The 113857-nt window shown below is 50.1% G+C and carries 116 protein-coding genes and 3 pseudogenes (1 of these 119 running past the window's edge); 67 read left to right on the top strand and 52 right to left on the bottom strand.

The features are described 5' to 3' along the window. The first annotated feature begins 310 nt into the window (after window positions 1-310). The 8 genes from GN241_13855 (at window position 311) to GN241_13820 (ending at window position 8625) form a co-directional block, all read left to right on the top strand. Window positions 311-1276, top strand: a complete 966-nt coding sequence (locus GN241_13855; GenBank protein ID XAT58348.1) for a tripartite tricarboxylate transporter substrate binding protein — start codon at window positions 311-313, stop codon at window positions 1274-1276. A gap of 59 nt (window positions 1277-1335) precedes the next feature. Beyond that, on the top strand, window positions 1336-1806 hold the full coding sequence (locus tag GN241_13850; protein XAT58347.1) for a tripartite tricarboxylate transporter TctB family protein: 471 nt from the start codon (window positions 1336-1338) through the stop codon (window positions 1804-1806). 1 nt (window position 1807) lies between these two features. Beyond that, window positions 1808-3304 (top strand): C4-dicarboxylate ABC transporter permease, encoded by a 1497-nt coding sequence (locus GN241_13845; GenBank protein XAT58346.1) that lies wholly within the window; start codon window positions 1808-1810, stop codon window positions 3302-3304. Between the two features lies 1 nt (window position 3305). Then, a complete protein-coding gene (locus tag GN241_13840; GenBank protein ID XAT58345.1) occupies window positions 3306-4481 on the top strand; it encodes an L-rhamnonate dehydratase in 1176 nt (391 codons plus the stop codon). Next, window positions 4478-5389, top strand: coding sequence for a dihydrodipicolinate synthase family protein (locus tag GN241_13835; GenBank protein ID XAT58344.1), 912 nt, complete (start codon window positions 4478-4480; stop codon window positions 5387-5389). The genes GN241_13840 and GN241_13835 overlap by 4 nt, the downstream gene beginning before the upstream one ends. A gap of 97 nt (window positions 5390-5486) precedes the next feature. Then, window positions 5487-6110 (top strand): FCD domain-containing protein, encoded by a 624-nt coding sequence (locus GN241_13830; GenBank protein ID XAT59291.1) that lies wholly within the window; start codon window positions 5487-5489, stop codon window positions 6108-6110. After that, window positions 6107-7120, top strand: a complete 1014-nt coding sequence (locus GN241_13825; GenBank protein XAT58343.1) for a 4-hydroxythreonine-4-phosphate dehydrogenase PdxA — start codon at window positions 6107-6109, stop codon at window positions 7118-7120. The genes GN241_13830 and GN241_13825 overlap by 4 nt, the downstream gene beginning before the upstream one ends. Then, window positions 7117-8625, top strand: coding sequence for an aldehyde dehydrogenase family protein (locus tag GN241_13820; GenBank protein ID XAT58342.1), 1509 nt, complete (start codon window positions 7117-7119; stop codon window positions 8623-8625). Before GN241_13825 ends, GN241_13820 begins: the two co-directional genes overlap by 4 nt. Window positions 8626-8717: 92 nt before the next feature. Here GN241_13820 and GN241_13815 read toward each other — a convergent pair whose 3' ends face one another. The 7 genes from GN241_13815 to GN241_13785 all read right to left on the bottom strand — a co-directional run bounded on the left by GN241_13815 (window position 8718) and on the right by GN241_13785 (window position 14439). After that, window positions 8718-9635: an SDR family NAD(P)-dependent oxidoreductase gene (locus GN241_13815; GenBank protein XAT58341.1), complete on the bottom strand. Its 918-nt coding sequence runs from the start codon at window positions 9633-9635 to the stop codon at window positions 8718-8720. A gap of 43 nt (window positions 9636-9678) precedes the next feature. After that, window positions 9679-9984 (bottom strand): hypothetical protein, encoded by a 306-nt coding sequence (locus GN241_13810; protein XAT58340.1) that lies wholly within the window; start codon window positions 9982-9984, stop codon window positions 9679-9681. Between the two features lie 354 nt (window positions 9985-10338). Continuing rightward, window positions 10339-10749 (bottom strand): hypothetical protein, encoded by a 411-nt coding sequence (locus GN241_13805; protein ID XAT58339.1) that lies wholly within the window; start codon window positions 10747-10749, stop codon window positions 10339-10341. Between the two features lie 302 nt (window positions 10750-11051). Beyond that, window positions 11052-12206 carry an amidohydrolase family protein gene (locus GN241_13800; protein ID XAT58338.1) on the bottom strand — a complete coding sequence of 385 codons (1155 nt, stop codon included), beginning with the start codon at window positions 12204-12206 and terminating at the stop codon, window positions 11052-11054. After that, entirely contained in the window at window positions 12199-12453 is a 255-nt protein-coding gene (locus GN241_13795; protein XAT58337.1) for a hypothetical protein, read from the bottom strand. The genes GN241_13800 and GN241_13795 overlap by 8 nt, the downstream gene beginning before the upstream one ends. Then, complete coding sequence (locus GN241_13790) at window positions 12446-13357, bottom strand: ROK family protein (protein XAT58336.1); 912 nt, start codon at window positions 13355-13357, stop codon at window positions 12446-12448. Before GN241_13790 ends, GN241_13795 begins: the two co-directional genes overlap by 8 nt. 311 nt (window positions 13358-13668) lie before the next feature. Continuing rightward, the gene (locus GN241_13785; GenBank protein XAT58335.1) at window positions 13669-14439 is read right to left on the bottom strand and encodes a methyltransferase domain-containing protein; all 771 of its coding nucleotides are present in this window, start codon (window positions 14437-14439) and stop codon (window positions 13669-13671) included. A gap of 342 nt (window positions 14440-14781) precedes the next feature. Here GN241_13785 and GN241_13780 point away from each other — a divergent pair, with 342 nt between their 5' ends. The 4 genes from GN241_13780 (at window position 14782) to GN241_13765 (ending at window position 19269) form a co-directional block, all read left to right on the top strand. Beyond that, the gene (locus GN241_13780) at window positions 14782-15237 is read left to right on the top strand and encodes a hotdog fold thioesterase (protein ID XAT58334.1); all 456 of its coding nucleotides are present in this window, start codon (window positions 14782-14784) and stop codon (window positions 15235-15237) included. A 154-nt stretch (window positions 15238-15391) separates the two neighbouring features. Beyond that, window positions 15392-17614 carry an NADP-dependent isocitrate dehydrogenase gene (locus GN241_13775; GenBank protein ID XAT58333.1) on the top strand — a complete coding sequence of 741 codons (2223 nt, stop codon included), beginning with the start codon at window positions 15392-15394 and terminating at the stop codon, window positions 17612-17614. A gap of 163 nt (window positions 17615-17777) precedes the next feature. After that, window positions 17778-18617, top strand: a complete 840-nt coding sequence (locus GN241_13770; GenBank protein ID XAT58332.1) for a DUF4102 domain-containing protein — start codon at window positions 17778-17780, stop codon at window positions 18615-18617. A gap of 223 nt (window positions 18618-18840) precedes the next feature. Continuing rightward, a complete protein-coding gene (locus GN241_13765; protein ID XAT58331.1) occupies window positions 18841-19269 on the top strand; it encodes a hypothetical protein in 429 nt (142 codons plus the stop codon). A 305-nt stretch (window positions 19270-19574) separates the two neighbouring features. Here GN241_13765 and GN241_13760 read toward each other — a convergent pair whose 3' ends face one another. Both GN241_13760 and GN241_13755 read right to left on the bottom strand, forming a co-directional pair. Continuing rightward, the gene (locus GN241_13760) at window positions 19575-19772 is read right to left on the bottom strand and encodes a hypothetical protein (GenBank protein XAT58330.1); all 198 of its coding nucleotides are present in this window, start codon (window positions 19770-19772) and stop codon (window positions 19575-19577) included. 178 nt (window positions 19773-19950) lie between these two features. Then, entirely contained in the window at window positions 19951-20163 is a 213-nt protein-coding gene (locus GN241_13755) for a hypothetical protein (protein ID XAT58329.1), read from the bottom strand. Window positions 20164-20817: 654 nt separating this feature from the next. Here GN241_13755 and GN241_13750 point away from each other — a divergent pair. After that, window positions 20818-21117 carry a hypothetical protein gene (locus tag GN241_13750; GenBank protein XAT58328.1) on the top strand — a complete coding sequence of 100 codons (300 nt, stop codon included), beginning with the start codon at window positions 20818-20820 and terminating at the stop codon, window positions 21115-21117. A gap of 296 nt (window positions 21118-21413) precedes the next feature. Here GN241_13750 and GN241_13745 read toward each other — a convergent pair whose 3' ends face one another. The 3 genes from GN241_13745 to GN241_13735 form a co-directional block, all read right to left on the bottom strand. After that, window positions 21414-23150, bottom strand: a complete 1737-nt coding sequence (locus GN241_13745; GenBank protein ID XAT58327.1) for a methionine--tRNA ligase — start codon at window positions 23148-23150, stop codon at window positions 21414-21416. Between the two features lie 106 nt (window positions 23151-23256). Continuing rightward, window positions 23257-24510, bottom strand: coding sequence for an MFS transporter (locus tag GN241_13740; protein ID XAT58326.1), 1254 nt, complete (start codon window positions 24508-24510; stop codon window positions 23257-23259). Window positions 24511-24592: 82 nt separating this feature from the next. Then, on the bottom strand, window positions 24593-25156 hold the full coding sequence (locus GN241_13735) for a hypothetical protein (GenBank protein ID XAT59290.1): 564 nt from the start codon (window positions 25154-25156) through the stop codon (window positions 24593-24595). A gap of 247 nt (window positions 25157-25403) precedes the next feature. On the opposite strand from GN241_13735, the gene GN241_13730 reads away from it, so the two are divergent. Together GN241_13730 and GN241_13725 are read left to right on the top strand one after the other, a co-directional pair. Then, window positions 25404-26450 (top strand): aldo/keto reductase, encoded by a 1047-nt coding sequence (locus GN241_13730; protein XAT58325.1) that lies wholly within the window; start codon window positions 25404-25406, stop codon window positions 26448-26450. A gap of 69 nt (window positions 26451-26519) precedes the next feature. Further along, complete coding sequence (locus tag GN241_13725; protein ID XAT58324.1) at window positions 26520-27422, top strand: EamA family transporter; 903 nt, start codon at window positions 26520-26522, stop codon at window positions 27420-27422. A gap of 1 nt (window position 27423) precedes the next feature. Here the strand turns inward: GN241_13725 and GN241_13720 are convergent, their stop codons facing one another. Beyond that, window positions 27424-28125 (bottom strand): NUDIX domain-containing protein, encoded by a 702-nt coding sequence (locus GN241_13720; GenBank protein ID XAT58323.1) that lies wholly within the window; start codon window positions 28123-28125, stop codon window positions 27424-27426. Next, on the bottom strand, window positions 28122-28535 hold the full coding sequence (locus GN241_13715; GenBank protein XAT58322.1) for a DUF983 domain-containing protein: 414 nt from the start codon (window positions 28533-28535) through the stop codon (window positions 28122-28124). The genes GN241_13720 and GN241_13715 overlap by 4 nt, the downstream gene beginning before the upstream one ends. Before the next feature lie 186 nt (window positions 28536-28721). On the opposite strand from GN241_13715, the gene GN241_13710 reads away from it, so the two are divergent. From GN241_13710 to GN241_13695, 4 genes are read left to right on the top strand one after another with little or no spacing between them, the layout of a single operon-like run. Continuing rightward, window positions 28722-29210 carry a hypothetical protein gene (locus GN241_13710; protein ID XAT58321.1) on the top strand — a complete coding sequence of 163 codons (489 nt, stop codon included), beginning with the start codon at window positions 28722-28724 and terminating at the stop codon, window positions 29208-29210. A 26-nt stretch (window positions 29211-29236) separates the two neighbouring features. After that, the gene (locus GN241_13705) at window positions 29237-29821 is read left to right on the top strand and encodes a sigma-70 family RNA polymerase sigma factor (protein ID XAT58320.1); all 585 of its coding nucleotides are present in this window, start codon (window positions 29237-29239) and stop codon (window positions 29819-29821) included. Then, entirely contained in the window at window positions 29808-30206 is a 399-nt protein-coding gene (locus GN241_13700; GenBank protein XAT58319.1) for a hypothetical protein, read from the top strand. Before GN241_13705 ends, GN241_13700 begins: the two co-directional genes overlap by 14 nt. 3 nt (window positions 30207-30209) lie before the next feature. After that, window positions 30210-30680 (top strand): periplasmic heavy metal sensor, encoded by a 471-nt coding sequence (locus GN241_13695; GenBank protein ID XAT58318.1) that lies wholly within the window; start codon window positions 30210-30212, stop codon window positions 30678-30680. 9 nt (window positions 30681-30689) lie between these two features. Here GN241_13695 and GN241_13690 read toward each other — a convergent pair whose 3' ends face one another. Continuing rightward, on the bottom strand, window positions 30690-32969 hold the full coding sequence (locus tag GN241_13690) for an NADP-dependent malic enzyme (GenBank protein XAT58317.1): 2280 nt from the start codon (window positions 32967-32969) through the stop codon (window positions 30690-30692). A 135-nt stretch (window positions 32970-33104) separates the two neighbouring features. Here GN241_13690 and GN241_13685 point away from each other — a divergent pair, with 135 nt between their 5' ends. The 6 genes from GN241_13685 to GN241_13660 are packed head-to-tail and all read left to right on the top strand — an operon-like array spanning window position 33105 to window position 38731. Further along, window positions 33105-34190, top strand: a complete 1086-nt coding sequence (locus tag GN241_13685) for a DUF861 domain-containing protein (GenBank protein ID XAT58316.1) — start codon at window positions 33105-33107, stop codon at window positions 34188-34190. Window positions 34191-34207: 17 nt separating this feature from the next. Then, on the top strand, window positions 34208-34603 hold the full coding sequence (locus GN241_13680) for a cytidine deaminase (GenBank protein XAT58315.1): 396 nt from the start codon (window positions 34208-34210) through the stop codon (window positions 34601-34603). After that, entirely contained in the window at window positions 34600-35910 is a 1311-nt protein-coding gene (locus tag GN241_13675) for a thymidine phosphorylase (protein ID XAT58314.1), read from the top strand. Before GN241_13680 ends, GN241_13675 begins: the two co-directional genes overlap by 4 nt. Further along, a complete protein-coding gene (locus GN241_13670) occupies window positions 35911-37119 on the top strand; it encodes a phosphopentomutase (protein ID XAT58313.1) in 1209 nt (402 codons plus the stop codon). Further along, complete coding sequence (locus tag GN241_13665) at window positions 37116-38102, top strand: adenosine deaminase (GenBank protein XAT58312.1); 987 nt, start codon at window positions 37116-37118, stop codon at window positions 38100-38102. Before GN241_13670 ends, GN241_13665 begins: the two co-directional genes overlap by 4 nt. Then, complete coding sequence (locus tag GN241_13660; protein ID XAT58311.1) at window positions 38099-38731, top strand: uracil phosphoribosyltransferase; 633 nt, start codon at window positions 38099-38101, stop codon at window positions 38729-38731. Before GN241_13665 ends, GN241_13660 begins: the two co-directional genes overlap by 4 nt. A 23-nt stretch (window positions 38732-38754) precedes the next feature. On the opposite strand, the gene GN241_13655 is transcribed toward GN241_13660, so the two are convergent. Continuing rightward, window positions 38755-39768, bottom strand: a complete 1014-nt coding sequence (locus tag GN241_13655; GenBank protein ID XAT58310.1) for a hypothetical protein — start codon at window positions 39766-39768, stop codon at window positions 38755-38757. A gap of 68 nt (window positions 39769-39836) precedes the next feature. Beyond that, the gene (locus GN241_13650) at window positions 39837-41468 is read right to left on the bottom strand and encodes an AMP-binding protein (GenBank protein ID XAT58309.1); all 1632 of its coding nucleotides are present in this window, start codon (window positions 41466-41468) and stop codon (window positions 39837-39839) included. A gap of 78 nt (window positions 41469-41546) precedes the next feature. Between GN241_13650 and GN241_13645 the strand changes: the two genes are divergently transcribed. Next, window positions 41547-42455 carry an EamA family transporter gene (locus GN241_13645; protein ID XAT58308.1) on the top strand — a complete coding sequence of 303 codons (909 nt, stop codon included), beginning with the start codon at window positions 41547-41549 and terminating at the stop codon, window positions 42453-42455. 78 nt (window positions 42456-42533) lie between these two features. On the opposite strand, the gene GN241_13640 is transcribed toward GN241_13645, so the two are convergent. From GN241_13640 to GN241_13605, 8 genes are all read right to left on the bottom strand, one after another. Next, a complete protein-coding gene (locus tag GN241_13640) occupies window positions 42534-44732 on the bottom strand; it encodes a 3-hydroxyacyl-CoA dehydrogenase (protein XAT58307.1) in 2199 nt (732 codons plus the stop codon). 2 nt (window positions 44733-44734) lie between these two features. Then, window positions 44735-45217 (bottom strand): cupin domain-containing protein, encoded by a 483-nt coding sequence (locus GN241_13635; GenBank protein ID XAT58306.1) that lies wholly within the window; start codon window positions 45215-45217, stop codon window positions 44735-44737. Further along, on the bottom strand, window positions 45217-46428 hold the full coding sequence (locus GN241_13630; GenBank protein ID XAT58305.1) for an acetyl-CoA C-acetyltransferase: 1212 nt from the start codon (window positions 46426-46428) through the stop codon (window positions 45217-45219). The genes GN241_13635 and GN241_13630 overlap by 1 nt, the downstream gene beginning before the upstream one ends. Window positions 46429-46441: 13 nt before the next feature. After that, entirely contained in the window at window positions 46442-47074 is a 633-nt protein-coding gene (locus GN241_13625) for a glutathione S-transferase (protein XAT58304.1), read from the bottom strand. A 197-nt stretch (window positions 47075-47271) separates the two neighbouring features. Then, window positions 47272-48420 carry an acyl-CoA dehydrogenase gene (locus GN241_13620; protein XAT58303.1) on the bottom strand — a complete coding sequence of 383 codons (1149 nt, stop codon included), beginning with the start codon at window positions 48418-48420 and terminating at the stop codon, window positions 47272-47274. Between the two features lie 21 nt (window positions 48421-48441). Further along, a complete protein-coding gene (locus GN241_13615; protein ID XAT58302.1) occupies window positions 48442-50223 on the bottom strand; it encodes an acyl-CoA dehydrogenase in 1782 nt (593 codons plus the stop codon). Between the two features lie 18 nt (window positions 50224-50241). Further along, window positions 50242-50649 (bottom strand): MerR family transcriptional regulator, encoded by a 408-nt coding sequence (locus GN241_13610; GenBank protein XAT58301.1) that lies wholly within the window; start codon window positions 50647-50649, stop codon window positions 50242-50244. Between the two features lie 88 nt (window positions 50650-50737). After that, on the bottom strand, window positions 50738-51118 hold the full coding sequence (locus tag GN241_13605; protein ID XAT58300.1) for a MerR family transcriptional regulator: 381 nt from the start codon (window positions 51116-51118) through the stop codon (window positions 50738-50740). Between the two features lie 141 nt (window positions 51119-51259). Here GN241_13605 and GN241_13600 point away from each other — a divergent pair, with 141 nt between their 5' ends. From GN241_13600 to GN241_13590, 3 genes are read left to right on the top strand one after another with little or no spacing between them, the layout of a single operon-like run. Next, window positions 51260-51664: a hotdog fold thioesterase gene (locus tag GN241_13600; protein XAT58299.1), complete on the top strand. Its 405-nt coding sequence runs from the start codon at window positions 51260-51262 to the stop codon at window positions 51662-51664. Window positions 51665-51669: 5 nt separating this feature from the next. Next, the gene (locus tag GN241_13595) at window positions 51670-52200 is read left to right on the top strand and encodes a PaaI family thioesterase (protein XAT58298.1); all 531 of its coding nucleotides are present in this window, start codon (window positions 51670-51672) and stop codon (window positions 52198-52200) included. Further along, window positions 52200-53501 (top strand): MATE family efflux transporter, encoded by a 1302-nt coding sequence (locus GN241_13590; protein ID XAT58297.1) that lies wholly within the window; start codon window positions 52200-52202, stop codon window positions 53499-53501. The genes GN241_13595 and GN241_13590 overlap by 1 nt, the downstream gene beginning before the upstream one ends. A 5-nt stretch (window positions 53502-53506) precedes the next feature. On the opposite strand, the gene GN241_13585 is transcribed toward GN241_13590, so the two are convergent. Together GN241_13585 and GN241_13580 are read right to left on the bottom strand one after the other, a co-directional pair. After that, a complete protein-coding gene (locus tag GN241_13585; GenBank protein ID XAT58296.1) occupies window positions 53507-54565 on the bottom strand; it encodes a quinone-dependent dihydroorotate dehydrogenase in 1059 nt (352 codons plus the stop codon). Next, window positions 54562-54900, bottom strand: coding sequence for a DUF952 domain-containing protein (locus tag GN241_13580; protein ID XAT58295.1), 339 nt, complete (start codon window positions 54898-54900; stop codon window positions 54562-54564). The genes GN241_13585 and GN241_13580 overlap by 4 nt, the downstream gene beginning before the upstream one ends. 132 nt (window positions 54901-55032) lie before the next feature. On the opposite strand from GN241_13580, the pseudogene GN241_13575 reads away from it, so the two are divergent. Together GN241_13575 and GN241_13570 are read left to right on the top strand one after the other, a co-directional pair. Beyond that, window positions 55033-55405 (top strand): annotated as a pseudogene (locus tag GN241_13575) (multifunctional 2',3'-cyclic-nucleotide 2'-phosphodiesterase/5'-nucleotidase/3'-nucleotidase). 68 nt (window positions 55406-55473) lie between these two features. Beyond that, a pseudogene (locus GN241_13570) lies at window positions 55474-56452 on the top strand (IS5 family transposase). 422 nt (window positions 56453-56874) lie between these two features. On the opposite strand, the gene GN241_13565 reads toward GN241_13570, so the two are convergent. Further along, window positions 56875-58170, bottom strand: a complete 1296-nt coding sequence (locus GN241_13565) for a serine hydroxymethyltransferase (GenBank protein XAT58294.1) — start codon at window positions 58168-58170, stop codon at window positions 56875-56877. 169 nt (window positions 58171-58339) lie between these two features. Between GN241_13565 and GN241_13560 the strand changes: the two genes are divergently transcribed. Next, a complete protein-coding gene (locus GN241_13560) occupies window positions 58340-59101 on the top strand; it encodes an NAD kinase (protein ID XAT58293.1) in 762 nt (253 codons plus the stop codon). Here the strand turns inward: GN241_13560 and GN241_13555 are convergent. The 3 genes from GN241_13555 to GN241_13545 all read right to left on the bottom strand — a co-directional run bounded on the left by GN241_13555 (window position 59098) and on the right by GN241_13545 (window position 64035). Beyond that, window positions 59098-60534, bottom strand: a complete 1437-nt coding sequence (locus GN241_13555; protein XAT58292.1) for an amidase — start codon at window positions 60532-60534, stop codon at window positions 59098-59100. The two genes, GN241_13560 and GN241_13555, sit on opposite strands and share 4 nt — an antisense overlap. A 120-nt stretch (window positions 60535-60654) precedes the next feature. Continuing rightward, the gene (locus GN241_13550) at window positions 60655-62544 is read right to left on the bottom strand and encodes an AMP-binding protein (GenBank protein ID XAT58291.1); all 1890 of its coding nucleotides are present in this window, start codon (window positions 62542-62544) and stop codon (window positions 60655-60657) included. 123 nt (window positions 62545-62667) lie between these two features. Further along, window positions 62668-64035: a diguanylate cyclase gene (locus GN241_13545; GenBank protein XAT58290.1), complete on the bottom strand. Its 1368-nt coding sequence runs from the start codon at window positions 64033-64035 to the stop codon at window positions 62668-62670. A 91-nt stretch (window positions 64036-64126) separates the two neighbouring features. Here GN241_13545 and GN241_13540 point away from each other — a divergent pair, with 91 nt between their 5' ends. The 7 genes from GN241_13540 to ade all read left to right on the top strand — a co-directional run bounded on the left by GN241_13540 (window position 64127) and on the right by ade (window position 70925). Beyond that, complete coding sequence (locus GN241_13540) at window positions 64127-64405, top strand: DUF3572 family protein (GenBank protein ID XAT58289.1); 279 nt, start codon at window positions 64127-64129, stop codon at window positions 64403-64405. 53 nt (window positions 64406-64458) lie between these two features. Next, window positions 64459-65154: an HAD-IA family hydrolase gene (locus GN241_13535; protein ID XAT58288.1), complete on the top strand. Its 696-nt coding sequence runs from the start codon at window positions 64459-64461 to the stop codon at window positions 65152-65154. Between the two features lie 111 nt (window positions 65155-65265). Next, on the top strand, window positions 65266-66825 hold the full coding sequence (locus GN241_13530; GenBank protein XAT58287.1) for a methyltransferase: 1560 nt from the start codon (window positions 65266-65268) through the stop codon (window positions 66823-66825). 98 nt (window positions 66826-66923) lie between these two features. Further along, a complete protein-coding gene (locus GN241_13525; protein XAT58286.1) occupies window positions 66924-67529 on the top strand; it encodes a heme NO-binding protein in 606 nt (201 codons plus the stop codon). Between the two features lie 5 nt (window positions 67530-67534). After that, entirely contained in the window at window positions 67535-68488 is a 954-nt protein-coding gene (locus tag GN241_13520; protein XAT58285.1) for a diguanylate cyclase, read from the top strand. A 170-nt stretch (window positions 68489-68658) separates the two neighbouring features. Beyond that, window positions 68659-68868 (top strand): hypothetical protein, encoded by a 210-nt coding sequence (locus GN241_13515; GenBank protein ID XAT58284.1) that lies wholly within the window; start codon window positions 68659-68661, stop codon window positions 68866-68868. Window positions 68869-69125: 257 nt separating this feature from the next. Beyond that, entirely contained in the window at window positions 69126-70925 is a 1800-nt protein-coding gene (gene ade, locus GN241_13510) for an adenine deaminase (GenBank protein XAT58283.1), read from the top strand. Here ade and GN241_13505 read toward each other — a convergent pair whose 3' ends face one another. Beyond that, window positions 70926-71813 carry a LysR family transcriptional regulator gene (locus GN241_13505; GenBank protein ID XAT58282.1) on the bottom strand — a complete coding sequence of 296 codons (888 nt, stop codon included), beginning with the start codon at window positions 71811-71813 and terminating at the stop codon, window positions 70926-70928. It abuts the gene before it with no gap. 369 nt (window positions 71814-72182) lie between these two features. Between GN241_13505 and GN241_13500 the strand changes: the two genes are divergently transcribed. Then, a complete protein-coding gene (locus GN241_13500; protein XAT58281.1) occupies window positions 72183-72599 on the top strand; it encodes a VOC family protein in 417 nt (138 codons plus the stop codon). 64 nt (window positions 72600-72663) lie between these two features. On the opposite strand, the gene GN241_13495 is transcribed toward GN241_13500, so the two are convergent. Beyond that, a complete protein-coding gene (locus GN241_13495) occupies window positions 72664-72846 on the bottom strand; it encodes a hypothetical protein (protein XAT58280.1) in 183 nt (60 codons plus the stop codon). Window positions 72847-73027: 181 nt separating this feature from the next. On the opposite strand from GN241_13495, the gene fghA reads away from it, so the two are divergent. Beyond that, window positions 73028-73855 (top strand): S-formylglutathione hydrolase, encoded by an 828-nt coding sequence (gene fghA, locus GN241_13490; GenBank protein XAT59289.1) that lies wholly within the window; start codon window positions 73028-73030, stop codon window positions 73853-73855. A gap of 69 nt (window positions 73856-73924) precedes the next feature. Here the strand turns inward: fghA and GN241_13485 are convergent, their stop codons facing one another. Next, the gene (locus GN241_13485; protein ID XAT58279.1) at window positions 73925-74821 is read right to left on the bottom strand and encodes a LysR family transcriptional regulator; all 897 of its coding nucleotides are present in this window, start codon (window positions 74819-74821) and stop codon (window positions 73925-73927) included. A 182-nt stretch (window positions 74822-75003) separates the two neighbouring features. Between GN241_13485 and katG the strand changes: the two genes are divergently transcribed. Then, on the top strand, window positions 75004-77136 hold the full coding sequence (katG, locus tag GN241_13480) for a catalase/peroxidase HPI (protein ID XAT58278.1): 2133 nt from the start codon (window positions 75004-75006) through the stop codon (window positions 77134-77136). 813 nt (window positions 77137-77949) lie between these two features. On the opposite strand, the gene GN241_13475 is transcribed toward katG, so the two are convergent. Both GN241_13475 and GN241_13470 read right to left on the bottom strand, forming a co-directional pair. Next, window positions 77950-79107, bottom strand: coding sequence for an acyl-CoA dehydrogenase (locus GN241_13475; GenBank protein ID XAT58277.1), 1158 nt, complete (start codon window positions 79105-79107; stop codon window positions 77950-77952). After that, window positions 79104-80255: a CoA transferase gene (locus GN241_13470; protein ID XAT58276.1), complete on the bottom strand. Its 1152-nt coding sequence runs from the start codon at window positions 80253-80255 to the stop codon at window positions 79104-79106. Before GN241_13470 ends, GN241_13475 begins: the two co-directional genes overlap by 4 nt. A gap of 129 nt (window positions 80256-80384) precedes the next feature. Between GN241_13470 and GN241_13465 the strand changes: the two genes are divergently transcribed. Further along, complete coding sequence (locus GN241_13465) at window positions 80385-80600, top strand: hypothetical protein (protein XAT58275.1); 216 nt, start codon at window positions 80385-80387, stop codon at window positions 80598-80600. Window positions 80601-80756: 156 nt separating this feature from the next. On the opposite strand, the gene GN241_13460 is transcribed toward GN241_13465, so the two are convergent. Continuing rightward, window positions 80757-81770, bottom strand: a complete 1014-nt coding sequence (locus GN241_13460) for a nuclear transport factor 2 family protein (GenBank protein ID XAT59288.1) — start codon at window positions 81768-81770, stop codon at window positions 80757-80759. A gap of 111 nt (window positions 81771-81881) precedes the next feature. On the opposite strand from GN241_13460, the gene ugpC reads away from it, so the two are divergent. The 12 genes from ugpC to GN241_13400 all read left to right on the top strand — a co-directional run bounded on the left by ugpC (window position 81882) and on the right by GN241_13400 (window position 94220). Next, window positions 81882-82931 carry a sn-glycerol-3-phosphate ABC transporter ATP-binding protein UgpC gene (gene ugpC / locus GN241_13455; protein XAT58274.1) on the top strand — a complete coding sequence of 350 codons (1050 nt, stop codon included), beginning with the start codon at window positions 81882-81884 and terminating at the stop codon, window positions 82929-82931. A gap of 79 nt (window positions 82932-83010) precedes the next feature. Then, window positions 83011-84240, top strand: coding sequence for an extracellular solute-binding protein (locus GN241_13450; protein ID XAT58273.1), 1230 nt, complete (start codon window positions 83011-83013; stop codon window positions 84238-84240). Window positions 84241-84294: 54 nt separating this feature from the next. Further along, window positions 84295-85323: an ABC transporter permease subunit gene (locus tag GN241_13445; GenBank protein XAT58272.1), complete on the top strand. Its 1029-nt coding sequence runs from the start codon at window positions 84295-84297 to the stop codon at window positions 85321-85323. 1 nt (window position 85324) lies between these two features. After that, window positions 85325-86206 carry an ABC transporter permease subunit gene (locus GN241_13440; protein ID XAT58271.1) on the top strand — a complete coding sequence of 294 codons (882 nt, stop codon included), beginning with the start codon at window positions 85325-85327 and terminating at the stop codon, window positions 86204-86206. Between the two features lie 85 nt (window positions 86207-86291). Further along, window positions 86292-86831 (top strand): polyketide cyclase, encoded by a 540-nt coding sequence (locus GN241_13435; protein ID XAT58270.1) that lies wholly within the window; start codon window positions 86292-86294, stop codon window positions 86829-86831. A gap of 1 nt (window position 86832) precedes the next feature. Next, window positions 86833-88143, top strand: a complete 1311-nt coding sequence (gene hisD, locus GN241_13430) for a histidinol dehydrogenase (protein ID XAT58269.1) — start codon at window positions 86833-86835, stop codon at window positions 88141-88143. After that, a complete protein-coding gene (locus GN241_13425) occupies window positions 88140-89219 on the top strand; it encodes a polyketide cyclase (GenBank protein ID XAT58268.1) in 1080 nt (359 codons plus the stop codon). The genes hisD and GN241_13425 overlap by 4 nt, the downstream gene beginning before the upstream one ends. Beyond that, window positions 89216-89980, top strand: coding sequence for an SDR family oxidoreductase (locus tag GN241_13420; protein XAT58267.1), 765 nt, complete (start codon window positions 89216-89218; stop codon window positions 89978-89980). The genes GN241_13425 and GN241_13420 overlap by 4 nt, the downstream gene beginning before the upstream one ends. Continuing rightward, window positions 89977-90993 (top strand): substrate-binding domain-containing protein, encoded by a 1017-nt coding sequence (locus tag GN241_13415; GenBank protein ID XAT58266.1) that lies wholly within the window; start codon window positions 89977-89979, stop codon window positions 90991-90993. The genes GN241_13420 and GN241_13415 overlap by 4 nt, the downstream gene beginning before the upstream one ends. After that, on the top strand, window positions 90990-91964 hold the full coding sequence (locus GN241_13410; protein ID XAT58265.1) for a nuclear transport factor 2 family protein: 975 nt from the start codon (window positions 90990-90992) through the stop codon (window positions 91962-91964). Before GN241_13415 ends, GN241_13410 begins: the two co-directional genes overlap by 4 nt. Before the next feature lie 150 nt (window positions 91965-92114). Further along, window positions 92115-93083 carry a cupin domain-containing protein gene (locus GN241_13405; protein XAT58264.1) on the top strand — a complete coding sequence of 323 codons (969 nt, stop codon included), beginning with the start codon at window positions 92115-92117 and terminating at the stop codon, window positions 93081-93083. After that, window positions 93084-94220, top strand: a complete 1137-nt coding sequence (locus tag GN241_13400; protein XAT58263.1) for an epoxyalkane--coenzyme M transferase — start codon at window positions 93084-93086, stop codon at window positions 94218-94220. 255 nt (window positions 94221-94475) lie between these two features. Here the strand turns inward: GN241_13400 and GN241_13395 are convergent, their stop codons facing one another. Continuing rightward, window positions 94476-95294: an SDR family oxidoreductase gene (locus GN241_13395; GenBank protein XAT58262.1), complete on the bottom strand. Its 819-nt coding sequence runs from the start codon at window positions 95292-95294 to the stop codon at window positions 94476-94478. A gap of 410 nt (window positions 95295-95704) precedes the next feature. On the opposite strand from GN241_13395, the gene GN241_13390 reads away from it, so the two are divergent. Further along, window positions 95705-96007, top strand: coding sequence for a hypothetical protein (locus GN241_13390; protein ID XAT58261.1), 303 nt, complete (start codon window positions 95705-95707; stop codon window positions 96005-96007). Between the two features lie 226 nt (window positions 96008-96233). Here the strand turns inward: GN241_13390 and GN241_13385 are convergent, their stop codons facing one another. The 3 genes from GN241_13385 to GN241_13375 all read right to left on the bottom strand — a co-directional run bounded on the left by GN241_13385 (window position 96234) and on the right by GN241_13375 (window position 97747). Then, window positions 96234-96767: a cytochrome b/b6 domain-containing protein gene (locus GN241_13385; GenBank protein ID XAT58260.1), complete on the bottom strand. Its 534-nt coding sequence runs from the start codon at window positions 96765-96767 to the stop codon at window positions 96234-96236. Window positions 96768-97197: 430 nt separating this feature from the next. Then, window positions 97198-97515, bottom strand: coding sequence for a type II toxin-antitoxin system RelE/ParE family toxin (locus GN241_13380; GenBank protein ID XAT58259.1), 318 nt, complete (start codon window positions 97513-97515; stop codon window positions 97198-97200). Next, window positions 97505-97747, bottom strand: coding sequence for a type II toxin-antitoxin system ParD family antitoxin (locus GN241_13375; GenBank protein XAT58258.1), 243 nt, complete (start codon window positions 97745-97747; stop codon window positions 97505-97507). The genes GN241_13380 and GN241_13375 overlap by 11 nt, the downstream gene beginning before the upstream one ends. A 218-nt stretch (window positions 97748-97965) precedes the next feature. On the opposite strand from GN241_13375, the gene GN241_13370 reads away from it, so the two are divergent. Both GN241_13370 and GN241_13365 read left to right on the top strand, forming a co-directional pair. Continuing rightward, window positions 97966-98184: a hypothetical protein gene (locus tag GN241_13370; GenBank protein ID XAT58257.1), complete on the top strand. Its 219-nt coding sequence runs from the start codon at window positions 97966-97968 to the stop codon at window positions 98182-98184. A 3-nt stretch (window positions 98185-98187) separates the two neighbouring features. Continuing rightward, window positions 98188-98466, top strand: a complete 279-nt coding sequence (locus GN241_13365) for a type II toxin-antitoxin system RelE/ParE family toxin (GenBank protein XAT58256.1) — start codon at window positions 98188-98190, stop codon at window positions 98464-98466. Between the two features lie 89 nt (window positions 98467-98555). On the opposite strand, the pseudogene galE reads toward GN241_13365, so the two are convergent. Next, window positions 98556-99932: pseudogene (galE, locus tag GN241_13360) on the bottom strand (UDP-glucose 4-epimerase GalE). Window positions 99933-100018: 86 nt separating this feature from the next. Between galE and GN241_13355 the strand changes: the two are divergent. Continuing rightward, window positions 100019-100159, top strand: a complete 141-nt coding sequence (locus GN241_13355) for a hypothetical protein (protein XAT58255.1) — start codon at window positions 100019-100021, stop codon at window positions 100157-100159. Between the two features lie 211 nt (window positions 100160-100370). Further along, entirely contained in the window at window positions 100371-100937 is a 567-nt protein-coding gene (locus GN241_13350; protein ID XAT58254.1) for a tyrosine-type recombinase/integrase, read from the top strand. An 8-nt stretch (window positions 100938-100945) separates the two neighbouring features. Here the strand turns inward: GN241_13350 and GN241_13345 are convergent, their stop codons facing one another. From GN241_13345 to GN241_13325, 5 genes are all read right to left on the bottom strand, one after another. Further along, entirely contained in the window at window positions 100946-101170 is a 225-nt protein-coding gene (locus GN241_13345; protein ID XAT58253.1) for a toxin-antitoxin system HicB family antitoxin, read from the bottom strand. Next, window positions 101167-101595, bottom strand: a complete 429-nt coding sequence (locus GN241_13340) for a putative toxin-antitoxin system toxin component, PIN family (GenBank protein XAT58252.1) — start codon at window positions 101593-101595, stop codon at window positions 101167-101169. Before GN241_13340 ends, GN241_13345 begins: the two co-directional genes overlap by 4 nt. Before the next feature lie 222 nt (window positions 101596-101817). Further along, a complete protein-coding gene (locus tag GN241_13335) occupies window positions 101818-103347 on the bottom strand; it encodes a tyrosine-type recombinase/integrase (protein ID XAT58251.1) in 1530 nt (509 codons plus the stop codon). A gap of 412 nt (window positions 103348-103759) precedes the next feature. Then, window positions 103760-104290 carry a cytochrome b/b6 domain-containing protein gene (locus tag GN241_13330; protein ID XAT58250.1) on the bottom strand — a complete coding sequence of 177 codons (531 nt, stop codon included), beginning with the start codon at window positions 104288-104290 and terminating at the stop codon, window positions 103760-103762. A gap of 89 nt (window positions 104291-104379) precedes the next feature. Next, entirely contained in the window at window positions 104380-105156 is a 777-nt protein-coding gene (locus GN241_13325) for a hypothetical protein (protein ID XAT58249.1), read from the bottom strand. Window positions 105157-105311: 155 nt separating this feature from the next. Here GN241_13325 and GN241_13320 point away from each other — a divergent pair, with 155 nt between their 5' ends. The 3 genes from GN241_13320 (at window position 105312) to GN241_13310 (ending at window position 107069) form a co-directional block, all read left to right on the top strand. Beyond that, complete coding sequence (locus GN241_13320) at window positions 105312-105812, top strand: hypothetical protein (protein XAT58248.1); 501 nt, start codon at window positions 105312-105314, stop codon at window positions 105810-105812. A 98-nt stretch (window positions 105813-105910) separates the two neighbouring features. After that, window positions 105911-106183: a hypothetical protein gene (locus tag GN241_13315; GenBank protein XAT58247.1), complete on the top strand. Its 273-nt coding sequence runs from the start codon at window positions 105911-105913 to the stop codon at window positions 106181-106183. Between the two features lie 595 nt (window positions 106184-106778). Continuing rightward, window positions 106779-107069 carry a hypothetical protein gene (locus tag GN241_13310; protein XAT58246.1) on the top strand — a complete coding sequence of 97 codons (291 nt, stop codon included), beginning with the start codon at window positions 106779-106781 and terminating at the stop codon, window positions 107067-107069. A 3-nt stretch (window positions 107070-107072) separates the two neighbouring features. Here GN241_13310 and GN241_13305 read toward each other — a convergent pair whose 3' ends face one another. Continuing rightward, complete coding sequence (locus GN241_13305; GenBank protein XAT58245.1) at window positions 107073-107810, bottom strand: hypothetical protein; 738 nt, start codon at window positions 107808-107810, stop codon at window positions 107073-107075. Between the two features lie 283 nt (window positions 107811-108093). Here GN241_13305 and GN241_13300 point away from each other — a divergent pair, with 283 nt between their 5' ends. Together GN241_13300 and GN241_13295 are read left to right on the top strand one after the other, a co-directional pair. Then, window positions 108094-108285 carry a hypothetical protein gene (locus GN241_13300; GenBank protein XAT58244.1) on the top strand — a complete coding sequence of 64 codons (192 nt, stop codon included), beginning with the start codon at window positions 108094-108096 and terminating at the stop codon, window positions 108283-108285. 662 nt (window positions 108286-108947) lie between these two features. Further along, complete coding sequence (locus tag GN241_13295; protein ID XAT58243.1) at window positions 108948-109523, top strand: tyrosine-type recombinase/integrase; 576 nt, start codon at window positions 108948-108950, stop codon at window positions 109521-109523. A gap of 167 nt (window positions 109524-109690) precedes the next feature. On the opposite strand, the gene GN241_13290 is transcribed toward GN241_13295, so the two are convergent. From GN241_13290 to GN241_13280, 3 genes are all read right to left on the bottom strand, one after another. Continuing rightward, complete coding sequence (locus tag GN241_13290; GenBank protein ID XAT58242.1) at window positions 109691-111055, bottom strand: exodeoxyribonuclease I; 1365 nt, start codon at window positions 111053-111055, stop codon at window positions 109691-109693. Next, window positions 111055-111342, bottom strand: coding sequence for a hypothetical protein (locus GN241_13285; GenBank protein XAT58241.1), 288 nt, complete (start codon window positions 111340-111342; stop codon window positions 111055-111057). The genes GN241_13290 and GN241_13285 overlap by 1 nt, the downstream gene beginning before the upstream one ends. Window positions 111343-111445: 103 nt before the next feature. Continuing rightward, window positions 111446-111919, bottom strand: a complete 474-nt coding sequence (locus tag GN241_13280; protein ID XAT58240.1) for a hypothetical protein — start codon at window positions 111917-111919, stop codon at window positions 111446-111448. A gap of 402 nt (window positions 111920-112321) precedes the next feature. On the opposite strand from GN241_13280, the gene GN241_13275 reads away from it, so the two are divergent. Both GN241_13275 and GN241_13270 read left to right on the top strand, forming a co-directional pair. Then, window positions 112322-112693 carry a hypothetical protein gene (locus tag GN241_13275; GenBank protein ID XAT58239.1) on the top strand — a complete coding sequence of 124 codons (372 nt, stop codon included), beginning with the start codon at window positions 112322-112324 and terminating at the stop codon, window positions 112691-112693. A gap of 11 nt (window positions 112694-112704) precedes the next feature. After that, window positions 112705-113088, top strand: coding sequence for a hypothetical protein (locus tag GN241_13270; GenBank protein XAT58238.1), 384 nt, complete (start codon window positions 112705-112707; stop codon window positions 113086-113088). Between the two features lie 191 nt (window positions 113089-113279). On the opposite strand, the gene GN241_13265 is transcribed toward GN241_13270, so the two are convergent. Then, window positions 113280-113857, bottom strand: partial view of a hypothetical protein gene (locus GN241_13265; protein XAT58237.1) — the 3' portion only. It continues 307 nt past the right edge of the window; the window shows 578 of its 885 coding nt (coding positions 308-885); the start codon falls outside the window, past its right edge — the gene reads right to left on this strand; it ends in the stop codon at window positions 113280-113282.

The raw sequence follows: 113857 nt of genomic DNA, 5'->3' as shown, positions 1-113857 counted from the left end.
GCGGGCAATCATGCGTATCGGCCGATTTAATCTTTTCTCGCTTACATCGCGTAGTGATTATCAGCGCGTGTTTTGTTTTGCAAAACCGCTGCGCGCCAGATTTCAGGTCAAGATATAGGCTTTTAAGGTTTGAACTTTGCGCCAAGCTTTGAGGCGCTTTCGGGGGCTGCTTGCCCGTCTCAAATGCTAGTTCAAAATAAGAAGGATCCAGAAGATTTGGTTTTTCATTTGACAATTTTTATGAAAATGGCGAGATATGGTATATTGGTATACCAAAATACCGAAACTCGACATTCTGGGAGGAACAAATATGAAACGGAAAAATTATGTCGGCAAGCTGCTGACTGGGGCTTCAATGTGTTTGGCTATGGGGGCAAGCGCCGTGATGGCGGATGAGTATCCGTCGAAAACTATTGAAGTTGTCACGCATGCCGGAAATGGCGGTGGCACCGATGTTACAACGCGTATGATGATGCTGCGCGCGCGCCGTGAATTAAAGCAGGACATGGTTGTCGTGAATAAGAAAGGCGGCGGCGGTGCTGTGGCCATGGATCATTATCTGACCGTTCCCGCCGATGGTCATACGATTCTGACCTTTACAATCGGGCATGCGGCCACGCTGGCCAAAGGCGAAACGGATATGAAGCTAGATGATATCCGTCCGATTGCCCGCGGTACGGATGACCCGCAAATTCTAATGGTACGCTGCGGCGCTTATGCGGATGCGGCTGATTTCGTCGCCCAGCAAAAGGCGGCTCCGATCACCTATGGCACGACGCATTTGGGCAATATTGATGATGTATCTGCGTTTATGTTCACCACCAAGGGAGGTATGAAAACGCCCAAAATTCTACCCTTTGATGGTGGCGGAGAATTGGCGACTCAATTGGTTGCTGGCGCTGTAGACGCGGCCGTGTTGAATTTGGCGGAAGCTGGAAGTCAGATCGAAGCGGGCGACGTCTGCCCGATCGTTGTGCTGGCCAATAACCGCATGGCGGCTTTGCCAGATGTTTCAACCGCGCAAGAAATGGGCATCCCTGTCAGTTTCTCAACCGTACGCGGCTTTGTGGTACATAAAGACACACCAGACGCAGTGGCTGAAAAAATCGAAACGGCTTTGATGAAATCGATGAACCATTCCGTCTATCAGGGGTTCTTAACCTCAGTTGGCCTTGATAGTTCTTCAGTGGCGGGCTCTGAGGAATGGGGAAACCAGCTTTCTGTGATGGTGAATGATATGCAAGCTGCTTTGAAAGAGCTTGGCTTTATCGAATAATTATTTGAACTGGGCCGCGCCCTTTTAAGGGGCGCGGCCATCCTTTGGAAGAAAGTTTCATGTCAATGCCAACGTCAAAATCAGAGCGCTATGCCCGATGGATGGTCCCGCTTGGAATTGTGATTTTTGCGCTTGTGGCGATTTATTTCACGACCACATTCAAGAAAATGCCGCCTATTTTAAAGCGGGGTATACAGCCCTCGGATTTTCCGCAATTGATCTCTGGTTTTATCATTTTTTTAACAGCGCTTATGGTTTGGCTGGACCCGATTAAACTGCAGGAGCGCGCTGATAAATCAACCTTTGGTACATTTTTGGCGCTTTTTATCTTCTGTTTATTGGTCCAGATTGATCTGTTTATAGCGCTGGGCGCTTTCGCGGCAGGCCTGTCGATTCTCTGGGGCGAGCGGCGTTGGCACCTGATTGCTTTGGTTGGTCTGGCAATGCCCACGATCATTTTTTTTCTGTTTGATTTGGCGTTCAGAATTCGGTTTCCGCGCGGTCTTTTAACAAATTGGTGGTACGGCTGATATGGAGGCGTTTGTTGCAGGATTTACCGCTTTAGGGGACATTTCATTACTGATGTTACTGGTTTGCGCAACGTTGGGCGGCGTTGTCATCGGAGCTTTGCCAGGCTTGAACGCAACCACGGGAGCGGCTTTGTTGCTTCCCTTCACGTTAACGATGGAGCCGGTGGCCGCCATTTCGGTGCTGACCGCTATCTATTGTTCGGCAACATTCGCCGGCGCGATCACAGCCATTTTAATCAACACGCCCGGCACGTCCGCCAGCGCAACCACCTGCCTTGATGGCTATCCAATGGCGGTGCGCGGCGAAGCAGGCCGAGCGCTTGGATTGGCGGTTATTTCTTCAACCGTTGGAGGTGTGTTCAGCGTAGCTGTTTTAATGCTGTCGGCCCCAATTTTGGCGCGCGCGGCCTATAATTTCGCCCCGCCTGAATATTTTGCGCTCACCCTGTTTGGGCTGTCCATGTTGGTGAGCGTGGGGGGTGGCTCGCCAATACGCAATCTGATTGCTGGGGCATTTGGCATTTTATTGGCCACTGTGGGCACCGACCTTCTGACATCAGTAAAGCGCTTTACCTTTGATGTAGCCGAGTTGCGCGATGGCATTGGCTTTGTGCCGGTTATGATAGGCGTGTTCGGCATATCCGAATTGTTGGCTCAGGCGTCAAAATTAAACGAGCGACGTGAGCAAATCACCATGAAGGCGATTAAATTGCCCAGCCGCGAAGATTACAAACGCGTCTGGAAAACCATTTTACGCTCAAGCGGGATCGGAACATTTATTGGGATTTTACCAGCTGAAGGCGCAACTGTAGCCTCGATGATTGGGTATAATGAAGCCAAACGCTGGTCAAAAACACCCGAAGAATTTGGCAAAGGGGCTCCTGAAGGAATCGCAGGATCTGAAGCGGCCAACAATTCTGCAACCGGGGGTGCAATGGTGCCTACTTTGGCTTTGGGCATTCCCGGATCGCCCACTGCGGCGGTGATCCTAGCGGGATTGTTGGTGCATGGTTTGCGCCCAGGACCCACGATGTTCACCGAGCAGGCGCATTTTGCCTTTGCGATTTTTTGGTCGATGCTGTTCGTTAATCTTCTCTTTTTGGTAATCGGGCTTTACGGGGCCCGTGTATTTGCCCGCGTTACACTGATCCCAATTCCGGTGCTTTGGCCAAGCGTTTTCATGTTTTCTGTGGTGGGGGCTTATGCGCTGGATCAATCCATGTTTGATGTTTGGGTTGCGCTGATTTCCGGTGTTGTTGGATATTTCATGCGCATGTATGGGTTTTCGGTTGTTCCGCTTGCCATTGGGTTGATTTTAGGCGGGATGCTCGAGCAACGCCTTGGGCAGTCGATGGTGATGCTGGACGAGAAATGGTGGCTGATGTTCACCCGGCCCTTATCACTTTTATTTTTTATCCTAACGGCTTTGGCCTTATTTGGACCCACCGTTTGGCGGCTTTTAAAACGAGCCAAAGGACTTGAAAGAAAGGCTGATTGAAATGACTCGCATTAAATCTGTGCGCACGCGCGTTTGGAATTGGACGGGCCCAACGGTGCCGCCGCAGGGGCATTTTTGCACCAACGCATCGGATGCGCTTTGGACAAAAGGCGATGCCATGTCTTCGTTTCGGTTCCACCAATGGCTGACCTGCGAAGTGGAAACGGAAGATGGCACCATCGGCATCGGCAACGCCGCCTTAGCGCCAAGCGTCGTTAAAAAAGCCATCGATGAGTGGTATGCGCCATTGGTGGTCGGTGAGGATCCGTTCGATTATGCCTATCTGTGGGAAAAGATGTACCGCACAACCCATGCTTGGGGGCGCAAGGGCGTAGGCATGACGGCTATCAGCGCCATTGATATCGCGATTTGGGATCTGATGGGGAAACTGGTTGGAAAACCAGTGTTCAAGCTTTTGGGAGGGCGGACAAAAGAAAAAATTCCGGTTTATTATTCCAAACTTTATGCAGACAGCGTCGAGGTGATGCAAAAAGAAGCGCAAGAGGCGCAAAAAAACGGCTATTTGGCCTATAAAACGCGGTTTGGTTTCGGCCCAAAAGACGGCATGCCGGGTATGCGCGAGAATATTAAACGGGTTGAGGCGTTGCGCGAAGTTTTAGGCTATGATGTAGATTTAATGCTTGAATGCTATATGGGGTGGAATCTTGATTATGCAAAACGCATGTTGCCAAAACTGGCAAAATTTGAACCACGTTGGCTCGAAGAACCGGTGATTGCAGATGATGTTGAGGGATATAAGCAGCTAAATGCCATGAATATTATACCGATTTCAGGCGGTGAGCATGAATACTCGGTGATAGGCTGTAAAGATCTGATTGAGCAGAAAGCCGTCAGCGTTCTGCAATATGACACCAACCGCGTTGGTGGTATTACAGCGGCGCAGAAAATCAACGCGATTGCAGAGGCACATCAGATTCCGGTGATCCCGCATGCGGGCCAAATGCACAATTATCACTTGACCATGGCAAATACAAATTGCCCGATCAGCGAATATTTCCCGGTTTTCGATGTCGAAGTCGGTAATGAATTATTTTATTATATTTTCGAAGGTGATCCGGAAGCAAAAGATGGCTTTTTGCAACTGGATGATAACCTTCCCGGCTTGGGGATTAGTATAACCGATAAACACAGTCAGTATTTTGAGATTTTTGAATGACCCAATATTCTGGAATATGGCCCGTCGCTCCAACTCCGTTTTTTGAAGATGGGACCGTGGATTTTGATGGAATGAAGCGGGTACTGGATTGCCTGATCGATCAAGGGGCGGATGGCATTTGTATTTTGGCCAATTTTTCCGAACAGTTTTTGATATCGGATGCCGAGCGTGATGCGCTGGCCCGCCTTTGCGCGGAGCATATTGCGGGGCGCGTGCCGATTATTGTGACGATCAGCCATTTTGCAACGCAGATCGCCGTTGAACGGGCGCGCTTTGCCAAAGAGATCGGGGCCGATATTGTGATGATGATGCCTCCCTATCATGGTGCGTTGCTTAAAGGCAACGCGCAGCAAAGCTTTGAACAATTTGCCGCTGTTGGTGAGGTTGGGATCCCGATCATGGTGCAGGATGCGCCCTTATCCGGCGTTGAGCTTCCGGTGCCCTTATTGCTGCGTATGGCGCGCGAAATCGAAATGGTAAAGCTGTTTAAGATTGAATGCCCACGCGCCTCCAATAAGCTGCGCGCATTGATTGCCGAGGGCGGCGATGCCATTCAAGCTCCTTTTGATGGAGAAGAAGCGATCACTTTATTGGCCGATTTGGATGCCGGGGCAACGGGTTCGATGACATCGGGAATGATCGTGGATCAGATCAAACCGGTGATCACCCATCACCTGGCAGGGCGGGTCGAGGAAGCAACCACTGCCTATGGTCGCGTTGCGATGGTGATCAACCATGAAAACCGCCAATGCGGCTGGCAATCATGTAAGGCTGCTATGGTGGCCGGTGGGGTGATAAAATCAGATTACTGCCGACATCCGATAGAACCGCTACACCCTGCGATCAAAAGCCGCTTGATCGATTTGTTAAAACCTTTAGATCCGCTTGTATTAAGATGGGGAGTCTAAAGTGAGTACAGCCCTAAAGCTGATAAATATCATTGAAAAAGATGGGCTTGCGCGCAGCCCGAGCCTGTCTGAAGACGCGGCGCTGCAGCTACGCGAAATGATCTTGCTTGGTCAACTGCCGCCCGGAATGCAGCTGCCCGAGCGTGATTTGGCGCAAGCGCTGGGGGTCAGTCGAACCCCGATGCGCGAAGCCATCCGCTTATTGGCCAATGAGGGCTTGGTTTCGTATACGCATTCTCGCCGGCCTTTCGTTGCGGATCCCTCCTTGGCGGAAATAAATGATTGTCTAAGGGTGCAAGGCGCGTTGGAGGCGCTGGCTGGGCAATGGGCGTGTGCGCAGGCAAGCGATAGCGAAATTGCCGCCATCGAGCAGCTGAATGCCTCGATTAAAGAGGCGCGCGGCGCAGAAGAGCAATTACAAGCCTTTCGCCTTGATATGCAATTTCATGAGGCAATTGTCGCCGCAGCGCGTAACAAAGCGCTGGCTGAAACGCATACAACCTATAATGCGCGGCTTTGGCGGGTGCGCTTCTTATCCTCGCAGCGCGAAGAAGGGCGGCCAGAAACGCGGTTGGAACATTCAAAAATTGTTGACGCGTTGCAAGCGCGCGATCCCCGCGCAACCGCAGAAGCATTACAAAATCATTTACGCACAGCCGAGAAAAACGTGGCGGCGGCTTTGGCAGAACTGTCTAATCGATCTGGGGAGGCCTCGGCATGAGGCGGCCGCGGCTAGGTATAATCCCCGGTGATCCCTCGGGCATAGGCCCTGAATTGATCGCAAAGCTGCTGCAAGAGCCGGCTGTTTTGGCGCAGGCGGATGTGCTTCTTATCGGTGATGCGCATCTGTGGGAAGCTGGGGCAAAGCAGGCGGGCTTGCCGCTGAGCCTCGAGACGGTTGATGAAGCCAATCTGTCACTTGGGTTTACGCTGGCGCATCTTGACCTTGAGACGATTGCTGCGGAAGATGTACAGATCGCGAAAGTGACGCACGCCAGTGGCAATAGCGCCTTGCGCTGCCTTGATAAAGCGCTCGATTTGGCGCAAAGCAATACCATCGACGGTATTTTATTTGCCCCATTCAATAAAGCCGCGCTGACCTTAGCTGGCCTTAATGCGGAAGATGAACATCGCTATATGGCGCGCTATTTGGGGTTTGAAGGCTATCACAGCGAAATCAATGTTTTAGACGCTTTGATGACAACGAGGGTAACCAGCCATATTGGATTAAAGGATGTGGCGGCGAATATTGATCAGCCCGCGGTCATGCGGGCCGTTGACTTGGCGTATAGCACGCTCAAAAAAGCTGGAAAAACACGGCCGCATGTTGCAGTGGCGGCGCTTAACCCGCATGCGGGTGATAATGGGAAATTTGGCCGCGAAGAGATCGATATTTTGGAGCCTGCCGTCAAAGCTTGTCAGGACCGCCAAATGCATGTCACCGGACCATGGCCCTCGGACACCGTGTTCCTCAAAGCCCAGCGCGGGGAAGTTGATGCGGTGGTCACTATGTATCATGATCAAGGGCAAATTGCGATCAAGCTCATGGGGTTTGAGCGGGGCGTGACCATCGCCGGCGGCTTGCCGATTCCGGTTGCCACGCCTGCGCATGGAACCGCGTTTGATATTGCCGGGCAGAAGAAAGCCAATGTCAGCGCCACTCAACAGGCGTTTGATTTACTGGTGCGCATGGCAAAAACACATCTGGCAGATCAGGAGAGCAGCCAATGACCGATTTAAACCTTACCGGCCAACATTTCATCGCGGGCAATTGGCTCAGCGGTGATGCCATGTTTGACTCTGCGCCCAGCACTGGCCCGGTTCGCCGCTTTTCAGAAGCCAGCCAAAGCCATGTTGACGCAGCGGTAGAGGCTGCGGAAGAGGCGTTTATGAGCTATGGCTGGAGCGGCCAAAGCGCGCGCGCGGCCTTCCTGCGCGCCATCGCAGATGAAATAGAGGCGGTTGGGGCGTTGGTCACTGAAATCGGGCATCAGGAAACCGGTCTTCCCGAAGCCCGTTTGGAAGGGGAGCGCGGGCGCACCACCGGCCAATTGCGCCTATTTGCCGATCATATTGAGCAGGGCAGCTATCTGGAGCAACGCCATGATGCGGCTTTGCCCGATCGCACGCCATTGCCACGCCCCGATTTACGTTTGATGCAGCGCCCAATCGGCCCCGTGGCGGTTTTTGGAGCGTCTAATTTTCCTCTGGCATTTTCAACCGCCGGCGGAGATACGGCCGCGGCCTTAGCCGCCGGCTGTCCGGTTGTTTTGAAAGGCCATCCTGCGCATCCTGGAACCGGGGAAATCATCGCGCAAGCGATTGCACGTGCGATGAAAGCCACCGATCAACATCCCGGCGTTTTTTCCTTTTTGCAGGGCAGCACGCATGAGCTGGGCGCGCAAGTCGTACAGCACCCGCTGATCCGGGCCGTTGGGTTTACAGGGTCTTTGGCGGGCGGGCGGGCTTTGTTCGATCTATGCATGAGCCGGAGCGAGCCTATTCCGTTTTTTGGCGAATTGAGCTCGGTCAATCCGATGTTCTGCCTTCCACAGGCGATGCAAACCCGCGCCGTTGCGCTTGCCCAAGGTTGGGCGGCCTCATTAACCATGGGGGCGGGGCAGTTTTGCACCAATCCCGGCATTGCTTTTGTGATTGCCGGCGCGCAGGCCAATGAATTTGCCGAGGCCAGCATTGCCGCCCTAAGCGGAGCAGGCGCGCAGGCGATGCTGACAGATGGCATCGCGGCCGCCTATAGACATGGAACAAACGCAGTGGCATCAGCGGCGCATGTCGAGCCCCTTTTCACCACAGAATCTGTTGGGCGCACAGCTTTGCCCAACCTGTTCCGGGTTTCGTTGGAACATTGGCTGCACAGCCCTGATTTCCAAAACGAGGTATTTGGACCTTTGGGGATCATCGTGGAAGCAAACGATATCGATGAAATGGTGGCAGCGGCTGGCGCCATTGAAGGGCAATTGACCTGTACGTTGCAGATGGAAGAGGGCGATAAAGCCCATGCAAAGCGCTTGCTGCCCCATTTAGAGCGCAAAGCGGGCCGGGTGCTTGTGAACGGATTTCCAACGGGTGTTGAGGTGGCCGGCGCGATGGTGCATGGTGGACCCTATCCGGCGTCAACCAATTTTGGCGCCACTTCTGTGGGAACCATGGCAATCCGCCGCTTCTTGCGTCCGGTTTGTTACCAAAATATGCCAGCGGATTTATTGCCCGTTTGACCAAGCTTTTCCAGCCGTTTCTTGATAGGGCTGCCCTGCATCAGAAGCTTAAGCGGCCTTTTGATGCCGTCTAAGCATTAGCGGCTTATCCGTCATAGTTTGAAATTTTTTGCCCCCGGAAAAAGCGCCGCAAAATCTGGATTATTTGTATCCGAAGGGTTTGGCAACGGCGCGTCAAAATCGTATTGAGCCAACCGATTTGCGCTGATGTCTTTAAAGGGTTGAAGAGCCTCTATTCTGGCTTGGTTCAAACTGCCATCGGTTTGACCGTCTTCCGAGAAATTAAATTTTTGGGCAAGTTCGGATGTAAACAGCGTTTTTCCATTTGCTTTTGTTAGATATTCCTCATCGGCTTGTTCAGCCAATGCCATCACAGCGCGCCCTACATAGGTCGGGCTTTCGCCCTCGGGAAAGGCTGTGACTTCTGTTTGTCCACCCGCCGGGTGCAGCGTGACGGCGCGCACATTATGGTCTTGTAATTCGGTGGCCATATCAAAACTCAGCCGGTCCATCGCGGCATGGGCTACCCCGTATCCAACGTCAAAAAGATAGACGAACCCGCCATAGCTCGAAATTTGAATGATCAATCCGTTTTTGGCTTTGACCATCGCCGGTGCCACCAATGCGCTCATCACATAAGCGCCGCGAACGCCAATATCCATTGAGCCATCAAAAACCGAAATGGGACGCTCCCAAAATGGCTTTCCAAAATGTGGCGTCATGGCGATCAGTCCCGCATAGGCGCTATTGACAAGAAGATCGATTTTTTCTTCCGACGCGCTAACGCGGCGCACAAACGCGGCCACCTCCTCATCATCACTTTGATCCAACACAACCGGGATAACCTCACCCGCACCATTGCTTTCAGCCACCTCTTTTTGAAGGCTTTGCAAGGCAGATTGTGTTCTTGCCGTCGCATAGACCTTATAGCCGGCTTCGCTTGCGAGAATACGCGCGGTTCCGCGGCCAAAGCCTCGGGAGGCACCCGTTACAATTGCAATTTTTGTCATAAGTTATAGCTCCCATATGGCGCGGGCCCGGTTAGGGGCGGTTTCAATCAATGACAAAGCCCGAGAAAGCTTCGGTGCGGCTGTCATCTTCATAATATTCAAGTAAATGGTCAACGCTATCAAGCCAATCCAGGCCTTCGATTTGCCCGTCAAGCAAAGACTCTAAATTGGGAAGACCTACGATTTGTACATATTCTCCACTGTCAATTTTGATAAATTTATTTTGAAATTCTTGACCTGCTTTGGATTTCTCGATCATTTTTTCCAGGCGCTTCAGACCCTCAACAAACTCGTCTTCACAACCTTCTTTTGGTTTGTATTTGATTATTGTCCAGATTTCTTCCGACACGGTTTTTCCTTTATCTGTGCGGTATCACACCTATAAAGTGAGCTTAGCGTAGCAGAGTGCAAACTCCAACTCCAATAGTTTATCGGATATTAACTTCTTGGCTTATCTAAGGGTATCGGGCAGAAAAATACCGTTTTGCGGGTATCCACATGCATTTTTCCCACCATAGAACTGCGCCTTGCACGCCGCGCTGATAGCAAGGTATGCGCCCCGGCCCCGCGCCCTCTCATGAGCTTCCGCTCTTTACAAATCAGGCATGGCTTTTTCCACAAGTTTACGCCGAGCGGAAGTGAATGGCGCGGCCTCAACAGCCTTAGGCCAGAGCGGGTTTGTTTAAGATAAACTGCATCTCTTTTACAATCCAAGTATCGGTTTTCGGTGATACTTGGTAACCTTGGGGCAGGGGCGCAGAGTAAGGGACAAGATTTGAATTCCGTTGAAAAGAACCATGAAAGCCTTGGCGCCGCTACAGAAGATGGCCTCTTGTAAACTTGAGCGAGGCAGCCCGCCGCAGAATATCACCATGAACGTTTTCGCCGCTGCGGTGCGCAACTTAGCGTCGGATCGCAATCGGCCTTTCGCATATTTTACACTTTCAGATGTTAGATTTCGCTCGAAATTCAAGGGTAAAGCTTGATGCAAAGGCTCTAACAGATCGTTTAGGTTATCAATAGCGCGATGCAGCGCGCTGCCCGATCCGTGGGCCGTATGTTTTAGGGCCGCCAATCGGTATGAAATTCGCCTATCTCTATGCGCGCCTAACATGACGACTGCCAAACTCGCTTTGCGTCCTGCTTGATTTCGTCCAGCATGCCTGGCAATTTTTTAGAAATGAATTTGAAATTGCTGGCGCACGGGCGGCTTATGGCATAACAAGAGATCGATAAAGGGTTTGTCCAGACGATCTAATTTGGCGTCATGGTTAATCCGCCTAGGGCTATACCGGCGCAAAGTTCGCTCCAATCTGCGCCGCCATCAATAGCGGCTTGCAAGCTTTATTATATATTCCCGCAACCTCAAGCCACCACCCCTGTCAGTGAGGCGCGCCACCCGCTTGTTTGATTGCGTTATCTGGGTTTTTGAGGGGGGCTAACCTGGGAAACCGGCCCAGTATAGGAGCCTTGCGCGTTCAAATGTATTAGCGCATCAATCCTCTGGCCTTGCAGGCGATCAAGGTCTAGACCCATCACCGCACAGGGGACTGAAATTGCCATTTTGAGCGCGGTTTGCACGGGTATGTTTAGGTTTGAGACCAGCCGGCGAATACCAGCAGCCAGTGTTGTATGCGCGCCAGCCAGCGAACCTTCTGCGTTTATCAGCCGCCCTTGATCAAGTTTGATACTTTGCCCATTCAGGTCAAATTGAGAAGGCCCACCAACGGTTGGCATCGCATCTGACACAAGAAACGTTAGATTTGGCTCGGGCCGCGCGCGCAGCGCCAAGGCAACCATGTCATCGGTGACATGGATGCCATCGCAGATGATCCCCACATAAGAGCTTGACAGAATGGCCGTGCCGGTCACCCCAGGGTCTCGCCCCTGCATGGGCGACATGGCATTGAACAGATGCGTAAAGCAGCGCGCCCCGGCCAAGCGCGCCGCGGTAATATCTGCGGGAGCAGCCTCTGAATGCCCAATCGAAACGACGGCGCCCATTTTTACAAGTTTTGCGATATGCTCTGGTGGCACAATCTCGGGCGCTAGGGTAATCATAACGGGTATTTTGGCCATGCATAATTTATCAACGCTGTTCAACGTCATGTCATCAAGCGGACGGATATGGCCCGCGTTATGCGTGCCGCGGCGCCGCTGTGAAATATGAGGGCCTTCAATATGCAGGCCGCAGACCCCATTCTTGCCAAAGGCTGTGAGCGCGGCTTGGGCCGCTTTGCCCAATATATCTGGATGGTCGGTGATCACGGTGGGCAGCACCGCGGTTGTGCCAAATTGACGATGCGCTTTTGCAATTGCCCACATGGCCTCTGCGGTGGGGGTTACGTTGAGCAAAACGCCGCCACCGCCATTGACTTGTAAATCCACAAAGCCCGGCGAAATTATACCCGCAACGCGCTTTAAATTTACATTTTGGGGCAGGGCGTCCTGCGCTTTGACAGCTTCAACCTTACCCTCTGTGATCCCAAGCGCGCGCCCATGTTTCAAAACGCCTTTTTCGAACAGCTGGTCTGGGCAGAGCCAATAATCAACATCATTGTGACTAGCCATCTGCACCCTCGAAAAAATACGCTGGAAGCGCGGATTGTACTTGCGCGCGGACCATAGCCAAAACAGTGGTTTTTATCACCGCTGCAGAGCGTTCAATAACTTTGCGCACAAACACTTGCACAAAGGTAGAATTTAGAAAATGCAAAGCGTTGCGCAATATTTCGGGATGCGCAGAGCAAACCGAAGCAATGGCAAACGCGTTGCCCGCTATCTTGCGCGCAATGTATTCGCTTGGCAGCTCAGACATTTTGCGCCCTTTGCCATGCCTGATAAGCGGCTCCCAGAGCTGCTGCCGTTTCACCGCGCGCCGCTTTTTTGATCGCGGGAATTGGTAAACCCTCCCATCGAAGGCGCGCCAGATGCTTTTCCAACGCTGGTATTAAGCCCTCTATGTTGCAAAGCCCGCCGCCCAGCACAATGATATGCGGATCGACGGTCAGGATTAGCGTATGAAGAAGCTGCGCATTTACACTGCACCAAATTTGCCAGATCTTTTCTAAATCGGATTGTTCTTGTTTTGCGAGGATTAGGCGAGGCGATGTGATTTTTCGTCCCAAGAGGTGATACGCCAAGCGTTCAAGCCCAGGCCCCGAGGCCAGCGTTTCATAGCAGCCTTTGCGCCCGCATCCGCATTTGAGCAGCGGCAGCTTATGCTGTTCAACGGTTTCTGCTGGCATGGGTAAATGCCCAAATTCGCCCGATTGCCTATGGCCGTTATTTGCCAAGTAACCATCGATTGCTATGGCTCCGCCTATCCCCGTCCCCAGCACTATTCCGAGCATGCAGCCTGTTTGAGATCCAGATCCAAAGCGGGCTTCCGCTTGAACGAAGGCACGGCAATCATTAATCAGGGTGATCACTGCGTTACATTTGGCCTCTAAATCACGGTGGAATTTTTGTCCATGGCTTGGAAGGTTGGCGGCAATCGATACCCCAGTGTTTGGATTGACAAATCCGGCTGCGGCCACACCAATTGGCAGAGGGGTATCGCCGCCTTTCAGCCAGGTGATGAGCATGGCCATGGCGCTTAAAAGCTCGGGATAGGTTTTTGGCGTGTCGATGCGGCGCTTTTCGCCAATATCCCAGTTGTGATCAAAGCGCTGGGCTTCGATTTTTGTGCCTCCGAGGTCGATGCCACCGGCAATATTCATTTTGCGCCTTTTATTGGGTGCAATGTTTCGCCGAACCCAACGCGAGATAATGTGGATAATCCGGCAAAAGAATCATCAATAGAGAAACCAAGTTGTACAAAAACCCCTTGCGATAGCTGCAAATTGCGCGCGCTAGAAAAAGAAGAATCTGTCTGAGTGTTCACGCGGCGTCCTTAAAAATTTTAACAGTTTCGATTATGATCTTAGCTTGATTTTTTCAGCTGTGACCAGAAAATTTTTAAAACAGGGCCGCTCTGAGCTCGATGATTTCCGTGTGCTTTAAAGATATTCCTCAAGGGCTGCGCTTGTCGTTAAGCCAGCGTTCCGCTGGTTAATACTGGGAAGCTGGCAAAGCCAAAGCGCCCCTGTTTTTCGGCTTCGGCAAGTTGGGTTTGCCAATCGCGCACCTTGTCTTCCGCAACTCCTTGGCGCAACGCAAAATTTGCCATCACTGCCTCGGCAAACCGTGCTGGAGAATTGTCATGGCGCTGCGTGATCACAAACGCTAAGGATCGTGTGTGGATATCACGAATGGCCAGTTTGGCTAATTTTCCAGGCAGCTCCATTGGCAGCATCTGATGAAAACAATGCGCGCGAAACGCGTCGAAGATGAGGGTGTTTAAAGCCTCATCCGCGCCATGAAATTTAAAATGGTCCCATAAAATTGAGATATTTACGAATTTTGATTGTGTTTTCAAAAGCGGTATGACGGCCGATAAAGCCGCGTCAACATCTTCAATATACTCAAGCGTTTGAATGGATGCGACCGCATCGCATGAGGCGGCGTTCAGCGCGATTTCATCTGCCATACAACAAAAGAAGGTGGCCTGATCAAAGTGGTTGCACCGCTCGCGTGCGGCTTGGATTTGTGTTTTGCTAGGATCTAAACCAAAGGCTTTGCCGTGCGGGCCGACGGCGCGTGCCAGCTCTTCAACCAAATGGCCACCGCCACAGCCAAGATCCAATATACTTTGCCCACTTCTCACATTCAGGGCCTCCATCATGGCTTGGCGCCGTTGTACACCGGCGCTGCTTGCGGCCATTTTGCGCTGTAAAAAGCTTAGATCTCCCTCAAAATTCATATCAGTTCCTTTAATTTTCTATAGTCAAAACCCAAAGCTTTACCCGCACGTCGTGAACAGAACTTAAAGCAAATAAGCCACGATTAAAATTACATTTTGGGATAATTAGCCTACATAAAAACCGGCCGTCCGTACATTGTTTTCCTGTTTCAAAAGGTTTTGGTATTTCAAGGTCAGCCGCAGTCATTCCTAGATGCACGATCTCGCCCCTCTAGCTGAGTGAAAAAGAAATATACGGTAAAACTTTTGTGTTAACGACTGCTCTGTTACACAGCTTGTACAGCAGCGGCGGGGTCATAACCGCTTCTGGCGTCTATTAAACGAGCTTACGGGATACATAGAATGCAAGATTTAAACCCTGAGATTGCCCGATATATTCATGGGGATTACAAGACCCAAAATTTGCTGAAGAGCTTTTCGGCTAAGATGACCAAATTGTCTTTAGGGCATGTTGAAATTCAAGCTCCGATTGCAGAGGCTATTTTAAATCAGCATGGGTTTGCGCATGCGGGGTTTGGCTTTTCTTTGGCGGATACGGCTGCTGGATATGCTGCAATCACGTATTTACCGGTGGGTCATAATATTCTGACGGTTGAGTCAAAAATCAATTATTTGGCGCCAGCAAAGGGTGACACGCTATGTGCGGTTGGGCGGGTTATCCGCCCCGGGCGCCGGCTGTCTGTGGTGGTTGCGGATCTCTTTGCGATCACCGAAAAAACCCAACAAAAAATTGCGATTTTACAAACAACAATGATGCCGGTAGCACCTGAGGAGGCGGAAGGCGTACGGTCTTTTTAAAGCGTTTTTCGAAAACGCATGGGCATCGACCAAGAGGCTGTTGGCCGCGCGGCGGGTTGACGTTTAGACTTAAGGTTTTTTTACCAGCTCAGCTATTGGACAAACATCGGTGGATCCTCTAAAGCAACCGCAAAGCAGGAAAGAGGCGAGATTGATGGCTGAGAGTACAACACCCGATATTATCTTTACAAAAGTAGATGAAGCACCCCAAATAGCGTCTGTTTCGTTACTGCCGATTGTGCGCAGCTTTGCGGCGGCTGCAGGCGTTTCTATTGGAACAAAAGACATTTCTCTGGCGGGGCGGATCATCGCGACCTTTCCGGAAAATTTAACGGCAGAGCGACGCCAAGAAGATGATCTAGCGGCTTTGGGCCGGTTGGTTAAAACGGCTGAGGCCAACGTGATCAAACTGCCAAATATTTCGGCGTCGGTCCCGCAATTGGTGGCGGCGGTCAAAGAATTACAAGCGCAGGGCTATGATATTCCAGATTATCCTGAAAATCCCGCAAGCGAGGCAGAAAAGCAAGTGCGCGCGAAATTTGATACAATTAAAGGTTCGGCGGTAAACCCGGTGCTGCGCGAGGGCAATTCGGATCGCCGCGCTGCCCGCGCGGTGAAAAAATATGCGATGGCCAATCCGCATTCCATGGGCGCGTGGAGCGCGTCGAGCAAAACCAGCGTGGCCAGCATGTCATTTGGCGATTTCAGATCGAATGAGCGCTCGGTTACGCTGAGCGCGGCGCAGGCGGGTCCGGCGCGGATCGAATTGGTCTGCGCGAATGGTGATGTTCAGGTGTTGAAAGACGGTTTAGACTTTCCAGAAGGCACGATCGTGGATGCCACCTTTATGTCGGTGAAAGCTTTAAGGCAGTTTTTGGATGTCCAGATCGAGGCAACTAAAAAAGCCGGTGTTTTATTTTCTTTGCACTTAAAAGCCACCATGATGAAAGTGTCCGACCCGATTATTTTCGGCCATGTAGTAAAAGCCTATTTGCAACCGGTTTTTGACCGTTTTGGTGATGTTTTACAGGCTGCGGGCATCAATCCTAATTCTGGGATTGGCGCGATGATCGATGATATTCAATCACTTCCCGAAAAAGATCAAATAGAGGCAGCGATTGCGGATGTCTTGGCAGCCCGTCCACCGCTTTATATGGTGAATTCGGATAAGGGCATCAGCAATTTGCACGTGCCCTCCGACGTGATTATTGATGCCTCGATGCCGGCTTTGATCCGTGCGGGTGGCAAAGGTTGGGGCCCCGATGGCGCTGAGGCGGATACAAATTGCGTTATTCCAGACAGTTCTTATGCTGCGGTATACGAAGAGGCTGTTGAAGATTGTAAAAAGAACGGTGCGTTAGATCCAACGCGCGCCGGCACTGTGCAGAATGTGGGCCTTATGGCGCAAAAAGCAGAAGAATACGGCTCGCATCCAACCACATTTGAAATTCCTGAAGAGGGCACCGTGAGAATGGTGTTCGCCAATGGTGACGTCTTGCACGAACAGATCGTGGAAAAGGGTGATATTTGGCGTTCTGCTTCAACGCGTAAGGCGCCGATTGAAGATTGGGTGAAGCTGGCAATCGATCGCCAAAGAGCCGAAAATTGCCAAGCGATTTTCTGGCTGGATGAGGCGCGGGCGCATGATGCTGAACTCATTGCCTATGTGCGCCCTTTATTGGCCGCTGCAGGCGTTTCTGACAAATTTTTGATTATGGCGCCGCGCGCCGCGACCCGCGCCAGTTTTGAAACAATCCGCGATGGGCGCAATACAATTGCGGTAACGGGAAATGTGCTGCGCGATTATCTAACAGATTTATTTCCGATCTTAGAACTGGGCACATCTGCCAAAATGCTTTCGATCGTAAAGCTGATGAATGGCGGCGGCTTGTTCGAAACCGGGGCAGGGGGCTCTGCCCCCAAACACGTGCAGCAATTGATGGAAGAAAACCATTTACGCTGGGATTCCTTAGGGGAGTTTTGTGCCATTGGAGAAAGCTTTAATTTCTTGGCGGATGTAAAAGAAAATGCGAAAGCCAAAATTCTAGGTGATGCGGTGGATGCCGCTGTGCAAGGCGTTTTGGATCATAACAGATCGCCGATGCGCCGGGTTGGGCAGCCCGATAACCGCGACAGTCATTTTTACTTCGCCCTATATTGGGCTCAGGCGCTGGCGTCGCAGAAAGATGATGCAGATGTTGCGGCGCATTTTACTCCTATTGCTAGCGCATTGGCGGAGAATGAAGCCAAAATCATAGCCGAGCTGGCTGCGCTGCAAGGCAAAGCCGTAGATCTTGGGGGCTATTATAATATGGATGCTCAAAAATCCGAAGCCGCGATGCGCGGATCACAAACCTTTCTGAAGATTATTGGTTAAACAATCACGGTGCCCGCTGCTCGCGGGCGCCTGATTTAAGGTTTTCCAGTTAGACGTTTTTGGGAGTCATCTCAGTGGCGCCATCATTTTTGCGCCGCTGACTGAACATTTTTGGAATATGGACGTTACTTTCATTGAGGCAGGATAAATCAATCTGCCCCAGATGGAGTGTTTTATGCGTTTGACCGAAGAACTGATCGCAAGCTTACAGCGCAGCGGTCAATCGCGGCAATTATATGATTCCGTGGTAGAGGGGCTTTGCCTCTCTATATCTGGCTCTGGCGCAAAGACTTGGTATCTATGCTCTGATTTTTTGGGCGAAGACGAGCGTATCAAGCTGGGGGTGCATCCCAAACTATCGGTGAAAGCGGCGCGCTTGAAAGCCAATCGAATTGACGCTTTGGCAGATGATTTTGAACAAAAAAAGTTAACCAGAACACCAATGCAGCCCCGCCAAGCGGCGCAGCGCATTCAAAAAAAAGCCGCCCGCCACAGCCGGCCCGTAGAACCAGCGCGCGCATTTCAACACCAAGAACAATCGCGCTTGTGTCAATCAGAGCAGCAGCGCGAGCAAGCCGAGCTTCAGCTTCTTTGGAACACATATGAGGTTTCGCGCGATTTGCAGGTCTTGTCAGAGCTTTTGCGCAGCCGCCATTTGCAAAAGCATCCGCTTCCCGCTGGAATGGCAGAAGAGCTTGCCGCCTTTCTTGATCTTGTTAAACCGCATGCGCAGGCTGCGCCTGACCGGGATGATGATTGTATTTTTATGGTCTATTGGCGCCATACCGAATTAAAAACCGGGTCAAACCCTTTAGTGCTTGATGAGGCGGCTCTTTCGGCCTGTGCCGATTTTATGGAGGCGATTGGTCGGCCGCGATCTCGCGAAACGCTGCGGGTTCGCGTGTCTGAACATTACGCAGATTGGCGGGTGCAACATGAGGCACAGCTTCAAAAATCTACGCAGGTTTTGAAAGACTTGCCAAGTGGAGCGGCAGAGCAGTAGGGGGCTATTTTTGTCACTAGCGCTCTTTTTTTAACATAGGTACTGCATGGCAGCTGCGCATTTGCCGTTATTCTTCACAATCAAGCTAAACAAATTCTTTGCCGCGCCGTATACCCTAGAAAGTCGTGGTTTTTGAATGGGCCCGTCTCATGGGCGCGGTATCTTCAGGGTTTGGCTGCAATCAAAAGTTATTTTTAGGCTTTTGAGACAACAGGGTTAGGGTATGACGACGCATTTTAGTGCAAAATCAAATCACGGCGCAAAATCACAGGTCTTTGAGTCTTTCAATTTTGTTGTTGAGGATGCTGAAGATCACATACGCTTGATCCGAAAAAAACGCGATCAATTAACCAAGGATCTCGAAGAACAAATTCGTCTTTTAACCGATCGCACCTATCGTCCTGTGCGCTATACTTGGCGCAGTGATGTGAACGGCAATGTAAGAAAAGTGGAAGTGCCGCTGAAAATCAAACAATGGTGGCTGGAAACGCTGGATGGGACGATACAATTATCGGTGTTTTACAAAGGGCGGGCAATAGAATTACGGGAGGGCCGCCGCGCCATCAAAGTGGATGAGATGAAAGAGCTGGTGCCCACGCTTCAATTGTTACAACTTTCGGTTAAGTTAGGCGATTTTGATGATCTGGTATGATCTAAAACGATAGGACCATATTGTTTTCAAATCACGTGCAAAAAGAAACCGGTATTTCGAGACTGCCGCCTAAGCCAACGCTTTTGGGGGACTTATAGACAACAAACAGCCAGCGTTGGGCGGGTTGGTTCTGCTTAGGTGGTTTTCAAGTCATTCAGCTTAAGCTTGGCGCGCAATGATCGCAAGTTTAAGGATAATATTGAACTCGATTTTTGGGTTTCATTTTCGAAATCAAAATTGAACTTATTTTGCGTGTTGAGATTGCTGCCGCCCCCAATTTTGTCGACAAACGCAATGCACAACGACTAAAAAGTTGTTCGTGCGGCTTTCACTTCCTCTGCGCTCGCGTGGTTTTCTATTTTGCGTTTTTCAGCATAGTTTTCAAACTCTTTTTCCGTTTCAAACCATCCACTTGGACCTTCGAAGATTGCAATCCATTCTTTGGTCTCGGTGAAAGTTGAAACAGCGGGACATAAGCGCAGCTGGTTTAATTTTTCTAGCATTTTTTGTTGGTATCTTTTTGGAATATAAGCGGTATGTTTCCTTCAATAAACAAGCTTATAATAGGCATGTTTTTTCCTTACAAAATAAAAAATATGCCCGCAGATTTAGGATTTTTAGTCAAAAAACAAAGAGCTTTTTCAAAATTTTTGTACAGGTTTTTTGTTGCACAGATTTTTGTCACTTAGTGTCAGAGAACAGAATGCCGATTTCGATGCCGCGGTCTTTGAGCGCATTAAATGCGGCCAATCCTGCAATGCGATACGGTTTAATAAATCCACACTGGGCGCTGCCCCGCTCGGGCGGCCGCAGAAAGGGATCGCGCAGCTCGGCGTTCGCCCAGTATACAAATAGTAAGGCTGCACCTTTTTCGATATCAGCCCCCCATCGCATTGGTGATCCCGTTCAGATCCTCTTGAATATCAAGAAAGTGATCGTAAATATCGCGCGGCACTGGTCATTTGCCGTTTAACAGATCGTGGGCGAAACGATCAGAGAAGCGGCCAATCGCGGCAAGCTCACGGCTATTTAATCTTAGGTTTGAGGCTAAAATAGTTTTCAACGCGTCAACCATTTTTTCTGTTATCGTAGGCAAGGTGCGAATTATTCCACTGCCTTCGTGTTAAAATGGATCCGGTTTTCGAACCTATCACGTCCATTTTGTCGGATAGGTTTTAGGTGGAAGTCTTAAGGTCGGTGCCGGAAAATGGGCCATAGGGTCGGTTGTATTGATCGCGCCCAACGCATTTTGCTTGCCGCGTGAGTATGCCCGTAAACAACCCTATGCACCGTCTTTTGCAGCTCTCGTGGGCAAGGCATATACTTGTAAGAGACCTCTCCAGTGGGAAGAGAGGAATTTTTTGATGATTGATGCACATAAATTTTATCGTTGTTTTGAGCCCTTTAGGGCTGTCGCTTATATGCCTATTTTGCACAGTCTTGTTTCGCAACCGCCATTTTTCAGTTTTAGCTTTGTTGATCTTATGGTTTGGCTCTTTGCCGGTGGGCTCGCAAACCCTTCTGAAAAAGTTGGAACAGGGCAGGGAGGTGTCTTCCGCAGACGCGGCCCCAAAGGCAGATGCGATCGTTGTGTTAAGCGGAATGCTGCGCATGGTTTCGAGCGGTGATCGGATCTTCTATGAATTGAACGATGCTGCGGATCGCTTATTGGCAGAGATCGACCTTATTGAGCATAAAAAAGCGCCTCTATTAATCCTCGCACGGGGTCAGCTGCCTTGGAGTAAGGGCGCGGCGGAAGGTGAGGTTTTGGCCGATTTAGCCATGAAATACGGGGTTGATCCAAAACAAATCAGGCTGACGTTTTCTACTGTATGTTCAATTCGTTAGCGGTCAGTGCGGACTTCGATTGCGCGATGATCTGTGGCTCCATCGTCAAGGTGCACCGGGCTGGCCAGGGCACAAAAGGGGGGGCTCAAAGCCAGGCTATAGGGACATCGTGCGGCAGCATCACAACCTAGATACGGGCGCTCACAGACACCTTTGGAAATCTTGCATCTCAATCGCGCCAACCATGCTCTGGCTGAAATAAACGTCAACAGACCCTAGATTTTTATCCCAAGCAGAAGCCTTCTAAGAGACGTCTTTATTCTTTCGCGAAAGGATCGGCCGCTTGCATTATAGGCTTAAATATCCTGATGAGCCTCGGCGCTTTGACCACCCGAAAACCTTGATTTCCATTCTACCGCTTCTTCATCACTGATTTTACGGAATGTCACATCCGGCACGCTGAACCCATGCCCGGGTTGCAAGCGGGTTAGACTGGCTTCAAGATCGCCATCCGGCCAGCGATCATCGCTGCTTTGAAGTGCCGTCATCAGCGTGGCGCTGGCATCGGGAATAAACGGGCTAGACAAGACCGCATAGAAGCGAATGAGGTTCAGCGCCAAACGAATTTGCGCGGCGGCTTTTTCAGGGTCGGTTTTAAAGGTGGCCCAAGGGGCCGCGTTTTGCAGATATTCATTTCCGGCCACCCAGATCGCGCGCAATTCAGCCGCCGATTTGCGCACTTCCATGCGTTCCATCAGATCTTCATACTTGCGCAACCGGGCGGTTAAATCGGCGATCAGCTGCTTTTCTTCTGGCCCTAAACTGCCGCCCTCCGGAACCGCTTCGCCAAATTTACTGCGGCAAAATTTTGTGACACGGCTGACAAAATTTCCCAGCACATCCGCCAGATCTTTATTGACGCTGGCTTGAAAATTCTCCCAGGTGAATTCGGCATCCGAGCTTTCTGGCGCATGGCTCAGCAGCCACCAGCGCCAATAATCTGCCGGTAATATCTCGAGCGCTTGATCCATAAAGACCCCGCGCCCGCGCGAGGTGCTAAATTGCCCGCCCTCATAATTCAAATAATTGAAGGATTTAATATAATCTACCAATTTCCAAGCCGCGCCCGACCCTAAAATTGTGGCCGGAAAAGAGAGCGTGTGGAAGGGCACATTATCTTTGCCCATGAACTGCGTATAGGTAACATCCTGCGCGCCTTTATCGGTGCGCCACCAACGCTGCCAGTCGCTGCCTTTGCCGGCATCCTGCCATTCTTGCGCACAGGCAATATATTCGATCGGCGCGTCAAACCAGACATAGAACACTTTGTCTTCCATGCCGGGCCAAGGCTCTTCGCCTTTACGCACTGGAATGCCCCAATTCAAATCGCGGGTGATGCCGCGATCTTGCAAGCCATCGCCGTCATTTAGCCATTTTTTTGCGATTGAAACGGTTAAAACTGGCCAATCGGTTTTGCCGTCAATCCAGGTTTGCAGCTGGTCGCGCATCTGGCTTTGGCGAAGGTAAAGATGCTTGGTCAGACGCCGCTCTAGATCGGTTGCTCCGGATATAGTAGAGCGAGGGTTGATCAAATCGGCAGGGTCTAATTGTTTGGTGCACTCATCGCATTGATCGCCCCGTGCATCTTCAAATCCGCAATTCGGGCAGGTTCCCTCGATATAGCGATCAGGCAGGTAACGGCCATCGGTGGGCGAATACATCTGGGTTTCTTCGACTTCCCGGATCAGGTTTGCATCGGCCAGTTTGCCCGCAAAATATTGCGTCAGTTTTTGGTTTTGCGGGCTGGATGACCTGCCGAAATGGTCAAATGATAAGCGAAACCCATCGGCAATTTTAGCCTGAATGGCGTGCAGTTCGGTGCAATATTCGGCCACAGATTTGCCCGCTTTGGCCGCGGCCAGCTCGGCCGGGGTTCCATGCTCATCGGTTGCGCATAAGAACAGCACTTCATTGCCACGTGCTCTTTGATAACGCGCGAAAAGATCTGCGGGCAACTGGCTGCCAATGAGGTTGCCCAGATGTTTCACCCCATTGATATAGGGGATTGCCGATGTAATCAGGTGACGTGTCATGCTGGCCTCATTCTTATCTGGCCCTTCCTCTAGACTAAGTTCGCGCTCGGGGAAAGAGCATGCCGCGTTTTGCTAAAGGTCTGCCTGGCCAAGCCATGGGGCCATTTTAATTTTCATTCGTTTCAGAGCGCGGAGAGTTGTTGCGCTCTCTGCTGCTGCCCAATAAACGGCCAATGGTGAATGTGGTGCGCGGGGCGTATACATAGCGTGTTTTTTCGGTGGCTGTTGGCCGCACGCGCATACGGTTAAGACCAAAAACCACCAAAGCCACATGCCCCAGCGCAATAAGAATGAATAAGGCTGCGGGTCCAAAGGATGAAATCAATTGTGAGGCGATAAAGGGCGCTGCGATCGCGCCTAAGGCAAAAAAGAACAGCAGCGCTGCGGATAATTCAACCCGTTCTTCCGAGCTGGCAAAATCATGCGCATGCGCAGTCGCCACCGAATAGATGGGAAAGGTGGTGAATCCAAACAAAGCGGCCAAAATCAGAACCACGGTGATGTTGCTGTTGCTAAAGCTGGCGGTTAGGATGCAGCTGAGGATCGCAGCAATAGACAGCCAGATCAAAACCCATCGCCGATCATATTTATCGGCCAGCCAGCCGATCGGATATTGCGCGATTGCGCCCCCCAAAACAAAAGTGGCCAGAAAATAGCCAAGTTGTGCGGCGCTTAAGCCTATTTCATTGCCATAGACGGGCCCGACCATTCGAAACGATGCCCCTGATAAGGCCGCAACCAAAACTCCCGCCGCGGCCAGGGGAGAACGCTGTATTGCAAGAGAGGGGCGTAATCGGGGGGCGCTGGGCGTTGCCGGTTGTTGAACCGTGGTCAAGGTTAAGGGGATCAAAGTGGCGCAGCATAACAGCGCCAAGATATTATAGGAGACATAGCTTGCTGCGGGTAAAACGCTGATAAGCAATTGCGCGCCCAGCGAACCACCCAGATCAACAATGCGATAGGTGGCCATCGCGCGGCCGCGCGTGCTATTGGTAACCTTGGCTTGCATCCAAGCTTCAACCACCGTGTAGCAGCCTGCAATACACAGGCCCGAGGCGATGCGCATAGCCGCCCATGCATAAGGATCAAGCACCAGCATATGCGCCAATAATCCGATGGCTCCGGTGGCGGTAAACGCAGCAAATGCGCGCGAATGGCCAACCTTGCCCATCACTCTTGGCGCCCACCAGCAGCCAATTAGAAATCCGAAAAAATGCGCAGAACCGAGCAAGCCGATTTGTTGGGTCGTAAAGCCCAATGCAAAGCCCGATAAGGCGTCAAGTGGACCAAGGCCGCCCGTAGAGGTTTGCAGCAACACAACGGATAGAAAAAGTGCCGCAAAAGAAAGTAAAAGTCTCATAAATTTCTATGTGCCGCTTTTCGGGCGGAGCTACTAGCATATAGTCGACATTGGCGGTCGTTAATGCGCGTTAATGTATGATTTAGATCATGGCAGTGAAGCAATAATCAGGGGTTTGCGCGATATGCCAAGCGCGCGGTGGTGCGCGCCGCGCCCTTAAGCGCTTAAGCTGCCAGCCGGGTTGCTCTTCTGTGCTGTCTGGTTGCAAAAGCCATCGTGTTTCAACCCCTGCCGCACCCCCTTTATCGGGGGTTAATAACAATCCAAGCGGCGGTGCTTTTGCGCTGTATCTTGCGCCAGTTTCTGCTGCCAAATGTAACCGGCGTACCGGCGTGAGCGCTGGATAGTCGTTCAAATCTGCAACCACCAAAGGGACAACACCGCTGCGCAAGGCTTCTTCCATACACCATAGGCTGTCCACTGGCCGCTGCGGTGTGGCAAAAAGCAGTCGGGCCGGATCCAAAAATGGCCGTATCCCATCTGGATTCGGGCGCTGTGTTTCATATTGGGGCGTGATCCATAAAATCGGTCCCGAAAGCTGCGCTGCGAGCATCAGAGCAAAGCTGCGCCTGGCGCGTCCGGCGCATTCATGCACCCGCCCTAAATCTAAGCGGATATCCAGATTTTGCTTTTGAAAGAGAGCAATTTGGGGCCGCGTGCTGCGATTTTGTCGAGTCAGTAAGTTTATATCCATAATGCCCTTATATATGTTCATGATTTGTTCTCAACAAAAATAAACTATCACACCGATGGTTTGCGCATCAAATGACACCCTTCTGTCAGAATTAACCTTTTTATCGGCTGCAGATTTTCCATAGGGTCTTTACGATTGATTGCACTTTGCAGTGAAATGATAGATCACAGGTAAACCAATCGGTTAGGGAGATTTTGGTATGAAAATGAATGCGATGGGTCGCAGCGGGCTTTTTGTATCCGAGCTTTGTCTGGGGACGATGACCTTCGGCAGCCAAACCTCTGAGGCCGATGGACATACCCAAATTGATTTTGCGCTGGGAAATGGGATAAATTTTATCGATACGGCTGAAATGTATCCGGTAAACCCAATTGCCAAAGAAACAATAGGACGTACCGAAGAAATTATTGGCACCTGGAACGCCCAAAACCCCGCGCGGCGTGATGCGTATATTCTGGCCACCAAACATTCCGGAGAAGGTTTGGGCTATGTGCGCGACGGCGCGCCGATTAGTGCCGCGACCATTGCTGAAACGATTGAAGGTAACCTTCGCCGTTTGCAAACCGATTATATTGATCTGTATCAATTTCATTGGCCCAATCGGGGATCTTATATGTTCCGTAAGAATTGGTCTTACGATCCTTCCTCGCAAAACCGAAACGAAACGCTTGCCAATATGCAAGAGTGCCTTGAGGCGCTTCAAAGCCAAGTGGATAAAGGCAATATTCGCCATTTTGGGCTTTCAAATGAAAGCGCATGGGGCACTGCGCAATGGTTGCGCCTTGCCGAGGATCAGGGGCTGCCGCGCGTGGCCACGATGCAGAATGAATATTCGCTCCTCTGCCGGCTATATGATACGGATTTGGCGGAATTAAGCGTGAATGAAGATGTCGGATTACTTGCCTTTTCTCCATTGGCGACTGGCCTGCTGACAGGAAAATATCAAAACGGCGCTATACCAGAGGCGTCCCGCTTGTCGTTAAGCCATGATCTTGGCGGGCGGATGACGCCGCGCGTTTTGCCCGCCGTTGCGGCCTATTTAAAAGTTGCACAGCGCCATCAGGTTGACCCCGTTCATATGGCCTTAGCGTGGTGTCGCACCCGCCCTTTCATGTGTTCGGCGATTTTTGGCGCTACGCAATTTGATCAATTGAAATGGGCGCTAGGTTCGGTTGATATCACGCTTTCGCCAGAGTGTCTGGCGGATATTGCCGATGTTCATAAAGCGCATCCAATGCCCTATTGAGGTGGCGATAGCGTTGAGTTTAAGAATGATCTGTTGAGGCTGGCTGAAAGAAGTGATGTTTGAAACGCTATGGAACTTTGGATTATCGCAACTTTGCTGGCCTCTACCTTTCAAACGCTTCGCTTTACGCTGCAAAAAATCTTAAGCAGCGACGCGTTAAGCGCAACAGGTGCGACATTCGCGCGGTTTTGTTACGCCCTGCCGTTTTTGACTATCGGGTTGGCGGTGTATTTTGGCATGAATGCGATCGCTTTACCGGCCTTGAGCGCAGGGCTTTTGGTATATGCGGGCGTCGGTGGCCTAACCCAAATATTTGCGACCTTATGCGTGCTTTCCATGTTTAAATATCGCAATTTTGCGGTCGGGATTACGTTTAAGAAAACCGAAGTTATTTTAGTTGCGCTGGTGGGGTTTGTGCTGCTTGGAGAGGGCATTTCAGCTCTGGGCTTTGGGGCTATCCTTTTGGGTCTGATCGCTCTTCTGCTCTTGTCTAAACAGCCACTTTCAGGGCAAGGCGACGGACGCAGGTGGATCAATCGGGCCTCTGCATTGGGATTGGCCTCTGGTTTGCTCTTTGCCATTTCAGGGGTGTGCTATCGCGCCGCGAGCTTAGAATTGCCTTACGAGCAGCCTTTTTTACGCGCCGCTGTCAGCCTTTTTGTTGTGATTGTGTTTCAAACCTGCGTGATGGGGCTCTGGATGTGGTTGCGCGAGCCATCCCAACTGCGCGCCGTCTGGCACGCCCGTAAAACCGCGCTTTGGGTTGGGGTCACCAGTTTGTTGGGATCACTTGGCTGGTTTACAGCTTTTACGTTGCAAACGGCCGCTTATGTAAAAGGCTTGGGGCAGATCGAATTGCTTTTTAGCCTCTGCATTTCGATTTTGTTTTTTCAAGAGCGCGTGAGCCGTCGAGAAGTATTTGGCATTTTGTTTTTGGGCTTAAGCGTTTTGGGGGTAATCTTTGCCGCCTAGTTCACTCGCTTATGCTTACAGCACGGCCTGTGAGCCTTAAAAACTGACTTTCCTCATCGTTATTTTTGAAAAAGGGCACCGAATCCGGCGGGGCAGGCGCATCCAAGCGCCCCGCAATTTCAGCCATAACGACCTCGGTGATAAAGGGTAAATCAAAGCTGCGCGCATGCTCTAACGGAACCCATTGCAAATGCGATAACTCATCTGAAGCGGCAGAAAAATCATCCAGATCGCTTTGTAAGAAGGCCGCGTCTAATAGAAAAAACCGCGCATCAAAACGCCGGGGTCGCCCGGGCGGAGTAATGGCGCGAAACACGAATTGTAATGGCTCGGCAATCGGTCGATAGCCCTTGCTCGCAAAAGCCTGCCATCCATCGGGGACCGGATCTAGCCAAGCGGCCTGTTGTCCCAAGATTTGCCCGGTCTCTTCGAACAGTTCTCGAATAGCCGCGGCGCATAGGGCCTGCACCGAGGGCCCCTCTGACTCTTCGCTGAGCCTGTCTTTGCAGGGGTTTGATATCTCGCTCAAAAGCGGAACTGCGGCGTCTTGCGGATCAACAGCGCCGCCCGGAAACACAAATTTATTCGGCATGAAGGCGGCTTGCGCGCCTCTTTGCCCCATTAGAACCTTCGGCGCGCTAGCGCGATCGCGCAGCACGATCACCGTGGCTGCGGGGCGGATGGCAGTTTTATCCTGACTCATGCGGTATCAGAGTTCCTTGCATTTTCTTCATGGCCAAAACCATGCATGTAGCGGGCCCATTGCACTGCGATGATAACGCCCTTGAGACGCGGCAGAAGATAAAGCGCCAAGGCCAAACAGCCAACCGTAAAAATGCTGAGCATAACCAGTGGCTCCAATCGCCAGGTTACGAAGGTAAAGTGCAATAAGGGCGCCATGATATGCGCCACAATCAAAATTGTCAGATAAGCGGGCCCATCATCCGCCCTGTGATGGAACAGATCTTGGCGACAGACGGTACATTTTGGGCGCACGCTCAGATAATTTTTGAACAGCGCGCCTTGGCCACAATTTGGGCATTTGCGGCGCCAGCCAAACCCCATAGCTCGCCAAATTGGGCGCGTGTCGGGCTCGGATATAGGGTTTGGCATTTCAATCCTTCGCGGCGCCGGGTGTTATAGTTAGTCTGCAGTCTAAGGCTTTGGGTGGAAAATGTCTTTGCGGCTCTGTGTCGCAATTTTTTTCTAAAGTCAGCGACGGAAACCTTATGCCGCTGCGTTTCATATATATTGCCATCTGGTGGACTGCGCGCAGCCACCCTTATTGAGGATAATGAAATGTCACTTAAATCCCATATCATATTTACGCTCGCTTTGGCTATAATTGGCAGCTCTGTTGCCGCTTCAGAACCAAAGCCTGACGGCCTTGAAAGTGAAGTATCAGAGGGCGCAGCTGGCGTGAATCGGGCTGAAATTTCTTGTTTGGAAACCGCAAAGGTACGCGGCAGGCTGCTATTTAAAAATTTTGACACCGATGCGAACCTGTCCATTTCCAGTCAGGAATTGGTTGCCGGCTTGTCGCAAAGCGTTGATCGGCGCGCTGCACTAATTATGAAGCGATTGGACCTCAACGGTGATGGATCGCTAAGCCAAGAAGAGATAAAGCGCGCTAAAGCGAAAAGACAAAGCGGAGGGTTTTTTAAGCGGCTTGATCACAATCGGGATGGCGTTATTGATGAGGCGGAATTTGCGGCTTTTGAAAAGCACCGACTGAAAAAGCGCCCTAATAAGCAGGGCTGGTTTGGAAAAAATAAGCCTGCAGATTAAAGAAACATTGCTCTGGGGTCGTGACTATGCCGTCTCAAATACCTGATCAGTTGGATGACACCGCTCTTCTGGCAGCCTATGCGAAAGGGATGCCAGAGGCCGCGCGCATTTTGACCGAGCGTTTGATGCCAAAGCTTTATGCGCAAGCCTATCATCGGCTACAAAATGTGGCGGATGCCGAGGATATTGCGCAAGAGGCGATGCTTCGGCTGTGGAAAATTGCGCCGAACTGGCAAAGCGGGCGGGCAAAAATTAGCACATGGCTCTATCAAGTGGTGGCCAATCTGTGCAAGGATCGGTGCCGCAAGCCGCAAATGACGGGATTGGAGCAGGCGCCAGAGCCGATCGATCCCCGCTTGACTGTTGATGCGCGCTTGCAAGATGAACGCCGTGCGTCGGCGCTTTACAAGGCGCTGGATCAATTGCCTCAACGGCAGGCTCAAGCCCTTCGTATGCGGCATTTGGATGAGCTGTCAAACCCAGAGATTGCCGTAATTATGGCCATAAGTATTGAAGCTGTTGAAAGTTTATTGGCGCGCGGGCGGCGCCAGTTAAAGACCTGTTTAGAAGCTGAAATTTCTGCCTTAGGATATCATGATGAAAAAGTTTGAAGATCAAAACCACGAAGATCTAGAAGCGTTTTTTCTATCGGCGCAACGGGCGCTGCCCGCCCCCTCAGATCAGCTCAGGGAACGCGTTTTGCAAAATGCTCAGGCCTTGATGGCTATGCAGGGGGCAGAAACGTCCGATAGCAAGGGCTCCGATATTCGTTTTCTGGGCGGCTTATCAGATTTTTGGTCAGATTTTTGGCCTGGTCTTGGTGGCTTTAAAGGCTGGGCCAGTTTGGCTGTTATTGCTGGTTTGAGCTTTCAGTTTGGTGGGGTGGCGCCAGAGGTTGAAGCGCAAATTTATGATATGATATTGGGTCAAAACGAGCTTGGGTTGGAAGGCTCTGATCCGTTTGAAGATCTCTATTGGGCATATTTGGAGGGATAAGAGATGTCACAACAACCAAAACAAACTGGCGCGCCAAAGCGCTTTTGGAAAGTGCTTCTTGGCGCTTCATTGGCGCTTAATATCGCTGTTGCGGGGGTTTTGGCAGGGGCGTTTTGGCGCCATAGTCCAGAGCATCGGAGCCATGCTGGCGGATCGCGCCAGGCCATGTCACCGTATTTTCGCGCGCTTGAGCCAGAACAGCGGCGCACCATCAGCAAGCAATTACGGGCAGGTCGCGATGAAAAATCCAAATTGGCGGCGCAAACACAATTTGAGGCCGCCATCCGATTATTGCGCCAAACGCCCTTTAGAGCAGCAGAATTTGATGCGGTTATGCAGCAACAAATCATAGGGGCGACGCAGCGGCTGCAACGCGCGCAGAGCAACCTATCGGCCTCTATAATCGGGATGAGCGCGCAGGAGCGCAGCGCCTATGCCGATCGTCTTCAAGCTGCTTTGCAGCACCGCCGCTAGAGCGGCGTTTTATTCATAGCTTTTGACATCTGTGCCAGCGATTGCGGCTAAATTTAACAACCCCCGCGCCGTCACCGAGGGATTGGCAATATGCGCCTTATTGCCCATACCCATCAATATAGGCCCTACTTCAAGCCCTCCGGCGCGCATTTTAAGAATATTGCGCACCCCAGAGGCGGCATCTGCATTGGCAAATATCAGCACATTTGCGGCCCCTTGTAAGCGGTTTTCTGGCAGTAACCTGGCCCGCAGATCTGGATCCAACGCCGTATCGATATTCATTTCGCCTTCATAGGTAAACGCCACCTTTTCGGTATCGAGAATATCCAATGCTTGGCGCATTTTCTTGCCAGTCTCGCTGTTCAGATTTCCAAATTGTGATTGCGAGCACAGCGCGACTTGTGGCTCTATGCCAAAACGGCGCACATGGCGCGCGGCCCCTTTGGCGGTTTGGGCAATTTGCATGGGGGTGGGGTCGGCCCAGACATGGGTGTCTGCGATGAACAGAGGCCCGTCTTCTAAAATCATCAAAGACAGCGCGCCGCTTGGCGATAAGGTTTTGCTGCCTAAAATTTGCTCGATATAATTCAGATGCCATCTAAATTCGCCCACAGCGCCGCAGATCAGGCTATCAGCTTCTCCGCGATGTACCATAACAGCGCCAATCGCAGTGGTGTTCGTGCGCATGATCGATTTTGCAAGATCTGGGCTGACGCCACGGCGGGCCAATAGCGTGTGATAGCTGGTCCAATAATCGCGATACCGGTCATCTTGTTGCGGATTGACAATGTTAAAATCTCGATCGGGGCGGATATCCAGCCCCAGCCTTTCACAGCGTTGCTGAATCACTTCGGGGCGGCCTATGACGATGGGAACTTCGCTGGTTTCCTCCAAAACGGCCTGAGCGGCGCGCAGCACCCGCTCGTCTTCGCCCTCGGAAAACACAATCCGCCGCGCGCTGCTTGAGGCGGCCTCAAACACCGGCCGCATCAAAAATGCCGATTTGACAACGGTTTGTTTTAACGCATCGCGATACGCGTCAATATCTTTGATCGGCTGCGTGGCAACCCCGCTTTGCATCGCGGCTTCTGCCACAGCGCTTGACACCACGCTCGACAAGCGCGGATCAAACGGTTTCGGGATCAGATAATTTGGGCCAAATGTCAGCGTTTCACCCTTATAGGCGGCAGCGGCTTCGGCACTTGTCGTGGCCCGCGCAAGCTCTGCAATACCTTGAATGCAGGCCACCTGCATTGCATCATTAATCTCGGTTGCGCCCACATCCAAGGCCCCGCGAAAAATGAATGGAAAGCATAGGACATTGTTAACTTGATTGGGGAAATCGCTTCTACCGGTGGCAATGATGGCATCTGGGGCGATAGCGAGCGCGTCGGCTGGCATAATCTCGGGATTTGGGTTCGCCAGCGCAAAAATAATCGGTTGCGCGTTCATTTGTTTAACCAAATCTGGGTGCAGAACATTCGGCCCAGAAAGGCCTAAGAACATATCAGCGCCTTCAATAACCTCGTCAAGGCTGCGCATCTCACTGGCCTGCGCAAAGGCCGCCTTTTGTGGGTTCATATCGATATCGCGGCCCTGATAGACCAAACCATATAAATCGCATAGCCAGATATTGCTGCGCTTAACACCGAGCTTCATCAGCATATTTAGACAGGCGATGCCCGCAGCGCCGCCGCCTGTTGAAACGATTTTAATATCTTCAAAGGATTTATTTGCCACATGAAGCGCGTTGGTTGCCGCCGCTCCAACAACAATGGCCGTGCCGTGTTGATCATCGTGAAACACGGGTATTCCCATGCGCTCACGGCAGATCTTCTCTACGATAAAGCAATCAGGCGCCTTGATATCTTCCAGATTGATGGCGCCAAATGTGGGCTCAAGCGCGCAAACAATTTCGGCAAGTTTTTCCGGATCGCTTTCATTCACCTCAATGTCAAAGCAATCAATATTTGCGAATTTTTTGAATAAAACCGCCTTGCCTTCCATCACGGGCTTTGAGGCTAAGGCGCCGGTATTTCCCAAGCCCAATACGGCAGATCCGTTGCTGATCACGGCAACCAGATTGCCCCGTGCGGTATAGCGGCTGGCGGCCAGCGGATCTTTTTGAATTTCGATAGAGGCCTCCGCAACGCCCGGCGAATATGCGCGGGCCAAGTCTCGGCCATTGGCCAGCGGCTTGGTGGCGCGCACTTCTAATTTTCCAGGTTTTGGAAATTCATGGTAATTTAATGCAGCCAGGCGCAGATTTTCGGCGGTTGGATCGCTCATATCCATATCTCCCAGTTTTAATTCTAGTTTAATATTAAACTAAATTTACATAGAGCGAAAGTTGCAAGTTTTTGCGTCTCTGGTCTTGTTTTGTATCCTTGCCTTGCGCAAAGTGCCAATAAGAAGCGAGGCGAGATGACAATACGTTCAGAAGTGGTATTACCAAGCACCAATCTTAGTGAGGATATTTCCTTCTTCACCAAAAAATTGGGGCTGCGAATGGAGATGATCTATCCTGCTGATGACCCGCGCGTGGTCGTGCTGTCGGGCCATGGCCTCAGGCTGCGCATAGAACAGGGTGGCAGCGCCGCCCCAGGTTTTTTGCGTTTGCTTAGCGCCACACCCGATTTGATTGCAGAGGGTGCACGGCTGTTAACAGCGCCAAATGGCACCCGGATTGAGATCGAAAATAGTGAAACACCTTTGATCCTGCCCGAAACCCAGCATAAATTTGTGGTGCGCCGCTTGGCAGATCAAGCCCCTTGGGTGATTGGGCGGGCCGGCATGCAGTATCGTGATTTGATCCCCGACCGGTTGGGCGGATCGATCATCGCCAGCCATATTCGCATTCCAGATGGCGGCCCTGTGCCGGATATGGTGCATTACCACACTGTGGGGTTTCAGTTGATTTTCTGTTACCGTGGCTGGGTGGATTTGGTTTATGAGGATCAAGGCGCGCCATTTCGCCTAGATGCTGGAAATTGCGTGATCCAGCCGCCTGAAATCAGGCATAAAGTATTGTACGCCAGCGATAATATTGAAGTGATAGAGATTGGAGTGCCCGCCGAACATATCACCACCATAGATCATGAGATGCAGCTGCCCAATGGCCCGGCCAATCCGAAACGTCGTTTTAGCGGCCAACAATTTGTTCATCACCGCGCTGAGGCAGCGCGGTGGATGCCAAGCCGTTTGGCCGGCTTTGATAGCCGCGATACAACGATCGCTGCGCATACTCAAAATATTGCCGGTGTGCATGTCTTGAAAGCCAATGGCGGTCCGTGTCAACGCGCATCTCACAACGCTGATATTCTGTTCAGCTTTGTCATGGAGGGTGCCATGATTCTGCAGGCTGAGGGTCAGCAATCTGTGCAATTAACCGCGGGCGATGCGTTCGTGATCCCGCCTGGCATGCTCAGCCAGTATCTTGAAATCAGCGAAGATTGTGAGTTGCTTGAAGTTGCGCTACCGGGAAATTTCACCACAGATGCCCCGCAATAATCGATAGGAAAAGGAACATGGCTCTAAAACAAGCGGCGTTGAAAGTCAGAGAAAATGCCTATGCCCCCTATTCCGGATTTCAGGTCGGTGTTGCGCTGATGAGCAGTTCAGGAGAAATTTATACCGGCGTGAATGTTGAAAATGCGGCCTATCCCGAAGGCACATGCGCTGAAGCGGGCGCGATTGCCCGCATGATCGCGGCAGGGGATCGAAAAATTACGGCTGTTTACGTGGTGGCAGATGGGGCAGGGCCAGTGCCGCCATGCGGTGGATGCCGTCAAAAGCTGGCCGAGTTTTCTGCCCCTGACGTGCCTGTCACGATGGCCACGATCTCAGGAATTGAGAAGACATTGACGGTGGCGCAATTATTGCCCGGAGCCTTTACGCCTGAGCATATGGATCATCTTGGATGAGCTTTGATGCGCGCTCTATCATCGCACAGGTGCGCGAAGGTCACGCGCCCTCTGGCGCCGCGATGGGTTGGTTTGCCCAAGGCTTGGCCGATCACACGGTAAGCGATGCGCAAGCCGCCGCTTTTGCCATGGCCGTTTGTCTCAAAGGATTACCGTTTGACAGCCGCGTAGATTTGACCTGCGCCATGCGAGATAGTGGCCCGGTTTTGCACTGGGATTTGGACGGCCCGGTTTTGGATAAGCATTCAACGGGCGGTGTTGGCGATTGTGTTTCATTGGTTCTGGCGCCGCTCTTGGCTTCTGCGGGGGTTTTTGTCCCGATGATTTCTGGGCGGGGCTTGGGCCATACCGGGGGCACGTTGGACAAATTGCAGGCCATTCCAGGCCTGTCAGTTCAGGTTGAAAAACCGCAATTTGACCGGCTTTTAAAAGAGGTTGGCTGTGCGATTGTCAGCGCCGGTGCGGCCTTGGCACCGGCAGATAAGCGCCTTTATGCCATACGCGATGTGACCTCTACGGTTGATAGCCTTGATCTAATTACCGCGTCAATTTTATCAAAAAAATTGGCGGCGGGATTGGATGGGCTGATTTTGGATGTGAAATGTGGCAGCGGCGCGTTTATGAAAACGCCCGATCAGGCGCGGGTTCTCGCGCAATCGCTTGTGCGCACGGCGGGCCAGGCCGGATGCAACACAATCGCATTGATCAGCGATATGAACCAACCTTTAGCGCCGGCCTTGGGCAATGCGCTTGAATTGGTCGAGGTGATGCAGGTGCTGTGTGAGGGCAAAGCAGGGCGGTTGCGGGAGTTAACGCTGCAATTGGGGGCAGAGCTTTTATGCGCCAATCGGCTTTTTACATCTTTGGAGGCGGCGCAGGAAGACTTGGCAAACCGGCTGGATAGCGGGCAGGCGGCAGAAAAATTTGGCCAGATGATAGCGCTGATGGGGGGACCCCGCGGTTTTGTTGAAAACTGGCAGCGGTTTTTGCCCGAAGCGCCGGTTATTCGCGAGATATACGCAGCGCGTGAGGGATATATAACCGCGTGGGATAGCGAGGCTTTGGGCCTAAGCGTGGTGCAGCTTGGCGGCGGGCGGCAAGTTGAAAGTGATATTATTGACCCTTCGGTTGGGCTGAGTGATGTTTTGCCAATTGGCAGCAAGGTCATCGCGGGCATGCCGGTGGCGCGGGTGCATGCAAACCGCGTTGGCCTGGCCGATAAAATCGGCGAAACTGTTCGCAACGCGCTGAGTATGGGCGAAATCGCTGCACCGGCGGTGCCGCTGATTTTGGAACGGGTAGAGTAAATGGGGCGGTGCTTTCTTGTTGTTTTAGATTCTGTTGGTATCGGCGGCGCGCCCGACGCAGATCAATTTTTCAATATTGACCTGCCGGATACGGGGTCCAATACGCTGCTGCATATTGCCCAGGCTTGCGCTAAAGGGCGGGCTGATAAGGGTCGAAATGGGCCGTTGCATTTACCCAATTTGGATCGGCTGGGCCTTGGCGCAGCGGTAGAACTGGCCTGCGGTCAGCGCCCGCCTAATCTTTTGGCTCTGCCCGAAGGTGCTTGGGGAGCGGCCAGCGAAACCTCGTTTGGCAAAGATACGCCCTCTGGTCATTGGGAGCTGGCTGGCTTGCCTGTGCCTTGGCAATGGCACAGCTTTCCAAGAGCCCAGCCTGCCTTTCCGGATGCACTGGTCGCCGAAGTTTGTGCGATAGCTGGTACATCAGATATTTTGGGCAATTGCCACGCTTCCGGAACCGAAATTTTGCAAAAGCTTGGAGAGGCCCATTGTCGAACCGGTCAACCTATTTGTTATACATCTTCCGATAGCGTTTTTCAGATTGCGGCGCATGAACAGCATTTTGGTTTGGCACGCCTTTATGATTTATGCGAAAAAATTGCGCCACGCCTTCACGCGATGCGGGTAGGGCGGGTGATCGCACGCCCATTTATCGGCCAATCGGGAGCATTTCAGCGCACGAACCACCGTAAAGATTATGCGATGATGCCCCCTAAACCGGTTGTCACGAATTGGCTGCAAGAGGCCGGGCATCCGGTCATTGGAATTGGTAAAATCAGTGATATATTTTCGGGACAGGGTTTGGATATCAGCCTGACTGGGCCGGATTTTGAATTGATGCAGCATCTCCAGAATCAAGTCAATCAAGCTGAAGACGGTAGCTTTATCTTTGCAAATTTTGTTGAGTTTGACAGCCTCTACGGGCATCGCCGTGACGTTGCCGGATATGCGCGGGCCTTAGAATGGTTTGATCGTGCATTGGGATCGCTTCTGGCTGCTATGAAACCGGATGATTTGCTGATACTGACCGCGGATCATGGCAATGATCCCACGTGGCCGGGCACGGATCATACCCGCGAGCGGGTGCCTGTTCTTTGCGCGGGTATGGGCCCAAAGCCCCTTGGCCTACTTGGCTTCGAAGATGTTGCAGCAACAGTAGCCACGTATTTAAACGTATCCCCGAAAGGGCAGGGAAAGAGTTTTTTATGAGCGTTGCCGAATGTCAAAAAATTGAGTTGCATCTGCATCTAGAAGGCGCGGCTCCACCGCATTTCATCCGCCGCTTGGCCGATGAAAAAAATATTAACCTTCAAGGTGTGTTTGATCCGGCTGGACATTACATTTTCCAAAATTTTGAACAATTTCTGCGGGTGTATGAAGCGGCCACCACGGTGTTGCAAAGCCCCGAGGATTTTTATCGTCTAACCGCCGAGGTTCTTTTGCAAAGCGCTGCGCAAGGGGTGATTTATACTGAGTTTTTCCTGTCACCTGAATTTTGCGGTGGCGGTGATTTGGCGGCTTGGACAGATTATTTAGCTGCGATCGAGCAGGCTGCTGTTGAGGCGCAAGCAAAAACAGGGATTAGAAGCCGAGGCATCGTGACATGTATTCGCCATTTTGGGCCAGAGTTGGCCCAAAAATCCGCGTCTTGTGCCGCCGAAACTGCAGGAGATTACATTGTTGGCTTTGGAATGGCTGGCGATGAATTGCAAGGGAAGCAGGGGGACTATTCCTATAGTTTTGACATGGCGCGCGAAGCGCAGCTGAAACTCACCACGCATGCCGGAGAATGGGGTGGCGCAGAAAGTGTGAGGCAGGCTGTCAGGGATCTGAATGTGGCGCGCATTGGACATGGCGTGCAAGTCATTGAAGATCCAGAGCTTGTTGCCGAAATTACAGCGCGTGAAATTGTTTTGGAAATCTGTCCGGGATCGAATGTGGCGCTGGGCGTGTTTCCGAGCCTTGCCAAGCACCCAATACAGAAATTACGTGACGCAGGTGTCTTGATTACCGTGTCCACGGATGATCCGCCCTTTTTCCACACCGATATGAAGCAGGAATACACCAATCTCGCCGAAACTTTTGGCTGGGGTGCAAAAGATTTTTTGGCCTTGAACATCACGGCTGCGCAGGCCGCCTTTTGCGATATTGAAACGAAACAGATACTCTTAAAAGCATTGGAGAGCGCATGAATGATCACTTAACTATTGTTGACCATCCTTTGGTACAGCATAAACTGACCCTGATGCGGGATAAAACACGCTCGACAGCTGAGTTCCGGCAATTGTTGCGCGAGATCAGCCAGCTCTTGGCCTACGAAGTCACGCGCAGCCTTGCCTTAGCCACGAAAACCATCGAAACGCCAATGCAAACCATGCAGGCACCGGTTTTGGAAGGTAAAAAACTGGCTTTGATTTCGATCCTAAGAGCTGGAAATGGCCTATTAGACGGGGTGCTTGAGCTGATCCCTTCGGCGCGCGTTGGTTTTGTTGGCCTTTATCGCGATGAAGAGACTTTGCAGCCCGTGCAATATTATTTCAAAGTCCCCGAAAGCTTAGAGGATCGGTTGGTGATCGCGGTAGATCCTATGCTTGCCACGGGCAATTCTTCGGTAGCGGCTATTGATTTGCTGAAACAAGCCGGGGCTAAAAATATTCGTTTTTTATGCCTGTTGGCGGCACCAGAGGGGGTGAAACGCATGGCCGAGGCGCATCCTGATGTGCCTATCGTTACGGCTTCACTCGACAGCCATTTAAACGAACAGGGTTATATCGTGCCCGGGCTTGGCGATGCTGGGGATCGCATGTTTGGCACCAAGTAGCTATGCGTATTTGGTGCGTTGGCCTAGCCGCCGCAAAGGCTTTGCAGGCGCACCCAATACGCATCCTGTAAACTTGGCTTAAATTGCCCAGTTTGGCCGTGGTCAATCAACTCGGCGGTTTGCTCTCCCGTTAGGTCAACCGCATAAGCATAAGGGATGGGCGAGATGCCTTTGGCTGCAAATCGCGTTTTAAGATCTGTATAATCAATGCGATGCGGGTCTGCGAGCAGCAGCGATTGGGCATAATTTGTCAGCGTTGCTTCGGGAAGTTTTCCAGTTGTGAGAAGGCGGAACACGTTCAGCGTTCCGACAAAGGATAAAAGGGTTTGCAAGCTGTCTTGTTGTTCTGAGCGCAGCTGTTCCGCCAGAATATAGCCTGCTAAAACATCGGGATCCTCATAATCTTCAATCAAGGTTCTACCGATCAGCATTAAAGAGCCGGGAAGGTGGCGGGTGGTGTCCAGCCCGCTTGGCAGCACCAAAAGTGCATCGCTGCGCGCGAGCAAGCGCTGGCTTAACTGGCGCAGGGCAGGCTGAGCAAAATTTGAGGCGCAGGGCGGGCCTGTGAACCCGCTCATATGATTGAGCAATGATTGGCCAATTTCCACGCGTTTGACCTCGGGCATAACTTGCACCGCATATTGAATAACCGCTTTGGGCAGCCAGAAAACCGCCAGCGCTGCGATCAGCGTTATAACGGTGAGGAACATGCCCAGCCGCAACCGCCCAGGCTTGGGGCGACGGCGATCGATGACGCGTCTTAAAGTTTCGATCGCCTCGACCATCGCCACCTCATCTTCGGGAAGCTCCAGACTTTCGGTCTTATCGCCCTCGGGGTGATAGAGCGCGGGCACGAGACCGGGATTAACGCGGGTAATCGCGGCGAGAGACCAATGCGCAAGCGCTTTTTCCTGCGAATCTGTAATCACAAGCGTTGCGTCACCGATTGAAACGATCACGTCGCGCCTTTGACCCTGGTCGCTTTCACGCCAGACCCCCACGGCTTCAAGCCGCGCATATTTTTGCAACGCCGTCATCTGCTCGGGCTATTCCGCCGCCTCGTTTTTTGAACCTCTAGCATAAAGCTTGCTTTAAAGACAGCGCTTTAGCTGCCTTCAGAGGCTATTTTACGCAGCTCAAATTTTTGAATTTTTCCAGTTGAGGTTTTTGGAAGCTCTTGAAAGATGATTGTTTTGGGGGTTTTGAAGCCCGCCAGCTTGCTGCGGGCAAACCGTACCAATTCTTCTTCGCTGATGCTGGCGCCGTCCAAAAGCTCGATAAAGGCGCAGGGCACCTCGCCCCATTTTTCATCCGCCTTGGCAACCACCGCGCAAAGCGATACCGCCGGATGCCCCATTAAAACGCCCTCTACTTCTACGGAGCTTATATTTTCACCGCCGGAAATGATGATGTCTTTGGCGCGATCTGCGATTTGCACATAGCTGTCAGCATGCTGCACGGCCAAATCGCCCGAATGGAAATAGCCCCCTTGAAAAGCTTCTGCCGTTGCCTCTGGGTTTTTCAAATAGCCCTTCATCACCGAATTGCCGCGGATCATGATTTCACCTTGAGTTTTGCCATCCATTGGAACTTGCGTCATGTGTTCATCCATAACGGTGATATGTTCCATCATCGGAAAAGCCACGCCTTGGCGGGCCTTGATGGTGGCGCGCTTGTCTTCATCGGCATCGCCCCATCGGGTTTCATCCCAAACGCATTCTGTGACATGTCCATAGGTTTCGGTTAATCCGTAAACTTGGGTGACGTTAAACCCAAGCTTTTCGATTTTTGACAGCGTTGCTGGGGCAGGCGGCGCGCCTGCCGTGAACACTTCGACCACGTGTTCAAATTCGCGCCGTTCGTCATCCTTGGCGTTGACAAGCATGTTCAATACGATAGGAGCTCCGCCAAAATAGCCGACGTTCTCATCTGCGATGGCATTATAAATCGCGCTGGCTGTGATGTCGCGGCAGCAAACCAGCGTGCCGCCTAAAAGTGGCATCATCCATGTATGGTTCCAGCCATTGCAGTGAAACAGCGGAACAATCGCCATAAACACTGGGCGCAGCGTCATCTGCCAGCTGACCACGGTGCCCATGGTCATCAGATAGGCGCCCCGGTGGTGGCATACCACGCCTTTCGGGCGCCCCGTGGTTCCTGAGGTATAATTCAGGGATAGGCTTTCCCATTCATCCTCGGGCATGTGCCAGGAAAAATCTGGATCGCCAGTGGCAAGCAGATCTTCATAGGTTTGATAGCGCCCAGAAGCGGGAAAGTTGGCTTGATCATCGGGCACTTCGATAATCACGGGTGCCTCGCCGTCCATATCGGCGCAAGCGGCCTCGGCCAAGCTTAAAAACTGGCTATCGACCAAAACTATTTTCGCGCCGCCATGGGCAAAAATATAGCTGACTGTGCCTGTATCAAGCCGCGTATTGATGGTGTTTAATACGGCGCCGCAAGCGGGCACTCCAAAATGGGCTTCTGCCTGCGCGGGCAGGTTGGGAATTAATGTCGCCACAACATCCCCGGGGCACACGCCACGTTGTTGCAACGCCGAGGCCAGCTGTGAGCAGCGCGCATAATATTGCGCATAGGTTTTGCGATGCGCGCCGTAGCTCACCGCGGGCAGGTTTGCAAACACCACCGCAGCGCGCCTTAAATGTGACAAGGGGGTCAGCGCCACATAATTTGCCTGATTTTTATCCAAGCCGGTTTCGTCTGTCATCCACCCCATAATGCTCTCCTAAAGAATCCTGTGCCCGTGTCGGTTTCAAGCTAGATTAAGCGGTATAATGAGGCAAAGAAAACCCCAATGAGCGAAAACCTTCCCACTGATGGCCGCGCCGCAGCGAGTTGCATGATTGCCGCGATGTTTGTTGTGGGATGCATTGATAATTTTATCGTTTTTATTGCGGAAACGGTCAGCATTTGGCAATTTCAAGCGTTGCGAGCCGCGATTGCTTTGCCTCTTATTTTGGGTCTCTCTGCCTTTGGGGCGGGCTCGGTCTTGCCGAAACGCTTCTGGGCGGTGCTTTTGCGCAGTCTTTTTTTAACAATCTCAATGCTGTTTTATTTTGGCTCTTTGGCTTTTATGCCAATGGCGCAGGCCTTGGCTGGGCTTTTTACTTCGCCCATTTTTGTATTGCTGATCACCGCATTGTCGTTGGGGGAAAAGATCGGACCGATACGTGTGATTGCGGTTTCTTTGGGCTTTTTGGGTATTTTATTGGTGCTCAATAAGGGTTTGATCGATTTGAATATCATTAGCTTTCTACCCGTTTTGGGGGGCGTTTTTTACGCGTTGGCCGCCGTTGCAACCCGACAATTATGCGAGGGAGAATCGACTTTATCTTTGTTAACGATGCTGTTGGTTTTGCAGTTCCTGTTCGGGTCGGTCGCGTTGATATATCTTGGCATGGCGGGGGCCGATGTTGCGCCAGGTGCCGATGGGTTTTTAACCCGCCCCTGGACCTGGTCGCTTGCCGCGGCTTTGCCGTGGATCATTATCCAAGCAGTGGGCTCTATTTTGGGGATAGGATTGATTTTCAGGGCCTATCAAATTGGCCAAGCGTCTTATGTGGCGGTGTTTGAATATTCCGCGTTTATTTTTGGGCCTTTTTTCGCTTGGCTGTTTATCGGGCAACAAATTCAATTGCTGCAGGTGGCTGGTATCGCCTGCATCGCAGCGGCAGGCGTTTTAATCGCCCGCCGCACTCTGTGATGCTGCGGTGCCTTGCTTAAAAAGCTCGGATGGGGCATTTTTATCGCGAAGGGCTTTGAATTTGGCCATCGCAAGGCGCTAGGCGGCGCTTTGGGTTTTTTTAGCTTGCCCGTAAAAGCTTTGCCCTTTGCTGGCCATGCTGCGCAGCAGATCCGGGCAGGCAAAGCGGTCGCCATAGGCGTGGTGCAATTGATCGCAGCGTTCGGCCGCATAGGGGCTGCCCAATATATCAAGCCAGCTGAAAGGGCCGCCAGACCAGGGTGCAAACCCCCAGCCCAAAATAGCGCCCACATCGCCCTCGCGAATATCCATCAGCACGCCCTCTTCCAGCGCGCGCACCGCTTCTAAGCTTTGAACAAAGATCAATCTATGTTGCACGTCAATCAAATCGGGTTGCTGCGCGGCCAGCGAGTATTGTGCGCTCAGCCCCTCCCAATAGCCAAGGCGTTTGCCCTGCGCGTCATAGCTAAAGAAGCCGGCCTTTGCCTTGCGGCCCAAGCGGCCTTTGGATTCCATCCAGAAAAGCACGTCATCAACGGCCGAATCTGGATAGGTTTTGCCCATAGCGGCTTTCGTGGCACGGGCAATTTTAGCACCCAAATCAATCGAGGTTTCATCCACGAGCTGCAAGGGGCCAACCGGAAAGCCCAGCATGCGCGCGGCATTATCCACCATCGCCGGCGCGACACCTTCGGCCACCAAGCGAATGCCTTCATTGATATAGGGGATGATGCAGCGATTGGCGTAAAAAAACCGCGCATCGTTTACAACGATGGGCGTTTTGCGAATTTGCCGCACATAATCTAGGGCTTTGGCAGCCGCGCGATCGCCGGTTGCTTTGCCTTTGATAATTTCAACCAATGCCATGCGCTCAACTGGAGAAAAGAAGTGAATCCCGATAAATTGCTCGGGGCGTTCGCTTGCTTTGGCCAATTCGCTGATCGGCAAAGTTGAGGTATTTGAAGCAAAGATGCATTCTTTAGGAATAACCGCCTCAACCGCGCCTGTAATCTCTGCTTTGACCTTTGGATCTTCAAACACAGCCTCAATGATCAAATCAACATCGCTGAGCGCTTGGTAATCGGTTGTGGCTCTAATCTTATCAAGCACCGCCTGTTTTTTTTCAGCCGTGGCTTTGCCGCGTTTGATGCCCTTGTCCATATAGGCTTCGCTATAGGCTTTGCCTTTGTCTGCAGCCGCTTGCGTTTGATCGATCAACACCACCTGCAAGCCGGCCTGCGCAGAGACCAACGCAATCCCGGCCCCCATCATACCAGCCCCTAATACACCTACTTTTTTGACGGATTGATCTGCGATTTCTTTTGGCCGCACGGCGCCTTTTTCCAAAGCGCCTTTATTAAGGAAGAGGCTACGGATCATAGCTTCAGAAGACGGGTTCATCAAAACCGAGGTGAACCAGCGCGCCTCAATTTTAAGCGCGGTTTCAAACGGTACTTGCGCGCCTTCATAGACGGCGCTGAGCAAGGCTTTGGCCGCCGGATAAGCGCCTTGGGTTTTGCCATGAACCATCGCTGAGGCCCCAATAAAGGTCATAAAGCCAGAGGGGTGATAGGGGGTGCCGCCTGGCATTTTATAGCCTTTTTGATCCCATGGTTTGACCAATTCAGCCGCTGTGGCGTTTAAAACCCAAGCCCGGGCATCGGCCATTGGGTCAGCGCTGACGCTGTCAATCAGCCCGGCGGCTTTGGCTTTGGCGGGGGGCAGGGTTTTGCCTTCCAGCAAATAAGGGGCCGCGGCCATCGCGCCCAATTTGCGCACCAAGCGGATGGTGCCCCCGGCGCCGGGAAATAATCCAACAAGAATTTCGGGCAAACCAATTTTTGCTTTTGGATTATCGGCGGCAAAAATACGATGCGTGACCAAAGGCAATTCAAAGCCGATGCCAAGCGCAGTGCCCGGCAAGACGGTTGCGATTGGCTTGCCGCCTTTATGGGTTTTTGCATCCATACCGGCGCGCTCTATTTTGCGGAAAATCTGATGAATGGATTGGATCCCCTTAAAGACGCCTTCTGCGGGATTATCGCCTGGCGCGTTTCTAAGGTCTGCAAGAACATTCAAATCCATGCCTGCGGCAAAATCCTTTTTGCCACTGGTTAGAATAATGCCCTTTACCGCCTCATCTGCAAGCGCCTGATCGATCATCGCGTTCATCTGCTGCAAGGCCTCAAAGCTCATCACATTCATCGATTTGCCAATGCAATTCCATGTGAGTGTTGCGATGCCTTGCGCATCTTGTGTCATCGTAAAATCGGTCATTTTCAGCTCCGGTTGGCTTCTGGGGCGATTGGATCGCCATTTTTTCGGGAAAAGGTGAAGCGGCCATCCTGCTGCGTCACCATCATATCAATATCTGCATAATAGGCGGTTTCGGTTTTGCTCTGCGTGCCAATCACCAAAAACGTCGCGGGCTTTGACGATCTATTCACCAGATGGTGGCCATTTTCGAGGCCCGCTGGAAAAGCCGCGCATTCGCCCGCGCCCAGCTCTACGGCGCCATCCTCTTCGATTAAGGTCAGCGTTCCTTCGGTCACCAGCACGAACTCATCCTGCTGAACATGCCAATGGCGCAGCGATGATTTTGCCCCGGGGGCCAAACGCACCAAATTCGCGGCAAATTGCGTCAGCCCGGATGTGCGGCTGACGGGCTGTAATTCCAAACCGGCCACAGCATCTTGATACGGGGCGGGATACCAGGCTTGGCCCGTTTCAACGGGCACGCAAGAGAGATCAATTTTGGGCATCAGACCCGCTCGATAATCGTGGCGGCGCCCATCCCCGAGCCGATGCATAATGTGGCAAGGCCAGTTTCCTTATCGCTGCGTTCAAGTTCATCCAGCAAAGTGCCAAGGATCATCGCCCCTGTTGCACCTAAAGGATGGCCCATCGCAATCGAGCCGCCATTCACATTCACTTTGTCATGATCCACGCCAAAGGCCTGTTCAAAGCGCAGAACCACGCTGGCAAAGGCTTCGTTGACTTCGAACAGATCGATATCGCCAATCGCCATACCGCTTTCGCGCAGAATTTTTTCCGTAACGGGCACGGGCCCGGTTAACATGATCGTGGGGTCGGTGCCAATTTTCGCGGTAGAGTGAATTTTGGCGCGGGGTTTGAGCCCAAATTTTTTGCCAAATTCTTTATTACCGATCAGCAAAGCGGCGGCTCCGTCAACGATACCTGAGCTGTTTCCAGCATGATGGATATGATGAATTTTTTCCAAATGAGGATATTTCATCATCGCAATTTTATCAAAGCCGGGCATCACTTCACCTTGATCCTTAAAGGAAGGTTTCAAGGCGCCTAAAGATTGCATATCGGTGTCTGGGCGTATGAATTCATCATGCGCCAGAATGGTGATCCCGTTGATATCTTCGACAGGAATTATGGATTTGGAAAACCGCTTCTCATCCCAGGCGATTTTGGCACGTTTTTGACTTTCAACGGCAAGCACATCGCCCTGATCGCGCGAAAACCCGTATTCTGTGGCAATAATATCGGCGCCAATGCCTTGGGGAACGAAATATTGATCGAAAGTAATGCTCGGATCAACGGCAATCGCGCCGCCATCACTGGCCATCGGCACGCGGCTCATGCTTTCGACTCCGCCTGCAATATAGCCCTCTCCCGCGCCGCCGCGCACCTGATTGGCCGCCAGATTCACGGCTTCTAGCCCGGAGGCGCAGAAGCGGTTTATTGACAGGCCAGGGATGCGTTCATCCAGGTCAGAGGCCAGAACCGCTGAGCGCGCCAAACAGGCCCCTTGTTCACCAACTTGAGTAACATTGCCCCAAATCACATCTTCAACGGCATGGCCGCTTAAATTATTGCGCGATTGGATCGCGTTCAGCGTGAGGCTTGACAGGCGCAATGCGGTAACTTCATGCAGGCTGCCATCTTTGCGGCCTTTGCCGCGCGGGGTGCGCAGGGCATCATAGATATATACATCAGTCATTACAGGCTCTCCTTTAGGCGCGCTCAGCGGGGTTGCCGGGCATAAGGTCATAGGGGGCTTTCCATCCGTCACAGGCAGAAATATTATCCAGCCAACGATCGATATTCGGCCAGTCTTGGCGTTGAAAGCCGAAGGGCTCGGGGTAGTATAAATACCCACAGCAGGTCATATCGGCATGGGTAATGGTTTCGCCCACCAGAAAGCGGCGCTCGCTTAAAGCCAGATCCAAAATTTTATAACTGGATTTTAACCGTGCGAGATTATACTCGATCACGGCTTGCGGGCGCTTGTCCTCAGCTAAGAAATTCATCATGAAACGTGTTGTGCCTGCCAGCGCCGATAATTTGTGATTATCCCAAAGAATCCAACGTAAAACCTCGCGGGTTTCTGCCGCGTTGGCGCCCCCGTGTTTGCCCGTTTTTTCAGCCAGATAGTTTTGAATCACGCCAGATTGACTGAGCATAATTTCGCCATCGCGCAAAACCGGAGCTTCCCCTAGAGGATTGATATGCGTGCGATAGGCATTACTGCGTGTTTCACCTTTGAAAAAATCGACAAAAACTGGCGACCAAACGCATTCTGCCAGTTGCAACGCGAGCGCAGCTTTGTAGCTGTGGCCGCTTTCGCCGAAGCAGTATAATTCCATGACATTTGCCTTTCCAATTTATGCCCGCAGTTTTGAGTATTTATGCAAAAAGAACATGCTTTTTAACCGCGATTTTACGTTTCAATTTTAACCTGTGGCAGCGCCGCAGGCGGGAGAGCCGTTGGGCGCCGAAGAAAAACCGAGCCCAGCCGAATTTTATTTGATTAGAGGGGCACGCATATTCTGCCTTTCTTGATTTAAAGGGAGCGCGAAATCAACTCTTTCATAATTTCATTGGTGCCCCCGTAAATTCGTTGTACGCGCGCATCCGTCCACATTTCGGCGATTGCGTATTCTTGCATGAACCCATAGCCGCCATGCAATTGCAAACAATCATCCAAGACCTCGCCTTGAGTGTCGGTGAGCCAATATTTGCACATCGCAGCTTTTTCGACGGTTAATTCCCCGCGCAGATGTTCGGTGATGCAGGCGTCTAAAAAAGCCCGCGCCACGGTGGTTTTTGTTTTGCATTCCGCCAGTTTGAATTTTGTGTTTTGAAATGTAAAAATCGATGCACCAAAGGCTTGGCGTTCTTTGCAATAATCGATCGTGCGGGCAACCGCGCCCTCCATCGCACCCACCGCGCCGCATCCTATAATTAGGCGTTCTTGGGGCAGTTGCTTCATCATCTGATAAAAGCCTTGGCCTTCCTCGCCGCCCAAAATATTTTCCGGTGGGATGGGTATATTGTCAAAAAACAGCTCTGACGTATCTGCGGATTTCATCCCAATTTTTTCCAGTTTGCGGCCCCGGGTGAAGCCATCCGCCCCATCCGTTTCTAAAATCACCAAAGACATTCCTTTGGCTTTTTCATTTGGATTTGTCTTGGCCGCCACCAAAATGAGATTGGCGTGTTGGCCATTGGTAATAAAGGTTTTCTGGCCGCTGAGGCGGTACATATTGCCATCGCGCGTGGCCTTGGTTTTGATCGATTGCAAATCGGAACCGGCAGCGGGTTCCGTCATTGCCAGCGCCCCGACCATTTCACCAGAAAGCATTTTGGGCAGCAAACGGGTTTTTTGTTCCTCCGTACCATAGGCCAAAATATAATGCGCGACGATTCCGGAATGAATGCCGTGACCCCAGCTGGCCAAATTGGCGCGGCTGCCCGCGAGCAAAATCGTTGCTTCATGGCCAAAATCACCCCCGGGCCCACCATATGCTTCGGGGATCGACGGGCAGAGCAGACCCAGCTCACCGGCTTGTTGCCAAGTGCTACGGTCCATTTCTCCTTGTTTGCGCCAACGCTCGAAATGCGGACTCCATTCATCTTGAATGAATTTTTCTGTCATTTCAGACAGCATCACATGTTCATCAGACATCCAGTTTGATTGGACTATTCCCATTTTTTCACTTTCTTTGTTCGATCAAAACTGATCGGCGGTTAAAGCCATCACCGGATCAGCACCGCTTTTGATACGCGCCAGATGCAACGCGGTGGCGGGCAGCTCGCGTTGCATATAATAGAGCCCTGTTTTGATTTTTGTCTCATTAAACGCCGCGTCACCTGTGCCTTGCGCTGAATTCCGAAAAGCTTGCTGGGCCATGCGTGCCCACGCATAGCCAAGGCAGACATGCCCGAATAAATGCATGAAATCATAAGATCCGGCCAAAGCCGTATTGGGCGATTTCAACCCATTTTGCATAAAATACAATGCAGCTTCTTGCAGCTGTTTGCTGGCTGTTTTCAAGGGCTCAATGAAATCTGCTTTAAACTCTTGGCTTTCACTGGCGCTTTCGGCGCAGAAGGTTTTGATCAACTCAAAAAAGGCCAGCGCATGTTTGCCGCCATCTTGGCCGAGTTTTCGGCCAACCAGATCTAACGCTTGAACGCCATTTGCCCCCTCGTAAATCATCGCAATTCTGGCATCGCGGATAAATTGTGACATACCCCATTCTTCGATATATCCATGCCCGCCAAAAACCTGCTGGGCTTGTACGCAAAATTCAAAGCCGCGATCGGTTAGGAAGCCTTTTATAACTGGGGTTAATAAGCTAACCAAACCATGCGCGGGTTCATCGTCTGCACGATTGCTTTGATCAATTAACATTGCCCCCCAATAGGCAAAGGCGCGGGCCCCTTCCACAAAGCTTTTTTGTTGCATTAAGTTGCGCCGAATATCTGGATGCACGATCAGGGGATCTGCCGCATCATCTGGATTTTCAGGTCCGGTCACCGCACGACCTTGCACGCGGTCTTTGGCATAGGCGAGGGCATTTTGATAGGCGGCCTCTGCTTGGGCGTAGCCTTGCACCCCAACCCCTAAACGCGCTTCATTCATCATCGTGAACATCGCGCGCATGCCCTTATGGGCTTGCCCTAGCAGAAACCCCGTGGCCCCATCAAAGTTCATCACGCAGGTTGCATTGGCATGAATGCCCATTTTTTCTTCGATTTTGCCCACAGAGACCTTGTTTCTCGGCCCTAATGTACCCTCTTTTTGAACCAAAAACTTTGGCACTATAAACAAAGAGATCCCCTTCACCCCGGCGGGTCCCCCCGGAATTTTGGCCAAAACCAGATGAATAATATTTTCGGCCAGATCGTGATCGCCAGCCGAGATAAAGATTTTTTGCCCCGTGATGGCGAAGCTGCCATCTTGATTTGGTTCTGCCTTGGTGCGCATCAGTCCCAGATCGGTGCCACAATGCGGTTCGGTCAGATTCATCGTGCCCGTCCACTCGCAGCTGACCATTCGGGGCAGATACGTTGCTTTTTGTTCTGCGCTGCCATGAGTATGTATCGCTGAATAGGCACCATGTGTGAGGCCGGGATACATTCCAAAGGCCATATTTGCAGAGGCAAAGATCTCCGCGATTGCTGTCGCCACGATATAAGGCAGCCCTTGCCCGCCAAATTCTGGATCGCAATCTAGCCCCGTCCAGCCGCCGTCTTTCACCTTATCGAAGGCATCTTTAAAGCCTTTTGGCGTACGAACAACGCCATTTTCTAAATGGCAGCCTTCGCGGTCACCAGAGGCATTGAGAGGCGCAAGTACCTCTGATGCCAGTTTGCCACCCTCTTCTAAAATCGCTTGCAACAGCTCGGGTTCCAGCGCGTCATAACCCGGTATATCTTGCTGCTGCAATTTCAGAACGTCGTTTAACAAAAAGCTTATGTCTTGGATGGGCGCGTTATAAACTGGCATGAAAACACCTTTTACTGATCAAAATGGCGGATGGTTGGCTTTAAAGGGGGGGCGTGTGGATAAAAGATTCTTGCCCCAAGCGAGCTGGCTGCGAAGATCTTCAATGATTTCGTCTAATTCTTGTTTTTTAGCTTCGAGTGCCTTGAGTTGGCGCTCTGCGCGCTCATGGGCTTGTTTGATTTGGATCTGCGGATCTTGATCCGATTTATACAGATCAAGCAATTGGCGGATTTCTTCCAACGAGAAGCCAAAGCGCTTGCCTTTTAAAATCAGTTTCAGCCTTGCGCGGTCTCTTCTGGTGAACAGGCGTTTTTGGCCCTGGCGAATTGGAAAAAGCAGCTTTTTCGTTTCATAGAAGCGAAGCGTTCTTGCGCTAACCCCAAATGTTTCACACATTTTGCCAATTGTCATGTGGGTTTCGTCCATAGATGCGGCCTGTCCGTAATGGAAATCTTGTTGGGTAAAGACAGCGTAGCAGAAAGTTGACGTAAACGTAATGTAGACGTCACGTCATTTATTTGGAAAACTTGTTCATCTCTTTCAGGGTTTGCTGGCGCAATCCTTTCAAGTCTTTGATGGTTTGCTTAAGCTGTTGTTCTTGGTCTTGTAGCTCAAGCAATTTGCGATCTGCCATATCGACAAACACTTTTAACTGGGTTTGCGTGCCCGCTTGTTCATAAATTTCCAGCCATTGGCGGGCTTCCTCAAGTTGGAAGCCAAACTTACGGGCGCGCATGATAAGGGTCATCCGCGCCAATTCCCGCGCCCCATAAAACCGAGATCGTCCCTCGCGTTCTGGCTGCAGAAGCTCGATATACTCATAATAGCGCAGGGTTCTTGGTGTCACCTCAAACTTGGCGCACATCTCTTTAAAGGATAACCTCGGCTCGGTCATCTTTACCCTCCTGTTGTCCATCAGATAGAGCGTCCCTTTGCGCAGAACAACCATTGCCCTTGCGATTTTTTCACGTTCTAAGTCATATTTAAAGCGAGAAGATAAAAAACCTAAGTGGAGTAAGCTTTGGTGGTGAATAAAATGGCACAGGCCCAACGTTTCATGGAGGCAATCCCGCATGCAAAAGCTTTGGGGATGAGGTTTGAAAGCATCGGCGAAGGTGAGGCCGAGATGCGCATGGATTATAATGAAAATTTCATTGGTGATCCACAGACTCGGGTGATCCATGGTGGGGCCGTTTTTGCCTTGCTCGACAGCTGTTGCGGGGCGGCGGTGTTAAGCCATCCTGATCAACGCGGTCTTACAGCGACCATCGATTTGCGGGTTGATTACATGCGCCCTGCAATGCCACATCAAACGATCAGAGCGATTGCCACCTGTTACAACGTGACCCGCAGCGTGGCGTTTGTGCGCGCTGTGGCGCTTGATGAAAATGCGGAAAAGCCGGTTGCCATGGCCTCTGGGGCCTTCGTGAACGGAGCATGAAAGTGATGAGCCCGAAACCAGAGCCTGTTCAAGTGATCAAAAAGCGCCGTGATGAGGCTTTGGCCTCATTGGTCGCCTCGGTGCCCTATATTCAGTTCATGGGGGTTCATTTTGATCGCCGCGGGGATGAGCTTACGGCTGTGATGCCGTTTCAAGAGATGATGATCGGCAATCCCGCCTTGCCCGCGCTTCACGGTGGTGCAACGGCGGCGTTTTTGGAAATTGCAGCAATTATTGAATTAAGCTGGGCGGCGGTGTGGCAGGATATAGAAACGGCCCCTGATCGCGATGTCGCAAACCTAGAAACAGCCGCCATCGCCCTGCCCAAAACAATTGATTTTTCGGTTGATTACTTGCGCTCTGGCTTGCCGCGCGATGCCTATGCGCGCGCGCGGGTCAATCGGTCGGGGCGGCGCTATGCCTCGGTTTTTGTCGAGGCTTGGCAAGATAACCGATCGCGCATTTTTGCGCAGGCAACGGGGCATTTCCTGATGCCGGAATTGCCTTTGCAGGATCCTTCAGGCGCCCCAAAATAATGATTATTTCGCATGCCCGTGTTCTAAAAATTGCCTTTCCGATTTTACTGGCGAATATAACGGTTCCCTTGCTTGGCGTGGTTGACACGGCGGTTGTTGGGCAAATTGCATCGCCGATACCGCTTGCTGCCGTGGGTATGGGCAGTTTGATCATTACCACGATTTTTTGGGTTTTTGGATTTTTGCGCATGGGCACAACGGGGCTTGCAGCGCAGGCGCTGGGCGCTGAACAGCTTGATGAGCTGGGCGCGATTTTAAGCCGCGTTGTCATGATCGGATTCTTGGCCGGTTTGGCGCTTATCTTATTGCAGGGGCCGCTATTTTATGGCGCGCTTTTGGTATCGCCGGCCTCGCATGCTGTGGAAAGTGATGCCTCTGCCTATATGCAGATCCGAATTCTCAGCGCGCCCGCGGCGATTGCGATTTTTGGTATTACGGGATGGTTGATCGCGCAGGAGCGAACCCGGCATGTGTTAGCGTTGCAAATCTGGATGAATGGCGTGAATATCGTATTGGACCTTTGGTTCGTACTCGGTTTGAACTGGGCCGTTATTGGTGTTGCATGGGCGAGCTTTCTTGCCGAACTCAGCGGGTTTATATTGGCGCTTTGGATGTGTCGGGCGCTTTGGGCCACCCCATATTGGAGAGAGTGGGCCCGCATTTTTGATAAAGCTCTGCTTTGGAAGATGTTTTCTGTCAACCGAGATATTTTACTGCGCACGCTGATGTTGCAGGGTATTTTTGTATCGTTTCTGATGGTTGCCGCGCGCTTTGATGATGTGGCGCTGGCGGCGACACAAGTTTTGAAACAGTTATTATTGATAAGTTTCTTTGCGTTGGATGGGTTTGCCTTTGCTGCTGAAACCTTGGTGGGGCAGGCCTTTGGGGCGCGCAATCGCAGCGCGTTTCGGCGAAGCGCTTTGATCACCAGCTATTGGGCTTTCGGGTTGGCTGCATTATTATGCGGTCTTGTTATTTTGTTTGGGCCTTGGGCAATCGCCGTGATGACAAAATCCAGCGATGTGCAAACTACCGCGCTGCATTATCTGCCATTTTTGTATTTGGCCCCGTTTTTGGGAATGCCGGCCTTTATGCTGGATGGGATATTCGTTGGGGCGACAGCCAGCCGTGATATGCGAAATATGATGGCGGTCAGTTTATCTGTTTATGCGCTTGCGGTGGTGCTTTTGGTCCCAACTTTTGGTCTTTCTGGGCTTTGGGGGGCCTTGCTGATTTCCTTTTTGATCCGCGCTTGTAGCTTGGCATGGCGCTATCCTGCGTTGGAGGCGCGGTTTACCTAGCCGGTTTACAACCAGCGCCCACGTCCGGTGCCCACCGCTTGATCGATCGAGGAAAAGCCATTCTTTTTTAGCAACGCATCCAAACCTTCGTTCAAATTTGGCACCAAGCTAAGCCCTTGATAGGCCAGCGCCGTATATAATTGAACCGCGCTGGCACCAGCCAGAATTTTTTCATAGGCGTGTAGCGCATTGCTTACCCCACCAACGCCGATCAGCGGTATTTTTTCACCGAGTAAATTGGAAAGTTGTGCAAGAATACGCGTGGATTTTTCAAATAGCGGCGCGCCAGACAGTCCCCCTTTTTGATCTTTATGGGGGTCGTTTAACCTGTTGCGGTCTAACGTTGTGTTGGTGGCAATCACCGCGTCTATCCCGTGCAAAAGCACCACCTCTGCGATATCTTCAAGGCTGGCAGGGTCTAGATCTGGGGCTATTTTCAAAAAGATTGGAATGGGTTTTTTTAAATCATCGCGAATCTGCATTACGCCTGCGATCAAGGCTGATAGCGCCGCTTTGCCTTGTAAATCACGCAGTTTTTCGGTGTTTGGGCTGCTGACATTGATGGTTGCAAAATCAAGATGGGCTGCGCAATGGCGCAAGACCCTGCCAAAATCGGCCGCGCGGTCATGGCTGTCTTTATTCGCGCCAAGATTAAGCCCAATGGCAGGGTGTTTCGGGCGTTTTTGCAGTCGCAGCGCGATTTGCGCCATGCCATCATTGTTAAATCCGAAGCGGTTAATCACCGCGCGATCGCTGGGCAGGCGAAACAATCGGGGCTTGGGGTTGCCCGGTTGCGCCACCGGGGTGGCCGCGCCGACTTCGATAAACCCAAAGCCGCAGGCCGCCAAACCATTCAGCGCCTGCGCGTTTTTATCAAACCCGGCGGCCAAGCCTATCGGATTTGGCAACGCCAGCCCGGCCAGCTGCGCGTTCAGGCGCGGAAAACTGCGCGAGCGCGGTTTTGGAACAAGCCCCATTTGCAGGGCTTTGATTGCCAGATTATGCGCCCGTTCTGGATCTAGGCTTTGTAAAACCTTCAAGCCCAGCTGTTCTAACTTTTTCATTCCAACGGCTCCGGAAATCTATGCAACCCATCTTTGAAATCGATTTCTTGGTGCCAGAGCACATCTTTCAAGGAAAGAGCCCGATAAAGATGCGGGAAAAGCGCCCCCCCGCGCGAGGGTTCCCATTTTAAATCGCTGCTCATTGCCGCGCTGTCGCAGGCCAAAAGCTGTAATGGGGTTACGCCGGCAAAATGCTTTGATGCAGTCTCTTTCACCTGATCTTTTGTTGAGAAGTGAATATAGCCATCCAGCAGATCGATCGGGGCGCCAAGGGTTTCTTTTTCAACCTCGAGCTGTTGCCATTCTGTGATCCTTAAAAGCTTATAAATGATCATTTCAAATCTTATTCCGTTCTATCTGTTTTTGAGGCCCATTCATGCGAGCCTCACGCCAGCAGCGATGCATTTTCAATTGAAATTGATGGCCTATCCGTGATCTCTGCGCCTTTCATAGGAGAGATAATTCCGATGTTCCATAGATTTATTATACTATTGGGCCTATGCAGTTTATGGCGCGGGCCCGCGCAGGCAGATTTCAGCCTGACCGTGTTGCACACCAATGATTTTCACGTGTGTTTTGAGCCGATTAGTGAATATCAGGGCGGTTGCAGCGCTGAAGATAACCGCGAGGGAAAATGTTTTGGAGGCTCGGCGCGTTTGGTGAACGCCATTGCCGAGGCGCGCGCGGGCGCAAAACAGCATTTTGGTTGACGGGGATGATCAGTTGCTAGGGAGTTTGTTTTGTACCAATTTCAAGGGTAAATTGGCGGCCGAGCTGATGAATAAGCAGAGATATGATGGCATGAGCCTGAGCAATCATGAATTTGATAACGCCCCAGAAAGGCCTTGCTGCACGGATCCCCGCCTTACTGTTAGGATGCGGCTTTCCTAATTTATCGGATATCGTGGATGCCGTATAAATTCAACGACGCCCGTCGTCACAAGTTCGAGAAGAAGCGGTATAGGATCAGCAACTGGGCTGTCTATAATGAAAGCCTGCGTCAGCGCGGGGATATGACGGTCTGGCTGAGGTTCGCAGGTGGAGGCTTTGTGGCGCGCAGAGCGCCGCAAGATAAGGGGTGGTCAGCCGACTTATTCTGATCTGGCAATCGCGGTTTGTTTGACATTTGGCATGGTTTACAAGCCACCGCTGCGCCAAACTGAAAGCTTTGTACGCAGCCTCTTCAGGCTCATGGGGTGGATATTCGTGCGCCTGATTTCCCGACCTTTTCGCGCCGAGTTTTTGGACTGGATTTGCCACTGAAATCACCTTCCGACAAGGCTGGCCCGATCCAACTTGTGATAGACAGTGCTGGCCTGAAGATATTTGGTTAAGGCGAGTGGCTGCAAAGCAAGTATAAAACAAAAGCCAAACGCAAATCATGGCGCAAGTCGCATCTTGGGCTCTATCTTGTCACGGGCGAGATCGTGTGTTCAGATTTGACCAGTGATGGTGTGGCTGATCCGACTGCTTTACCAGAGCTTCTGGATCAGATTGACGGGGATGTGAGCCACTTTATTGTTGATGAGGCCTATGACGGCGACCCCACCAGCGAGCTGCTCGTCAAGCTTTTTGGGGTTGATGTCGAGATCACTATTCCGCCGCCAAAAGCCGTAGTTCTCAGCGCCGAAGCTGCGAGTAATCCAACCCTTCGCCACCAGCGCATTTTGCGCAATATGCACTGGCGGGAGGATGGCCTCGCAGGTAAGCCGCGGATATAATCAGCGCAGCCGCGCAGAAACGCAAAAGGGCCGCTGGAAGATGGTCATCGGCCCTAAACTGAAAGCGTGCAGTTTTCCAAACCAAAAGACAGAAGCCAAGATCTGCACCCACATCCTCAACAAAATGACCGGACTTGGCCGCGCCAAGTTCGACGTCGTCGCTTGAGCAAATCTAAGGGTAGGGGCAGGCTCGGCCCGTTAACATATCAGTGTAACACGGCCAAGAAATATGTTGATGAACTTTCTAAAGTGGTATCTGCAGTCGGGAATAATTTTAATTAAATTTCTTATTCTCGTTTAGGGGATAAATTTGATTATTATGCCAATAATTGTATTGGCTACTATCATACATTTTTTAGGCATGAAGATAGGTGGTCAAATAATAGTAAATGTTCCGAGGGCCGCAAAACGCCTATGATTTGGCCCCGATCAGGCGAATGAATTGGCCGCCTTTATGGTGGCAGCTCCAGATTATAGCTGCAACGCTGAAGGCCGCACTGACTTCAAATAGATCCTTGTAAACAGCTTCGGGCGGACGTTTTCCAACGCCCGCCCGAAAAATTCTTAGCCTTTTTTATGCGGCTGTGCCTACAGGTTCTGATAGACGGGAAACCCTGCGCAGAGCGCTTTCACTTCCGCTTTGACCTTGTTTTCAACTGCGCTATTGCCCTCTTCACCATGGGCGGCAAGCCCGTCAACAACTTCAACGATCCAATCGGCGATTTGCCGGAATTCAGCCTCTTTAAAGCCGCGGGTTGTTGCCGCGGGCGATCCCAGACGGATACCTGAGGTGATGGCTGGCTTTTCCGGATCAAACGGCACGCCATTTTTGTTGCAGGTGATATGCGCCCGCTCCAAAGCTTTTTCCGTTGCATTTCCCTTCACGCCTTTGGGCCGCAAATCCACCAATAGAACATGCGTATCCGTGCCATGAGTTACGGTATCAAGCCCCCCTTTGATCAGCTGATCCGACATCGCTTGTGCGTTTTTAATCACCTGCTGGATATAGGTTTTGAATTCGGGGCGCAGGGCTTCGCCAAAGGCCACGGCTTTGGCTGCGATTACGTGCATCAAGGGCCCGCCCTGGATCCCGGGGAAGATCGCGCTGTTAAATTTTTTGGCCAGCGCTTCATCATTGGTTAAAATCATCCCGCCGCGTGGCCCGCGCAGCGTTTTATGGGTTGTTGTTGTGGCCACATGCGCGTGCGGGAAGGGCGAAGGATGCTCGCCCGCAGCCACCAAACCGGCAAAATGGGCCATATCCACGTGGAGATAAGCCCCGACCATATCCGCAATTTCCCGCATCCGTGCAAAATCTATTTGGCGCGGCACCGCGGATCCACCGGCGATCAGCAATTGTGGTTTATGTTCTTTGGCAAGTGCTTCCACTTGATCATAATCAATGCGGTTATCATCCTCGCGCACGCCATATTGCACTGCGTTGAACCATTTTCCAGATTGATTTGGGCGCGCGCCATGGGTCAAATGCCCACCCGCGTCTAGCGACATGCCAAGGATGGTATCTCCGGGTTTCAAAAGGGCCTGAAAAACCCCTTGATTGGCTTGGCTGCCCGAATTGGGCTGAACATTGGCAAAATCGCACGCGAATAATTCACACGCGCGCTCGATGGCAAGGTTTTCTGCGATATCGACGAATTGGCACCCGCCATAATACCTGCGGCCTGCATAGCCTTCTGCATATTTATTCGTCATGATGCTGCCTTGCGCTTCCATGACGGCAGCGGAGACGATGTTTTCTGACGCGATCAGTTCAATTTCATCGCGTTGCCGGCCCAATTCTGAGCGAATTGAGGAAAACACCTCAGGGTCGCGGCTAGCCAGCGTTTCTTGAAAAAAGTTTTGGTGTTGCTGTGGCGCATTCATGATTTCGCACTCCAGATTTGAATTAAACGGTCTAAGGCTCCTTAGATTAGTTTATATAGAACGGAAAGTGCGCAATTCGACCTTATTTTTACTCTGCGCGCCATGTCTGGTCTTTTTTGTCGCAGTATGCTTGTTATGAGGCTGCGTGCTTGCTTGGGATATTCTGTCAATGGATCACCGAATTGCCTTTACATCCAGCTCTTCAATTGCGGCTCAAACCGGATTTGAAAGGCTTGTAGAACGCTATGGCAACTGCGCCCCGCAAGCAGCAGATGTGATCGTTGCGCTTGGCGGCGATGGGTTTATGCTTCAAACGCTTCACGCATCGCAGAAGTTTGGCTTGCCGGTCTATGGTATGAACAGGGGCACGGTTGGGTTTTTGATGAACCCCTATCAAGAAGACGATTTGCTGGCGCGTATCACAGCGGCAGAAGAAACCGCGATCAATCCGTTGCGCATGCAAGCCACAGATAGCGCGGGGGCAGAGCATATCGCTCTGGCTATTAATGAGGTTTCATTGCTGCGCGCTGGGCCTCAGGCGGCAAAATTGCGCATCTCGGTGGATGGCCGGATTAGAATTGATGAATTGGTCTGTGATGGGGCGCTTTTGGCAACGCCGGCCGGATCAACCGCGTATAATTATTCTGCGCATGGTCCAATCTTGCCGATCGGCGCGGATGTTTTGGCGATGACGGCGCTGAACGCGTTTCGGCCGCGGCGCTGGCGCGGGGCGTTGCTCCCCAAGAAAGCCCATGTTCGATTTGAAGTATTGGATCCAGAAAAACGCCCCGTTATGGCCGATGCTGACAGCACGTCAATTTCCAACGTGGCGATCGTCGATATCACCTCTGAAGAGCATGTGCAGCATCGGTTGCTATTTGATCCTGGCCACGGGCTGGATGAGCGTTTGCTGCAAGAACAATTCGTTTAAGACGCGCCCATCCGCTGCCATAAATCATCGCAGAGATGGCCCAAACGCGCTTCGATATCCTGCAAAGCCGCCACGCAAAGGTCTTCGCGCCAGCGCTGCGCAATCAGTTGAACATTGATCGGATAGGGCTGTCCTTTTATTTCTGCCAAACCCGCGGGCAGGCAGCCGGATGGATGGCCGATGAAATTGATAGAATATGACCAAAGCGCGGCGCCCAATACGTCGGAAACACCGGCAAGCCCCTCACAATCGCGATTTGGCGCAAAAAACGGCTGTGGTAAAAACGGCGCTAGTATCAGCGGATATTTTTCCATGAATAGGCCCCATTGGCGCGCATAATGCGTGCGCTGCCCCAAGGTTTTTAGAAGCGCATCGCCCTCAAAGGGGGGAAAATAGTCAAAGTAATCCTTAAATATTTGTTGAACTTGGGGCGATCCATAAGCCTTTATATCAGCACCAAGCAAGGTTGAGACTTCGCCCAATAAGCTGCGATAGCCCATCAGCGCAGTTTCCTCCAGCAGCGGCGGATCCGTCTGTTCCACGATATAACCGGCATCTCTTAACGCCGCCGCAGCATTATCAAGGCCTTTGCGGATTTCTGGGTGGGTTTCAAAACCCGGTGTGTCGGTGCAAAAGGCTACGCGCACAGGTCCATTATGCTTGGCCAAGCGATAGGGCAGGGGCACATGAAAAGGATCTCCACCATGGGACTGCATCAAGCTTGGCATTGCCAAATCAAGATCGCCGGCGCGCCGCGCGAGCAGACCTTGGACCGACATGGCTTGCGCCAGAATGCCACGTTCTTCTTTTTGGCTGGCATTCCAAGCGGGCACCCGCCCCAATCCTGGCTTTAAGGTCACGGCGCCATTGGCAGCGGCTGGAAAGCGCAGTGAACCTCCAATATCATTGCCATGCGCAAGCGCGCCAATCCCAGCCATCACCGCAGCCCCTGCGCCGCCGGACGAGCCTCCTGCTGATAAATGCTTGCCCCATGGATTATGCGTGCGCCCAAAAAGGGGGTTTTGCGTATCGGCGCGAAATGAAAATTCGGGGGTGTTGGTGCGCCCAATAATCACCGCGCCCGCTTTCCTAAGGTTTTCAACCACGGGGGCATCTGCCTGCGCTATAATATCTTTAAACGCCACAACGCCATTGCTTGTGGCGCAGCCTTCCTGATCAATATTGATCTTTATGGTCACCGGCACCCCGTGGAGCGGCCCCAAAGATCCGCCGTCCGCTTGCAGTTGATCCAGCGCTTTTGCTTGTTTTAGGGCGGTTTCCGCCAAAGGCTCTACCACCGCGTTTAAGTTCGGATTTACTGCGTCTAGGCGCGCCAAGGCTGCGCCCACGCTGTCATGCGCAGATAGGTCTCGCTTTCGAATAAAGGATGCGGTTTCTTGGGCTGACAGCTTCCAAATATCCGACATGCTCATATGCCTCAGCCTTTTCGTATACGCGCAAAACAAATGCAGGCTACACGTGCAAGCCGAATAAACAAGTTAAAACGCAGCCCCTTTAGGGAAGAACGCCGCTGCCATGATGACGCCGCATCTTTATTGAGCATACCCCAAAGCTTGCAGCGCCGCTTTGATTTCATCCAAAATCACCGGATCATCAATCGTTGCGGGCAATTTGAACGCTTCATTATCGGCGATTTTGACCATGGTTGCGCGTAAAATTTTGCCAGATCGGGTTTTGGGAAGCCGGTCAACGACAGCGGCTGTTTTGAACGCAGCGACCGGACCGATTTTATCGCGGATCATTTGAACGCATTCACGGGTGATCTCGCTATGCGGGCGGTTGACGCCCTTGGTCAGGCAGACAAATCCAATCGGCAATTGGCCTTTGAGCGCGTCGCTGGCCCCAATAACCGCGCATTCAGCGACATCGGGATGATTTGCCAGAACCTCTTCCATGGCGCCGGTTGAAAGGCGATGGCCCGCCACGTTAATCACATCATCTGTGCGCGCCATAATGTATAAATAACCGTCTTCATCAACCATGCCGGCATCACCGGTTTCGTAATATCCCGGGAAAGCAGCGAGGTATGATTTTTCGAACCGCTCGGGCGCGTTCCACAGCGTGGGTAATGTTCCAGGCGGCAGGGGCAATTTAATCGCGATCGCGCCCAACGTATTGACCGGCATTTGCTGGCCTGTTTCATCCAGTATTTGCACATCATACCCCGGCATTGCCACAGCCGGGCTGCCCAGCTTTATCTCAAGCGGCTCTACGCCCATTGGATTACCGGCGATGGTCCAGCCTGTTTCCGTTTGCCACCAGTGATCGATCACCGGAACGCCGAGCAGATCATGCGCCCAATTTATCGTATCTGGATCAGCCCGTTCACCGGCCAAATAGAGCGCTTGCAAACAACTCAGATCATAGGCGGCTTTAAACTCTCCTTTCGGGTCTTCACGCTTAATGGCCCGAAACGCGGTTGGCGCGGTGAAAAAGCTGCGCACGTTATGTTCTGAAATAACCCGCCAAAAGGTTCCGGCATCGGGGGTGCCGATCGGTTTGCCTTCAAAGATGAGTGTGGTGTTGCCATGGATCAGGGGCGCGTAACAAATATAGCTATGCCCGACCACCCAGCCAACATCCGACGCGGCCCAGAATACATCGCCCGGGTCCACATTGTAAATATTCTTCATCGACCAGTTCAGAGCCACCAAATGCCCCGCGGTTGGCCGAACCACCCCTTTTGGGGCACCTGTCGTGCCTGATGTGTAAAGGATATAGGCCGGGTGATTGCCCTCAACGGGAATGCAATCGGCCGGCTCTACGCCGCGCTGGCTTTCGAACCAATCATGGTCGCGCCCCTCTAGCAGCTCGGCTTTTAACTGTTCACGCTGTAAGATTAAAACCGTTTCGGGCTTGTGCTGCGCAATTTCGACCGCTTCGTCGATAAGTGGTTTATACGCGATGATGCGCCCGGGCTCTATGCCGCAAGAGGCGGCCAAAATGGCTTTGGGCTGCGCATCATCGATCCGCACGGCCAATTCATTCGCGGCAAAGCCTCCAAACACAACCGAATGGATCGCGCCGATCCGCGCGCAGGCCAGCATCGCAATAACGGCTTCTGGAACCATCGGCATATAGATGATGACCCGATCGCCTTTTGTAACGCCTTTGGCCAATAATGCGCCCGCCAAAAGCGCCGTTTTATCGCGCAATTGCTGAAAGGTGGTAAAATCCTTTGCCCCCGTAATTGGGCTGTCATAAATCAAAGCGGTTTGCGCGGCGCGGCCGTTTTCAACATGTCGGTCAACCGCGTTGTAACAGGTGTTTACCAGGCTATCTGTGTACCATTCATAAAGAGGGGCCCGGCTTGCATCCAGCGCGAAGCTGGGAGGGCGGTCCCAGTCAATCGCCTGCGCGGCCTCCATCCAGAAGGTTTCGGGGTCTGATTTCCAGCTGTTGTAAACGTCTGCGTATCCCATAATGCCGCCTCTTCTTGATTAGGAGCTTCAAGCGCCTTTGCGCGGCGCGATCTAATCGTCAAAGCCTTTGGCCTTCAAGGGATATCTGCCATGGAAGCGAAAAAATGCGATCTTCTGAGATTTCTAAGCAGCTTGTTCAGAAAAGTATGATACGCGGTTTCGCCCTAGAGCCTTAGCGCGGTAAAGTGCCCGATCTGCCTGTTTCAGCAATTCCTGTGCGGTCAGGTGCGCATGGGTTTGGGCCGCATTATACCTTAAACTCACGCCAATACTGGCGGTTATTTCAATTAAATCAGGCCCGATTTTGAGGTGGCGGATCATCGTACAAACCCGCTCTGCGATATTCCCCGCTATTTGCGCCGAGGCGTCGGGCAACACAACTAGAAATTCTTCTCCGCCAATGCGCGCAACCATGTCAGAGGCGCGCGTGACATGTTGCAGCAGCTTTGCAACGCGGCGCAAAACTTGATCGCCCGCCGCATGGCCATAGGTATCATTGACACGTTTGAAAAAATCTAGGTCAAGCACGAATAAAGCAAGAGCGGTTTGTCCTTGCGTGGCGCGCTGAAACTGGTGACATAAATGGGTCATCGCGTAGCGCCGATTATAAAGCCCCGTTAAGGGATCGGTGACCGCGGCTTTAAACCCTTCTTGGACCATCGCGCGCAACTGATCGTTGACCCGTTTATGTTCTAATTGGGTGGCGATGCGATGGGCAATTTCTGCGCTTGAAAACGTTGAGAAAAGCACATCATCTGCACCCAGATCCAGAGCGGCAAGCGTTGTTGCCGTTTCGACGCCCGCGCTGGCAAGAATAATTGCCGCATGGCGCGTAAGATCATGCGTGCGCATGCTGAGCAGCAAATTATGCGCAATCAACTGGTTTTGCGAGATGTCGAGCAAGATATAGCACAGGTTAGAGGGTCTTTTTTGATCCTTAAGAAACAAAGCGGCAGGCGTGGTAATTTCAAGCGAATACTCCTTTAAAGCGTGAAACCTATCGAGCATGGGATGGGTTTGATCATGGTGAATTTGGATCACTGCGCATTTTGGTTTTGATTGAAAGACGGCTTTGGCTTCGTGAAACCCCAACGCACGATTTGTGTCTGCGCGCAGCGCAAATTCTTGGCGCGCGCGCCGGCGACGGAGCAAGCTGCGCAACCTTGATAAGAGCGCCTTTCCCGTGATCGGACGTTGCAAAATTTCATCTGCACCTGCGCGTAAAAATTGCATCCTGCAGCTGCCGTTTTGAGCCTCTAAAACAACAATTATTGGCATTTTTTGATTTGGTATTATTGTGCTGAGTTGATGCAATAAACGGGGAGATTCCCCTAAAATGATAAGGCAATCCCAAATTCGATGGGGCGCATAGCTTTCAAATTCGGTTTGAGATGATGCTGTGGTGACATGATACAAGGCATCGCGCAAAATCTGCCCAACCGGCAGTTGAGCCTTGGTTTTTGGGCTGTAAAGCAGAAGATGTCCTGACATGGCAATGGCAATTTCTAAAGCTTGTTATAATTTGAGTATAATTTTATAGATTTGTGTTAATAAATCATTTCCCCCAAACACGGATCTTGTCATGACACCGCATTCGGCAGAAATTTTTGCGTTAGAGGCTTTGGCTTGGATGGCGCAGGATGAGGATGTTTTATCGCTTTTCCTCAATGCCAGTGGCAGCTCGCTTGCTGATTTGAAAGCGCAAGCACAGTCTTCCGAGTTTTTGCTGGCGGTTCTTGACTTTATATTGCTGGAAGATCATTGGGTGTTGGATTGTGCTGAAGCGTGTCACTGCGATCCAAATATGATTGCTCTGGCCCGGCAGGCCTTGCCCGGAGGCGCGATTGTGCATTGGACGTGAGCGGGATCGTTTTTTGTCTGTGGCCTTGAAACGCAAAAATATATGGAAGAGATTTGATGCGATTTGATGGTTTACTATTTGATAAAGATGGCACTTTATTTGATTTTCAAGCAACGTGGAGCGGCTGGTTTCTGAATGTTTTAGCGAAGCTTGGTCAGGGTGATTTAAGAAAACAAAAAAAGCTGGCGGAGGCGATTGATTTTGATCTCTCAGAACAGGCATTTTTCGCGCATAGCGTTGCAATAGCTGGCACCAACCAAGATTTGGTTGAGGCTTTAATTGGAGAGCTTGAGGGGATCAGCGAACAAGAGCTGGAAGATTTTTTAACGCAAGAAAGCTTAAAGGCCCCGGTTGTGGAAATTACGCCTTTGGTTGCGTTTTTCGATCTTTTACAGCTGAACGGGCTAAAACTAGGAGTGATGACCAATGATGCAGAAGCCGGTGCTCGCGCCCATCTTGATGCCGTTGGCGTTGCTCAAAAACTGGATTTTATCGCGGGTTATGACAGTGGGTTTGGCGCCAAGCCATCAGCAGAGCCATTGCTTGCGTTTTGCGCATCGGTTGGCATTTTACCCAGCCATGTTGCGATGGTTGGTGATAGTACGCATGATTTAATCGCAGGAAAAGCGGCAGGTATGCATTGTATCGGCGTGCTGAGTGGTTTGGCAGATCAGCGGACCTTGCAAGCTTATGCGGATGTTGTTTTGCCGGATATCAGCCATATCCCAAGCTATTTGAACCTGCGCTGATCCGCTCGCCCCGACGGTTATTAAAAACGACGAAAAAGGTCGGTAACGGGCAGGTTTTACGTGCGATTCCGCCTTCTCGTGGTGGTGTAGTAGCTGTCTGCAGGAATCGAAATGTCAGGTCACTCGGAAAGGCGGAGGCGCGGCGGGGGCCGGGCTGGAAATGCAAAACGGCGGAGCTCTTCGAAGATCAACCAGATGCCCTGGCATTTGCCGGTCAATTGCGATCCGCCAATCGCGCCTTTAACGGATCAGGGTGTTGAGGCCATTCATGAAGGTGCGATGCGCATTCTGGAAGAAATCGGCATTGAGTTTCTGAACCCAGAAGCTTGCGCTATTTTGCAACAAGCGGGTTGCACGGTACGCGGCACAAACGTGCGGATGGACCGACACTTTGTGATGGATATGGTGTCCAAAGCGCCCAGCCAATGGACGATAACGCCGCGCAACCCTGATCGGAAATTGATCATTGGCGGCCGCTATATTTTATTTGGCAATGTTTCGTCGCCGCCCAATTATTGGGATATAAAGCTGAATGCAAAAGTGCCTGGGACGCGCGAAACCTGCCAAAATCTGATCAAACTCTGCCAATATTTTAACTGCATCCACTTTGTTGGCGGCTATCCGGTCGAGCCTGTGGACCTGCACGCCAGTACCCGGCATTTGGATGTGTTATACGATAAATTGACGCTCAGCGATAAAGTGGCGCATGCCTATTCCTTAGGGCAAGAACGGGTTGATGATGTAATGGAAATGGTGCGCCTTGCAGGCGGTTGGAGTGATGCCGAATTTGAGGCCAGTCCAAAAATGTATACGAACATCAATTCCACTTCTCCGCTCAAACATGATTTTCCGATGCTGGATGGGTGGATGCGGCTTGCGCGGCGCAATCAAGGGCTGGTGGTTACGCCTTTTACTTTGGCTGGTGCGATGGCGCCGGTGACCTTATCAGGGGCGGTGGCGCAATCGATCGCGGAAGCGTTATGCGCGGTAGCTTTAGCGCAATGGATTAGGCCTGGGGCTGCCTGTGCGCTTGGCACCTTTACCTCGAATGTGGATATGAAAACTGGCGCGCCGGCTTTTGGAACGCCCGAATATATGCGGGCCACGCAGATGACCGGACAGATGGCGCGGTTCTATGGATTGCCCTTGCGCTCATCCGGGGTGTGCGCTGCCAATGTGCCGGATGGGCAGGCAATGTGGGAAACATCAAACAGCCTTTGGGCCGCGGTACAATCGGGCAGCAATATGGTCTATCATGCTGCTGGTTGGCTGGAGGGAGGCTTGATTGCTAGCCCAGAAAAGTTCTTGATGGATTGTGAAATACTTCAACAAATCCAACGCTATATGGATCCAGATTTGGTGGCAACGGGTGCGCAAGAGATTGCCCTAGATTCCATTAAGAGCGTTGGCAATGACGGCCATTTTTTTGGAACCGCCCATACGCAAGAGCGCTACAGTACCGCCTTTTACCAACCTTTCTTATCTGAATGGAGTAATTTTGAAGGTTGGGAGGCGTCGGGGGCGCTTTGGACGCCCGAGCGTGCACATGCGCTTTATCAACAAATCCTCGCGGAATTTGAGCCGCCTGCGCTTGAGATTTCACGGCGGGATGCATTGGCGGATTTTGTTGCGCGCCGCAAACGTGAAGGCGGTGCACCAACCGATTTTTAGCTCCCAGCAGCGGCCGGAATTCCGCCTGCAAAAAATATGCGCTGTAATGCCTGCAATTTTGTGCGGATTTGTTTACGATTTTCTAACCTAAGCAGGCCATGTTTGTTGGGGGAGAAGTTATCGTGCATGGGGTTGTGAACAAAGCGCTAGAGCGTTTTACAATTGATACATACGGGTTTGGGTTGTGGCAAAAAGTTGTTTCTGCATGCCCGCATGCCGTGGCGTTTTATGAAGCCATGCTGTGCTATCCAGATCAGGATAGCTATGACCTTTTGAACCAGCTATCTCGAATTTTGAATAAACCAAACGCCGATATTCTTGAGGATATGGGAACTTATCTGGTGGTGCATCGAAACCAGGACGGGGTTCGCAGATTGTTACGGTTTGGTGGAGTTGATTTTCGCGATTTCTTATTTTCATTGAATGAGTTCAACGCCCGAATTGATCTTATCATGCCAGACTTAAACCTACCGCAAATCAACGTGGTGTGCGGAGCTAAAAATCAAATTTCAATAAGGCTTGCCCCATCATGGTCTGAATTCACCTATTTATGTATCGGTATTTTGCACGCCATGGCCGATGATTATGGTGCGCTGATACGTTTGGCACATTTCGCCGACACGGGTTCGGCGGTGATCCAGATAACGTTGGTCGATGACCGTTTCGCGGTGGCGCAGGGGTTTAAGTTGGCGGCGCGCGGGTAGGTCTAATGGATAATATTCTAAACATTCTTTGCCCTTGTCACCTAATCATCAATCGCGCTGGTGTGATTGAGCATGTAGCGCCGACGATGCATAAAATTCTCCAAAGTGAAACGGTGCGCGCGCAGCACGTGCTTGATCTTTTTTCGATTAAGCCGCGCAGCGGGCACTTGCGCGGCTGTTCGATGTTTGAATTGGATGGGCAAAAGTTTCACCTATCGTTGCGTCGCTTTCTGGATTTGCGGTGGAATGGGGTGGTGTTGCGATTGCAAGATCGGGACAGGGCAATAATCCCGATTTCCTTCGGTATGGCGTTGAAAGAAACTGCCGAGTGTTTTGAGTTGACCCATGCAGATTTTGGCCCCTCGGACCTAGCGGTTGATATGCTGTGTTTACTCGAGGCACAATCTGCGGTGCGCGCAGCGTCGCGTGCGGTCACTCAGCGCATAGAGGGGGCAAAGAAAAATGCAGAAATTGCAGCTCTGACAGATCCTTTGACGGGTTTGGGAAACCGTCGGAGCCTGATCGAAAGCTTGGCAAGCTTTGCGCGCCAAAATATATCATTTGGGATCATACAGCTTGATCTGGATCATTTTAAAACGGTCAATGATCAGCTTGGGCATCCGTTTGGAGATCGGGTTTTGGTAGAGCTGAGCAATATTTTGCGCCAAGAAATCAGGGCGCATGATGTGGCGGTTCGGTTGGGGGGAGATGAATTTATATTGCTCATAACGGGTACGAATGATCCGAGCGAGTTGTTGGGCTTGGCTGAGCGCCTTCTTGCGAGATTGAAACCTCCTTTGACCATTCAAACCCACAAAGTTCAGCTTGGCCTCAGCATGGGGGGACGGATCGTCGAGGCAGCGGAACGTTGGTCAATGATCGATATTTTGCAAGCTGTTGATCAGGCGCTTTACCACTCAAAGCGTCGGGGCAAAGGACGGTTCACGTTTTGCAGCTGAGGTCCGGTTTCTGCGTATGTGTTGTCGCCCGCTGAGATCAATGTGCTGATTTAAAACAAAAATAAGCATTTAATCTTTTAATTTTTTTTAATTAATTAAATTTTTTTAAATTTATTTTACTCATGATGTTGTTTAGTCAGAAGAACTGTCAAATAATTATGAGGTCAAAAATGTCGGATAAACAATATGAGACGCAATACGGCGCGGTCGTTCAAATGTGCTCGATAATGACCTCAAACCTTGAGCAATCCTTTTTTGATTATGGGAGTGAGCGCGGCTGGTTTAATGCCACTGGCGGGTTGACATCCGATGGACGACTGCTGGCGCATGAGCTCGCAAGTCAGAGCCAAACGCGCACAGCGTTTCGCGCGATGGGCTAGTGACATCTGCACATCACCTGCTCGACGCAGGTGAGCAGGCTTCATGAGATTTTTTTGATCTGTAAGTTTATCAGCCGCCAATGCTCTGCATTTCGGCTGATACCGTGCACTGAGAGGATAACTCTGATCGTTGCCCCGCACCCGTACCGCTGGATGGTTTGCGTTCCGCTGAATAGGTGCTTCGACTTGGCAAAAATCTTTACAGACTGCAAATAGCCCCATACCGTTGCGATCAGAGATCAGGCAAGGAGGTGACTGTGGCTAAGGGTGAATTTGCATCTTGGGCAGATAGCGCTGCAGATTTGGTTGCTGTCGCTGCCGGGCGATCGCCCGCGGATTTGGTCGTTCAAAACAGCCGGTTGGTCAATGTTCAGTCGCGCGAGGTTCTTGAGGATTGGGACATTGCCGTCGTCAGAGGTAGGTTTGCCTATGTTGGACCGGATGCGCGCCATTGTATTGGCCCAAAAACGCAAATTATCGATGCGGGTGGTCGCTATCTTATTCCGGGCCTGTGCGACGGGCATATGCATATCGAAAGCGGCATGCTGATCCCGGCTGAATTTGCCGCGGCCGTTATCCCGCATGGCACGACCACGATGTTTACCGATCCGCATGAAATTGCCAATGTGCTGGGTCTGGCGGGGGTTCGGATGATGCATGATGAGGCGCTGTTGCAACCTATAAATATTTTCACGCAAATGCCCTCTTGCGCGCCGTCTGCGCCCGGGCTGGAAACCACCGGATTTGAAATTACGCCGCAAGATGTTGCTGAAGCGATGGGCTGGCCTGGCATAATAGGCCTTGGGGAAATGATGAATTATCCCGGCGTGATCGCTGGGGATGAAAAAATGCTGGCTGAAATGGCGGCCACGCAGGCGGCTGGAAAGGTGGTCGGAGGGCATTATGCCTCGCCCGATCTGGGCCCACCCTTTCATGCCTATGCCGCTGGTGGGGCTGGGGATGACCATGAAGGCACGCAAGAGGCTGACGCGGTTTTACGCGCCCGAATGGGGATGCGGGCTATGCTGCGATTGGGCTCGGCCTGGTATGATGTAGAGCGGCAAATAACCGCCATCACCGAACGCGGTTTAGATCCTAGAAATTTCATTTTATGCACCGATGATTGTCACTCGGAGACCTTGATTAATGAGGGGCATATGAATCGGGTGGTGCGCCACGCAATTGACTGTGGCTGCGAGCCTTTGATTGCATTGCAAATGGCGACGATAAATACCGCAACACATTTCGGGCTTGAACGCGAATTGGGCAGTATTGCTCCGGGCCGCCGGGCTGATTTTATCTTGTCATCCGATCTTGTGTCCTTGCCGATTGAGCTGGTTTTTGCGCGCGGCCAGAAACTTGCCGAACATGGTCAGCTTTTGACAGATTGTCCGCATTATGAATGGCCAGAGGGGGCCAAAAAAACGGTTAATCTTGCAAAAACCATGGGCGCTGCGGATTTTGAGATTGCAGCACCACCCAATCTGCTAGAGGCCCATGTGAAAGTTATTGGGGTGATCGAAAATCAGGCTCCGACTAAGGCGCTGAGCGCAAAATTACCAGTGATTGATGGGCTGGTCGAAGCCAATAAAGGGGTGTGCCAAATCGCTTTGGTCGAACGTCATCGTGCGACAGGGCGCGTCAGCCATGGGTTCGTGCAAGGCTTTGCTTATCAGGGTGATATGGCCATCGCTTCCAGCGTTGCCCATGACAGCCATCATATTATCGTGGTTGGCACCAATCGAGAGATGATGGCGCAGGCAGTTAACCGTCTGGGCGAGATTGGCGGCGGGGCTACGATTTGGCAGGATGGCGCAGAAATTGGGCAGGTTCATTTGCCGATTGCGGGGCTGATGTCTGATCGACCCGCGGCTGAGGTGGCTGCGGAAGCACAAACAATTTTAAGCGGCATGCAACGTTGTGGATGTACATTACACAACGCCTTTATGCAACATTCCCTATTGGCATTGGTCGTGATACCGGCGTTGCGGATTTCAGATCTTGGCTTGGTAGATGTAGATCAATTCGCGCTCACCGATCTGTTCATTTCTGAGTGATTATTGGCCTGCCTGCCCTTGTGAGTGGGCGCGGCCATGCTGTTGGCGCTCGTGAGATTGAATTTGAGCGATAGCGTTTTCAAGCCAGTGGAACTTTTCAACAGCTTGATCCGAGGCCAATAAAGATTTTTTCCTGTGAAACACGGGCGCATCCGGCACGATGAAAAGCGCGGCCTTATCCAAGTAACGTTGCGCCAATGAACGCGGCAAATAGGCCGAACCGGGGTTTTCAAGCAGATATTGAAGCGCCCACCAGGCGCTATCAAAATTCAGTCTTGCGATACCCGCATCGTGATAAAATTCGGCATGAACGCGGCGATATTCAGCGCCGTGATCCACAAAAATATAGTTAGGATCCCCTATCATTGGCGTGTTGCGGCGATCTGAACATAGAATAAGCTCTTCTGCGGGCAACGGGTAAAGCGTTTGAGAGGCGCGCGTAACGGCTTCGAACGTAACGATAATGTCTATGCTGCCCGTGGCGATCCATTCGGTGAGATCGCGGCCGCTGCCCTGCCTTGCGCTCATCGCTAGTTCGGGCTGTGTGCTGGTCGCATAGTGGAAAAAAGCCCGCCCCGCACCATGCCATAAATCGCGTTCGCATCCAAAACTGCAGGCAGAGGTAAGCCCTGCGGGCAGCCCCGTTTCATTTTTCGCTTGCCGCCATAGCCCCGTGATTGCGGGGGCGTATCGCATAAGTTTTGCCCCCGCCGGCGTGAGCGTCGCCCCCGATTTCTGACGGTTTATCAGCACTTGCCCCAGCTCTTCCTCAAGCGTTTTAAGCCGCGCGGTCACCGTGGATTGGGTGACGTTCAGTTTATCTGCGGCGCGCACCAAGCTTCCGGTTTCAAGAATTGCTAAGAAAGTTTGCAAGGAGGTCAGGTTCATGAGTAGCGTTAAGTTGCAAAATTCTGCGATTTACAAGTATAAATATCACTTTTTTGAATATTTAATAGGTTTACCCGGGCTATCCGTCCATGCCAGCGGCGCAAGTTGGGTGGTAAAAATATCAAAGGATGTCTTGAGATCTTGCTTTTGCCAATGGTGTTTCTGGGGCGGTTGATCTTTATGTTTCAAGGGCTCTGACTGGATGTTTAGCTGCGATTTTAAGCGTAGCTTATGCTTTGGCGACGGCCGGTTTTACCCCTTTTTGCAAAGGTTTGGAGCTGTTACGCTGGCTGTATCACAGAGTAAGTAAAGCCCATAGATATATTCAAAGCGACAGCGGATTAAAGATAAAAACGGAGCAAGCGCATTATGAAACTCACATTACATCATATCAATCTGGCCACTGAAAATGTAGCGAGGATGGATAATTTTTATCAAGAAATCATGGGGCTTTCTCCGAATGTGGCAGGATTGCCGGTTCTAGAAAAAAAGCAGGGATATGCAGGCGATGTTGCTTTTGTATCGGATGGCCATTTGCAGATGCATTTGGCGCAAAAAGATGTGTTGGCAGGGTTTAATGCCGGGCAAATGGTCAATCCGGTTGCGCGCGGCCATATTGCGTATCGTACGGATGATTTAGCCGCGTTCAAAGCGCACTTGCGCGCTCAGAACATTCCCTTTTCCGATTGGGCGAATAAAGCAGTGAGCGGCTGGCACCAAATCTTTTTCTACGACCCAGATGGAAATGTGATTGAAGTGCACGAGGTGCAAGATATCGCGGATTAAGAATGTAACGGTCGTTGAATGACACAGCTTCGTGACGCCCGGGCAGGGGGGCTTTGCTCGGCGTTTAACCCATAATGAACTGGAGCAGCGTGTATAAAATACCCCCAACAACGGCCAGAGTGCCAAATATCATCAAAACCGGCTCAAGGCGTTTATCGTTGATCAGCGGTTCCAGGAAGGGCCATATATATTTCTTGATCATGTAAGGGCGTGCAGTTTTTTGTTTTCCAGAGGTTAGATGCCTCATTAACCTGCCTTACGCTTCATTACCAGTTTCTTTGGTAGGTCACCTTCATTCTATCGGGTTTGCAGTGTGCTTTCTTAGCGTTGTTCGACCGGTCAAAAAATTGTGAGGTTAATCATTTTACAATCGAGTAAACTGCTTTAAGAACGGAGCAGCCATAAAAAAGGGATGCATGCGGATGACCGTGGAAACAGTTTCGGAAATTAAATGCCATAACGGCATTCAAGGTGTTTATACGCATCGCTCTGCTGCTCTGTCATGTGATATGACCTTCGGCCTGTTTCTCCCTCAGCTTGCGCAAAGCCAAAAAGTGCCGCTGATTTGGTTTTTATCCGGTCTGACCTGTACGCATGAAAACGCCATGGTTAAAGCGGGGGCGCAAAGCTGGGCCGCGCAGCATGATGTGGCGTTGATTTTCCCCGATACGTCGCCGCGCGGCGTCGGCGTCGCCGATGATGAGGCGTTTGATTTGGGGCAGGGCGCAGGGTTCTATGTAAACGCCACGCAAGCGCCTTGGGCGCCCCATTTTAATATGTGGGATTACATCGCTGAAGAATTGCCTTCCCTCATTGAAGCGTCATTTTCAATCGATATGTCGCGGCAATCTATCAGCGGCCATTCCATGGGCGGGCACGGGGCTTTGACGCTTGCCCTGCGCCAACCTGGGCGCTTTAAATCGGTGTCTGCGTTTGCGCCGATTTGCAACCCGATGAAATCGGATTGGGGGATCAAACAATTTACCGCCTATTTGGGCGAAGATAAGGGCCTTTGGGCGCCCCATGATGCCAGCCACTTGATGGCGGAATATGGCTTTGACGGCCCCATTTTGATTGATAATGGATCAGAGGACCCGTTTTTAGAAAAGTTGCGGCCGGAAGCCTTTGCCGAAGCGGTGGCCGCGCGCGGCCACAGCGCGCAATTGCGCCTACAGCCAGGCTATGATCACAGCTACTTTTTCATATCTACATTCATGCAAGAGCATATTGCTTTCCATGCGGATTATTTGCGCTGAAGATGAAAGGATGCAGCGGCCCGCCAGATTCGCGCTTTGGTGCTGCGCGATCAAACGTCTTTTACCCGCTTAAGCCAAAAACTTATCAGGCGCGGCAACCACATCTGCAATTTTCTTTAAATGCGCTTCCAAAGGCGTGTTTCGTCGCCAGATCATGCCCACCGTTCGTTTCGGAGGGCTGGCCGTAAAGCGCAGCATCTCGACCTTGGCAGAACGGCTTTCAAGCGGGACTGCCATGTTTGGGATAAGCGTAACGCCAAGCCCAGAGCCCACCATTTGAACCAGCGTGGAAAGCGAGCTGGCATCCATAAGGTCGCGCGTTTGTGAGCTTGAGATATTGCAAACCGTCAGGGCTTGATCTCGAAAGCAATGCCCTTCTTCAAGCAAAAGCAGCCGCATTTCATGCAGCGATTCCGGATGTGGAACTGGTTTTCCGTTTTCCGACAACGGGCGCACCAAAACAAATTCTTCTTCAAAAAGGGGCACTTCGCTGAGCCGCGGTTCCGATACGGGCAATGCCAGAATGGCGGCATCTAATCGTCCTTCTAAAATATCTGTGATCAAATTGGATGTAATCGTTTCGCGCAGCTTTAACTCTAACTTTGGAAACGCATCGGTCATTGATTGGATCAATCGGGGAAAAAGATAGGGTGCAATCGTTGGAATAACGCCAAGCCGCAACAAGCCTTGTGGCGCCATATGCGAGGCGTTCGCCAAATCCCCTAATTCCTGCACATGTTGCAAAATCATGCCTGCGTGCTTGGCAAAAGCATCACCGTAAGGGGTAAGTTGCAAAGGTTTTGATGCCGTTTCAATAAGTGGTAGAGGGAGACGGGCTTCCAAGTCTTTGATTTGCATCGAAAGCGCCGGCTGCGAAATTGCGCAAAGGTCAGCTGCCCTGCTGAAATGCCGCGTTTTGGCCAAAGCAGCGAAATATCTAAGTTGTTTCAAGGTTATAGCTTCCATAAGAAAAACTTATCAAAAATATTAGTAAATTCAAGTTTATCTTATGCATTTGGCGTGGTAAATTTTTGATATCAGCCGGTCGCGAGTCGAAATGTTGCGAAACCGTTAAGTGGTTTGGGCCGGCCATATTTTAGATACAGTAATTTGCTTCTTCAAGCAAAACGCAAAATCGGGGGATAATGATGAAAGACAATGCCGGACTTTGCCCAGTGATGCATGGTGGAAACACCACAGGCAATGCGGGAACCACCAATTCAGATTGGTGGCCAAACCAATTGAATTTGAACATCTTGCGCCAGCACGATCAAAAATCGAACCCGATGGGGCCCGAATTTTCATATAGTGAAGCGTTTGATCAGCTTGATTATGACGCTTTGAAAAAAGATTTACACGCTTTGATGACCGACTCGCAGGCATGGTGGCCGGCGGATTATGGTCATTATGGGCCCTTTTTTATCCGGATGACATGGCATGCGGCGGGCACTTATCGCACGGGTGATGGGCGCGGTGGCGGCGGCACGGGCGCGCAGCGCTTTGCACCGCTGAACTCTTGGCCCGACAATGGCAATCTGGACAAGGCACGGCGTTTGCTCTGGCCGATCAAACAGAAATACGGCAATAAAATCTCTTGGGCTGATTTGTTGATTTTGACGGGCAATGTCGCGATCGAATCCATGGGCGGCAAAACCTTTGGGTTTGGCGGCGGGCGCGAAGATATTTGGCATCCCGAAGAAGATATTTACTGGGGTGTTGAAACCGACTGGCTTGCAGATCAACGTTATGAAGACACGCGCCAATCGCTCGAAAACCCATTAGCGGCTGTTCAGATGGGGTTGATTTATGTGAATCCAGAAGGCCCAAATGGCAATCCTGATCCACTGTTAAGCGCGCAGGATATTCGCGAAACCTTTGGGCGGATGGCGATGAATGATGAGGAAACGGTTGCCTTGGTGGCCGGCGGCCACACGTTTGGCAAGGCGCACGGCGCGGGCGATCCTGAGCTTGTAGGGGCAGAACCGGAAGGTGGCGCAATCGAGCAGATGGGATTTGGATGGAAAAATGCCCATGGTTCCGGTGTTGGGCGTGACACGACCACCAGCGGCATTGAAGGCCCTTGGACGGCCAATCCAACGCAATGGGATAATGGGTATTTTGATTTGTTGTTCAAATATGATTGGGCCTTAACCAAATCTCCGGCGGGCGCAAATATTTGGCAGCCTATGGATGTTGCCGAGGCGGATATGGCCCCTGAGGTCGATGATCCCAGCGCCAAAGTAACCCCAATGATGACCACCGCGGATATGGCGATGATTAAAGATCCCGTTTATCGGGCGATTTCCGAGCGCTATCATCAAAACCCTGAAGAATTGGCTGATGCATTTGCGCGGGCTTGGTTCAAATTGCTGCATCGCGATATGGGCCCAAAAATTCGGTATCAAGGGCCCGAAGTGCCTCAGGAAGAGCTGATCTGGCAGGATCCAGTGCCGGCTGGGGCCAGCGATTACGATGTTGCAGCCCTGCGTGCGGCGCTCAAAGCAAGCGGTTTATCCGTGCAAGAGCTGGTTGAAACCGCTTGGGCTTCTGCGTCTACGTTTCGTGGCACAGATATGCGCGGGGGTGCCAATGGGGCACGGATCCGTTTGGCGCCACAAAAAGATTGGGCCGTCAATAAGCCAAGCCAATTGGCGCGCGTTCTGGCGGTTCTTGAACCTATTGCATCGCAATATGGGGCCAGTTTGGCAGATGTGATTGTATTGGGTGGCGCGGTTGGTATTGAAATGGCCAGCGGTGTCGAAGTGGCCTTCGCGCCGGGCCGTGGTGATGCTTCAGAAGAGCAAACCGATGCCGAGTCTTTTGCTGTTCTTGAACCCATGGCGGATGGCTTTCGCAATTATCAGAAAACCAAATTTACGGTCTCACCGGAAGAGATGATGCTGGACCGTGCGCATCTTCTGGGGCTTACGCCAGCTGAAATGACGGTGTTGGTTGGCGGATTGCGCGCTTTGGGTATCAGCGCTGATGGCCATGGCCTGTGGAGCGCGGGCGGCGCGCTGAATGCGGATTGGTTTTGCAGTTTGCTTGATATGAGCGTAGACTGGAGTTCGACCGGACCCAACAGCTATGAGGCAAAAGACCGCATAACTGGTGAGATCGTTAGAACCGCAACCCGCACCGATTTGGTGTTTGGATCCAATTCGCAATTGCGGGCTTTGGCCGAGGTTTATGCGCAAGACGACAATAAAGACAAATTCACGGCGGACTTTATTTCAGCCTGGAATAAAGTGATGAATGCAGATCGGTTTGATCTTCTGTAAAGCTTTATGGATGTCGATTTTTCCGAAGGGGCCGCATTTGTGGCCCCTTTTCGCTAAGCGAATGAATGGCGAATGTTCAACACACGCAACGCAAATTTTACGCGCTTAGGTCTGGCTCGCAATTTGTTTCAAATCGCGGCGATAAGCGATAGAGGTTTCTGGCCGTTCGTTTTATCCCCTGCGGGATCTAATTTTTGATCACTCGTTCTTTGAACAAAACCAAGCCCGTGTCGGATTTTCAAAATCAGGGAATGGGCTGGGCTCTGGCCATCTTGTCTTGCTAAGGCGTGATAACACCATTTGGAATAGAATTTTGTTCGGGATCGCTCGCGCCTTTTTGGGAAAAGTCACATTGGTCGATTTGCGAGGCCATGGCGCCTCATCTCGATCTTTTGAGGTTGTGAGAGGTGCCGTCGATCTGCGGGCGGGCTAACGCAATTTATCAATCCCCTCGCGTGCGATATTCTCGGAATTAGTCCGGCCTAAATTTTGAATTATGAGCGGCCGGTTGTATAGGTTTGTGCCTTTTGCTTGCTGTGTTTTATTTCCTCCGCCTTTGCGGCTGCGCATTGAAAATGGCGTTGCGCTGGACCCGATTTGCGGAAGAGGAGATTTGGCGGCGTTGACCCTCAGTGGCGGCGCGCTTCTTTTATGCAGGTCATTTGGGCTTTGCAAAAAGGCTTGCCGCAACTGACTTTGGCTGGCGCCTGACAATCGCAGGCAGGTTTTGTAATCCGTTGGAGCAAGCGCCCTGAAGCAGAGATTGCATGCGCGCTGGCGCTTTGAAATCTGGCAGCGATAAATGATAGGCCATCAATAAGATCTTGGCATTTTCAACACATGCTCTGCGATATAACTCAGGATCAGATTGGTTGAAATCGGAGCGACTTGGTAGAGGCGCGCCTCTCGAAATTTACGCTCGATATCGTATTCTTCGGCAAACCCAAATCCACCATGGGTTTGCAGACAAGCTTCTGCGGCTGCCCATTGCGCCTCTGCAGCCAATAATTTTGCAAGATTTGCCTCTTCGCCTGGATTTTGACCGGCATCATAGAGCTTGGTCGCCTCATGCAGCATCAATTCGGCAGCGCGCATTTGGCTATAGGCTTTGGCGATTGGAAATTGAATGCCTTGGTTTTGTCCGATGGCGCGGCCAAAAACCTGCCGCTCGCAAGCATAGCCCGAAGCTTTTTCAATGAACCATTTGGCATCTCCGATACATTCGGCTGCGATCAAAATACGCTCGGCATTCATTCCGGAAAGAATATATCGAAAGCCCTTGCCTTCTTCGCCGATCAGATTGTCTTGCGGAACGCTGAGATTATCAAAAAACAATTCTGTTGTGGCGTGGTTCATCATCGTGCGAATGGGGCGAATGCTCAACGCACTTTCGCTTGCCTCGCGCATATCCACCAGAAAAACCGATAAGCCCTCGGTGCGTTTTTCAACCTGATCTAGCGGCGTGGTACGCGCCAAGAGCAATAATAAATCGGAATGCTCGGCGCGGCTGGTCCAGATTTTTTGACCATTCACAATATAGGCCTGCCCCTCTTTGCGCGCTGTGCAGCGCAAAGCCGAGGTGTCTGTACCGCTGGTTGGCTCGGTCACGCCAAAGGCTTGAAGGCGCAAATTGCCCTGTGCGATTTGCGGCAAATATTTGGATTTTTGGGCATCAGAGCCATGCCGCAGCAGCGTGCCCATCGTATACATTTGCGCATGACAGGCCGCGGCATTACAGCCCGCGCGGTGGATTTCTTCCAAAATCGCGGCTCCGGCAGAAAGCGGCAAGGACAGCCCGCCATAGGCCTCTGGTATAAGCGCGGCCAGATAGCCCGCTTCGGTCAAAGCGGTTACGAAGGCTTGCGGATAAGCTTGATTGCGATCGCATTCCTGCCAATAGCGCCCCGGAAAGCGTTTGCATAGCTGGGCAACCGCGGCTCTGATTTCTGGGTGGTTCAGTTCATAGGTCATGGGATGTCCGAAGCAGGTTGAGAGGGGAGCGAGAATTCATGGCGCAAAGCAGCGCCATCGGCGTTAAGATCTGGCACAAGCTGTGCGGTGCCGCCCATTGTGGCAACCGGTAGGGCGGCCATGTCGATTGGAATCCCGCCAATAATGGCGTTTGAATTTTTCAAAAAGGGATGCTCTGAAAGCTCGGCAACCGAATTTAACCGCGCATTGGCAATTTTGGCCGCGTCAAGCTTTTGCACCATTTCTGTGCCGCTGAAATTTTCAAAAACAGCGTTGACAATCGCTTCAAGCGCGATGCGGTTGGCATAGCGGGCGGTGTTTTCAGAAAACCTTGGATCCTTGGGAAGCTGCGGTTGCTGAAGAACCTGCTCACATAACGCGGTGAACTCTCGATTGTTTTGTACCGAAATCAAAATAAGAGCGCCGTTGGCGCAGCGAAACGCGCCATAAGGTGCGATGAAGCTATGTTTAAGCCCCATGCGATCGGGCGCTCCGCCCATATAGCGATGCGCCAAAAGCGGCATATTCATCCAATCGGCCATTACATCAAACATCGAGATTTTCAGATCAACGCCATGGCCAGTTTTGCCGCGTTGTAACAGCGCGCGCAAAATGGCTGAAAAGGCTGTCAAACCCGTGGCAAGATCGCTTAGCGATACGCCAACGCGGGCCGGGGCATCTGGTGTACCGGTCACCGCGCAGATGCCGGCTTCTGCTTGGACCAGAAAATCATAGGCTTTCTTTTGCGCCGCATCGCCCGTATCCCCATAGCCTGTGATGGTGCAGCTGATCAGGCCGGGATTATCCCGCCGTAGCTTTGAGCCTGTAAGACCCAAGCGATCAATTGCACCTGGTGCGAGATTTGACAGAAATACATCTGCATTTTTCAAAATCCGGCAGAGTAAAGCGGTGTCTTCCGGCGTTTTTAAATTCAGAGCGATCGACTCTTTTCCACGATTGAGCCAGGCAAAAATGGCGCTTTGACCATTTGCGCCCGCATCATAGCCCCGCGCAAAATCCCCCTCGGGCCGCTCTATTTTAATCACTCTGGCCCCTGCATCAGCCAGCAAGGTGCCGCAATAAGGTGCTGCCACCGCCTGTTCTAGCGAGACCACCATAAATCCTTCCAATTCTTTGTTTAGACCCATTGTGAAGATCCCTATTCCCTGCGTGTCGTGGTGTCAAAAGCCCCTCGTGGCAGTTTTTACCGCAGGCGCATCCTACAAGAGATAGAGGGATAGTGAGTTGGAAGAAATAAATTTCTTTTTGAAACGCATATGGGTTTCGTTTCCCAAACCAGCGCGGCGGTATGTTCAAATATGCGCGCAGCATCATGCTTTGATCTACTCTGGTCTCGGCGGCACCATCGGCTGTCGCGTCCGAGCCAAGATGGCACATTGTGGTGGCGCGTTGTCTCAGCTGCAGCCGCAGCCGCAGCCGCCGAGCAGCAGGATGTTTTGGACGCCACAGCGGGGGGTGCCTACCTCCTATAAGCTAATGTTTTTTGCAAAAAGCGTTGATCAGCTTGGCCTGATCCGGAGCCCCTGCGCAGCCTGATAAGCGATCTTGTAAAAAAGAGGCTTTAACCAAGCTAAACTTTGGCCTAATCAGGGCCCCTTTGGCCAAAGCGGGGGCCGCCTGCAATTGCCTTAGGTGCGTGGAACGGTTTGCATACGCTCTAGAATATCCACGCCCTGCATTTTCCAAAAATGAAGCAGGTCGATAAAAATCCAATTCTCGGCCAGTTTGTCTCCTTCGCGCCGATACATATCAATAACCCGCATATCTCCCGCTAAAGTGCTGGCCGGCATGCCCATAAAGCCGCCGGTTGGGGTGAGGCTCAGGTTTGGCCAACCAAAGAATCCACCAAATTGACCCTCGGCAATCCGACAGAGATGCCCGTTGAAAATGCGGTCTTTAAACCCTGCGCGAAAGGGGCCGGAATGCTGCTTTGCATAGCGCTCGATCGTATAGGTGGCACCAATGCCAGCCGGCCCCCACCAGATCATATCTTCTGTCCAACTGCGCCGCAGCTCATCGACCAATGGTTCCTCGCGCCCACCTTTCCACGTTTTTATATCGCCAACCATATATTCGATCGCGGCAAGCGTTTTACGCCCTTCTTCTGGATCCTGCGGATCAAACATCAACCCCTCATGTGTCACTGGGCCGGGTTGCACCAAATGCGCTGCGGTTTGCGGTGGAAACGGGCTTAAACCGGCTTGCATCATCAAATGCGGAATATCAAAAAACATCGCGGTTTCTGTGATTTTGCCCTGTTCAACTTTATGAAACTCGCAATAGCGCAGCATTGCAATCTTACCAGTTGGCGCAAGACCCAACCAAGGGGTATCAAACAATCCCATCAAATGACCCATTGAGATCACCCAAACGCCTTCATGATTGGGCAATTTATTTTCACCCGCCATAAAAATATCCATTCGGCGTTGCAGTGAGGTCAAGGCTGTGCGCAGGGGTTGCCAAAACGTTGTTGCAACTTGCTCTGCACCTTGCAGCTCGTTGAAAGGATGGAAACCACGCCAAAAATAATCGGCGCCGCAATATTGTTCCAAGATCGCTGGGAGGTCCTGTTCAGAGGCGGCATCTAGATCTGCATAAAATTTTTTAACTACTTGTTTTTGTTCAGAAAAATTCATATCCACCTCTGTCGTTCTATACTTTTGCATGCGTATGCGAAAATCACTTGCCAAATTCATTGCTCTGAGTCTAGTGTTTGTTTTGGTGGAGACGAGAATTTTCGTTGGGGAGAATTAATGGCTGAAATCCAGTTGCGTAACCTGTCAAAGCGATGGGGCAGCTTTGTTGCTGTGGATGATTTCAACCTTACCATTGCGGATAAAGAGTTTTTGGTTCTGCTTGGTCCTTCAGGCTGCGGGAAGACGACCACGATGCGGATGATCGCGGGGCTCGAAGACGCAACTTCGGGTGACATTATAGTGGATGGCAAGCGGATCAACGATCTTGAGCCCAAAGACCGAGATGTGGCCATGGTGTTTCAAAGCTATGCGCTTTACCCGAATATGAATGTTTATGAAAACATCCGGTTCCCTCTGAAAGTTCGCGGCACCGACCCCAAATTGCATGATGCAAAAGTGCGCCGTGCCAGCGCCATGGTTGAGTTGGATGATTTTTTGCACCGAAAACCGGCAGAGTTGTCCGGCGGTCAGCGCCAGCGTGTGGCTTTGGGGCGCGCGATCGTTCGCGAACCAAATCTGTTTTTAATGGATGAGCCCCTTTCAAATTTGGATGCTAAATTGCGCGTCTCGACCCGCGCACAAATCAAAAACCTAAGCCATGAATTGAAGGTTACCACAATCTATGTGACTCATGATCAGATCGAAGCGATGACCTTGGCGGACCGTGTCGTTGTGATGAAGGAAGGGGTGGTGCAGCAAGTTGGTTCGCCCACAGAAATTTACGATCGCCCAGCCAATGCCTTTGTTGCAAGTTTCATCGGAAATCCTGCAATGAATTTGATTGAAGGTCAGGTGTCGAACGGAGTGTTCAGCGCTGAGCATACACAGATCGAGGTTGGCGAGGTTCCAGATGGGCCTGTCACTTTAGGGTTTCGTGCCGAAGATGCACAGGTCGTTGATGTAGGTGGCAATATAAAAGCGCCGATTTATACGCAGGAATTATTGGGCGATGCGACCATGGTTTCGGTGCGCTTATCCGGGGCTTTGGTCGCGGTGAAGGCTGATAAAAATTACCGTGCTGCAATAGAAGATGAGGTTTCCTTTCGGATTCCAACAGAATTGTGTCACTTGTTTGATGCTCAAACAGGGGCGCGAATTGGGGGCTAAGTCCCTTATAACTGCCGTTTTAGACGGTGCAATCGGATGGCCGGGTTCCAGCACATCCGCAACTAGGGAGACAGACAAGATGTTTTTGAAAAAAGTAGCGCTCGTCAGCGCCTTGGCGGTGATGGCAGGATCGTCTTCATTCGCGTGTGAGATATCGGCGCGGGTAAGTATCGTGGGCAATGAATTTCCTGCGATTCAAACCGTCGGGGCCGGCGCGCAGGAATGCAGCGGTGCTGAGGTTACCACCAATTTGACTAAAGACCATCAAAGCCTCAACGTACCGGGTATGCAAGGTAACCCTGCAGAATACACATCTGCAATTGTGGCAAACTCGTCAATTGTGGCTTTAATGAATGAGGATGTAATCCGGCCCCTCGATGACCTTGTTGCAAAGCACGGCCAAGATCTGCAATCGAGTCAATTGATCAAAGTCGGTGGCAAGGTGATGGCGGTTGCCTTTATGGCCAATGCGCAACACTTGATGTATCGCAGTGATGTTTTGGATCAGATCGGCGTGGAACCTCCAAAAACTTATGAAGATATGCTGGCCGCAGCCAAAATGATCCGTGATCAAGGGATAATGGAAAATCCGATTGGTGGGGCATATGCAGCCGGATGGAATTTGGCGCAAGAATTCAACAATATGTTTTTGGGTTTTGGCGGATCACATTTCAAAGCAGGGTCTGCAGAGCCAAATATCAACTCTGAGGCTGGCGTAAATGCATTGGGGATGATGAAATCTTTGTCAGAATACATGAATCCCGATTTTTTGACGCATGATTCAAATGCAACAAATGCTGAATATCGCGCGGGTAATATTGCACTGTTAAACATGTGGGGCTCTCGCGCTGCATCGCAAACAACAGCCGAAGGTGTAACCGAAGCCGTGAAAAATGGTCATGCAATCGCGGGTCCGATGACCGTTGGTGGCGGTTCAACCCCAGCCTCAACATTATGGTGGGATGGCTGGACCGTTGCCAAAAACGTCAGCGATGCCGAAGCCGAGGCTACGTTTGTTGCCTTAACGAATGCAATCCGTCCAGCCAAAATGGAGGATGAGGCAGTTAGAACGCAAGCCGTGTGGCTAATCGATGGCTACACCCCAACGGATGCTGCTGTTGGCGTATTCGAAGCGGCGAAAATGGCAACAACCCCCTACCCGATGTTGCCGTATATGGGGCTAATGCATTCGGCGCTGGGCAATGAGTTGTCAGATTTCATGCAAGGTAAAGAATCTGCAGAGCAAGCGCTTGCTGATGTCGAGGCTGCTTATATTGCCGCTGCAAAAGAAAAAGGCTTCTTGCAGTAAACCTTAAGGCCAGGGGATCGTTGGTTCCCTGGCTTCAATTGGAAGCCCAAGTTTATGCGTCACAGTACATTTTTCTGGTTTTTTCTGCCCACGGCAGCGGCAATGCTTTTATTTATTGCATTTCCGATTCTATCGGTGGTGATGCAGTCGATTTATGCCCCGCATTCAGCTGTCTTGATTGAAGTTGAAACATGCACGCCGCTGGTGGGGTGCACAATGGAAACCACTGTCGACCAAGAGGCAACCGCCGCGTTGCGCGCCTCCGAACCACTGGGCCGTTTCGTAGGCTTGGATATTTTTTTCGACCGTGGTCATTTAGCCGTTTCGGAGGTTGCTGGCATGTGGCGCGATACGGCCACATGGTCAGGGTTTGTTGAGGGTTTAAGCAATTTGCCGTTTTACAGGGCTATGGCCTTCACTTTGACATTCACCTTCGTGGTTACGCCGGCCGTCATTATTTTTGGGCTCTTGATTGCCCTTGCCGTAAACTCTTTACACGCTTGGTTGAAGGGCGTGGTGATCTTCTTTTCGCTTCTGCCTTTTGTGGTTACACCTTTGATCGGGGCGTTGGTGCTTTTTTGGATGATTGACAGCCGTGGTATTTTGGGCACTGCGTTGCAATGGCTTGTATCAGATCCTGACCTTTCTCTTAAAGCTTCGACAGGATTGATGTGGATCTCCTTAATTGTCTACGGCATTTGGCATGCAGCACCATTTGCTTTTGTTATTTTCTACGCAGGTTTACAAACCTTGCCTATGGATCAGATTGAGGCGGCAGAAATCGATGGTGCAACGCGCTTACAGCGCATTCGATATGTCGTGATTCCGCATTTGATGCCGTTGGTCACCTTCGTGGCCTTGATCCAATTGATGGATAATTTTCGCGTTTTTGAACCGATTGTGGGGTTTAATGCTGCCGCGCATGCGACCAGTATCAGCTGGTTTATCTTCAATGATCTAGGCGGAGAAACGCGGCAATTATCATCGGCATCTGCCTCTTCAGTGCTGACCATTATCGGCGTGTCAATTTTATTATTGCCGGTTTTGGTGCGCACATGGAATGATTTTAAAGGGAAAACTTAAGATGAGCAGCCGCGCCCGCAAGCAACCACTTGGTTTGCAAATCTTGATTTACGGATTTGCGGGTCTTTGGCTGATCATGGCCGCTTTTCCTTTTTTATGGACGGCGTGGGGTAGCTTTAAAGTTGAACTGGATTTTTTCTCTATTGCTGATTGGACTTATGCCTTAACGGGCGAGCGTACCAAAGCCGAATATGGCAGCCCTTTCACGGATGCAGGATATAAAGGCGCATGGATTCAAGAATCTTTCTACCGAAATGTCATCAACACATTCATTATTTGTTTTTTTGTGGTCTGTACGTCGCTGACAATTGGAACCTTGGGTGGATACGCGCTGTCGCGTTCTAATTATCGATATACATTTATTTTATTGATCACGGCTCTGATTTTTCGCGCAATGCCACCCATCACATTGGTAGCAGGATATATGCTTCCGTTTTTTCAGTGGAATGTCTGGGGTTTGATGCCAACCACGATCATTGTTCTGGTGGCCATAAATCAGCCTTTCACGCTTTGGATGCTGCATTCGTTTTTTCAAAATATTCCTAAAGAATTAGATGAAAGCGCCAAAGTTGATGGCTGCACGCAATTCCAAGCCTTTCGGCACGTGATTATTCCGGTGATGTGGCCGGGGGTGATTACCACAGGATTGTTCAGCTTTTTACTGGCATATAATGATTTTGCGGTTACCGCGATGTTATTATCGGAAGAAAACCGTACGATGGTACCGCAGGTAGCAGCGTTTTTGGGAACAACCTACACAGAGGGCAATATCATGTTCGCCGTGGCTTCTGTGGTCTCAGCTACAGCACCGTTGTTTATTTTAGTGATGTTCTTTCAGCGCCAGATTGTATCGGGCCTGACACAAGGGGCGGTTAAGGGATGAGCTGCGCGCGTAAGGTTTGGATGTGCCAACAGATAAAGATGAAAGTTGCGGATGCTCAAAAACGCTTAAACAGGAGCTTGGGCGCATGAAGGGATCGCGCCCAGAACAAGCCACGCTTAGCCGCGACACGGACATGTCTAAAACAGACGAAACGCGGGCTGTTATCGAGGCTATGGTAGATGGGTTGAATGATCACCGAATCGCCGATATCGGCGAGTTTTTCAGTGAAAGCTTCCGCTGGATGGGCAATGCAGGCTGTGGCACGAAGTCTGGCCTGACAGAATTTCAGAACAATTGGCAAAAGCCGTTTCAAGCCGCCTTTTCAGATAAGGTGTGCGTTGATGAAGCGCGGCTGTTTATGGGCGAATGGGCGGCGGCTTTTGGGCGCCAGGAAGCCACCCATAGCGGATATTTCATGGGTATTGAAGCGACGGGGAAGCGTATTGAGATCCGGTATATGGACTTTTGGAAAGTGGAGGATGGTAAGATCTCTGACAATTGGGTGATGGTGGATTTTCCCCATGTTCTGGCCCAGCTTGGCCATGATGTGTTTTGCGGCGAAGGGTGGGAAGCTTATGATCGGGGCGCGCGTCAAGCGCCAAGCCCTGATGGGAAGGATGGATGAGATGACGATTGAATATTTAAAGCGGGGCAAGCCCGAGGCAGATCGAGCCGAAGATGATGCTAAAGTGGCCACTGCGGTTGCCGCAACGCTGAAAGATATCGAGATGCGCGGAGATGAGGCCGTGCATGAATTGGCGGTAAAATTTGATAATTATGATCGCCCAACCTATCGCCTCACCGAGGATGAGGTGCAAACGATCATCGCTAAAGTGTCAAAGCGCGATATGGAGGATATTAAATTCGCCCAAGAGCAGGTGCGCAATTTTGCGCAGGCGCAGCGCGACAGTATGTTGGATATTGAAGTGGAAACGCTCCCCGGCGTGATCTTGGGGCATAAAAACATCCCAGTGCAATCTGTTGGATGCTACGTGCCGGGCGGTAAATTTCCCATGGTGGCCTCGGCGCATATGTCGGTTGCCACCGCCAGCGTTGCGGGAGTGCCGCGTATTATCGCAGCCACGCCGCCTTTTAACGGCGAACCAAACCCTGCAGTGATCGCCGCGATGCATTTGGGCGGTGCGCATGAAATCTACGTATTAGGGGGCATTCAGGCCGTTGGGGCGATGGCGCTTGGGACGCAGAGCATTGATCCGGTGCATTTGCTTGTGGGGCCGGGCAATGCCTTTGTAGCCGAGGCAAAGCGCCAGCTTTTTGGGCGCGTTGGGATTGATTTATTTGCAGGCCCCACTGAAACGATGGTGATCGCGGATGACACAGTAGATGCGGAACTCTGCGCCACTGATTTGCTGGGCCAAGCAGAGCATGGATATAATTCGCCCGCGGTTTTGGTGACCAATTCGCGGAAATTGGCCGAGCAAACATTGGCTGAGATTGATCGCATCCTGCGCATCTTGCCCACCGCCGGCACGGCGAAAGTGAGCTGGGAAGATTATGGCGAAGTGATCTTATGCGAGACCTATGAAGAAATGCTGCAGGTGGCTGATGATATCGCTTCAGAACATGTGCAGGTGATGACGGATCGCGATGATTGGTTTTTAGAGCATATGACCTGTTATGGCGCTTTATTTTTGGGTGCCCGCACCAATGTGGCAAATGGGGATAAGGTGATTGGCACCAACCATACATTGCCTACCAAAAAAGCGGGCCGGTATACGGGCGGCCTCTGGGTTGGAAAATTCCTGAAAACACATAGCTACCAAAGAGTTTTAACCGATGCAGCTGCGGCTGAAATTGGTGCCTATGGCAGCCGTTTATGCATGTTGGAAGGTTTTGTGGGGCATGCCGAGCAGTGCAATCTGAGGGTGCGCCGCTATGGGGGGCAAAATGTGCCTTATGGAGCAGCCGCAGAATGAGCATCGCCGCGCCAGCTGAAACATTAAAAGCGGTTTTGTTGCCTTGGCGCAGAGCGATGGCAGATTTTGAAGATGCGGCGCATATTCGCCATGCATTAAGCAATTTATGCGCCCCCGATATTACGCTTCATATGTGTCACCCTTTTGGCGATCTTTACGGCGCTGAAAAAATTTATGACACGATCTATCAGCCCTTGATAACAGCGCTGCCCGATCTTGAGCGGCGCGATTTAATCTTGTTGGCTGGCACCTCGCCTGAAGGCCAGGATTGGATTGGCACGATGGGCAATTATATGGGCACATTCTTGGCGCCGTTTGCGGATATTCCGCCAACTGGGCATTTGGCGCATATGCGCTATCACGAGTTTTTCCGGATTGAAGATGGCCGGGTTGCTGAAATGCAGGTGATTTGGGATCTGCCTGAATTGATGATGCAGGCCAAAGCCTGGCCAATGGCGCCGCAATTGGGCGCATTCTTATGCACGCCCGGGCCGCTTAGCGGTGACGGACTGAGCGCGTCTGGCGACGGGCGGGCCAGTCTTGAGCATATCAAAGATATGGAAACGGCTTTATGTCGATATCCTGATAATCCGGATCCAAAGGTGATGCAGTTGGATCGCTTTTGGCATCCTCGGTTTAATTGGTACGGGCCGGCGGGGATTGGTACGGGTCGGGGTATATCCGGGTTTCGCCATTGGCACCAGATCCCTTTTTTGCGCGGAATGCCGGATCGTAAAGTTGATCCAGCTGGGGATCGCTTGGCTGCAGAAGAGATGTATGATTTACATTCCCATTACATCGCAGAGGGCGCCTATGTCTGCGAAACAGGCTGGCCCAATATGCGGATGAAATTAACCGGTGATGGCTGGATGGGGATCGCTCCAGCAGGCCGTGAAATTACCCTGCGCAGTATCGATTTTTGGCGCTTGGAAAACGGAAAAATCCGTGAAAATTGGGTTCAGATTGATGTGCCATATACTTATGCGCAATTGGGGGTTGATGTGTTTGCACGCTTGCGTGAATTCAACAAAGCCCGTTCTATGTCGGCGATTTCAATAGATCAGGGGCTGTCATGATTTTACCCACAACGCCATCTTTCAATTTAACTGGTAAACGCGCATTGATCGCCGGGGCCTCCTCGGGCATTGGACTGGCCTGCGCTGTGGCTTTGGCCGAGCATGGGGCCGTTGTGACTTTGGCCGCACGCCGCACCGAGCGATTGCAAGCCCTTGCGGCGCGTTTACAGGCCGCAGGACGCCATGCTGAGATATTGCAACTGGATGTTGCGGATATTGAAGCCACATCAGTGGCTGTGGCTGCGGCGGGCCCGTTCGATATTTTAGTCAACTCGGCCGGCTTGGCGCGCCATGGCAAGGCCAGTGATACAACAGCGGTCGATTACGACGCCGTAGCAAAGGTGAATATTCGCGGCGCTTATTTTTTGACCCAAGCGGTGGCAAAGGGGCTGCTTGGCGCGCAAAAACCCGGCAGCTTGATCAATATCTCAAGTCAGATGGCGCATGTGGGGGGCCTTGATCGCGCCGTTTACTGTGCGTCTAAGCATGCGGTTGAAGGGTTTACCAAAGCGATGGCGATTGAGTGGGGGCAGGCGGGGATCCGCGTTAACTCGATCTGCCCGACCTTTGTTTTAACCGATCTGACGCAGGCCACGTTTGAGGATGCAGAGAAACGCGCTTGGGTGGAAAGCAAAATCAAATTGGGCCGCGTGGGAACGGTAGAAGATATTATGGGGCCGGTTGTATTTCTGGCCTCTGATGCCTCTGCGCTGATGACAGGCGCCTCTCTTTTGGTGGATGGAGGCTGGACGGCTGAATGAGCGGACGGATCACATCAAGCGAGGTGGCAAAGCGGGCGGGGGTAAGCCAATCTGCGGTGAGCCGTGTGTTCACGCCGGGTGCCTCGGCTTCGGCCAAAACCGTCGAAAAAGTGCGTCGTATTGCGGATGAAATGGGCTATCGTCCAAATTTCATTGCGCGCGCGATGGTGTCGGGGAAAAGCCGGATCATCGGGCTTGTTGTGGCCTATCTTGAGAACCAATTTTATCCCGAAGCCTTGGAAAAGCTTTCAAACGCACTGCAGGAAAAAGGCTATCATGTTTTGATCTTTATGGCCGGTAAAGACAATGCCAGCATCGAACATGTGATCGAAGAAATTTTGGATTATCAAGTAGATGGCATCGTGACCGCATCGGTGGCGCTGTCATCGACTTTGGCAAATCGTTGTCGAGCTGCCGGGGTTCCTATGGTATTATTTAATCGAAGCCAAGACGATACAGGCATGTCTGCGGTGACCTCGGACAATCACGCAGGCGGGCAAAAAATTGCGCAGCACCTGCTGGCCACAGGGCATCAGAGGATTGGCTATATCGCCGGCTGGGAAGGCGCCTCGACGCAGCGGGATCGGGAGGCAGGGTTTCGCGCTGGCCTGAATGCTGCTGGTGTCGCTCTGCACGCAAGAGAGGTTGGCAATTTCACCATGAATGGCGCCACAGAGGCGGTGCGGAGGATGTTTGCTCACAGCCCACCGGATGCGGTGTTTGTGGCGAATGACCATATGGCGCTGGCGGTTATGGACACATTGCGGTTTGAGCTTGGCTTAACCATTCCTGATGATGTTTCCGTAATCGGCTATGATGATGTGCCGGCCGCTGCCTGGCCCGCCTATAATCTTAGCACAGTGCGCCAACCGGCGAACCGCATGGTGGGCGAAACCGTGGCAATTTTGATGGCGCAAATAGAAAATAAAGCCGAAGCGCCCCGCCGCGTGGAAATCGATGGCCCCTTGGTTTTGCGACGCTCGGTGCGCAGAGTGGGAAGGAGTGAAACATGAAGGGATTTTCCGAACAATGGGGCGATCTTCCAGATTATATTTTGGGGATTACCAAAGAAATTTGGGAAGGTCGTGGCTTGGCCACGCTCAATCATTACTATGCTGAGAATATTCCGATGCGGTTCCCCGAAGGTGTCTCGATTGGTAATCAGCGCACGATCAACGGAACTTTATCCACCTTGGCAGAATTTCCCGATCGCGAATTAACCGGCGAGGATGTAATCTGGTCGGGCAATGAGCAAGACGGGTTTTTATCTTCGCATCGCTTGTTGACCATGGGCACGCATACCGGGGGCGGTTATTTTGGCCCCCCTACCGGTAAGCGCTTTGTCATTCGCGCCATCGCAGATTGTGCGGCGATCAACAATCAAATCAATGATGAATGGCTGATCCGGGATACAGCAGGTTTGGTGTTGCAATTGGGTCTTGATCCGAAAGAATTTGCGCGTGATCTAATCGTACGAGAAGGGGGGGCAGAGCGCTGCGTTACACCGTTCTCTCCGGCGGTCGATGTTCAAGGGCCTTATAAAAGCCGAGGCAATGAAAACGAATGGGGCGCGCGGCTATCGGATATTTTGCGCCGGATGATGGAAAAAGATTTTTCGGTGATCCGCGCCGAATATGACCGGGCGGTTCAAACGGAACATCCAGGCTCAACCACGGTGCATTCCTGGGCCGATACTGAAAAGCTTTGGATGGGTCTGCGGGCCTCTTTTCCGAGTGCTGAATTTTCGGTTGACCATCAGATAGGCCGTGAGGATCCGATGCTGTCTCCGCGTGCGGCGGTGCGCTGGAGCTTGAATGGCAAGCATGATGGTTGGGGGATGTTTGGCCAGCCAACGGGCGCTCAGATCCATGTAATGGGCTTTACCCATGCCGAATTTGGGCCTTACGGGCTGCGCCGCGAATTCACATTGTTTGATCCGGTTTCCATCTGGAAGCAAATTTTCATCGCCACCGGGGCGACATAAGAATGGAAAGCCCAGATGGCAAGCGCCGCTTTGAAATAAAGTCAAAAGCTTTTCACACCCTGCAGCACACCGTTCTAGCCAGGTTTGACCCCTTTATGAATGCGCTTCTGCTACAGCCCTTATAATCTGATGGATCAAGGATAAATGATAATGACGCCGAAAGAGATGGAAAAAAGGATCGTAAGATATGGGGATTTGATCCCCTGTAAAACCGCCTTTATCGATGCCCATACCCCAGGTTCGGATCAAAAGGAAAACTTCACCATTATTGGTGGGGGGGTCTCGGAAAGCGCGGATCAGCATGTTCATATCAATATTCCGCACGGGTTTAATATTGGCGCTGCCGGGCAGCCGCCCAAATGCCGTAACTCACTGCATTCGCACCGCACAGCCGAGGTGTTTTTTGTGCTCTCGGGTCGGTGGAGGTTTTTTTGGGGACGTTGGGGCACCGCAGGTGAGGTGGTTCTTGAGGCAGGAGATATCATCAACCTGCCGACAGGTATTTTCAGAGGGTTTGAAAATATCGGAACCGATTATGGAATGATCATGGCGGTATTAGGCGGCGATGATGCGGGTGGAGGCGTGATTTGGGCGCCGCAAGTGATCGAAGATGCCAAAGATCATGGGCTTGTTTTATCTCAAAAAGGTAAGCTTTATGATACAGCCCAGGGGCAAAGCCTTCCCGCAGGGGACATCCCGATGCCTGTTTTAACGCCGCAAGAGCTTGTCGCATTTCCTGAATTGTCAGTGCAGGATTTGGTGCCAAACCACGTTGCACGTTATTGGGATATGGTCGCCTTCGCGGATCCCGCGCCGGCAAAAATCATTGGCGAAGGCGCGATGCTTCCGGATCGACCAGGGTTTGAAGTTGAGTTTATCACGCAATGCACCCGCTTTGAGGATCTTGAGAGGTTTGATCGAGCGGATGTCATTATGCCCGTGCGCGGGCATTGGCGTTTGCATTATGAGGGTGGCAGCACGGTGCTTAATCCAGGCGATACAGCTTCGGTTCCTGAAAACATGCCGCATCGCTTGGCGCCAGCGATGAGCGGCGCTTGCGCGGCCTTTCGGATCCGCAAAACTGCAGACCCTGCTGGGCCCACTTGGAAAGGAAATTAAATGAAGATTGCAACAACGCATGTCGGGTCTTTGCCGCGCAGCCAAGCTGTTGTGGATTTTATTTTTGCCCGTGAACATAAACAATCCTATGATCAGGTGGCATTCGACCGCACCATGCAGGAGGCGGTTCTTGATACGGTTCAAAAGCAAGTGGATGCCGGCATATCCATTGTATCGGATGGGGAGACGTCAAAAATTTCTTATGCAACCTATGTCAAAGATCGCTATACTGGTTTTGATGGCGATGGCCCGCGCAATGCGCCCGCGGATTTAAAGCAGTTTCCAAGCTTTTTAAAGCGCCTGGCCGATGATGGTGGCACACCGCAATATGCGCGCCCTATGTGCGTGGGGGATGTGAAATCCAAAGGCCAAGGCGAGTTGGAAAAGGATATCGCCAATTTAAAAGGCGCGATGGCCGCCACGGGGGTAGAGCGCGGATTTATGAATGCCGCTTCTCCCGGGGTGATATCGTTGTTTTTGCAAAATGAATATTATGCGAGCCGTGAAAAATATCTGGAAGCTTTAGCCGAGGCGATGAAGCAGGAATATGAAACGATTGTGGCCTCTGGTCTGGATTTGCAATTGGATTGCCCGGATTTAGCACTATCACGGCATATGTTGTTTCATGATCTCAGCGATGAGGCCTTTCTAAAAATAGCGCAATCGCATGTTGAGGCATTGAATTATGCGTTGCAAAATGTACCGCAAGAGAAAGTACGGGTTCATATTTGTTGGGGAAATTACGAGGGACCGCATATCTGCGACATCCCAATGTCAAAAATGTTTGACACGCTGATGGCGACCAAATCGCGCTATGTCTTGTTCGAAACCTCAAACCCGCGCCATGGGCATGAATGGCAAGTGTTTGCAGATCGTAAAAATGATATCCCAGACGATAAAATCTTGGTGCCAGGCGTCGTGGATACCACAACCAATTTTGTGGAACATCCCGAATTGGTGGCAGAGCGGCTGCGGCGGTTTTCGGGGATTGTTGGGCAAGACAGGGTGATCGCCAGCAGTGATTGCGGCTTTGGAACCTTTGCCGGTTTTGGGACGATCGATCCTGAAATTGCCTTTGCAAAACTTACGGCCCTGTCTGAGGGGGCGCAGCTGGCATCAAAAGCCGAGGGGGGATAGGCCCAAGCAGCCCCGGCGCTGATCCGCGTACAGATTATCTTATGTCTTGGCGGTTTCCCGTCCGATAGGGCTTCGCTATATCCTCGATTGGGTCATCATCGCCCCCTGCGCAACTCAAACTTTCAGTGGGACTTTGGGCACTTTGGGCAGGCCCTCAATGGTTCTTTAGGCCGCTATGAGATTTATGTTTCTAAGAGGGTAGGGGGGCTAGGCGGGTTATTTAAAACCTACAAGCTGCCTCTGCAGCCCTTTGGGCTAAAGGGCCAAAGCATCGTTGGGCGTTGGCGGCGCAAAGGAATATCCACCCCAAACCGATTGATCGAAATGGATCACCGATCCGGTCATCATGCCGCTATCGTCTGATGCTAGAAATGTAACGGCCTTGGCCACTTCTTTTGGATCTAACAGCCTGCCAAAGGGCATTTCAGCTGCTGCCGCGTCTAGCCAGTTATCTTCAGCCCCGTGATATTCGCGTTGGATACGATCTTCCCCATCCGACGCCATCCAGCCAATATTCAACTGATTGACCCGAATATTATTGCGCATCAAGGCATATCCAGAATTGCGCGTTAAGGTCGCCAATGCCCCTTTGGAGGCGCAATAGGGCGCGATAAAGGGCTGACCTGCCATCGCTGAAGCCGAACCAATATTTACAATTGAGCCTTTTATATTCTCGCGGATCATCACTTTTGTGCTTTCTTGCATCAGAAAAAACGGCGCGCGGGTATTGACCGCGAACATACGATTGAAAAGATCTTCGCTGGTATCCAGTAAATTTCCGCGATCCGTAAGACCGGCAGCATTGACCAAGATATCGACCTGCCCAAAGCGCGTATCGGCCTCGGTTACAACATTTCGGCAATCCGCAACGCTTTCAAGATCAGCTTGAATAAACACCACTGGAACGCCCGTGCTTTGGGTGATCTTTGTAGCCACTTGGCTGCCGTTTTCAGCGTTTCGTCCGCAGGTCAGAATGGCCTTGGCACCGGCTTGGGCAAATTGCCAAGCGATTGCAGCACCCAAGCCTTGCGTTCCCCCGGTAACGATGGCCACCTTATTTTCTATTCTATTCATTTTATGGCTCCTGCTGCTATTTGGTAAAACGTTAGGGATAGAAAAGCGCCGAATGTTTCAGACATTCAACCCTAAAGATAAGATATGTATCACAAAGAGCTGATGAAACCCGGAGGATGTCCGCCAATATCGCGCGCTACTCCGTTTCCCTTTTTGGCAGCGTCTGGGGCAAAACCCGATATCTATTGTGACATAATACAAACGCTCTAATCCCTGTCTCAAGGTCAAAATGCCTAGGTTGAAAGCGGGGAATGAGGCCCGATTAAACAAAATGAAGGAAAGATAGTATGAAGGTTAGCGGAAGCTGTTTTTGCAGAAAAATCAGCAGTCAGGCTGAGGTTGCGGATTATATGATGGTCGCTTGCTATTGCATCCATTGCCAAATTTTCTGCGACGCCCTATAGCGCGCTGTGGCGATTGCGCGGGCGGATACTGTTATCATTGACGGAGATGTTAATGAGTTTGTAAAAACGGCCGAGATTGGAAATCATCGCATTCATGCGTTTGACGGCACCTGTGGATCGCAGATGTTTGCGACCGATCTGGATAGGTCGATGTTTAATATTCTCATCGGGTGCCTGGACCAGCGCGCGCAAATAAAACCCAAGAGGCATATTTTCGAAAGCTCCGCATTGTCTTGTGCAAAAGATCTCAAAAAGGATAAAAGGCTGGAAAAAGGACTGCTCTCTGATCTGATCAATCCTTTGCAATAAGCAACCGCGGCCGAGCCAACCGGCAGTTATTTCCAATGAATTATGCCCAGCAAGAGGCGTGGTTCAAGCGGGTAAAGTGCTTTGTTTGCGAGCTGGGCGCAGAATACTTGTGGTTCATTCGCATCCCGAGCGCTTCCCCTTAAAATTTTTCTCTGAATGCGGGTCCGCATGCGCGGCGCTGTCAACTTTTGCAGCTAGTGCTCGATCTGTTGAGAGGCCTTGCTCTTTACCGATTTTCAGCGCCGCCTGCCTCCCTCCAAACGGGCACCATCGAGTTCCAAACACCATCCCTTTTAAAGCAATGAAATAGTGCTGCAGATACATGGCAGGCTATGAGCCAGTAGCTCGTTGTCACTGCTAATTCGTGCACAGCTATTATACCCTCAATCAGCAAGCCATCTTTTATGCCAATCCAATAAATGACACCAACAAAGATGCCGGAAATAGCGATGGTGGCTAGTGAAACATACATTCCCAAATGCACTAACCGAGCTGCGAGTTTTTGCATTGGATGTGTCTCATCGGGCAGAGATGATGATTGTGTTTTCCTCATGTAAAGAAAGCGAACGGCGAGAAGCACTAACATTATTGTCGCAAAAATAAGCTCGAAGCGCAGAAGCGAGAAATCTGCAAGCTGAGTTATGTCATCCACCTGCTTGGCAATTCCATAGGCAAACAACGCTACAAAGCCCCAATGAAAAACTTTCGCTAACGTGCTGTAATTTGCTCGATTAGGTGTTTTAGCTGCTTCGTATACCACTTCTCTAAGCTCCGCTTATTACTAGAAACAGCTTAGCGTCAGCATCGCCAAATCTACACCGAAATTTTGTGTACAAATTGTGTATAAGGAAATAGAAACAACATGTTGTTTTAGATGGCGTTATTTGAAAGGGATACGCAATATATTGTGGAGGTGGGTACCGGAATCGAACCAGTGTACACGGATTTGTAAAGAAATTATTCAATCTAAATTATTGATAATAAGTATTTAATTTCACAAAATTTAAAATGTGTATCAGAATGTGTATCTCGGTGTGTTCCGCGCTAGCACAAACTCCCTGTTCAACACGGTGATTGTGCTGGGGAGCATTCTGACACACAGGGCGCAAGAATTTTAAGGTATCCCCCAAATTGAGGGCTATGAATCACGCATCCAACTCCGCCTCAAGTGGATTAATGGTTCCTCAGCTCTATTCTAAGCTGTGTAGGATTGTTATCCAATCTTGCTTCGCTCCTAACACTCTCAATATGACAATAGCCTGTGCGTCAATTCGGTAAACGATAATATGTTTTGCACATGGAAAAATGCGCACAGGCGGGTTAAACTCTAATAGTTCACGCGCTTGCTCTGGCATGAAGGATAAATGGACAAAGGTATCTTCTAAAATTTCAACGTACCGATCCGCTTGGTGTTCAGACCATGTCTGATAAGAATAAAACCAAATGTCTTCTAAATCTTTTTCTGCCTGGGGTGTAAGTAAATATTCCGAGATTTTTTTATCGGACATATTTTTCTTTCATCCTATTTTTAAAGGTCGCTAAATCAAAAGGTTCCGGCTCACCGCTTTGTATGCCTTTTTCGATTTCCAACTGTAGCATTTTGATAGCAAATGTGCGCTCTTGATCCTTTCGGATGAGATGTCGCAGATAATCACTACTATTGCTAAACGTTCCGTCCTTTAGGTGCTCCTCAATCCAATTTTTCATTGGATCCGGGAGCGAGATATTCATTGTCGCCATAGGGATGCCTCCTACCTTGACTGTGAATTGAATGGCAAAGTCTGTTAACTATTTTGGCAATATTTGTCAAGTGAGTGGACTGTGTACATTCACGCCACCCCAAAAAGGACAGATTATCAAATCGTTTAGTTAAACTACCAGATTTTCATCTGAGCGCAGATTATACCAACGTTGCATTTTGCAACTTTTTGCGACATAATGGTACACAGGAAATTTACATGCCCCAATCCGTAAAACTATCTGATGAGCTGATTAAACAAGCCCGCCACTATGGCGATGTGTACCATCGCTCAACAGCCAAGCAGATCGAATACTGGTCGACAATTGGGAAAATCTCAGAAGAGAACCCTGATTTACCGTACAGCTTTATTAAAGAGATCCTATTGGCGCAGCGCGAAGTTCTCAGTGGTGATGTGACGTCTTACAAGTTTGGATAAAGCATGAAAGTCCTCCAGTCTCGGCAGTTTGCGAAATCCGTAAAAAAACTACACGCCAACCAGAAGGCAGATTTGGACAAGGCAGTACAGCTGCTCATTCAGGACCCACTCATTGGTGATCTTAAGTCTGGAGATCTAGGAGACGTCCGCGTCTACAAATTTAAAATAGTAAATCAGCTAAACCTTTTGGCTTACAGCTATGAAGATGAAGTTTTGACGCTTTCGCTCCTTGCCCTCGGCTCTGATGAGAATTTCTATCGAGACCTCAAGCAGGCTTTATAAATTTAGGTTTAGGAAAGGCACCCATCGATAGGACACGTGTAAGTCAAAATACGCGTGCAAAATCTCAGCAAAATTCACGTAAAAAATGGTCAACGGCCTCTGATTTCATTTTGCGCAGCTTCTGCCAAAAAGCCCGACCGAGACAGCCCCCGCAATCGAGCCGCAGCATCGATGGCCTCCACAATGCCTTTGTCTAAACTTAAGTTGACCCGTACCGAGCGATTTTTCGCCGTCACGAGTGGCACTGCAATAAGATATGAGCCGGACGCGAGTTCTTGAGCAACTGAAGGGTCACTCGCGATCTCATGTACCTGTCGTGCATGTGGCTGCACCTCATCTTCAAGGTGCAGTAGTAGCGCTTCAATTGCGTTACTAATAATATCTTCTTCACGATCTGCTGCTGAAAAGCATCCCTCCACGTCGGGAAACCACAAACCGTACCTACTTTACTGATTTTCCGAGAACCCTGTCGGATTTGAACTCTGCCAACGCCATGTATCTTTGCACATTTCGACTATTCCACGTGTTGCTTTAAATCCAAGTATATCAAATGCTTTAAAAGCTTCAGCCCATACAGCGGGTGCATCTCCGGGTCGGCGTGGACCAATTTTGTACCTTACAGTCTTGCCTGATTGATTTTCAAATTCTTTTACCATCTGCAAGACTGAAAACCCCTCGCCAGTACCAATGTTTATCGCTTCAAAAATTTGAAGATTGTAGATTTGTTCCACTGCTGCAACATGAGCCTGTGAAAGATCTACGACGTGGATGTAGTCTCGTACCCCTGTTCCATCTATTGTCTCGTAGTCATCACCAAACACTTGCAAGCATTCTCTCCGACCTACCGCAACCTGGGAAATAAATGGCATGAGGTTGTTTGGGATACCGTTCGGATCTTCGCCGATGAGACCCGAGGCATCTGCGCCAACAGGGTTGAAGTATCTCAATGCGACTGCATGTCTCCCTTGCTTCGCATTTGACCAGTCTTGTAATAAATTTTCTCCCATGAGTTTGGTGCGGCCATAAGGATTAATTGGGCTCAACGGATGATTTTCGTCACACGGTAAGTATTGGGGCTCGCCATATACAGTCGCGGAAGAAGAAAAGACAATATTGGAACAGTCTGCTCGTTCCATCACCCCCAGCAATGTTGCAGTTCCTCCAACGTTGACATCATAGTATCGCTCTGGCTCGGAGACACTTTCACCAACTGCCTTTAAGCCAGCAAAATGAATAACAGCATCTGGTTTGAATTGATCAAAAATTCCATCGAGGGCATGCACATCCCGCACATCACACTGGCTAAATTCAAGAGTGCGGTTCGATAATCGTTGAACTCTTGCCAACGCCTCCTCATTTCCATTGTAAAGACTATCCACGACCGCGACGTCATGACCGGACCTTAACAGCTCCAGGCATGTATGACTGCCAATGTACCCTGCACCACCTGTGACTAAGACTTTCATGCCATGCACCATAGATCCAGGGAAAAGTTCGTGTTTTCAAACATTATACATGGTCTTTCTGCTCAGTTTCGCAAGGGCCGCAAAGCATGCAAAAAATTGCACATAAATTCTCTAAGAGCTATTATGATTATTTGAACACAAGTTCAATGCTGCGTGGATGCTCGGATAAGCTGAACGACAGCGTCCGAAATCTCATGAAATGTGCATTATATGAGATTATCGCGTAAGTTATTGATTTTATTTATGTATGCAGCAGCACCTCAAGTTATGTCAAAATCAAATCTCACGATTTGTATTTAATCCAAACAAAACATGAGATTTTGGCCGAATTGGCCTTTTAAAATAAAGTGTTTCTTTGAGCAGAAACCGGTCGCCCAACCCAAACCTCAGACTTTATAGTGTTTATAGCGAGAAGATGAGATTTGAGGGTATTACGCTATGAGACATGCACAGACACTGAATGAAGCCCAGTTTCGCAAAGTTCTAAACTACTGTCGCACAAGACGGCACGCCAATCGTGACACAGCCATCTTCATGGTAAGCTTTTTTGCGGGACTTCGTGCTAAAGAAATAGCTGCACTTAAATTGGGTGACATGTTTGATGCCGAAGGTCGTGTGCGTGAGCAGTTTACACTTGAAAGTGATCAAACCAAAGGGGGGCAGCGGCGCAGCGTGTTCATAAACAAACGTCTCGCAAAAGCACTCGACGATTATGGGCTAGACAAAAACCTAGGGAACTTAGATCGTGCGCTTTTTGAGAGCCAAAAAGGTGGTCACTTCTCTGCCAACACCATGTGTCAGCTGTTCCTCGACATTTACAAGGCCTGTGGGCTAAAGGATGCGTCCAGCCACTCAGGGCGCAGGACTTACATCACACGCTTAGCAAACAAAGGCGTCGGCGTGCGCTTGCTAGCAGCTCTCGCCGGACATTCGCATATCTCCACCACTCAGAGATACATTGATGTTAATGCAGATCAGATGAAAGAGGCTGTCGAGCTGCTTTAAAATAAGGATCATTGTTCTCGCTCAAAGCGATCTAACTTATCCAGCAGCTCTAAGCCCCGTTCAGCAGAACCGGTTGCAGCCATGCGGCGATACCGAAGTTCGATGTCATTTTCTGTTAAAGCTTGCGCAGTCAATTGTTCAAACAACTTGTTTAAACTGATGCCGCGTGACTGCGCCATCGCCTTCAATCGTTGATGCTGATCCTTTGGCAATCGTAACGTAACAACGCTCATTCTTTCCTCCAGGTTTCCATAAATGTCGCAGCTGTAGCCAGTGTTAGAGCTGGGAACTTAAGATCCATACTCGCAAAGTCTCGTATATTTTGCGTGATTATGTATTCCGCATTACCTGCTATCGCCAAATCAACAACATGGTTATCAGCTTCATCGCGCAAGTTTGGCCGCCACGTGTAATAAATCGGCACCCATTGGGTCACACTCAAGAACGCCGCAAATAGGTCTTGCCGTTCCCCAGTTGTTAGCTTGCTATTGCGAAACAAATCTTCGCGTGACAGCACATCTTCCATCTCGGCAAACAGGGCGACCCCAATTATAGGCTGCACCTCACCCTGCAAACATAGCCTTAACACCGCACGGGAGGCACCGCCGTCGCGCAACATTGCTCCAACAATGATGTTAGTATCAAGGACAACTTGCATCCACTATTGATAGCACATACGACATCACATTGCCAATGATATTTTATAGGTACCTATCAATATCGCATCAATGAACTGCTACATTGGTTCAACCGCAGATGAAATGAAAGAGGGAGTGGGTGTGTGCTTACTTGCAGCACTTGCGGGTCATTCTCATATCTCGACCACTCAAAGATATATCGATGTCAATGCAGACCAAATGAAAGAGGCGGTCGAGTTGCTTTAACTCAGCAGTTTAATCATAGCATCTTCTGAAAGGCGTCCGTCTTCAAAAGCTGTGAGCGTGCGCAAGCGTAAGTCTTCAGCAAGCTCAAACCCTCTTCGCTCTGCTCCAACTGCAATCAGCAGAGCTTTTTCTGACAGCTTGCCAGCGTCAAAAAGATCGAAGGCTTTCTCATGCGCAGATGCTTTAAGGACAGCAGGTTGATCTGAAGCACTTGTAACTTGCACAGGCGCTGTTGGACTAGCAACTTGCGCCTTTTGCAGCTCTCGGTCGCCCACGGCTTGTGTTGCTGTCTTTGCCGGCTTTGTGACGGTCTTTGTTGCATTACGCTGCTCCTGCTGATCCCGCCCTGAATGCAGACCTGGGTTCATGAAGGGCGACAGTTTTGAGTAGAAACGGTCCAACACGCCCGTGCTGTTGCCCATCTGCCTGCTGAGAGCATGGGTGCTGATGCCACGCTGAAGATCCAACGTGGCGTAGAAATGTCGCCAGCTGTAAAGTGTGCGCTTTTTACCATCGGCGCCGTATACGATTTTGAGAGACTTAAGCAGCGTCTCAAAATTACGCGAAAGGTTGGGCCGTGCTGCCCGCTCGCCGTAGCGGGTGACAAATACATACTCTTCGCATTTGCTCTCAATCACCTCATCTAGTGTTTTGCCCTTGAGATTGGGATTGAGCTCCAATTGTCGCTCAAGGGGCCTAATAGCGCGATCCCTTGCTATTAATGGCCTCTGACCCGTTTTGCCCGCTACAAACAGCCCCAAATAGGTCTGATCCTCTTCTTTGATCCACAGCAGGTTTTTCCATTTGAGATTCAGAGCCTCAGTCCCATGCCGCATGCCTGTGTTGGCAAGAATCAGCACGTAGTTGCGCAGTACTTCACGTGTGGCCTGCGTATTGGGATTGTCAGACGCCTTGTGAAACGATCTCAGTGCCTCATAGATGGTTTTGTACTCTTCTTTGGTAAAGCTGCCGCGGCTTTCTGTCTTAATACCGTCATTAATGGGCTTTGGGCGAATGGCATGCGTGATCCAGCCACGCTGCTCTGCTTCATCCAACACCCTGTTGAGTGCTGTGTTATGCGTGTTGATGGTACTGTGATGCGCCTTGCGTCCCAGCTGCTCTGTGCGCCACTTGCCAAAGTCCACCAAAGCTTTGGCATTGATATTGGCCACATCATAAGAACCAAAGAATGGAATGAGATATTTGTCGAGCGCAGTGATATAATCTTTGTATACGATATGACCGCTTCCTGAGCGCAGTTCTTCTTGCATCCTGTCTCGTGCAAATTCAGCCACTCTGCGAAACTTGCGCGTGCTTTGCGGCAGGTTGTTTTTAAGGCGGTCTTCAGATGTATAGAAAAACTTCATTGCGGCTTCAGTGGCGCGTTCTAGGCTTTCTGTCTTGGTAGAAAATCTATGCCAAGAGCCATCAGCCAATTTAACCCGTGCTTGCCACTTTGCACTGCCAGGTCTGGTATCCAGTCGAATGTGTTCGCTGACTTTGATGGTTCTATTGGTCTCCTTCATAAACTAAGTGTACGATCAAAAGTCTCAAAGGAAAACGAAACTTTGCAGCAGCAATTACTGAGTTTCCAAAATCTTTGCAGGCAAACAGTAGAAAAGTGCCGTGCGAGCAGAAATTGCTGGAAAACACTGCAACTGCGATCACTGTGTTCAACACGGTGATTCTGTTCATACATACACAGAAAACTGTGTATCGCCTGTGTATAAGAAATTTTTGAGGAAAAAGGCGGCTAAGTGCTTGATTTTATTGGAGGCGGGTACCGGAATCGAACCGGTGTACACGGATTTGCAATAAATCTACATCAAATTTGTTCCTTATCTATCAGTATATTGCTTGTGTATTAAATCTTTGTGTACAAGTTTGTGTACGAAAGGTTCGTGTGTTCTATAAAGATACTTATTGGGTTTTTCCTAACTATTCAATTTTTTTGGTTTCTGTTTCTTTCCATACAGGAACCATTGAATTCCATACGCCGTCATTTTTGAACCTATGACAGACTGCCGCTGCTATATGTAAACCTATGAGCCAATAGCTTGCTGTGACTGCTAGCTCGTGTACGGTTATTATGCCCTCAATGAGCAAACCCTCTTTCATCTCCATCCAGTAGATGCCCCCAATTAAGATACCAGAAAGGGCTATTGTAGTTAGGGATGCATACATCCCTAAATGTACTAACTTAGCTGCAAGTTTCTGAATTGCGGACGTCTTCTCAGGTAGGGAAGAGGTTTGTGTTTTAGTCATGTAAAGAAATCTTACGGCGAGTAATAAAATCAACAATGTGGCGAAGACGAGTTCAAATCTAAGAAGAGCAAAATCTTCAAGCTGACTTATGTCATCAACCTGTTTGGCAATTCCATATGCGAATAAAACGACAAAACCCCAGTGAAAAACTTTCGCTGTAGTGCTGTAATTTGTGCTTTTGGCTGTTGTGTTTGTACCGTCCATTGTTTTCCCAAACGCCCTTTAATCTTCATCAATAAGATGAATCTGTTTTACATCCGTGTGCACAAATTTGCATAGAAATCTAAATTTTTTCATGGAAAAATGCCTTTAGCTGCATTCGCTATGGCAGTCTTAGCCAACTTCTTTTTGCGACTTACAGTGGTGGATAAAAGATAGATTTCATACTCAGCCAAGCCGTCTTGTTCAGCTCGTGTTGCCTCACTTATTTCTACTTTTAAGCCCACTTTGTCTGCCAGCTGCACGTTAGATAACTTCTTGCCAATAGCCAGTGCTTCACGCTCCGCTTCAATGATGTCAAAAGCCGATTTTAAACTCTCTGCTTTAGCTGGTTTAGTAAGGCTGTAGCGAGCATTCGAACGTGCAGGGTTCCTTGTCTGCCTACCTCTTTCAAATGACAGCTCTTTGCGAAATATGTTATCCAAAGCTTTGTCGATTTGCTTGCGAGTTAAGTTTTTGGGGATACTGATTAGAAGACTGCTAACATCATCAGCAGATTGTTTTGCAGCCTCAGCATCGTCTACCAGCATTACTTTTGTTGCCGCTACTGGCTCAGAGAACAGGTATTCACCCATAGTTTCGGTATCGTTGGCTTTTCTGCGCCACCAGTTTGCGAATGCTTTGTATTTGTCTCCGTCGCAGCGAACTTCACCGAAGTCGGCGAATACCTGCTTCAACGGGCTATCTTCGACTTTGGTACAGTCTGAAGCGCCAGCGCATAGTGCCAAATATTCCTTGTTGAGCGTTAAAGCCAGCCACCAAAAATAGTATGGAGATTGCTCAATTTTATGAGCAACTGGGTTTTTGTAGCTCCCAAAGGTTGGATGCTTTGAGATGAAAAATCGCTTCATTTAAGTTGCCTTTGCGCTCCTCAGGTTCGCTCCCAATCTATCAATTTTTTTCTATCAGCCAACAAACTCCTTAATCGCTGACAGAAGACCGTGGGCACCATGGCATGCTAAAAAGGGTGTGCCAATGACGGCATTTAATTACAAAGGAAAACAAAATGGTACTAACAGTTAAAAACACAGAAACAGTCACTCAGGACCATAATTTTAAAGGTTCATCTTGCAACTCACCAAATTTATTGAGCTTTGATGTATTGTTAACATTCGAAGAAATACTGGAAGATGGAGAGACCCAATCTCACCTCAATGCAAAGTTGAAAATAGAAAGCTCAGAAAGGTCTCAATTAAATAAACTGATGCAGACTATTTCTGGCTTTTGTCTAAAGCATGACTTGCCTCTAAATAAATTGGCAAAAATTAGCACTTGTGCTGACTGGAATTTCTGGGAAACAGAAACAGGCAACCAAGCAAACTTTATCAAAGCAACAAACGGTAAAATCTATTTTGGAAATCGTCAGGACCTGAATGATTTTGAAAAAGCTTGGATGAAATTCGGTTTTGGTGCGAATGTGCAGTGTATGAATATGGACGAGTGGGTAGAATACGTGATCTCAAAGGTATCTAGCGATACCCCAAGTGCGCATCATATCGAAGTCTAATATTTAATTTTTGATCTCTTTTCGAGAAATCAAAGGTTTCAACTGTTTTAGCTATATTAATAGCGCTCCGTGATAAATAACTGTGAACGGAAAAACAGATGTACTCCAGTAAAAAAGACAAATTCAATACTGACCTGCTGAAGGCAGAATTAGCCAAAGCAAAAGAGCTTGGAAAAGCCATAAAGGTGGACGAGCTAACTGCCTTTGATAAAGCCAATATTGAATTGGTTAATCAATACAAAGACGCCGTGGAAGTTGCTGCGTTCAGAGATCAAATGAAACGCATTTGCGAACTAGCTGGCATCAATTATGAGCTGGAAAAACAGAGCTGGTGGGCAAAGTACCATCAACATAAAGACAAACGGGATTAAGGCTGGCACGCCAATTGTTATAATGCCGTGGTGGCGTACTTTGAAAACGTCATCATAATCGAATTGCTCGTTATTCGCTTCAGCAGACACCCAGTGGGGTGCCTTAAAGTTGCAGGACTGATCCTGACAAAATTTCTGCTGAGAGGAATGGTGGTAAGATCGAAAGATCTGAACAGGAACTTAAATTAAGAGTTCCTAGTGAGAGGGATACAACGCTTGGAAACAAGTAACCCTCAAAGGTGTAACAGTTGCTCTGCTTTTTAAGTATCATCAGCCTTCCACATACGGCGTTACATCTTGCGTAGCGTGGCACAGTAAATGGGGTGATAGCGGAACCTACCCAGCCTATAAGGTGTGTGTGTATGTGGATGGTGCAAGGCCTCAAGAAATGAGCTCCATACTGGCGCCCAAAAGGGGCGTTGGTATGACTTCCCACCTAAGAAATGATCTCCATATTCAATTATATAAAATAAATAAAAACTATTTGAAAAAGAAAATGCAAGTGATGTTTGCGAAGCAAACTGAAACTTGCTGCTTGCTGTCAGGCAAGCATATCAACTGACCCAATAAATAACTTCATAAGAGGAGTTATCACATGTCATTTATCAAACACGCATATAAGGAAATAAAAGCAATTGATCCAAGTATTACAACAGATCAATTCAGCACCAATTGGCTTAACAAATGCAGTTCATATTACAGGTCATATAAAGCCAGTGACAGAGATATGACACTTCATGCGATTATGTGTTTGTTGATTAATCTTTCAAACAAAGCGGATGCATTACGCAGGAATAACAACCAGAAATTACTTCATGCAAAGGCAGATCAATATGATCATTTACGTGAACATACAAAAACACAAATTGGTTACTTGATCAGATAGCCCTTAATACTTGCCAGGGAAGGTACCCATTGATGCGTTTTTAGCTAAATTACGTGCCTTCTGCAGGTATCTTTTAAATGCACGTTTTTGGTCTTCATCTGGGTTTTCATTTGCTAAGATTTGTTTTGCATATTCAGCAACAGCAAAGGGGATAAGTGGTCTCGAGTACTTGTATTTACGCTCTATAATCAGGTTATCTCTGGATTTAGCCCATGTATAAAAGTCAACTGCGGTTTTGCTCGTGCGTTCACGGTTGTGCAATTCAACATTATCAAGCCAATAAGAATAACATCTCAGCATCACACGAACATTGGGTAAGTATTTTAAAAATGCCTGTTCATACCTATCTGACAGAGCAAACTTGCCTTGGCTGATTTTACCCAGCTTGGTTCCTGCTTCGTGCTGCTCAAGCAGTTGCTCAATGTCTTTGAGAGTTTGTTTAGGCTCTTTGTTGAGTGGTAACCTGATTAGCAAAGCATGCTCATCTGTGGGTGGTATTTCACCATGGTCAAGAACTCGGACACCAGCGTCTACAGCAAAGAGCAGTCTCCAAGTAGCGCCGCTCCACCATTCGCCAAATTCTTGCGCATAAAATTCTCCCCACTCTTTGTAATGGTTATAATCCACGTCAATTTCTGGATCTCTATGAGCTTGCTTGAGGAACTCAAACCACAATCGATACGGCTCAACCTGTCTTGCAGGTAGATAATAGGTGCCATCGCCTGACCATTTTTTAAACAATTTAACTCTCTCCCGAAGCAAAGTGAATAGGTCAACCTTACCAGTTAAAGGCGTATTATGTCACTTAAGTCAGGCCTGAATTGTGTTGAATCTTATTGCCATCCACACAGTTAATATTCGATAGGATTTCCTATGGGCGCATTCGAATTTATAAGTTCGGACAGGACCGTTGGACAAGGTAATCACTCGTCTTGTCACTTATTTTATTGATAAAAAAGTATATATTTTACCTATTGAGGACACAGAGTTTTCAACATTTCCAAACATCAAATAGGAGACTAAAATGGAAAATTTAAAAAAAATCGTTCTGTCAGCAGACGTAATTATCGAAGAGCTTGGGGAAACGAGCAGCGCCGGTTTAGTTGGGTCGTATAACTCTTTCGAAAATTTTGTAGAGAACGCTCAGTTCACCTGCATGGAAGACGCATTGTACAGCCTTTACCTAGCTGGCCTCGTTGATGGTTGCGTAGCTTAAAACATAAGAGGGCAAAATGCAGAAAAATTACAGAACACTTAAAAAAATCGTAATGAAGGAAGGAGGAAAGGTCGTTGAGATTTCACACCATAGGAAAATGCAAAAGCTCCAAATTGAATTTGGAGGTGCAGTTATGGGTTATAATTTTAGCGTATCAAAGCATTGCAATTTCGATACATTAGTTCGTGGCCAGATCCGTAAATTAAAAAAACGAGCGAGATAAATTCAGCAAGGCGTATCTACATTTGGTACGCCTTGTATTTTCAAAAGATGGTGGCTCTTTTAATAAAATCGCATCGACTGGCATCAAATCCGAAATTAACGTACTGATATGAAGACGTCAGTTCATGGATTAAAAAAGAAACTCCGTCGAGAACAGCACCATGAACAGTGGCTTCGTAAAAACCTCAAAAGCTCAAAGCAGCACTGGGAATGTCGTAAGAATATTTTGAAGCTCAATACGAAAATTCGTGTAGATCTTCAAAAGTAATCTCGCCAGTAAAATCAACACCAAAAAATATGTTATAGAATATACAATCTATAACATCTTTGTCTTCCAGTAATGATATCAACTGGTTAAAATTTTGCCTTTTTCAGTCGGATTTCAAAATATATGACTTTATAATGTTTGATAGCAAAACCAAACATTTAAGGGTCCCTAGATGAAACAAGCCAAGCTATTAACTGAACCAGAATTTCGACGTCTTACTGCCATCGTAAATTCACTGCGTTATCCAACTCGCAATCACACAATAATAGCATTGAGCTTTTATGCGGGGCTACGAGCATGTGAGATTGCGGCCCTCCGTGTTGGTGACGTGTTTGATGAGTCTGGTGGTGTTAAAGACACCATCTACCTAAGCGCAGATCAAACCAAAGGATCTGACAGTGGCAGTGTTTTGGTGAACAGCAAACTCCGAAGACAGCTGCTGAAGTTTGCCAAGCAATACCCCGTACATACCAGTAATATATCAGCACCGCTGTTGTTCAGTGCTAAGGGTGGTGGCTTTACCGCTCAGACCATAGTGAACCTGTTTAAGAGGTTGTATAAGATGGCAGGCATAGATGGCGCCAGCAGTCACAGTGGACGACGTCAGTTTGTTACACAATTAGCTGACAGAGGCATCAACGCTCGCCTGGTTCAGGTGCTAGCCAGACACAAGCATCTGAGCACAACACAACGCTATATTGATGTGAATGAGAATGCTTTGCGTAATGCAGTGGAATTGCTTAATTAGAGGTGCGAACGGGCAGGAGCTTACAAGGATAATGGCGTTTGATTTTTGAACTGGTGATAGCTGGCCTTATCCTAATGGTGATCTACTGGCTGTTCAAAACAGGTGCCGCTTGGTGGATCATAGGAGGTATTATTTTGCTCGGTCTACTCCTAGCCTATAGCTAATGCTCAGACGGCTACTGAATTAATCCTAGCCTGATAAAACTCTCGCCAATTACTCTCGTCAATTTCTGATTTTAATTCATTAAGGCTGGCCCAGATATCTTCTGCAGTTGTCCATGGGGCATCATCCATGGAAGTGTTCCATCGCCTTTGAATAAATGCTTTAAATGCAGATCTTTGCTCATCAGTCAAAAGCTCTGGTGCGTAAAAAGCGATCAACCTCTTACCTAACTGTTTTAGGCGTTCATCAGTGAAATCGTTTATGATTGAAACTCGTTCTGGCCAAGATGCAGTTTGAAACTGTTCGAGTAATTCTTTGTCAGAGTTACCATAGAACCCTGAGTAAATTCTTTCTTCCACTTCTAAGTTAGTTTGCTCAGTATCGGCATACCGTTTGCTTAAAACTTCAGAAACAAGGCTTTGTAATTTGTTGGCCTCTTTAATGGTTTCACAAAACTCAAGCATCTCTTTTGAAGGGTTCTCTATCACTCGAAAAGTTTCAGATCTGTTTACAGCTAAAGTTCGGATTTTCTTGGGTGTTCCTTCAATTGCTTCAGAAACAGAAAGTTTGGATGCCTGAGAGAATTCTTCAGCTTTGTTAAGTTCGAAATCTGCAAACCCGATCGAGTTTGGGTTATCTTTATTACTACCACAGTAACATCCTTGATAAGTCTTCGGCGCATTTCCTCCAAACCGAAGCGTAACTTCCATTGGAAGAAAGCTTTTCAGTGAACTGGAGGTGATAGTTTTATCACCCGCTTCGACAAGCTTTTTGAAGAGTTCGGGTGCACCATCTCTTATTTTTTTAAATATAAAAATGGTCGCTTCTACATCGGCCAAAGCATCATGTGCATTTTCGTGAGCGAAGCCATTTGCAGGGGCTAAACGATCAAGTTTAAAGCTAGTGTTTTCATTGTCAGAAACTGGCCAAGTTAGAGTGCCAGGTGCCTCTGCATGGGTAGCAAAAACCATTTTCATAACGTCCAACCGGCTATTCCCATTCATCTGGGTGGCAAATATTTCTGGCTGTAGGTTTTGGTAAAACATTTGACGCATCATGGGTTCGTCAAAGGCGATGGTGTTATAACCCAGCCAGCAAGCTGGCGCCCAATCTTTCGTAAATTTCTGTAAGGTTTGAGCAAACTCAAAAGGAGTTGGAAGGTTTTTATTGATGGCTTGCTCAGGCTTTATATTGGTGACGTGTAAAGCAATCGGTGAGGGAAGTATGTGAGGAGCCGCCTGGCACCTTATATCTACACGATCAACCTCGTTTAGATGTTCGTCAGTAACGATTGCCGCAAATTGCAACGGATGATCAAACGCTGGACTAATGCCAGTAGTTTCGAAGTCATAGAAAACATAACGGGACACTAAAAAATATCCTCAGATTGGCGGCATTGGTTCAGATTACAAAGATCTTTAATTGCTTCTGTAACCATGAAGGGGTTTTGTTCTTTTGATATCAATCGATCTATTTTTTCAGCAAACTTACCTGCTGCTTTGGCTCCTTTAGCTCTTCCTAAGATGCTCTGTAACAATACTAATACCATGCCTTTTAGATCGGATTTAAAACTAATCTTCCTGTCCAGAAGATCTTCGGCGTGTACCGAGTACTTGCTTGACCAGACTTGGAGTTTTCTAATGCGGGCAAATGACAAGAAGTTCGGTTCCCAGTCGAAAATAGACAATTGGTTATGACATACACCAGAGTTTGTGGTTTTAGGCCTCCAGAAAAGTGTAAAAAGCAACCCCAATTACAACTTATAAGAACTCATAGTTTTCTATATGGATGTTCCATGTAGTTCTTTCTTCGTCATTTAAGCCATCGATCAAACTTTTGAACCCATCAGTCCACCCCCCGCTGAGATATGATACTCCTATAACAGATAGTTTGAAGTTATTCCCTAAGCTTGTGAAGTGCTGTTTGACTCCTGCTCTTAGTGGCACTTTCAATGTATCATTTATAGAAATATTTAGACCAGATCGATCTGATAAAAATTCTAGAGACACCGAACCTACTTTTGGTTTGATAGGGATTGCAATGCCCGTTCCATCATATTCGTCAGTCGTATCATAACCTACAAGGTCTAATTTAAATTTTGACCAATCTATATTCTGTATTTCTGATGTCACTTCATCAGAGTTCAAGTTGCGGTATGTGAAAGATTCATCATCATGTTTTAGAAGACCGCTAGTTTTAAAATTGACATCAACAAGAGCTTTAAATTTCGGCAATTGTGCCTCCTTCAATCACGTTGCTTTGTTAATTTTTGATACGAAACTGTATCTTAAGTCAAATTATTTTATGTATAATGGGATTCTGCTAATGAAAGATATTCCAGTTTGATGACGACATTGGATTAGCTATGGAAGCACACTCTGGATTAGAAGCATATTGGGTGAAAAAAATTCCTAAATAGATATAAAAGCAAGCTATTCTATTTTGACTGAAGCTTATATGCAGGTTTGATCCAAACATAAGAAGTTGAAGAAACTTTTGAACAGCGTACCACCAAAGGCTACTTTAGAACTAACTCGAAACGAATGGAGCGATGTTAGCTTGGCATTTCGTTAAAAATGTTGATCTCTTGTGTTCGTTTGATATTTAATGGATCCGAAACTGCAGGGGGATATAAGATGTCAGAATTAAAAACTTTAGCGAAACTTGTCAACGAAGCGCTAGCTGAAAATCTCGGAACGATAGCTGAAAAGGCCTCCAAAGCGGGCAGAATTAAGTTTTTGACTGGAGACGATGAGAATGCATCGGCAACATTTTTTTTCGCCATTGAGGATGACGATGACCCTTCTTTATATTTCGAGGTAAGAATTTCATCAGATATTTATCAATATTCTGAAGAGGACGAAGGAGCCTTTAACATGCAAAGAAACTTTTTCAGCAACCAAGCCAATGCAGCCATTGAGAGCCTTCCGGATGAACTACAATCGAAAGTTAATTCGTCCTTTGAAGACATTTATGTTTCTATTTATTTAAACGACCAAATGATCTAGAAATTCAAGCTATGGCAGACTCTGGTCACATAGACAGAACTTTATTGAAAGAACTATTTTTAAGCTCGCCGTCGGAACTTTTTGATGTTTTAGAAGATATTAACAATAAATTAAGAGAGAAAGGAATGATTGTCTCTCTTTGTGGAGATCACGAGGCTGAAGCCGAAATCAAGATACAAGTTGGTCAAAAAGGTAATTTTTATCTGATACTTAAAGTAAATTCTCTGGAAGTGGGAAACTTAAACCGACATGTGGCCAAGCAGATTAGTGATTACGTTACTTCCAAAATTTGCGATGCAATTGACCGAAAAAATCTTTCATTAGAAGATTTGTCGTTAGGCGTTAAAGTTTGCGTTAACGGCGATGAGGTTTACACACCTCCTGAGTTTCCATAGTGAAAAAAGTCATGATCAGGTCTGTGGAGCAAACCGCAGGTGTATAAACTACCAAATTCAATATCCATTGCATCCGCCAGTATGTCTGAACCCAAGCTCAAGCATAAAATGGCGATCAATCTATTGCGTTCTAAACAAAACGCTAAAATTACTCCCATCCTGTTTCAAACAAGTGCGATCTGACACCGAGGTCAGAAGTATTTTTTTAGATCAATACTAGTTTTAATTCTTTTAAAATAATGATTTACAGGGTCTGACATTGAAATATCCGGAGCATACACTCCATAAAATTTATATAGTGTTTGACCAAAGGTATTTTTTTGGTGTGCAAAAACAATTCGTTCAGGATCATCCTCTGCCGGCATTGGATGTGGTGTTTTATCTTTTCTAAATTGAAGAATTGAGCCGGTTTCTTCATTAAATTCATTTACCCAATCTGCATTAGGGTAAAGCTTAGGGAACCATACAATTTCATGAAAATTATCTATTGTCCAAACAGCTCTTTGATAATGCCCTTTTGTATAACCAAAAAGGCGCAGAACATCTCTATGGTTTAATAATGCAACATTATCCTTAACATTTATTATTTGTTGTTTTATAAAAGTCTCTGGAAGATATTTTTCTTCATAGTTCCAGGAAATACTATTTCCCTGACTAATTAAATTTTGTTTCCTATTTCGTATGTATTGTACAAAATCATCTATCTCTTTATTGAGCACTTCAAGTTTCTTATCAACCTTTGTATTGCCCTGTTCCACGAAGATAGCAA

The organism is Rhodobacteraceae bacterium IMCC1335 (assembly GCA_039640495.1).
GTDB lineage: Bacteria > Pseudomonadota > Alphaproteobacteria > Rhodobacterales > Rhodobacteraceae > Thalassovivens.
This window is presented reverse-complemented; position numbering and strand designations above follow the sequence as displayed.

Coding starts and splice junctions, on each gene's coding strand:
- GN241_13855 (XAT58348.1), top strand. CDS start 311: ATGAAACGGAAAAATTATGTCGGCAAGCTGCTGACTGGGGCTTCAATG.
- GN241_13850 (XAT58347.1), top strand. CDS start 1,336: ATGTCAATGCCAACGTCAAAATCAGAGCGCTATGCCCGATGGATGGTC.
- GN241_13845 (XAT58346.1), top strand. CDS start 1,808: ATGGAGGCGTTTGTTGCAGGATTTACCGCTTTAGGGGACATTTCATTA.
- GN241_13840 (XAT58345.1), top strand. CDS start 3,306: ATGACTCGCATTAAATCTGTGCGCACGCGCGTTTGGAATTGGACGGGC.
- GN241_13835 (XAT58344.1), top strand. CDS start 4,478: ATGACCCAATATTCTGGAATATGGCCCGTCGCTCCAACTCCGTTTTTT.
- GN241_13830 (XAT59291.1), top strand. CDS start 5,487: ATGATCTTGCTTGGTCAACTGCCGCCCGGAATGCAGCTGCCCGAGCGT.
- GN241_13825 (XAT58343.1), top strand. CDS start 6,107: ATGAGGCGGCCGCGGCTAGGTATAATCCCCGGTGATCCCTCGGGCATA.
- GN241_13820 (XAT58342.1), top strand. CDS start 7,117: ATGACCGATTTAAACCTTACCGGCCAACATTTCATCGCGGGCAATTGG.
- GN241_13815 (XAT58341.1), bottom strand. CDS start 9,635: ATGACAAAAATTGCAATTGTAACGGGTGCCTCCCGAGGCTTTGGCCGC.
- GN241_13805 (XAT58339.1), bottom strand. CDS start 10,749: ATGTTAGGCGCGCATAGAGATAGGCGAATTTCATACCGATTGGCGGCC.
- GN241_13800 (XAT58338.1), bottom strand. CDS start 12,206: ATGGCTAGTCACAATGATGTTGATTATTGGCTCTGCCCAGACCAGCTG.
- GN241_13795 (XAT58337.1), bottom strand. CDS start 12,453: ATGTCTGAGCTGCCAAGCGAATACATTGCGCGCAAGATAGCGGGCAAC.
- GN241_13790 (XAT58336.1), bottom strand. CDS start 13,357: ATGAATATTGCCGGTGGCATCGACCTCGGAGGCACAAAAATCGAAGCC.
- GN241_13785 (XAT58335.1), bottom strand. CDS start 14,439: ATGAATTTTGAGGGAGATCTAAGCTTTTTACAGCGCAAAATGGCCGCA.
- GN241_13780 (XAT58334.1), top strand. CDS start 14,782: ATGCAAGATTTAAACCCTGAGATTGCCCGATATATTCATGGGGATTAC.
- GN241_13775 (XAT58333.1), top strand. CDS start 15,392: ATGGCTGAGAGTACAACACCCGATATTATCTTTACAAAAGTAGATGAA.
- GN241_13770 (XAT58332.1), top strand. CDS start 17,778: ATGGAGTGTTTTATGCGTTTGACCGAAGAACTGATCGCAAGCTTACAG.
- GN241_13765 (XAT58331.1), top strand. CDS start 18,841: ATGACGACGCATTTTAGTGCAAAATCAAATCACGGCGCAAAATCACAG.
- GN241_13760 (XAT58330.1), bottom strand. CDS start 19,772: ATGCTAGAAAAATTAAACCAGCTGCGCTTATGTCCCGCTGTTTCAACT.
- GN241_13755 (XAT58329.1), bottom strand. CDS start 20,163: ATGCGATGGGGGGCTGATATCGAAAAAGGTGCAGCCTTACTATTTGTA.
- GN241_13745 (XAT58327.1), bottom strand. CDS start 23,150: ATGACACGTCACCTGATTACATCGGCAATCCCCTATATCAATGGGGTG.
- GN241_13740 (XAT58326.1), bottom strand. CDS start 24,510: ATGAGACTTTTACTTTCTTTTGCGGCACTTTTTCTATCCGTTGTGTTG.
- GN241_13730 (XAT58325.1), top strand. CDS start 25,404: ATGAAAATGAATGCGATGGGTCGCAGCGGGCTTTTTGTATCCGAGCTT.
- GN241_13725 (XAT58324.1), top strand. CDS start 26,520: ATGGAACTTTGGATTATCGCAACTTTGCTGGCCTCTACCTTTCAAACG.
- GN241_13720 (XAT58323.1), bottom strand. CDS start 28,125: ATGAGTCAGGATAAAACTGCCATCCGCCCCGCAGCCACGGTGATCGTG.
- GN241_13715 (XAT58322.1), bottom strand. CDS start 28,535: ATGCCAAACCCTATATCCGAGCCCGACACGCGCCCAATTTGGCGAGCT.
- GN241_13710 (XAT58321.1), top strand. CDS start 28,722: ATGTCACTTAAATCCCATATCATATTTACGCTCGCTTTGGCTATAATT.
- GN241_13705 (XAT58320.1), top strand. CDS start 29,237: ATGCCGTCTCAAATACCTGATCAGTTGGATGACACCGCTCTTCTGGCA.
- GN241_13700 (XAT58319.1), top strand. CDS start 29,808: ATGAAAAAGTTTGAAGATCAAAACCACGAAGATCTAGAAGCGTTTTTT.
- GN241_13695 (XAT58318.1), top strand. CDS start 30,210: ATGTCACAACAACCAAAACAAACTGGCGCGCCAAAGCGCTTTTGGAAA.
- GN241_13690 (XAT58317.1), bottom strand. CDS start 32,969: ATGAGCGATCCAACCGCCGAAAATCTGCGCCTGGCTGCATTAAATTAC.
- GN241_13685 (XAT58316.1), top strand. CDS start 33,105: ATGACAATACGTTCAGAAGTGGTATTACCAAGCACCAATCTTAGTGAG.
- GN241_13680 (XAT58315.1), top strand. CDS start 34,208: ATGGCTCTAAAACAAGCGGCGTTGAAAGTCAGAGAAAATGCCTATGCC.
- GN241_13675 (XAT58314.1), top strand. CDS start 34,600: ATGAGCTTTGATGCGCGCTCTATCATCGCACAGGTGCGCGAAGGTCAC.
- GN241_13670 (XAT58313.1), top strand. CDS start 35,911: ATGGGGCGGTGCTTTCTTGTTGTTTTAGATTCTGTTGGTATCGGCGGC.
- GN241_13665 (XAT58312.1), top strand. CDS start 37,116: ATGAGCGTTGCCGAATGTCAAAAAATTGAGTTGCATCTGCATCTAGAA.
- GN241_13660 (XAT58311.1), top strand. CDS start 38,099: ATGAATGATCACTTAACTATTGTTGACCATCCTTTGGTACAGCATAAA.
- GN241_13655 (XAT58310.1), bottom strand. CDS start 39,768: ATGACGGCGTTGCAAAAATATGCGCGGCTTGAAGCCGTGGGGGTCTGG.
- GN241_13650 (XAT58309.1), bottom strand. CDS start 41,468: ATGGGGTGGATGACAGACGAAACCGGCTTGGATAAAAATCAGGCAAAT.
- GN241_13645 (XAT58308.1), top strand. CDS start 41,547: ATGAGCGAAAACCTTCCCACTGATGGCCGCGCCGCAGCGAGTTGCATG.
- GN241_13640 (XAT58307.1), bottom strand. CDS start 44,732: ATGACCGATTTTACGATGACACAAGATGCGCAAGGCATCGCAACACTC.
- GN241_13635 (XAT58306.1), bottom strand. CDS start 45,217: ATGCCCAAAATTGATCTCTCTTGCGTGCCCGTTGAAACGGGCCAAGCC.
- GN241_13630 (XAT58305.1), bottom strand. CDS start 46,428: ATGACTGATGTATATATCTATGATGCCCTGCGCACCCCGCGCGGCAAA.
- GN241_13625 (XAT58304.1), bottom strand. CDS start 47,074: ATGGAATTATACTGCTTCGGCGAAAGCGGCCACAGCTACAAAGCTGCG.
- GN241_13620 (XAT58303.1), bottom strand. CDS start 48,420: ATGGGAATAGTCCAATCAAACTGGATGTCTGATGAACATGTGATGCTG.
- GN241_13615 (XAT58302.1), bottom strand. CDS start 50,223: ATGCCAGTTTATAACGCGCCCATCCAAGACATAAGCTTTTTGTTAAAC.
- GN241_13610 (XAT58301.1), bottom strand. CDS start 50,649: ATGGACGAAACCCACATGACAATTGGCAAAATGTGTGAAACATTTGGG.
- GN241_13605 (XAT58300.1), bottom strand. CDS start 51,118: ATGACCGAGCCGAGGTTATCCTTTAAAGAGATGTGCGCCAAGTTTGAG.
- GN241_13600 (XAT58299.1), top strand. CDS start 51,260: ATGGCACAGGCCCAACGTTTCATGGAGGCAATCCCGCATGCAAAAGCT.
- GN241_13595 (XAT58298.1), top strand. CDS start 51,670: ATGAGCCCGAAACCAGAGCCTGTTCAAGTGATCAAAAAGCGCCGTGAT.
- GN241_13590 (XAT58297.1), top strand. CDS start 52,200: ATGATTATTTCGCATGCCCGTGTTCTAAAAATTGCCTTTCCGATTTTA.
- GN241_13585 (XAT58296.1), bottom strand. CDS start 54,565: ATGAAAAAGTTAGAACAGCTGGGCTTGAAGGTTTTACAAAGCCTAGAT.
- GN241_13580 (XAT58295.1), bottom strand. CDS start 54,900: ATGATCATTTATAAGCTTTTAAGGATCACAGAATGGCAACAGCTCGAG.
- GN241_13565 (XAT58294.1), bottom strand. CDS start 58,170: ATGAATGCGCCACAGCAACACCAAAACTTTTTTCAAGAAACGCTGGCT.
- GN241_13560 (XAT58293.1), top strand. CDS start 58,340: ATGGATCACCGAATTGCCTTTACATCCAGCTCTTCAATTGCGGCTCAA.
- GN241_13555 (XAT58292.1), bottom strand. CDS start 60,534: ATGAGCATGTCGGATATTTGGAAGCTGTCAGCCCAAGAAACCGCATCC.
- GN241_13550 (XAT58291.1), bottom strand. CDS start 62,544: ATGGGATACGCAGACGTTTACAACAGCTGGAAATCAGACCCCGAAACC.
- GN241_13545 (XAT58290.1), bottom strand. CDS start 64,035: ATGTCAGGACATCTTCTGCTTTACAGCCCAAAAACCAAGGCTCAACTG.
- GN241_13540 (XAT58289.1), top strand. CDS start 64,127: ATGACACCGCATTCGGCAGAAATTTTTGCGTTAGAGGCTTTGGCTTGG.
- GN241_13530 (XAT58287.1), top strand. CDS start 65,266: ATGTCAGGTCACTCGGAAAGGCGGAGGCGCGGCGGGGGCCGGGCTGGA.
- GN241_13525 (XAT58286.1), top strand. CDS start 66,924: ATGTTTGTTGGGGGAGAAGTTATCGTGCATGGGGTTGTGAACAAAGCG.
- GN241_13520 (XAT58285.1), top strand. CDS start 67,535: ATGGATAATATTCTAAACATTCTTTGCCCTTGTCACCTAATCATCAAT.
- GN241_13515 (XAT58284.1), top strand. CDS start 68,659: ATGTCGGATAAACAATATGAGACGCAATACGGCGCGGTCGTTCAAATG.
- GN241_13505 (XAT58282.1), bottom strand. CDS start 71,813: ATGAACCTGACCTCCTTGCAAACTTTCTTAGCAATTCTTGAAACCGGA.
- GN241_13500 (XAT58281.1), top strand. CDS start 72,183: ATGAAACTCACATTACATCATATCAATCTGGCCACTGAAAATGTAGCG.
- GN241_13495 (XAT58280.1), bottom strand. CDS start 72,846: ATGAGGCATCTAACCTCTGGAAAACAAAAAACTGCACGCCCTTACATG.
- GN241_13485 (XAT58279.1), bottom strand. CDS start 74,821: ATGGAAGCTATAACCTTGAAACAACTTAGATATTTCGCTGCTTTGGCC.
- katG (XAT58278.1), top strand. CDS start 75,004: ATGAAAGACAATGCCGGACTTTGCCCAGTGATGCATGGTGGAAACACC.
- GN241_13475 (XAT58277.1), bottom strand. CDS start 79,107: ATGACCTATGAACTGAACCACCCAGAAATCAGAGCCGCGGTTGCCCAG.
- GN241_13470 (XAT58276.1), bottom strand. CDS start 80,255: ATGGGTCTAAACAAAGAATTGGAAGGATTTATGGTGGTCTCGCTAGAA.
- GN241_13465 (XAT58275.1), top strand. CDS start 80,385: ATGGGTTTCGTTTCCCAAACCAGCGCGGCGGTATGTTCAAATATGCGC.
- ugpC (XAT58274.1), top strand. CDS start 81,882: ATGGCTGAAATCCAGTTGCGTAACCTGTCAAAGCGATGGGGCAGCTTT.
- GN241_13450 (XAT58273.1), top strand. CDS start 83,011: ATGTTTTTGAAAAAAGTAGCGCTCGTCAGCGCCTTGGCGGTGATGGCA.
- GN241_13445 (XAT58272.1), top strand. CDS start 84,295: ATGCGTCACAGTACATTTTTCTGGTTTTTTCTGCCCACGGCAGCGGCA.
- GN241_13440 (XAT58271.1), top strand. CDS start 85,325: ATGAGCAGCCGCGCCCGCAAGCAACCACTTGGTTTGCAAATCTTGATT.
- GN241_13435 (XAT58270.1), top strand. CDS start 86,292: ATGAAGGGATCGCGCCCAGAACAAGCCACGCTTAGCCGCGACACGGAC.
- hisD (XAT58269.1), top strand. CDS start 86,833: ATGACGATTGAATATTTAAAGCGGGGCAAGCCCGAGGCAGATCGAGCC.
- GN241_13425 (XAT58268.1), top strand. CDS start 88,140: ATGAGCATCGCCGCGCCAGCTGAAACATTAAAAGCGGTTTTGTTGCCT.
- GN241_13420 (XAT58267.1), top strand. CDS start 89,216: ATGATTTTACCCACAACGCCATCTTTCAATTTAACTGGTAAACGCGCA.
- GN241_13415 (XAT58266.1), top strand. CDS start 89,977: ATGAGCGGACGGATCACATCAAGCGAGGTGGCAAAGCGGGCGGGGGTA.
- GN241_13410 (XAT58265.1), top strand. CDS start 90,990: ATGAAGGGATTTTCCGAACAATGGGGCGATCTTCCAGATTATATTTTG.
- GN241_13405 (XAT58264.1), top strand. CDS start 92,115: ATGACGCCGAAAGAGATGGAAAAAAGGATCGTAAGATATGGGGATTTG.
- GN241_13400 (XAT58263.1), top strand. CDS start 93,084: ATGAAGATTGCAACAACGCATGTCGGGTCTTTGCCGCGCAGCCAAGCT.
- GN241_13395 (XAT58262.1), bottom strand. CDS start 95,294: ATGAATAGAATAGAAAATAAGGTGGCCATCGTTACCGGGGGAACGCAA.
- GN241_13380 (XAT58259.1), bottom strand. CDS start 97,515: ATGTCCGATAAAAAAATCTCGGAATATTTACTTACACCCCAGGCAGAA.
- GN241_13375 (XAT58258.1), bottom strand. CDS start 97,747: ATGGCGACAATGAATATCTCGCTCCCGGATCCAATGAAAAATTGGATT.
- GN241_13370 (XAT58257.1), top strand. CDS start 97,966: ATGCCCCAATCCGTAAAACTATCTGATGAGCTGATTAAACAAGCCCGC.
- GN241_13365 (XAT58256.1), top strand. CDS start 98,188: ATGAAAGTCCTCCAGTCTCGGCAGTTTGCGAAATCCGTAAAAAAACTA.
- GN241_13355 (XAT58255.1), top strand. CDS start 100,019: ATGCAAAAAATTGCACATAAATTCTCTAAGAGCTATTATGATTATTTG.
- GN241_13350 (XAT58254.1), top strand. CDS start 100,371: ATGAGACATGCACAGACACTGAATGAAGCCCAGTTTCGCAAAGTTCTA.
- GN241_13345 (XAT58253.1), bottom strand. CDS start 101,170: ATGAGCGTTGTTACGTTACGATTGCCAAAGGATCAGCATCAACGATTG.
- GN241_13340 (XAT58252.1), bottom strand. CDS start 101,595: ATGCAAGTTGTCCTTGATACTAACATCATTGTTGGAGCAATGTTGCGC.
- GN241_13335 (XAT58251.1), bottom strand. CDS start 103,347: ATGAAGGAGACCAATAGAACCATCAAAGTCAGCGAACACATTCGACTG.
- GN241_13330 (XAT58250.1), bottom strand. CDS start 104,290: ATGGACGGTACAAACACAACAGCCAAAAGCACAAATTACAGCACTACA.
- GN241_13325 (XAT58249.1), bottom strand. CDS start 105,156: ATGAAGCGATTTTTCATCTCAAAGCATCCAACCTTTGGGAGCTACAAA.
- GN241_13320 (XAT58248.1), top strand. CDS start 105,312: ATGGTACTAACAGTTAAAAACACAGAAACAGTCACTCAGGACCATAAT.
- GN241_13315 (XAT58247.1), top strand. CDS start 105,911: ATGTACTCCAGTAAAAAAGACAAATTCAATACTGACCTGCTGAAGGCA.
- GN241_13310 (XAT58246.1), top strand. CDS start 106,779: ATGTCATTTATCAAACACGCATATAAGGAAATAAAAGCAATTGATCCA.
- GN241_13300 (XAT58244.1), top strand. CDS start 108,094: ATGGAAAATTTAAAAAAAATCGTTCTGTCAGCAGACGTAATTATCGAA.
- GN241_13295 (XAT58243.1), top strand. CDS start 108,948: ATGAAACAAGCCAAGCTATTAACTGAACCAGAATTTCGACGTCTTACT.
- GN241_13275 (XAT58239.1), top strand. CDS start 112,322: ATGTCAGAATTAAAAACTTTAGCGAAACTTGTCAACGAAGCGCTAGCT.
- GN241_13270 (XAT58238.1), top strand. CDS start 112,705: ATGGCAGACTCTGGTCACATAGACAGAACTTTATTGAAAGAACTATTT.